Raw genomic sequence first — 115,343 nt, 5'->3', positions numbered from 1 at the left:
GGCGTTTTATAAGCGAAGCTTCGTAGCCAAACATTCACCCCGTAATAAGCAAGCGGGATCGAGATAATAAAACAGACGAGCGTGATCCGGAGGAAAGACGAGTTCAGCATCCAAAGGATCTGCCGGACCGTGGACCCATGTACTTTCCGCACGGCTATCTCCTTTTCCCGTCCCTGTAGCTCAAAGATAACCAGTCCGAATACTCCCACGAGGGATAAAAAGACGGCCATCAGGCAAAGGGCGGTAATCAGCGTTCCCTGCCGCCCACTTTTACTGTAAAGCTCCTCCAGCGCCGTATCAAAGAAATGGATATCGGCCGGATAACCCGGGATCAATTCATCCGTTACCTTCCGGATATGCTCAATAGCCGTCCGGGGATTTCCGCCGGCGATCTTGACATAAGCGTATCTTTCCGGCACCGAACGGCGGTAATGATTCTTAGCCGAGGTCCAAAGCCCCATCGGGCGTAACTCTTTATACAGGGATTCATAATGGACATCCTCAAAGATACCGACAATCCGTACCGGTATATCATTATCCGTGATGCTTGTTCCTACCAAGTCCGATAGGTCGTCCGGTTTCTCGGGGGAAACACCCGAGGCGATCTCTCTCGCTGCCGTCTCGCTAAGGAGGCAAACAGCCTGCGTGTTATTTGCCGCCTCATCCGTCGGCCGGAACTTCCTTCCGGCGATCATCTTTACATCCATTAGCTCCGGGAAATTGGCGGATACTCCCAGCCAGCTCATATAATAATGTTGGCCTTTGTAATTATACCCGATGAAAGAACGTGATTCGTCCGAGACAAATTTGAACTCACTAAAGGAAACATCACGGATAGCGGGGCTTTCCAAGAGACGTGCCTTGAACAATTCGCCCTTTTTCAAGGCCGCCCCCATGCTTAGTCTTACCTCCAGTACGTTTTCTTTATTGAATCCCAAGTCCACGTTTCCTATATATCTGTTTTGCAAGGAGACGAACAACGCTGCGACAATCAGCGTGATCGAGATAACGAACTGGAACCCTATAAGTAACTTGCGAGTGTTCTTGGCCCGGTCGCTAAGGGTAAAAGACTTGTTCAGCGCTATGACAGGAGGAAACGAGGTGATATAGAAAGCGGGATACAAACCGGCCAGTATACCGCCGCCTGCGACAAGGAAGAATGTGTACGCCGGAATCTTCCAGTTGGCATACAGATCCAACGGATGCCCCACCATATTCGTGACCCATTGCACGTTATTCAAAAATAACAGGAAAAGCAAGGCGAGGAAGAAGGCGACAACCGAGATTCCCAAGGACTCCAAGACCAGATACTTCCGTAGCGTGGTGTCCGAGCTTCCCAGCACTTTCTGGATGGTGATCGACTTGGTGCGTATCGGCGCCAAGGCTATCGACAGGTTGATATAATTGACCAAGGCGATACCTATGATCAGGATGGCGATAAAGAATAACATATTCGTCCGTAGCTTATTACCGATGGGAGCGGCGTCCGCTCGGACTGGCTGGCCGAAATAGAGATCTGACAAGGGCCGGAGGCGCATATCCTCGATCGTGAAACTTTTCAGGAAAGCCCGGCTATCGGCCATATAGGTCTCGGTAGTGACAGAGGCGGATTCCGGCGTCGACATCAGCAGATAACAATAGTAAAGGCCGGTATGCCAGTTTTCCATCATCTCTTTCTCCATGATCGGGATATACAGGGCATTCTTCACCCGGGTGTTTTCCGGGAAATCGCGAAAGACGCCTCCCACGATATATGCCGGCTCAAAACTAAGCCCATATATAATCGAGCCTTCGGCCCCGGCGAACTCCGACAGATAAACCGGCTTCCCGATAGGATTTTCCTCGCCGAAGAGTTTCCGGGCCATGCTCTCTGGGATCAGCGTCCCTTCCGGACGTTTCAGGCAATCCGTATCGCCGGCCACCAGTTCGAAGCCAAAGACCTTGGTATATCCCGGGGTGATCCGTTCCACCTGCTCCATATAGCTCCGTGCGTCGGGCCCTTCACTGGCTGATATCCCAAAACGTACGGAGGAGTAAACAAGGTTGTTTGTGATAGCGGCCGCTTCTATATAAGGGGAGGCGGCGATGAAACGCTCGAGTTGTGGACGTGCGAAATTAGCCTCCCATATCCCGTCATCCCGCTTGTTTTCTAACTGAAAAATCCTTTCCCTGTTCAAGAGGGAAGCGTCGAAGCTATATTCATGACCGACATGTATGCTTATCAGCATGAATAACAGGAAAGCGAAGCTAAGTCTTAAAAGATTAGTGACCGTCGCTAATTTATAATGTCTCAAGACATAAAGTAGGTTCTTGAATGTACTTTGCATGGTATAAGTTCTTTTAATTTTAAACCCTTTGATCTGGAAATACAAAGCAAAGCTATTCCTTTATTTACGTTCCTGTGTTATTTTTTTGACAAACGGTTACTTTCTGTTGATGAATTGTGATATTATCAATAATTTCCTTATTTTTGCCATCATACTTCAAAAAGAAACAAGCGTTATGTTACACAAAGGCTATCGGATGCTTTTCAACTGCCTGATGTTTTATCTCTAGCAGATACTCTCCCTATATAAACTCATGGGGGCGGGGATGCCCGTCCTGTGTAACAATAAAAAATAACCTTGATGAGGGCGGATAGATCCTACCTCTACGATAAAACATATAATTTTATGAATACAACCCATCACACACATTCATGCGTACATGATACCGTCTCTTCCGTGGGAGCGAACAATTTCGGGATGAACGACCGTATCAAACGTCTGCGCCGGCAGACCTTCGAGGCCCAACCTTCCCTCTCCATCGAGCGGGCCTTGATCGAGACCCGTTTCTATCAGGAGAATTACGGGAAGTATCCGATCCCTATCCTGCGTGCCCTGAACTTCTTGGAGATCTGCAAGCGGAAGACGATCTATATCGGTGAGGACGAGTTGATCGTCGGCGAGCGGGGGCCCCGCCCCAAGGCCGTGCCTACCTTCCCGGAACTTACCTGCCATAGCGTGGAGGACTTGCATATATTGAATACCCGGGAGTTGCAACGTTACACTATCTCCCAAGAAGATATCGATACCTACGAGCGGGAGGTGATCCCGTACTGGAAAGGCCGTACCCAGCGGGAACGCATCTTCAGTCACGTCCCCAAGGAATGGAAAGAGGCGTACGAGGTGGGTATGTTCACCGAGTTCATGGAGCAACGTGCCCCCGGGCATACCGCTTTGGACGGCAAGGTCTACCAATATGGCCTGCTGGACTTGAAGAAACGTATCGAGGGGGAACTAAGCGCCTTGGATTTCATGAACGACCCCGAGGCCACGGACAAGCAGGAGGAACTGACGGCCATGTCTATCTCCTGCGACGCCGCTATCCTGCTGGCCGAGCGACACGTGGACTTGGCTGACGAGATGTCTCTCACCGAGAAAGATCCCCGCCGTGCCGCTGAGCTGAGGAAGATCGCCGAGGTATGCCGCTGGGTTCCCGCCCACGCTCCCCGTACCTATTGGGAAGCGATCCAGATGTACTGGTTTGTCCACCTCGGTACGATCACGGAGCTGAATGGTTGGGATGCCATGAACCCCGGTCATTTCGACCAGCATCTGACGCCTTTCTACGAGAAAGAAATCGCCGCCGGAACCTTGACCCGTGACGAGGCGAAAGAGTTGATGTCTTGCTTCTTCATCAAGGTAAACAATCATACCGCCCCGCCGAAAGTGGGTATCACGGCGAAGGAGAGCGGAACCTATAACGATTTCACGAACCTGAACATCGGCGGCATCCGGGCGGACGGTAGCGATGGCGTAAGCGAGGTCTCCTATATCATGTTGGAGACGATCGAGGAGCTGCATATCCTCCAGCCCGGCAGCGCCATCCACGTCAGTGCCCGTACGCCGGAGCGTTTCCTCCGTGCTGGGTGCAAGGTGATCCGCCAAGGCCATGGCTACCCGTCGGTATTCAACCCGGATGTGTACGTGCAGGAGTTGATGCGGCAAGGCAAGTCGCTGCGTGACGCCCGCGAGGGAGGTTGTAGCGGTTGCATCGAGGTGGGCGCTTTCGGGAAGGAGGCGTACGTGTTGACCGGTTATCTGAACGTGCCGAAGATATTGGAGGTGACGCTGCATAACGGCGTAGATCCGGTAAGCGGTCGCAAGGTCGGTCTGGAGACCGGCGATCCCCGTGGTTTCCGGACGTATGAGGAGCTTTACGCGGCATTCATGCGCCAGATCCATTATTTCGTGGACATGAAGGTGCGGGTCAGCAACTATATCGACCGCATGTTCGCCAAGTACGCCCCCGCCACGTTCCTCTCCCTGTTCATCGACGATTGTATCGCGAAGGGTAAGGATTACTACAATTGCGGGCCTCGTTACAACACCACTTATATCCAGTGTACCGGATTAGGCACGATAACCGATAGCCTTTCCTCTTTGCGGAAACACGTCTTCGAGGATAAGACCTTCACGATGGAAGCCTTGTTGGATGCGATGGCGGATAATTTCGAGGGACATGAACCGATGCGCCAAATGATCCTGAACCGTACGCCTTTCTTTGGCAACGATGATCCGTACGCCGACCAGATCGCCGTCCGTGTCTTCGACGATTTATATGACGCGATCGAGGGCAAGCCGAATACGAAAGGGGAGTGTTTCCATTTGAATATGTTATCCACCACTTGCCACGTCTACTTCGGCAAGGTGATGGGAGCCACTCCGAACGGCCGCTTGGCCGGGCGTGCCATCTCCGATGGTACCTCGCCCTCGCACGGAGCCGATACCCACGGGCCGTCCGCCGTTGTCAAGTCCCTCGGTAAGCTGGATCAGGTGAAGAGCGGCGGCACGCTGCTGAACCAACGCTTCCTGCCCAGCCTGCTCCGGCGGGAGGAGGATATCTCGAAACTGGCCTCCTTGATTCGTAGCTACTTCGCCTTGGGTGGCCATCATATCCAATTCAACATCGTGGATACGGAAACGCTTTACGCCGCCCAGAAGTGCCCGGAGGACTACCGGGATCTGCTGGTCCGTGTAGCGGGCTATAGCGACTATTTCAACGATATGAACGCCGATTTGCAAGCGGACGTGATCGCACGTACGGAGCAAGAGACTTTCTAGGCCATGCTGTTATTCGATATCAAACGATACGCCATAAACGACGGGCCGGGCATCCGTATCACGATCTTCATGAAGGGATGCCCGCTTGCCTGCGTATGGTGCCATAACCCGGAAGGCATCTCGCCCCGGGCGGAGAAGCTGTATACGAGAAAGAAGTGCATAGGTTGCGGGGCCTGCGTGAATGCCTGCCCCACCGGGGCGTTGACCTTGACGGAGGCGGGTATCGTCACGGATCGGTCTCTGTGCCGGACATGCGGTAGATGCGCCGAGGTTTGTCCCACCTTGGCGATGGAGATGTCCGGCCGTGAGTATTCTATCGACGAGGTCATGCGTGAGATCGAGAAAGAGACGGTCTTTATGGATCGCTCCGAGGGAGGCGTTACCTTCTGCGGGGGAGAGCCGTTGTCGCGTCCGTCGGACTTGGTTGCCCTGCTGGATCGTTGCGGAGCGTTGGGAATCCATCGTGCGGTGGATACGACCTTGTTCGCCTCGCCGGATACCGTCCGTAACGTAATGGAGCGCACGGATCTTTTTCTGGTGGATTTAAAGCATATGGATTCCGGTAGCCATTGTCGTTTCACGGGTGTCCCGAACGAGCGTATCTTCTCCAACCTCCGGATGATTGCCGAAGCCGGGATGGACTTTCTAATCCGCATTCCGTTGATCGAGGGCGTCAATGCGGACGAGGAGAATATATCCCGCTCTGCCACCTTCCTAGCCTCCTTACCGTGGAAACGGAAAGTCGTCAATCTTCTCCCGTATCACGACATCGGAAAAGGCAAGCACGATAAGCGAGGAACCCTCTACAACCCCGGGTACCTTCCGCTATCCACCCCTTCCGAAGCAGTCCTGCAAAGGTGTATCGATCAATTCGCCTCTTGCGGGATAACTGCGTTGATCGGAGGATAGTTCTCTTTGGGAACTATTCTTCTTTCAATGTCTCATAAGCACGTTGGATTCGATAGTTAATCAATGCGTTCTTACTTTCTTCATCTAGAATCTCTTTCATAATATAATACCTTCGTTTATAACATTAATATAGAAAGGAGTTTTAAAGGGACGGTTTTCCCAGAGTTTTCTTAACATGACGATGGGGCTGATATTTACGCCTGTCTTTAGTTCCAGCTCATACAAGGGTAAAGTAATTTCTTCCTCTCGTTCCAAAGTCATTTTCTCTCCGTCTATCAAGATGAGTAAGTCGATATCGCTATCAATCCGAGCGTCTCCACGTGCTTCCGAACCGAATAAGATAGTTTGTGCCGTGGGAGCTATCCGGCGCATGATATCTTTTATCTGATCTATAATTTCTGTTCGTTTCATTTTATCTTTTCATTAAATGACTTCTGTCGTGAGACAAAGATAATTATTTTTCTGATTATTACCATTTCTTCCGATACTCCGTAGGCGATATCCCGACGTGTTGCTTGAAGTATTTACCGAAGAAGGATTGGTTGGCGAAGTTTAGCCGGTCTGATATCTCTTGGATGGAAAGGGTGGAGGAGGATAATAACGCCTTCGCCTCCAAGACAACGTAATTATCGATCCATTCCCCGGCTGTACGGTTGCTGACGTTCTTTACCAAAAGAGATAAATATTTGGGAGTCACACATAATTTTCCGGCGTAGAAAGCTACCGATCGTTCCTGCTTATGATGTAAGGCGAGCGTTTGTATGAACGCCGCGAACAACTCCTCTTGCCGGCTCTTCTTCACCTCGATCGGCATATGATTCTTAAACATGCCGTAAACCTCGTGGAATACCGCCAACAATAAGCTCTGGGCAATCTCTTTCCGGTAAGGATGCCCTTTCGCTTTCACTTTCTTCCAGAGGAAAGAATGATATTCCTTGATACAACCTATCTCCTCGGTATTCAACTCGGTGACCGGATGCTCCTTGATGTAGAAGAACGCCGGCAAGGTATTCTGTATATGAGGAATGATCTCCTCCATGAAATTCTTGGAGATGACGATGAAGATCCCGGCCACGTCCTCGCTACGTTCCACGTGTTGGATGATCTGATCAGGCAAGGACAATACGAGATGGTTTTCCCCTACGACATATTCCTCCATATTGATCCGTATACGCATGAAGCCTTTCGTGCAAAGCGCGAATACGACGGCGTCTATTCGCATCGGATGGTCGAGCGAGGGAATATCGTCGATGTTATCGAATATGGCGAAATCCTCGTCGATAAAGTCTATGCCGGGTACGTTCTCGATAAGAGAGATACAAGCTTGAGGTAGATCTGTTACGTTCATAATTTATTCTTGTTTGGGCGATAAAATTAGTGAAATAATAGAATAATCCAATTGAAATGTGTCAAATAGGACAATTTGGTTGCAAAACGGAACTTCTTTGGAGTGGATAAACTCATCATCTTTGCGGTATAATAAATCATACGATATGAAAAGGATGAAAGGTATTGTTTATGGAGGATTATTATCCGTCGTGTTCGTGATGTCCGGATGCTCGGGCAGTCAAAAAGAGGGACGGGATAGCAAAGAGATCCCGGTGGAGATCGTGAAGGTAGCGAAGACCGTTCCGGCGGATACAAGGAATTACGTGGGAACGGTAGAGGAGGTCGTATCCTCCTCGATTAGTTTTCAGGTGATGGGTAATGTAGAGCGAGTATTGGTGGGCGAGGGGCAGAAGGTCCGTGAGGGCCAACTACTAGCGGTGTTAGACAAGGCGACGCTGGAAAACGCCTATAACGCCTCGGCAGCTTCCTTGCGACAAGCGGAGGACGCCTATGCCCGCATGAGAACCTTGCACGAGAATAAGAGCCTGCCGGATATGAAATGGGTAGAGGTGGAGAGCAAATTGGAACAGGCCCGTTCCATGGAGCGAATCTCGAGGAAAAACCTTGAGGACCGGAACCTGTATGCCCCGTTCGGCGGCGTTATCGGCAAGCGCATGGTTGAGGCGGGAGAGAACGTGCAGCCCGGGCAACCGGTTTTCTCCTTGTTAAGGATAGAGACGGTAAACGTGAAGATCGCCGTCCCGGAGAACGAGGTCGCCACGCTAGGCGATCAAGCCGCCATGATAAAGGTAGCCGCTCTGGGCGGACAATGTTTTGAGGGGAAAGTGACGGAGAAAGGTATCGTGGCCAACCCTATCTCCCATACTTACGAGGCGAAGATCCGGCTGGAGAACCCGTCTGGCGCTTTGTTGCCCGGCATGGTTTGCGATGTACGCCTGTCGGGAGAGGAATCCGTGCCGGCTATCGCCTTGCCGAACAACGCCGTGCTGATAGCGAACGACGGGGGGCGTTTCGTCTGGAAGGTCGTAGACGGAAAGGCGAAAGCTACGCCCGTACGGACGGGCGACTTGACGGAGCGAGGCTTGTTTATTCTGGAAGGGTTGAACGAGGGGGATATCGTCGTGATAGGCGGTTACCAGAAAATCAGTGAGGGCATGAGAGTGCGTGCGTTATGAGAGAACGTAAAAACGGAGTGATCGAATGGACCATGCGTCATTACCAGATCACGTTGCTGGTGATTACCGTGCTGGTCGGGTTGGGTATTTTGGGTTTGGTGGACATGCCGAAACAGGAGTTTCCGGAGTTCACCATCCGCCAAGGCGTGGTAGTGGGTGTTTACCCCGGGGCGACTTCCGGAGAGGTGGAGGAGCAGTTGGCCAAGCCTTTGGAGAGATACCTGTTTACCTTCAAGGAGGTAAAGAAGAAAAAGACGTACTCCATGTCAAGGGATGGAATGGTGTACGTGATGGTGGAGCTGAACGACGACGTGAACAATAAAGACGAGGTCTGGTCGAAGATCAAGCTCGGCTTGCAGAACTTCAAGTCGCAACTGCCCTCGGGCGTACTCGCCGTCATCGCGAATGATGATTTCGGCGATACTTCCGCCTTATTGATCACCTTGGAATCGGAAGACAAGACCTACCGGGAATTGCAGCGATACATGGAGACGCTGGAAGACCGCCTGCGCCGGATCGAGTCCGTATCCAACCTGCGCCGTTACGGGGTACAAAACGAGCAGATCTCGGTCTACTTGGATCCAGACAAGCTAGCCGCTTACGGCCTAGATACCCGTATGCTGATGACAACCTTGTTCACCCAAGGCTTTACCACCGCCTCCGGCTCCTTGGAGAATGGCGGCTTGGACATTCCCATCCACCTTTCCGTGACCTATCCCTCGGAGCGGGAGGTAGGCGAGCAGATCCTGCTGGCCGATGCCGACGGGCATATGATCCGCTTGAAAGACGTGGCCCGTATCGTGCGGGAATATCCCGAGCCGGATAGCTATATAACGAACAACGGCAAGAAAGCGATCATCCTTTCCATGGAGATGCGTGAGGGCCATAATATCGTACGATACGGAAAGGAGGTAGACGAGGTATTGCACGCTTTCGAGCGGGATCTTCCCGAGAGTGTCTCGATCCGCCGGATCGCCGACCAGCCGAAGGTGGTGGGAGACTCGGTAAGTTCCTTCGTGCGGGATTTGTTCGTGTCCATCGTGGTCGTGATCTTGGTGATGATGGTACTCTTCCCGTTCCGCTCGGCATTGGTGGCGGCTACTTCCATCCCGATCAGTGTCTTTATCTCGATCGGTGTCATGTACGCTTGCGGCATCCCGCTGAATACGGTGACGCTGGCCGCCTTGATCGTGGTATTGGGCATGATCGTGGATAACTCCATCATCGTGATAGACGCCTATCTGGAATATCTGGACAAGGGCTATTCCCGTTGGTACGCCGCCGTCTATAGCGCCAAGAACTATTTCAGCTCGATCTTGTTGGCTACGCTGTGTATTTGCGTGATCTTTTTCCCGTTGCTTTTCACGATGACGGGGCAGATGTTGGATTTCGTGACCTTCTTCCCTTGGACGCTTTCCATCTCCCTCATGGTGTCGCTGGCGGTGGCGATGGTCTTTATCCCGCTGCTGGAGCGGGTCTTGATCAAGAAGGGATTGAAGTCCGGGCGGGAGAATACAGGCAAGAAGAGGTTCAATCTGCTGGATACCGTACAGGCCGTCTATACGAGGGCGCTGACGTGGACTTTCCGTTTCCCGAAAACCACGATCGGTCTGGGCGTCTTGACGGTTGCCTTGGCGATCCTGATGATCACCCAACTGAGCCAGCGTATGATGCCGATAGCCGACCGGGATCAGTTCGCCGTCGAGATCTATCTCCCGCAGGGAACCTCGCTGGACCGTACCGCCGCCGTGAGCGATAGTCTCTATAAGCTGTTGTCGGAAGATGAGCGCATCCTGTCCGTCACCTCCTTTATCGGAACTTCCTCGCCCCGTTTCCAAGCTACCTACGCCCCTAACTTGGCCGGGAAGAATTACGCCCAGTTCATTGTCAACACCGCCTCGATAGAGGCCACCCGTAGCGTGTTGGATGATTATACGGACCGGTACGCCGATTATTTCCCCGACGCCTACGTGAAGTTTAAGCAACTGGATTACCAAAACGTATCCTCTCCTTTAGAGATCCGTTTCATGGGAGACGATATCGCCCGGTTGAAGCAGGCTGGGGATTCCTTGATGGCCGTGTTGCGTGAGATGGACGGCTTGGTCTGGGTACACACCAATTACGAGGAGGCCTTACCCGACGTACGGGTTCGATTGGACCCAGTGGAAGCCTCCCGCCTCGGGATCACGAAGGCGATGGCCTCGGCCGATCTGGCGATCCGTTACGACGGTCTCTCGGTTGGCTCCCTCTGGGAAGGCGATTACGCTTTGCCGATCCAGCTGAGATCCGATAAGAAAGGGGAGGGTGACGCGTTCGATAAGGTCGGCGACCAGTATCTTCCCACCATCGTCCCCGGCGTGAGCGTCCCGCTCCGGCAAGTCTCCACGATCGAGGGAGGCTGGAATGAGGGGCAGATCGTCCGTCGCAACGGCGTGCGTACCTTGAGCGTCTTCGCCGAGGTAACCCGGGGAACCAACCAGAACGCTATGCAGAAGCGGATCGAGCGAGTCATGGAAAGCCGTATTATCCCGACCTTGCCCGAGGGCGTGACGTACGAGTACGGTGGAGCCAAGGAGCTGGATTTCGAGACGATGAACCCGCTGATGCAGGGCTTGGCGATCGCCGTGATCATTGTTTTCTTCTTCCTGTTGGTCAATTTCAAGAAGATCGGCTTGGCGTTGGCGGCCCTGTCCTCGTTGCTGCTCACCTTGTTCGGGGCGGCGCTGGGCTTGTGGGCGTTCCATATCGATTTCAGCTTGACGTGCGTCTTGGGCGTTATCAGCTTGATCGGTATCGTGGTGCGAAACGCTATCTTGATATTCGAGCATGCGCAAGACTTGCGGCTTCATAAGCATTATAGCCCGAGGGATGCCGCCTTCGATGCCGGCCGGCGACGCATGCTCCCGATCTTCCTGACCTCGGCTACAACGGCCGTGGGCGTGGTTCCCATGATCATCAGCGGCAGTTCCCTTTGGATGCCGATGGGTGTGGTGATCTGCTCGGGAACGGTCTTCTCGATGATCTTGGCGGTCATCATCCTGCCTGTTTTCTATTGGAAGATATTCGGGAATAAATGAATGATACGGATTAGGATATAATATAGGAATGAATATATGCGGAAAAAAGAGATGATAAAAAGATGGATATATGGCATCGTCGGTTCCCTCGTCTTATGCGTGGGGACCGTGAGCGCCCAGCGGACATTATCGCTGGAAGAATGCCGGGAAATGGCTTTGGAGAATAACGCGAAGATGAAGAACGCCCGTTTGGACGTAGAAGAGGCGAGGGAAGGAAAAAAGGAGGCCTTTACGAAATACTTCCCGAATGTCAGCGCCGTGGGAACAGCTTTTAAGGCGAACCACGGGATGATGGATATGAGCGTGATACCGGGCCTTCTCGAGTTGTCGATGATGGATGACGGCTTGCTGGGTGGGGTGACCGCTATCCAGCCCGTGTTCGCCGGCGGACAGATCGTGAACGGCAATAAGCTGGCCGACTTGGCGCTCGAGGTGAGCCGTTACCAGATGCGCCAATCCGAGGATGAGGTAGCCCTGACGGTGGAGCGGTATTACTGGCAATGGATCTCCCTTCACGAGAAATTAAGGACGATCGAGATCGTGGAATCCTTGGTGGGGAGTCTTTATAAGGATGTGGAGGTAGCGGTCGGCGCCGGCGTGACGACTCGTAATGACCTACTGCAAGTCCAGTTGAAAAAGAACGGCGTGGCGAGCGACCGCCTGCGGGTGGAGAACGGCTTGCGCCTTTCCAAGATGGTGCTGGCTCAATATATCGGTATCGGGGAAGATGATTTCGAGATCGATTTCACGCTGCCCGCCGAGGTGCCCTCCCCGGAGCTTTACCGGGTGAGCCATGAGGAGGCGCTCCCTACGACACTCTCTTATAAATTGCTGGAGAAGAACGTGGAGGCCGCCCGTCTTCAACAAAAGCTGAAGGTTGGGCAATACTTGCCCACCGTGGGGATCGGAGCCGGGTATATGTATCACAACTTACTGGATAAGGACCGTCCGTTCGGCATGGTTTTCGCTACCGTAGCGATTCCGATCAGTGATTGGTGGGGCGGCTCGCACGCCATCCGGAAGCAAAAGCTTCAGGTGAAGGCGGCCGAGTATTCCCGCCAAAACGCCAATGAGCTTCTGTTGGTGCAAATGCGGAAGCTTTGGAACGAGCTGGAGGAGTCTTATAAGCAAGTCAAGCTCTCGGAGGAGTCCATAGCGACGGCCGAGGAGAATGTCCGCCTTAATACGGACTATTATAAGGCGGGCACGGTTACGCTGAGCGATCTTCTGGACGCCCAATCGCTCCTCCAGCAAAGCCGTGACCAGTATACGGGTGATTATACGGCTTATTTGATCAAACGTACGGAATATTTACAGGCGACAGGGCGTTAATTTGTTTTTTTTCCATATATTTGCTTATTAACAAATAATAAAACGAGAAGTGATGATGAGCTACGCCAATTATCTTTACATAGCGATCCGTGCCGCGGTAGACGCAGGCAAGTCGATCATGGATATCTATAACGACCCCGAATCAGACTTCGGGATAGAGAGAAAAGCAGACAACTCGCCGTTGACAAAGGCGGATAAGGCGGCCCATCGATTGATAACAAACGCTTTGTCCGTTACCCCGTTTCCGGTCTTAAGCGAGGAAGGAAAGGAGATCCCGTTCAAGGAGCGCTCCAAATGGGAGACGCTGTGGATCGTGGACCCGCTGGACGGTACCAAAGAGTTTATCAAGAAAAACGGCGAGTTTACCGTGAATATCGCCTTGGTGGAGAAAGGTGTGCCCGTGTTGGGCGTCATTTATGTGCCCGTCCGGAAGGAGTTGTATTTCGCCTCCTCCTCTGTGGGTGCTTATAAGTTTACGGGAATCGATAGCAGTAGCCAGCCCTCGATGGACGAGATGAAGCAGGGGGCGATACATTTGCCGATGGCGCTGGCGCATCAGGGAATCGTGGTAGTGGCATCCCGGTCTCACCAAACGGAGGAGACCACCGCTTTCATCGATAATCTCCGCAAGCAGGGAAAGCCCGTTACGTTGATCAGTAGCGGCAGCAGCCTGAAGATTTGTCTGGTAGCGGAAGGCTCGGCCGATATCTATCCCCGTTTCGCCCCGACGATGGAATGGGATACCGCCGCCGGCCACGCCATCGCCAAGTCTGCCGGTTGCGACATATATCATATCGACGGTAAGACCCCGCTTCGCTATAACAAGGAAGATTTGCATAATCCGTGGTTTATCGTGAAGTGAGGGGGATGTGTATTTTAAGTTATTGTCAGCGGTGGGAGACGGAGCATGCTCCGTCTCTACAAGCCGTACAATGCATTCTTGTTTATTTGGTTATGAACGAAATTTAGAAGACTACCTTGTAAGAATATAAGTTGGCCCAGAATCAATCATTATTGGTCTATATCCCATATAATCCTAAAAATAGGTTAGCGAAAGGAGTGCGCACTTGAGTATTCTTATTATTTTTGCGCTCTTAAAAGTAAATACATGAATTTTGATATAGTGTTTGTGTTGCTGGCCCTGATCGGCATGATCGCAGCCTTGGTATGGGATAAGATGCGGCCGGGAATGGTTCTTCTGACAGTGGTCGTGTTTTTTCTCTGCGTAGGCATTCTTACTCCCAAGGAGATGCTGGAGGGCTTTAGCAATAAAGGGATGATAACCGTAGCCATGCTCTTCCTTGTCAGTGAGGGAGTGCGGCAGAGCGGGGCTTTAGGCCAATTGATCAAGAAACTGCTTCCCGAGGGGAAGACCACCGTCTTCAAGGCGCAGGCGAGGATGCTCCCGCCCGTGGCTTTCGTGTCGGCGTTCCTGAATAATACGCCGGTGGTGGTTATTTTTGCCCCGATCATCAAGCGATGGGCGGAGGCGGTGAGGCTTCCGGCCACGAAATTCTTGATCCCTCTCTCGTATGTCACGATATTGGGCGGTATATGTACCTTGATCGGTACTTCTACGAATCTGGTGGTGCACGGCATGATTCTGGAGGCGGGATATGAGGGCTTTACGATGTTTGAGCTGGGGAAAGTCGGTATTTTTATCGCTATCGCCGGTATTTTATATTTGTTCGCTTTCTCGAATAAACTGCTTCCGGACTCGAGGACGGATACGGTATCCGAAGACGGGGAGGATGAGAATCCCGGGAATTTCCACCGGGTGGAGGCCGTGCTGGGCGCACGCTTCCCGGGTATCAACAAGACCTTGGGAGAGTTTAACTTTACCCGCCATTACGGGGCGATCGTGAAAGAGGTGAAAAGCGGCGGACAGCGTTTTACCCGTAATCTGGATACGGTGGTGTTGCATGAGGGCGATACCTTGGTGTTGTGGGCGGACGATTCTTTTATCCCTACATGGGGTGAGTCTAGTGTCTTCTTGATGTTGGCGAATGGTAATGAGGCAACGGAGCCGGTATCGAGGAAGAAACGTTGGCTGGCTTTAGGACTGTTGATCTTTATGATTACGGGGGCGACGGTAGGAGAGTTGCCAGTCGTGAAAGAGGCCGTTCCAAGTATGCGCTTGGATATGTTCTTCTTTGTCTGCATTACGACAATCATCATGGCGTGGACTAAGATCTTCCCGCCGAAGAAATACACGAAATACATCTCTTGGGATATCTTGATAACGATCGCTTGTGCCTTCGCTATCAGCAAGGCCATGGAGAATTCCGGCTTTGCCTCCATGATAGCCCGCCATATAATTAGTATGGCCGACGATTTAGGACCGTATGCGTTGCTGGCGATTATATTTATTATTACCAATATATTTACGGAGTTGATCACGAACAACGCCGCGGCGGCATTGAGTTTCCCGATCGCCTTGTCGGTGGCTACGCAATTAGGCGTTGATCCGACCCCATTCTTTGTCGTGATCTGTATGGCGGCGTCGGCTAGTTTCAGTACGCCGATCGGCTACCAGACCAACCTGATCGTACAAGGCGTGGGAGGCTATAAGTTCACGGATTTCGTGAAGGTGGGCCTGCCCTTGAACTTGATCACGTTCTTGATCTCCGTGTTTGTAATACCTATGATATGGAAGTTTTAGAAAATAATATCTATCCGATTTTCGACCGTATGCTGGGTCGTGAGGATAAAGAGGCGCTTCTGGGGCAAAGGGGAGTGATGGTGTGGTTCACGGGTTTGAGTGGCTCGGGGAAAAGCACGATCGCTATCGCCTTGGAGCGTGAGTTGCATAAACGGGGATTGCTTTGCCGCATCCTCGACGGGGATAATATCCGTAGTGGTATCAACAATAATCTCGGGTTCTCGCCGGAGGACCGGGTGGAGAATATACGCCGGATCGCCGAGGTGGGTAAACTGTTTGTCGATACGGGTGTTATAACCATAGCGGCTTTTATCAGCCCGAACAACGAGTTGAGAGAGATGGCGTCCGCTATCATCGGTAAAGCGGATTTCTTGGAGGTTTACGTAAGTACGCCGCTCGCCGAGTGCGAACGCCGTGACGTGAAAGGCCTGTATGCCAAGGCCCGGAAAGGCGAGATCAAGGAGTTTACCGGGGTTTCCGCCCCGTTCGAGGCGCCGGAGCGTCCGGACCTGTCCTTGGATACCTCCGTATTGAGCGTGGAGCAATCCGTGAGCCGGTTGTTGGAGTTGATCATACCGAAAGTAGAAATTAAACACTGAAAAAAGATATGTCTGATTACAAGTTAAGTCATTTACAGGAGCTGGAGGCCGAGTCTATCCACATCATCCGTGAGGTAGCCGCCGAGTTCGAGAATCCTGTTATGCTTTATTCCATCGGGAAGGATTCTTCCGTGATGGTCCGTCTGGCCGAGAAGGCTTTCGCTCCGGGTAAGGTTCCTTTCCCGTTGATGCACATCGATTCGAAATGGAAGTTTAAGGAGATGATAGAGTTCCGTGATTCTTATGCGAAGAAATTCGGCTGGAACTTGATCGTGGAGTCTAATATGGAGGCTTTCCACGCGGGCGTGGGCCCGTTCACGCATGGAAGCAAGGTGCATACGGACTTGATGAAGACGCAGGCTTTGCTTCATGCCTTGGATAAATATAAGTTCGACGCCGCTTTCGGCGGCGCCCGCCGTGACGAGGAGAAGAGCCGTGCGAAAGAACGTATCTTCTCGTTCCGCGATAAGTTCCATCAATGGGACCCGAAGAACCAGCGCCCGGAGTTGTGGGATATCTATAACGCCCGTGTGCATAAGGGCGAGAGCATCCGTGTATTTCCGCTATCGAACTGGACGGAGCTGGATATCTGGCAATATATCCGTCTGGAGAATATCCCGATCGTTCCCCTGTATTTCGCCAAGGAGCGTCCGTGCGTGGAGATCGACGGTAATTTGATCATGGCGGACGACGACCGCTTGCCGGAGCAATACCGGGACCAGATCCGTATGCGTATGGTCCGTTTCCGTACGTTGGGCTGCTGGCCGCTGACCGGCGCCGTGGAGAGCGAGGCGGATACGATCGAGAAAATCGTGGAGGAGATGATGACCACGACGAAGAGCGAGCGTACGACCCGTGTGATCGACTTCGATCAAGACGCTAGTATGGAGCAGAAGAAACGGGAAGGGTATTTTTAACACAGAAGAGACATGGCAGATACAAAATTAAATATAAAGGAATTCCTAGATAAGGACGAGCAGAAGGACCTGCTGAGATTCTTGACCGCCGGCTCGGTGGATGATGGCAAATCGACCTTGATAGGCCGATTGCTGTTTGATAGTAAGAAAATATACGAGGATCAGTTGGATGCCTTGGAGCGTGACAGCAAGCGTATGGGCAACGCCGGCGAGCATATCGACTACGCTTTGTTGCTGGATGGCTTGAAGGCCGAGCGTGAGCAAGGTATCACGATCGATGTGGCTTACCGCTATTTCAGCACGAACAACCGTAAGTTCATCATCGCCGACACCCCGGGGCACGAGCAGTACACCCGGAATATGATCACGGGTGGTTCCACGGCGAATCTGGCGATCATCTTGGTGGATGCCCGCACGGGCGTGATCACGCAAACCTGCCGTCACACCTATCTGGTATCTTTGCTGGGGATCAAACATGTGGTACTGGCCGTGAATAAGATGGACTTGGTGGACTTCGACAAGGATACGTTCGACCGGATCGTGGCGGATTATAAACGTTTCGTGGAGCCGCTGGATATCCCGGATATCACGTATATCCCCTTATCGGCCTTGGATGGCGATAACGTGGTGGAGAAGAGTGATCGTACGCCTTGGTACGAGGGTACGTCTTTATTGGATTATCTGGAGAACGTGCCTATCGACTTGGATCGTAACTACGAGGACTTCCGTTATCCGGTGCAATACGTGTTGCGCCCGAATCTGGATTTCCGTGGGTTTAGCGGCAAGGTGGCTAGCGGTATCGTGCGTAAGGGAGATACGGTGATGGCGTTGCCTTCCGGGAAGACCTCGAAGGTAAAGAGCATCGTCACCTACGAGGGTGAGTTGGAGCAGGCTTTCCCGCCTCAATGTATTACGATCACCTTGGAGGACGAGATCGATATCTCCCGTGGGGAGATGCTGGTGCACCCGGATAACTTGCCGATCCGCGACCGTAATTTCGAGGCTATGTTGGTGTGGATGGATGAGGAAGCCATGGACGTGAACAAGCAGTTCTACATCAAGCAGACCACTCATACGACACGTGCCCGTGTGGATAGTATCCGCTATAAGGTGAACGTGAACACGATGGAGCAATCTTCCGTGGATCATCTGGAGCTGAACGAGATCGGCCGTGTGGTATTTACTACCGGCAAGGAGTTGTTCTTCGATCCGTATAGGAGGAATAAGCAGACCGGCTCGTTTATCTTGATCGATCCGATTACGAATAATACGTCCGCCGTGGGTATGATCATCGACCGTGTGGACGCTAAAGATATGGTGACGGAAGACGCTTTGGCTACCTTGAACCTCCCGGAGATGGGAATCGGAGAGGAGCATTATGAGGCGATCCGTAAGGTTTGTGAGGAGTTGGGCCGGCAGGGCGTATCTGTGAAATGTATAACGGAAAAACGATAGGATATGGGATTGTTGGAGTTTGATAAGCTACCGATCAATACGTTGGTCGGGGCGGATTGGGATACGTTCAGGAAGGTGACGGCCCGGCAGCAGATAGACAAGGGCTTTAAGGGTAAGTATCGCCTTACGACCGGTGTTTGCCGCCTGTTGAGCGCCTTGAAGCCGATCGAGGATAGCCGGTTCAAGAAATTGGCCGATAAGCCGCTCGAGATGGACCCCTTGTTTATCTTGGGGCATTGGCGGAGTGGTACGACTTTTGTTCATAACATCTTCGCCTGCGATAAGCATTTCGGTTATACCACGACGTACCAGACGGTATTCCCGCACCTGATGCTCTGGGGGCAGCCTTTCTTCAAGAAGAACATGGCTTTCTTGATGCCGGATAAGCGTCCGACCGATAATATGGAGTTGAAGGTGGATCTTCCGCAAGAGGAGGAGTTCGCCTTGTCGAACATGATGCCTTATACATATTATAATTTCTGGTTCTTCCCGAAACGCTGGATGGAGTATTGCGATCGTTACTTATTGTTTAACGATATCACGGAGGAGGAGCGGCGGATCTTCATGGATACTTTCATGCGTCTGGTTAAGGTTTCCCTCTGGAATACGAACGGTACGCAGTATTTGAGCAAGAACCCACCGCATACGGGGCGTGTGAAGACATTGCTGGAGATGTTCCCGAACGCTAAGTTCATCTACTTGAAGCGAAATCCGTATACGGTATTCGAGAGTACCCGCAGTTTCTTTACGAATACGATCCAGCCATTGCGTTTGCAGGATATCACGAACGAGCAGATCGAGGCGAACTTCATCGAGGTATATCGCCGTCTTTTCTACAAGTACGAGGAAGAGAAGCACCTGATACCGGAAGGCAATCTGGTGGAAGTGAAGTTCGAGGATTTCGAGAAAGACGCTTTCGCCATGACGGAAAATATTTACGGGTCATTAAACTTACCCGGCTTTAAGGAGTCTAAGGCGGATATAGAGAAGTATCTGGGCAAGAAGAAGGGCTACAAGAAGAACCAATACAAGTACGAGGATCGTACGGTCCGGCTCGTAGAGGAAAATTGGGGCATGGCCTTGAAGGAATGGGGCTATAGCTTATAAATAAAAGGGTTAGATAGGTATTAAATTGATAGAGGGATGGGTTTGAGTTTAAGAAAGAAAGCGTTATTTTTGGCAATCGCTTGTATGCCTTTGTCCGTGGTTCTCGCGGACGGGGATGGGGTGACATCGGAGAATGTGGTGCCCTTCGCTTATGGAGACATGGATAATTGGATTGTCCGTGAGATTCATGAGTCTGGCATTATCGGGGGAAATACGAAATGGCTTTATGAGCTGGGGCCCTCGGATACGATTGTCGGTAATACGGCGTTTCGTAATATGGGCGGTTCTCCGTGGGCTACTTCCAACGTGATGGCGAAAGTGGCGGGAGTGGTGAAAACCAATACGTCTGTTTTCCCGGAGAAACGGGGGGATGGGATGTGCGCCCGCATGGAGACCCGTTATGAGAGCGTGAAGGTTTTCGGTTTGGTGGATATCGAGGTGATCGCCGCCGGCTCCGTTTTCTTGGGTACGGTGCATGAGCCGATCAAGGGAACAAAAAACCCTCAAGCGATGTTACAATCAGGAGTGCCTTTCTCCAAGAAGCCGAAAGCGTTGCGGTTTGATTATAAGGTGAAAGCCGCTCCCGAGAAGAATCGGGTACGTAGTACGGGGTTCAGCCGTAAGAGTACGGTGGCCGGGCAGGATTCCTTGGCGGTGATCTTGTTGTTGCAGAAACGATGGGAAGACGCGGAAGGGAATGTTTATTCCAAGCGGGTCGGTACGATGGTGCAACGCTATACGGAATCTACCCCTGATTGGGTAAATGACGCTACTTACCCGATCCTTTATGGAAATATAACATCCAAACCCGAATATAAACCGTATATGCGTATACAAGTAGAGGAACGTTATACGTTAAATAGTAAAGGAAAAAGCGTTCCTATCCAAGAGGTAGGCTGGGCGGAGCCGGGCGAGGCACCTACGCATATGGTGTTGCAGTTCACCTCCAGCCACGGAGGGGCCTATATCGGCTCTCCGGGAAATACGTTTTGGATAGACAACGTAGAATTAATATACTAATATGGTCGAAGCAAAGATAAAAGCCCTGCGTGATGAGCTGGAGCGGCATAATTATAATTATTATGTGCTTTCGGCACCGACAATATCAGACTTTGAGTTTGATAAGATGATGAAAGAGTTGCAGGAACTGGAGGCGGCGCATCCCGAGTTCGCCGATCCGGATTCCCCGACCCGGAGGGTGGGGAGCGACCTCTCGAAAGAGTTTGAGCAAGTGGTACATAAATATCCGATGCTTTCGTTGGGTAATACGTACTCCGAGGATGAGATCCGAGATTTTTATGATCGTACGGTCCGCTCCTTGAATGAGCCTTTCGAGATTGTGGCGGAGCTTAAATATGATGGCACTTCTATCTCTTTGACCTATGAGAAAGGACGCTTGACGCGTGCCGTGACCCGTGGCGACGGTACTCGTGGTGATGACGTGACGGCGAATATCAAGACCATCCGTTCGGTTCCATTAAGACTCCGGGGTTCTGATTTTCCGGAGGAGTTCGAGATCCGTGGCGAGGTATTGCTGCCTTGGGCGGAGTTCGATCGCTTGAATAAGGAGCGGGAGGAGCAGGAGGAACCCTTGTTCGCCAATCCTCGTAACGCCGCTTCCGGTACGTTGAAACAGCAGAACCCGGCTATCGTGGCCTCCCGTAAGCTGGATGCTTATTTCTATTATTTATTGGGTGAGAACCTGCCGGCCGAAGGGCATTATGAGAATTTGCAGGCGGCTCGCGCATGGGGTTTTAAGATTCCGGACGTGATCCGCAAATGCCAGAGCCTACAGGATATATTCGATTATATCGCATATTGGGATGTGGAACGTAAGAACCTGCCCGTGGCGACGGATGGAATCGTGTTGAAGGTAAACTCGCTTCGTCAGCAGAGGAACTTAGGTTTTACGTCGAAAAGCCCTCGCTGGGCGATCGCTTATAAGTTTCAGGCGGAGCGTGCCGAGACTCGCTTGAACTCGGTCTCTTTCCAAGTGGGACGGACGGGGACGGTCACTCCGGTGGCGAACCTCGAGCCCGTATTGTTGGCGGGGACGGTGGTGAAGCGGGCTTCCTTGCATAACGCCGATATTATCGAGGGGCTTGACTTGCATATCGGCGACCAAGTGTATGTGGAGAAAGGCGGGGAGATCATCCCGAAGATCGTGGGAGTGAACGTGGAGGCTCGTTCGATGCTGATGGGGGATAAGGTCCGCTTTATCCGTGTGTGTCCGGAGTGCGGGACTCCTTTGGTGCGTCCGGAGGGAGAGGCGGCACATTACTGTCCGAACGAGTCGGGCTGTCCTCCTCAGATCAAGGGGCGTATAGAGCATTTCGTGACCCGGAAGGCGATGAATATCAATATAGGCCCGGAAACGGTGGAGGATTTGTACAACGCCGGTTATGTAAAAGACTCGGCGGACTTATATACGTTGACGGTTGCCGATTTATTGCGTCTGGAACGGTGGGCGGAGAAGAGCGCCCAGAATCTGATGTCGAGTCTGGAGGAATCCAAGCAAGTTCCTTTTGAGAGGGTCTTGTTCGGTCTGGGGATTCGTTTCGTGGGAGAGACGGTCGCTAAACGCTTGGTCTCGGCTTTCCACTCGATCGAGGCATTGGAGCAGGCGTCCTTAGAGGATTTGGTAGCCGTGGACGAGATCGGCGAGCGGATCGCCCAGAGTGTATTGAGTTATTTCTCGGACGAGAAGAACCGTACGTTGGTGAACCGATTAAAGGAACAGGGCTTGCGGATGGCGGTTTCCGAAGAGCAATTGGCGAACCGTTCCGAGAAGTTGAAAGGATTGACGATCGTGATCAGCGGGACATTTTCCAAGCATTCACGTGACGAGTATAAGGCGATGATTGAGCAACATGGCGGCAAGAATAGCGGCTCCGTCTCGGGGAAGACCGATTATATCCTTGCCGGCGAGAATATGGGACCGGCCAAGCTGGAGAAAGCGGCGAAGCTGGGTGTGAAGATTATCAACGAGGATGCGTTCTTAAATATGCTGGAATAAATGTTTACGAATTATTTTATCAAGAAGAAGATACAGGCTTTAGTGTCGGACGCTGCCAAGCGTCCGCATCGTTCCCTTTCCTTGGATGAGGCACGTTCGCTTTTGGTCTTGTATAATATAGAGGATCACGAGGACGTCATGAGGGCCTTGGAGCCTTTGCGCAAGGCGAAGAAGGACATCAAGACGTGTGTATATGTGCCGTCCGGAGGAGCGGATATTCCTTTCGATGATTCCAATATTCCTGTACATATAAAGAACGATCTCAACGCGTGGGGATTCCCTTCCGATAGTGTCTTGAAAAAGGTGGGCGCTCTCAAGGCGGATATCTTGATCGATATCACCCGGCCGGGTTGTTATGCCTTGCAATACATCGCTCTCCGGCATCCATCCGCCTTCAAGGTCGGGATTAAGTATCCGGGCCAAGAATGGTACGACTTAGGCTTGACTGTAACAGATAAGGACGATATTCAGTATTTATTCGGACAGATATTATTTTATTTGCGTTCCATCCGTGCTAAATGATATAATTTCCTTATTTTTGCAGTGCTAAATAACAAAAAGGAATATTTTCCCCATGGCAGACATAAATTTAAAAGGAATGGGTGTGGCGTTGATCACGCCATTCAAGGAAGATGAGAGTGTAGATTACGAGGCGTTAGGCAAGCTGGTGGATTATCAGGTGCAGAACGGTACGGATTATTTGGTAGTGCTGGGAACTACAGCGGAAACCCCTACACTTACGGAAGAAGAAAAGAAAAACATTATAAGCTTGGTAGTGACTCGTGTACGGGGCCGTATCCCTATCGTATTAGGCGTGGGAGGTAATTGTACACGGTCGGTTGTCGAGAAGTTGAAGACCGATAATTTCGAGGGTATCGACGCTATCCTCTCGGTCGTACCTTATTATAATAAGCCTTCCCAAGAAGGGATTTACCAGCATTACAAGGCGATCGCCAACGCTACTCATTTACCGATCGTACTCTATAACGTACCGGGGCGTACGGGCGTGAACATGACGGCCGAGACTACGCTTCGTATCGCCCGTGAGTTCGATAACGTGATCGCCGTGAAAGAGGCTTCCGGCAATATCACCCAGATGGATGATATTATCAAGAACAAGCCGGCCCGTTTCAACGTGATCTCCGGTGACGATGGTATTACTTTCCCTTTAATGACATTAGGTGCGGTGGGAGTGATCTCCGTGATCGGTAACGCCTTCCCTCGTGAGTTTAGCCGTATGGTACGTCTGGCCTTGGCGGGTGATTATGATAGCGCACGTACGATCCATCATAGCTTCACGGAGCTGTTCAGCCTGTTGTTCGTGGATGGAAATCCTGCCGGAGCGAAGAGTATGCTGAATATGATGGGCTTTATCGAGAATAAGCTTCGTTTGCCTTTGGTTCCTACACGTATCGTCACGTATGAGAAGATCCGTGAGGTGTTGCGACAGTTGAGCATTAAGTGCTGATCCGCTTTTAACGGCAACGATTCTTATTATTTATATAGAATAACAAAAGGGGCTTCATGTGTCATAGAGGGCATGTGAAGCCTTTTTCTATAGATATGCTCCAACTCCTCATACCGATACTTCAACCTTGATTTCGGTCACTTCATTATTTTATGTCGGGCAGGCAAACGCTTACCTTTTATTTTTGTAACTATTATATTAAATAAATGAAGTGATGTTTAAAGCGATTGTCCATTTTTCTATTCAGAAGAAACTATTCGTTGGGTTGACAACCTTGTTTCTGCTTCTGGGAGGAATCTATGCCATGATGACTTTACCGATAGATGCCGTACCGGATATAACGAACAATCAAGTGCAAATCGTGACGGTATCGCCAACCTTGGCCCCGCAAGAGGTAGAGCAATTGATCACCATGCCTATCGAGATAGCGATGAGTAATATCATGAACGTGGAAGAGATCCGCTCCGTTTCCCGCTTTGGCCTGTCATTGGTAACGGTCGTATTTAAGGAAAGCGTGCCTACCTTAGATGCCCGCCAACTTATAAACGAGCAGATACAAACCGTGGCGGGAGAAATCCCCACGGAACTGGGTACGCCGGAGCTGATGCCTATCACGACCGGCTTGGGCGAGATTTATCAATATGTATTGAGCGTGGAGCCCGGTTATGAGGAGAAATACGACGCCATGGAACTCCGTACCATTCAGGACTGGATCGTGAAACGGCAACTGAGCGGTATACCGGGTATCGTGGAGATCAATAGCTTTGGCGGCTATCTGAAACAGTATGAGGTGGCGGTAGATCCGGATGCCCTTTATTCCTTGAATATTACGATCGGCGAGGTGTTCGAGGCACTCAACCGGAATAACCAGAATACAGGGGGCAGTTATATCGAGAAAATCAATAAGGCTTACTACATCCGTAGCGAGGGAATGATCGGCAAGATAAAGGACATCGAGCGCATTGTGATCACGAACCGTGGAGGGATACCGATTCATATAAGCGATGTCGGTTCGGTTCGCTTTGGTTCCGCCAAGCGTTTTGGCGCCATGACAAAGGATGGCGAGGGAGAGTGCGTGGGCGGTATCGCCATGATGTTGAAGGGTGCGAACGCCAATGTCGTGACCAAGGAACTGGAGGCACGGGTCGAAAGGGTACAGAAAATGTTGCCGGAAGGTGTTCGTGTAGAACCTTATTTGAATCGTTCCGAATTGGTAGACCGAAATATATCCACCGTGATCCGTAACTTGATAGAGGGAGCGTTGATCGTCTTTATCGTATTGATCATCTTCTTGGGGAATGTGCGGGCCGGCTTGATCGTGGCTTCCGTGATCCCGTTGGCGATGCTTTTCGCTTTTATCTTGATGCGTGTTTTCGGGGTCTCCGCCAACCTGATGAGTTTGGGGGCCATCGATTTCGGTATCGTGGTCGATGGATCGATCGTTATATTGGAGGGGATATTGGCGCATATCTATTCGAGGCGGTTGATGGGGCGTACGCTCTCTGCCGAGGAGATGGACCGGGAGGTCGAGGCCGGAGCCGGTCATGTCGCCCGGAGCGCTACCTTTGCCGTATTGATCATTTTGATCGTCTTCTTCCCGCTACTTACGCTGACCGGGATAGAGGGCAAATATTTTACCCCCATGGCGAAGACCTTGGTGTTTTGTATTATCGGGGCTTTGATCCTTTCGCTCACCTACGTGCCGATGATGGCCTCCCTGTTCCTAAAGCGTACGATCTCTTCGAAGCCTACATTCGCCGATCGTTTCTTCGGGAAATTAAACGGGGTTTACAGGCGTACGCTTCATTTCTGTCTGCGTCATATCTGGGGAACGATCGCTTGTTCTTTCGCGGCTCTGGCTGTGTCCCTTTTCTTATTCACGAGGTTAGGGGCGGAGTTTATCCCTACGCTGGATGAGGGGGATTTCGCCATGCAGATGACGCTTCCCGCCGGTAGTTCCCTGACGCATAGTATCGAGCTATCGAAGCAAGCGGAAGAGACCTTGATGAAGAATTTCCCGGAGATCAAGCATGTGGTAGCCAAGATCGGAACGGCCGAGGTTCCGACCGACCCGATGGCGGTGGAAGACGCGGATATCATGATCGTGATGAAACCTTTCAAGGAATGGACCTCGGCCTCCAGCCGTGCGGAGATGGTGGAGAAGATGAAGGCCTCCTTGGAACCGATTACGGGGGCGGAGTTTAATTTCAGCCAGCCGATCCAGCTTCGCTTCAATGAATTGATGACGGGAGCCAAGGCGGATATCGCGATCAAGCTATATGGAGAGGATATGGCGGAGCTTTATAAGAAGGCGAAGGAAGCCTCTCTTTTCGTGGAGCAAGTACCGGGAGCCGCCGATGTGATCGTGGAGCAGGCGATGGGGCTGCCGCAATTGGTCGTACACTACGATCGTGCCAAGATCGCCCGTTACGGGATGAATATAGAGGAGTTGAACACGATCATCCGTACGGCTTATGCGGGAGAGGCGGCGGGTGTCGTTTTCGAGAATGAGCGACGTTTCGACTTGGTGCTTCGTCTGGATAACGATAAAGTGGCGGATCTGAATTTGGATAAGCTCTTTGTACGGACTGCCGAGGGAATCCAGATCCCGGTTAGCGAGGTCGCTACGATCGGGCTGGTCAACGGGCCTCTACAGATTAACCGGGATGCCACGAAACGCCGTATCGTGATCGGGGTGAATGTCCGTGACGCTGATATCCAGAAAGTCGTGCGTACTATCCAAGAAACCCTTGACAAGCATATCAAGCTGGAACCGGGATACTACTTTGAGTATGGCGGCCAGTTCGAGAACTTGCAGAATGCGATCGATACGCTTACGATCGTGATACCGGTCGCCTTGTCATTGATCTTATTGCTATTGTTCTTTGCCTTTAAGAGTGTTACCTACTCGCTGGTGGTATTTTCTACCGTCCCGTTATCCTTGATCGGGGGTATTCTGGCCCTTTGGTTACGAGGGTTGCCTTTCAGTATATCGGCGGGGGTCGGCTTTATCGCCTTGTTTGGCGTAGCGGTTTTGAATGGTATATTAATGATTAATCATTTTAATAACTTACGAAAACAAACTAAATATCAAATGACAACGAATCGTATCCTCGCGAAAGGATGTCCGCATCTACTTCGCCCCGTATTCTTGACCGGCTTGGTAGCTTCTCTAGGATTCGTGCCGATGGCGATAGCGAAGTCCGCGGGCGCGGAGGTGCAACGTCCGTTAGCGACGGTCGTGATCGGAGGCTTGATTGTCTCCACGATCTTGACGTTGATTATTATCCCGGTATTTTATCGGTTGGTAAATAGCTCGGCCGCTTGGAAGCGCCAACGCTGGTTGAAGCGCCTATTGCCGTTTCTTCTTTTTTTAGGTATCTTATTCCCCACGCATGCCCAACAGACGGTGTCGTTGGAAGAAGCCGTGACGATCGCCTTGGAGAATCATCCTCGCCTGAAGACTGCCACGGCATCCATTGAACGTAGTCGTGCTTCACGGGGAGAGAGCTGGGAGGTGTCACCGACCACCTTTAATTATTCATGGGGACAGATCAACGGTGAGACACGAAACGACAATCAAATGGAGATCACGCAATCCTTGGGCTCTCTATTGACCCCATTTTATAAGAACGCCTTGGTGAACCGTCAAGTCGCCACGGGAGAATATTACCGGGACTTGGTGAAGAAGGAGATTACGGCCGAGGTAAAACGGGCATGGGCTTATTATCAATATGCCTTTCATCTATGTGCCTTGTATAAAGAGCAGATCGAGTGGGCCGGACGTTTGCGAAAGGCAAGTCAGTTGCGTTATGAGCAAGGGGATATCACGCTATTGGAGCGGAATATGTCATCTACCTTGGTCGCCGATCTACAGACCCGTTTGTCGCAGGCGGAAGAGGAGTTGCAATTGGCTACCCGTCGTTTCTCTTGGACTTGTTATTCGGATTCCCCATTACTGCCTATGGATACGACATTGGTTTTATTCCCCGCTCGCGTAGCCGAGATCGCTCCGTCCGATATCCATCTGAATTATTTCCGGAGCGTGGCCGATGAGAAGAAAGCCATGCTTCGTATCGAACGAAGCCGTTTCTTCCCGGAACTATCGGTAGGATATGTGCGTCAGAAAATAGCCCCGTTGAGCGGTCTGGACTCTTGGATGGTCGGGATCTCGTTCCCGGTATTGTTCTTCCCGCAGCATAGCCGGGTAAGGCAAGCGAAGATCGATTCCTATATCGCCCGTACGGAAGCGGAGAGTAACATCCGTCAATTGAACAATAAGGTGGAGGAGTTGAGCGTCGCGCTTCGTAAGGAAGGAGAGCATATCCGCTATTATACGACCGGCGCTTTACCGGAAGCGGAGGCTTTGTTGAAGAGCGCGACGGTACAGTTCAAAGAGAGCGAGACAGATATCACGCAGTTTGTTCAAAGCCTGAACGCCGCCCGGGAGATCCGGCGGGGATATATCGAGGCCGTATATGCCTATAATATATCGGCGCTTGAGTTGGAGTTGTATAGTAGATAACCAGAAAAATCGTATAAGATGAAAAAGATATGGATTCCTGCGGCTCTTATGGCATTGGCCGCATGCAGTATGACAAACAACGCGGAGAAAGGACAGGGCGATTCGCAAGACATAACTGCCCGGCCCGCTATTACTCAAGTAGCAGAAAACATACCGTCCGAACCATCCGTGGATAGCGTAGAGGTGGATGGGATTTCCTCGGCTACGGCCCTTCCGAATCACTCCTCTTTCAACGGGATCATGGTAGTTCCCCCGCAGCGGCAGGCTACGGTTACATTGACGATGGGAGGCACGGTTCATGCTACTACGCTGCTTCCGGGCGATTATGTGAAGAAGGGCTCCGTGGTCGTCAGCTTGGAGAATCCGGATTTTATCACGTTGCAACAGACCTATTTGGATGCCCATGCCCAAACGGAATACTTAGAGGCTGAGTATAAAAGGCAACAGCGTTTGAGCGAGCAAGAAGCGGCCTCGCAAAAACGTTTCCAGCAAAGCAAGGCGGATTATCTTTCCATGAAGAGCCGTCAAGATGCCGCCGCCGCGCAACTCGCTATCCTAGGTGTCTCCGCCGGCGATCTTCTGGAAGACGGTATCCAACCTTATTTGGAGGTAAAAGCGCCATTAAGCGGTTATGTCGCCGGGCTGTCCATTAATCTCGGTAAATACGTGAACGCGGGCGAACCGATCTGTGATGTGATCGATAAAGGCGAGACTCTCCTTTGCCTGACCGCTTATGAGAAGGATTTAGCGGACTTATCCATTGGGAACCAAGTACAGTTCCGGGTGAATGGAATGGGGAAGGAGACCTTCCATGCGGTCTTGATCTCGATCGGACAGGAGGTGGACGAGACGAGCCGTTCCTTGGAAATGTACGCTCGGGTGAAAGAGACGAATCCTCGTTTTCGTCCCGGTATGTATGTTTCCGCACGGGTAGAGAAGAAATGACTATCTTTGTCTTCATGAAGAAAATGAATATAAAGAATAAATATGTGTTCTCGTTGGTCATCATATCGATCATGGTGGCCTTCTTGATCCATTTCCCGGAATTGGTGTCGTTGTTTGACGTTACCGGGCAGAACGCTCTTTTCCCGGATATGTCGGTATTGGATGTAGCGAATGAGGTCTTTTTCACCTTCGTGTCCCTCTTACTGTTATTTGCGATGAACACGTATGTCTTTGGTTTCAATCGGCAGAAAGCGCGTATCTCTTGGCAGAAGGTCCTTCTCTCGTTCGTAATGACTTGGTGCGTGAATAATTTATTAGGAAAAGGTTTCGTGTTCTTGCACCATCAGTTTGATATTCCGGCGATCGACGCCTTGGTACATCATTATCTGCATCCGTTGAGGGATTTTATCATGTCGTGTGTCGTTACGGGGAGTTGCTATATGATTTACCTGATTCGTCAAAGCCAGCAAGTACAGATCGAGAACCAGCAATTGCGGGCGGAGAATCTATTGAACCAATATGAGGCCTTGAAGAGCCAGCTTAATCCTCATATGTTATTTAATTCCTTGAATACGCTCCGTTCCTTGATCCGGGAGACTCCCGGGAAGGCACAAGAATATTTGCAGGAGTTATCCCGTGTCTTACGTTATACCTTGCAAGAGAATGAGTGCCGTAGTGTTACTTTACGGGAGGAGATGGATTTCGTGAACGCTTATATCTTCCTTTTGAAAATGCGCTATGAGGATAATCTGGTCTTCGATATAGACTTAGGGAAGGAGCACGAGTCTAAGCAACTGCCTCCTATGTCGGTGCAGCTTTTGATCGAGAACGCCGTGAAGCATAACGAGATTAGTAACCGTCATTCATTGACCATTTCCGTTCGTTCGGACCATGATTCCTTGACGGTTAGCAATCCCATCCAACCGAAATTGACACATAGCGGAGGCACCGGTATTGGCTTGGTGAACCTGAGTAAACGTTATAACCTCTTGTATAAGAAAGATATTTCCATAAAAGAAGATGCTAGTATATTCAGCGTAACAATCCCTTTGGTATGAAAGCTTTGATAATAGAAGACGAGAAAGCGGCTGTCCGTAATTTGATGGCATTGCTGGGAGAGGTTGATCCGGATATCGAAGTGATCGATGTCCTAGATAGTATTACGGATAGTGTTGAATGGTTTCAATCGCATCCAATGCCGGAACTTATCTTTCTGGATATCCATTTGGCGGATGGTTCGGCTTTCGAGATCTTCGGTCATGTAGATATCTCTTGCCCGATCATTTTCACGACAGCCTATGATGAATATGCGCTGAAAGCGTTTAAAGTGAATAGCGTAGATTATCTGCTGAAACCGATCGACGCGGATGATATACGGAAAGCTTTGGATAAGTTGTCACGGTTACAATCGACGGCTGTGGAGAAAGAAGCGATCGATTATTCCGCTGTCATGCAAGCCTTGAAGCGGGTGGAAGGATATAAAACGCATTTCTTGATCCCTATGAAAGGGGATAAGCTGCTACCTGTTTCCGTGGATATGATCTTATTTTTCTATATAGCGGACGGAAATGTAAAGGCGGTGATGACGGACGGGAAAGAATACCTTTTCACGCAGACCTTGGATGAGCTCGCCGATAGCCTTGATCCCGCCTTGTTCTTCCGGATCAATCGTCAGTACTTGATATCCAGAAAGGCGGTGCAAGATATCGATCTCTGGTTTAACGGACGCCTTGCGATCAATTTGATCGTACCGACCTTGGACCGTATATTGGTTAGCAAGGCGAGAGTGCCGGATTTCAAGACGTGGTTTACGTCATGATGGATTATCAAGAGGGTTGTAGGGATGGAGTACGATGAACCGGGCTCCATGCTTATACGTCGGGTCTAATTGAATGGAGCCACCTAAATGCTCGATAATTGTTTGGCTGATGGATAACCCTAAGCCTGTACCCTGTGCATATTCATCTACCTTTTCGAAACGCTCGAATATGGCTTTCTGCTTATCCTCCGGTATTCCACATCCAGTATCGGTTACGGTGATACGTACACGCTGCTTGTCCTCATCTATTTGATAAGATAGGTTGATCTCTCCTTCTTTCGTGAACTTGCAGGCATTGGTCAATAAGTTTATCAATAATTGTTGGAGACGTATCGAATCTGTCTGGATATGTAAGGGGTCTTCAGAAGGTGTATAGGTCAATTGAACACCCGGAAAGACCCGGTGCTCTACACTTGCCAAAGCGTTCCGGCAACAATCCGATAAGTTTGTCTTCTCTATAATGAACTTCATATTCCCGGATTCTAGGCGAGAAAGGTCAAGAATATCATTTATCAGATTAAGTAATAAATAAGAGTTATTGTTGATAATGGAGAAAAACTCTTTCTTTTCGCCAGCGGAAATAGATTCATCGGATATTAATTCCGAAAAGCCGACAATCGCGTTAAGCGGCGTACGGATCTCATGGCTGATATTGGCGATAAACGTGCTTTTCATCTGGTTGGCGTGTTCCGCTATCTCTTTGGCTGTACGAAGTTGACGCTCGGACTCTACTAAGGCTTCCTTGTCTTTCATAAGTTCTCGTTGGTAGCGGCGTGCGGAGCGATAGGACTTGTATACGATGTATAGCATCACTAAAAGAACGATCGATACTACGAGTAGAATAATCATTAACAACCTTTGGGTATGCAGTTGTTGTTCACGTAGCTGTAGCTCGTATGCCTGCATCTCTTGATTGTTTAGATCATGTAATGTCCGGAGCTGATTGATCTGCCGGTTGAAGGCCTCGTCATGCAACATCTTGGTATGTTCTACAACTTCTCTACTAAATGCGAGCGCTTCTTTATAACGTCCCAATGCTTCGAGTATCTCGACTTTCAGTTCCGATGTTCGTATATCTTCTTCTGTTAATTTATTTTTATCTATGATATTCAGCGCCCTTTCATACATACCTATTAAATAGTAATACTTGGCGAAAACGAAGTTGTAGCAGAATTCCGTATAATCATCTCCGGTTTTCTCTACGATCGGTGTCGCCTTCAACAAGGTCTCCAATGCCTGCTTGGGCTTGTCTTGAAGGACATACATATCCGCATAAAAAACATACATTAGCGCACGGCAACGATCCACGGGGAATGCGGTGCCTTGTTCTTCATTCTCTCTTTCCCTATCTTGGATCATTTCATCGTAACGGGTTAATAATTCCTCGGCCTCGGTGAAATGGTCGGTTCGTAGATAAGATTCGATGAGGTTTCCCATGTATTGCATCTCGAATTTCGGATTGTCACCTCGTTTCTGTAATAAATCGAGACCTTCCCGATAAGCTACTATCGCGTCACTATCCCGATGTATTTCTTGATAGATTAAACCTAAGTTCTCATTGCAACAAATCAATCCATATTCACTCTTTGTATCACGGGCATAGTTGTATAGGCTGATTGCCCCGTTCATCGCTAACTCATAATTGCCGTCCCATAGATCCATTTGGCAAATGAATCCTCGCGCATCGAATAATGCGTCCGGAACCTCATTCTTGGCCGCGGCCAATGAATCTATCTTATGCGACCAGTAAATCAGGCTATCCCTGTTTTGTATATTGTAATAATGGCGGGATAAATTGGCCCATGCGTAATATAAGGAAGCATGACCTTTCGAAGTGGAGCTTGCCACATCTGCCATTTTGTTTAGGTAAACAATCTCCTTGGGCATTTGCCTGTACATTGTCGCTAAATCCTTATATAACTCGATCTGTTCATTTATGGCTGGCGAGGACTTTAATAGGGATAAAAGGCTGTCTTCCCTTTGTTGGGTAGTATAGGTGTTTTCCCCTAAAGAAAACATTGGGATCATTAAATAGATAAATAATACTAAATAGGTATTTCTCATGATATTGTATGATGTTCAATACAAAAATACATTTTAATATTAAATATCAAGCGTATGTTATGGAATTTTAGAGGTCTGCCTTATAGTTTCTTTTTCAAAGTGAAGAAAAAAGTAACCCCTTTTCCCGGACTGCTCTTCGCCGATATTTGTCCTTTATGGAAATTAACCCCGTTTTTAACGATGGATAATCCTAATCCGGTTCCTCCGATCTTACGACTGCGTCCCTTGTCTACCCGGTAGAAGCGCTCGAATATGCGATTGATATGTTCTTCCGGGATACCCACTCCATTATCGGAGAAGCTAAAGTAATAATATTTAGGATCTTCTTTATAGCAGTTGACGGTAATCCTTATGTTTTCTCCCGCATAAGCGATCGCGTTGTCATATAGATTCCGGAATATGGAATAGAGTAGGGAGTTATTCCCGAACACGGTCGGATCTCCCGGGAGGATAATTTCCGACGTGATGTGTTTTTCTTCCATATCTTGGGAGCATTCTTTTTGTATCTCGGCGATAAGCTTCGTGATATTTACTTCCGTGAGGTCGAACATCTCGGATGCCTCGTCAAGTCTGTTTAATACGGAAATATCTCGTAATAATCCTGTAAGGCGGGTACTTTGGGAATAACAACGTTCCAAGAAAAATTGACGTTTGTCCGGACTCAAATCTGGGTTGGATAGGATTGTTTCCAAATACCCTTGAATGCTGCTGACCGGTGTTTTCAGCTCGTGAGAGACGTTCTGCGTAAGCTGTCGTTTCATCCGGCTTTCTTCTTCTTGACGGGATATATCATTAATAGAGATCTCATAACTATTATCGAGGAATAAAATACATTCGATCAAGAATATTTTACCGTTCTTGTCAATAGTCACGGACTCTCTTAATACTTTCTTTTTCCGATTCAGATTCCGGATATTCTTATTCAAGAAGGTACGGATTGGTTCTAATTCGGCTATATCAGTAACGTCTTCCACTTGGTGGATCTGGGTGTCGGATATGACATTTATGAATTGAATGAATAGGATGTTAGAAAGAATCTCCCGCCCTTCACTTGTAAACATGGCGAAGCCTTCCTTGGAATATTGGAAATGTTTGATAAGCTTTTCCCGTTCCATGGATAACTCGTTTTTCGCTTTCTGCTGCCGATGGTATAAGGTTACGATATTCTGTGAGATATCACCTAGTTCATCATTCGGGAAAACATAATCGACCGCAGGCATTCGATCTTTCTCTACGTTTAAGGCGAAATCCCTTAGTTTGGATATCGTTTTACCTATGCTGAAAGTAAAACGGGAAAGGACAAAGAAGAAAATCAAGGTCATCAATGCCATGAAATAAATGAAGTCCTTGTTTACCGTCAATATCCCTCTTACATATGGATCATAGGGCAGGGCTGAGCGGTAAATATAACCTCCTATATTTGATGCCGAATAGAAATACCTTTTTCCCGTAGATTCCGAGGAACGGATAGCGAATCCTTCATTATATAATCGGGCTTTGCGTACCTCGCTCCGGTCGTTATGGTTATTAAACTCGTCCGTCCCGCTATTATCAAACAATACGTCGCCGGATGGATCTATAATGGTTACCCGCAAATCCTTTTGAGGGATGTCGTCCATGAAACTTATTACGGTCTTGTTGATGTCCGTACTTTGTTGGCATTTGCGGAATAATTGGTAATTATAGTTACTCAACACATTGTTCAACTTTTCTTGCGCGAACTCCCTTTCCCGCTGATATTGGAATAGCAGGAAACAGACCGTAAAGCCCAAGAACATAAAAAAGACCGACCAGAAAAGCCGTTGGCTAAACGGTATCCGGTGCCTTTTCTCACCATCTATCTTTACCATGATTCACGACAATATTAGCATTCAAAACAATAACCGAAACCTAAGCGAGTTACGATGTTCTTTCCATAAGGACCTATTTTCTTACGTAACCGGGTGATGTTGACATCGATGGTACGGTCTAGAACATATACCTCGTCTTTCCAGATGCGAGACAGTATTTCCTCTCTGGAGAAGACGTTCCCTTTATTTTCCAATAGAAGTTTTAGTATCTCAAACTCTTTTTTGGTCAATGGAACTTCCACCCCGTCTACCGTAGCCTTGATGCGTTTCGTATCAAGAGCTAATGTCTCATACTCGAGTTTCTCAATCTCTTTATCTTTTGATTTCTCGGAAGTTCTTCTTAGTACGGCCTTAACACGCGCTATCACTTGGCGGATGGAGAAAGGCTTGGAGATATAGTCGTCCGCCCCGAGATTGAACCCTGTGAGCATATCGTTCTCCGTATCTTTGGCCGTGAGGAAGATGATAGGGGTATTGGCCGTCTTCTCATCTTGTCGCAGGATACGTGCCATCTTGAAACCGGAGATTTCTCCCATCATGACATCCAACAATAATAAATTGTAAACGGTCAGATCCTTTTTCAATGCCTCTTCCGCACTATAGGCGGTATCTACTTCATAACCTTCTATTTCTAAGTTGAATTTAAGGATCTCACACAAATCCTCTTCATCATCCACTACAAGAATACGAGTTGTTGCCATAAGCTGTTCTGTTTTTAAAAGAGTGCCTTACGGCTCTCCATATACAAATATAATTATTTTTGGCAAAGAACGGATATTCTTATTTCGGAGAAATGAAATATATGTTACATTGCTGTTAAGATCGCTCATATTATCAAAGACGGTTTTCTTAAACAGTTGTAATGTAGTTAATTACTATTAAGGGCGAAAATTAAGCTTAATCGTAGAATACGTTCAATTTTCTAGTATTTTACTTTGTGTTTTACAAATGTTTTACAAAAATGGCGACAATAACATGGGCGGTGCTGAAGCATCACAAGAAAGCGGATGGGACTTACAACCCTAAAGTGAGAGTCACGCATAATCGGAGCGTCTCGTATATGTCGACGGATATATACACTCAATTCGTGAAATTTAAGAGGGGATCCTCCATGGGGGTGATAACGGATGGCGATATTATGGATTGCTTGAATGACATTGTCCGCTCAATCCGGCAGATCGTGAACACCAATCCCGTGGCCGTGGAGCAAATGGAAACGGCCAAGGAATTGGCCGGATTCATCGAGCGTTATAAAAAACGGCAGAATCTAGATATCGATTACATCGTTTTCGCCACCTCCTTTTTGGAAACCTTACCAAAGAGAGGAACGGAGAGTTCCTACAAAACGGCGATTAACGTGCTTCGGTATTATATGAGGGAGATAAGCGGCGATGAGAAATTGCCGATAAAGTCTTTCACGGCGAAATTCTTGATGAGGTTCGAGTCATGGCTTAGGACTGAGAGGATTGTCGCGATAAGAGGGAAGAAGCGTACGCTCCCCCCCATGAGCGATAACGGGATCTCGCACTACATGGATCACCTGAAACACGTGTTCAATCGTTTGAAGGCCGCTTATAATGACTATGAGCTAGGAGACATCCTGATAAAGGCGGAACCTTTCAAGGTGTATTCGGCCCCTAAGCTGAGACCCACGAAGAAAAGGGCGATATCGAGGGAGGAGATTCTGAGGATCTATAATTATGTCCCAAAGAAATCCAATACCGTCGTGGCGCTGGCTCGTGACTTGTTCATCTTCTCTTTCATGGCGGCGGGGATGAACGCCGTTGACATGTATAATTGCCCGGCCCCGAGTTCCGGGAGAATCGAGTATTACCGATCCAAGACCGCAGACCGGAAGACTACGGGTGACGCTTTCATGTCGATATCCATAACCGGTTATTTGCGGTCTGTGATCGATAAGTATGGTGACTTGACAGGGAAACGTTTGTTTCGTTTCGCGGACAAGTACGTGAACCATTATCGGTTGAACGTGGCCTTATGTAGGGGGCTGAAAGTGATAGGGGAGGAGACAGGAATAGAGAACCTGCAATTTTATTGCGCTAGGCATAGCTTCGCCACGATCGCCCGGAACGACTGCGGTGTAGGAATGGACGATATAGCCTTGTGCTTGACCCACGCTTCTTTTTACAGGGTGACGGACACGTATGTTAAGCCGGACTTTAGTAGGGTGGACAGGGTTATAGAGAAGGTCGTGGATCATGTATTCAAGGAAGATAGAGTATAGCAAGAACATCCCTATCCGTATCTAGAATTGATAGGCAAAGGAATTCATTATTTTAATTTGAATTCTTGTTTTTTCTTTACGCATATAGCCCTTAATCTAGAGATGAGTAAGTACCATTTCTCGATATTTTCATTGTCATTCCATTTTGTATTAAACATTATTTGTGTATTTATGTTTTCGGGGATAGGGTTTGTATCGATGAAATATAGAACTTCTTCTATGACTGATATTAAATCTTGATCATATTCTATGGCACTTATTTGGGCTTTAAGTTTGTTTATGTTTGTGATAAATATATATCTTTTATTTTCTTCGTATATGAAATCGGGTAGAGTGATGTTGATAGTCGTATCTTTATATGCGATAGTATCCCTTCTTACTACCGTGTTGTTGGAATCAATATACACTATTGCTTTTGCAAGTACACCTCCATCTTTAAAGACGAAAGGCTTTGTGATTAATGTGAATTCATTTGTCATATTTAAAATTCGATTGATGACAGGAAGTTGCTCTTTGTAAATCTCTTTCCTTAATTCAAATTCTACTTGCGATTTAGTGTTCCCGTAGAAGAATATTTGACTGATGAGGATTGTGACTACAGATCCTATAATTGCGGATATTGTCGGAATAAGTATTTCTTTATAGAGAGTTTTTTCCTTTTGATAATGTTGTTGATTTGTGTTTTTATTATGCCTATATTTCGTCATGTCTTATTATTTTAATCGCCAAAATTCTAGAATGAAATTATAAATACAATATAAGTAAATTTCCCAAATACCATGTTCTGTAGTTGAGAACTTGTAGCATTTGTAAATTGCTTCTCATCGCCCTACGCGCTTGCCTGTGTCTGTGGGGCCATGAATTAGTTGATTATGATTTTCTCTTTATTATCCGCGCAATTTATTGTATTCGAGTCAATGAGATTAGTTCCTTCGCTTTTCCTGTGTCCTCGATTTTAATCGATCGTGAGGATTTATTACCGTATTTTTGATAAGTCTTAAATGTACGGCCGTTATATTCCATTTCCCAGAAAAAGCCCGGCTCATAAACAGAATTGAATCTACCACTTAACGCTATTGTTTGTCCGGGTTTTAACTCATTTCCTAACAGGGATTTATCCGAGGTCTCTGCCACGGTTTTGAACGTGTTGGTATCGATGACGTAAAACCTCGTAAGCTTTACGGTTTGTGAACTGTTGTTCTTGATCGCACATGTGATTGATCCTGTATAAAACCCATTTATTATCGCCAAGGAAGAAGAGGGGAAATAGATTTCCATCATTTGATCTATATCAACAGCATAAACATTACACGTAGCTGTATGACCATCTTCGGTCGTGGCGGTAATGACCGTAGACCCACTAGTATTGCCTCTCACCAGCCCATTCTCGTCAATAGGTGCGACGGTCGTATTAGAGGAACTCCATTTTATTTTTGTGTCCCTTGCGCCCTCGGGCAAGATGGTAACACTTAGTTACCTTTGTCCCCCTATTTCTACATTGTAAGAGTAAGTATCGAACGTAATGCTCTCCACGGGCACGGGCTTTACCGTAATCTCGCATGTCGCCTCGAGTCCACCGTCCTCGGAGGTCGCTTTTATAACGCATTTACCTAGGCTAACGGCTTTCACGTTGCCGTCAATATCCACGATCGCTATGTTCTCGTCGGAAGATTTCCATTTGATGTTTTTATTGGTAGCGTAAACCGGGATGAATACAGGAGTCAACTTAAGTGTTTCGCCAAGAGTCATTTCTTTTTCTTTCTCATCAAATTCCAATTTCTCTAGTTTGGATGGATTGACCTTTACTTTGCAGTAAGCCGTTTTTCCGGATAGGGATACGGATATAGTGGCTTCGCCGGATCCCACCGCTGTCACTGTCACTTTCGTGGCGGTCTTTCCGTCGCCGGATAGTTGGGCAATGGACTCGTTACTTGATTTCCATACGATCTCTTTTGTGTCTGCGTTGTTTGGTGATATACTGCATATCAGATCTTTTGACTCTCCGGGATTTAGGGTGATCTCATTGGAGTCGAGTTTTACCCCCTGTGCGCTTATGGGGTTGACGGTTATGTCACATGTAGCCTCGATATTCGTTCCTGTGTCCGGGTTAGTTATATTGGCGAAGATCCTCACTTTGATCTGTCCTTTCGCCTTAGCCGTAAATAATCCGTCTTGGGTTATCGATCCAATTCTGGAATCGCCCGTACATTCCCATTCCAGTTCCGGAGCTTTTGCGCTTGAGGGCAAATAGGAAGTTTTGAATTGGTACGTGTCCCCAATCTTGATTTCAAGCGTAGTCTTGTCCAAGGATACATTGGTCACGATCGGACGTTCGATCTCTTTCATACATGAGGATAATATCGTAAGAAGACAAAGAATAGGCAAAATTTTACTCATGATTATTTTGTTTAGATTAATACTAGTGTTTGTTGATATGCTACATTCTCAATAGCCCAACCACAAGGCTCATGGAGTAGATCTCATCTTTCTCCATGGAGAAATCGGGGTACTCGGGGTTGTACGATACGCACCGGATCTTATCCCCGTCCTCATATACCCTTTTTATGACGATGCCTTGCGCCGTGTCCATCACGTGTACCTTTCCCCACTGGATGAAGCTCGTGCTGTCCACCCGCTTGCATGCTACCTCATCGCCACCCTCGTATTTAGGCTCCATGCTGTTGCCTTTTATGATGATGGTGAAATCGTAATCCGGGAAAGCCGTGATACGGGGTATTTGCTCGCATTGCTCGGCCATTATCCCTTCAACGGCGCTGGTAAGAGCGCCTGCGGCGGCTGCGTAAGGGATGCGTGGACGAGTATCTTTGGATTCAACTTCAAGTATGGTCTGCGCTAATTTTCGTGCTTCATCTGGTATGTTAATAGGATCTTCTTTTATGAGTTGTTCGAAATTTTTAAGCTGTTTCATTAAATCCGTTTTATTTACGTCAAAGTATAAATTACTGCCGAATAAAAGCCATTGCGTATCTAAATCTGGAAATATAGAGGCGATTTTCTCTATTTTAGATGGCGGTATAGATTTAGATATATTTTTCACGTACCCATTACTCACACCTATTTGTCTCTCAAATTCAGCTGTTGTGAGATTTTTACGTTTTATGAATTCTAAAAGTCTCTCTTTTATATTACTCATAGCTAGATATTTAACGTTATTTAATGGAGAATTGCTCTATTATTATTGTTTTATTAGAGAAATTCTCCAATCTTTGCATCGTGATACAACACAAACGGGTATAAAAATGCCTGTCACGACTAAGAGCCGTAATTCATACACCTTCATTGGCAAATATAGTGACAGTCATTGACCTACCCAAGGAAATCCTAAAAAATCTTTAGGAAATCATCATACGGTTTCGTGGAAGTTACCGTGGTAAGAAATTTTAAAAGCTCTATTCGAGTAACCGGTGCTAACTTCCACTTTAGACACCGGCGAAAGGATGGGGCTTTAACTTTTTAAGGATATGGAAACATTAGTTTTTAAAGGAAATGAAGGACAGGCTTTAACAAGTAGCCTGTTAGTAGCTGAAAAGTTCGGTAAAGAACATAAGCATGTTTTATTCTCTATTCGAGAGTTAATTAAGGGGTGTGCCGAAAATTCGGCTGACCCCATGTTCGTCGAAACAACATTTACCAATGAACAGAACGGACAGCAATATCCGATGTTTGTAATGAACCGTGACGGTTTTACTCTCTTAGCAATGGGTTTCACCGGAGACAAGGCACTAAAGTTCAAACTGGATTATATCGCAGCATTCAACCAAATGGAAAAAGCCTTGAAAGAGGGTAAGGCGTTATCTGAGCCAAAAAAGCCGAAATCGGTCTCTCCGCGTACGATCCAACTCATGAAGTTAGATACGGCCAATTGGTTAATGAAAAATCTGAATTATAGCGATACCGCTAAATTGGCGTTGGCTAAAGCTATAGCCGAGCCCTTGGAACTCCCCATCCCTGTTTACGCGAAATCGAAAGGAGTTATTCATTCGGCGACAGATAGACTATCAGAAAGGAATATACCGCTGTCCGCTATGAAGTTCAATCAAATGATGGTTGGCGCCGGTATGCTAAAACGGGAATCCCGCTACTCTCGAAGTAAAGGTAAGGTTGTTACGTGGCCGGTACTGGTAGGAGAAGGCTTAAATTATGGGGAGAATGGTGCGCATCCTGATAACCCACGACAAACTCAACCTTCTTATTATGACGATAAATTTGATGAGTTGTTGAGACGGTTAGGTATTAACACCGAAAATAATTGAGGTTATGGATGCACTAGTATTAAAGAATGGGATGATGAGTTCTCTGGAAATAGCCGAACTCACAGGCAAACAGCATAAACATGTAATGGAGTCAATCAGGATCATGGAACCAGCGTGGATGAAAATTAACGGGTCGAAATTTCGGCTCGTTGAATACAGGGACGCAAAAGGCGAAATGGGTCCAATGTATCCAATGTATCAACTAACAAGACCAGAATACCTATATGTCGCTACAAAATTTAACGACGAGGCTTGCGCAAAACTGGTTCTCCGCTGGGGATCCGTCAAGGTGTATCCAGACGAGATACTGGATGAGGTTTTCGCAAACGAGAATAAGAGAAAGGGCTGACCTATGGATACCATGATAAAGAGCGACAATCCCTTGGCGTCACTTCTCCGACAAGCCTTGGATCTCACGGAGAACACCACGGGTATCCCGGTGGATATCGATTACGAGGCGATCTCGAGGGCGGCGATCAAGGCCGCGCGGGAGGAGCGGGACAGGATATTCTCGGATCCAAAGGTGCTTGTCACGCAGAACGAGGCGCATAACATCTATGGCAAGTCGGTGATCACGGCTTTGTTGAGGCGTGGCAAGCTCCAGCCTTACAAGTTTGACATGACGGAGGCATACGACAAGAGCGGCGATCTCGTGAAAAGGGCCAAGGGGGTGGTTTATTACCGGGTGGCAGAGATAGACAACGCCATCGAGGAGGCGAACGTCCTCAAGGGAATCCGGAGGATAGGTATAAGGTAACAACATAAGTCAATTTGATATGGACATGAACACTATCAGTCAAAACACGATCCTCGGCCTGCTGTTGGCGGGTACCGTCGTGGCCTTCTGCATGGCGGCGAGGGAGGATTACAACATGGATGTATTGGACACGATCCCCGACGAGGTTTATGACGAGATCGTCTCGAACCTCGGTGAGGGATGTAGCGACGGCGATATCGTCGATGAGTACATGGGGAACAAGGAACATTATGACAGCCTGTACGTATGGAGATAACGACGAGGTTGGCGATCACGCCATTGGGGAAGACCCTGTCATGCCAAGATATGACATTGAGGGTAATGAGGGCCTCTAACGGGTGCAAGGGATGCGCTTTCGATAACGGGGAAGGGGCGAGGTCCTGCCCGCGTAGCGTATCGTGCATGGCCCACCTAAGACCTGACAAGGAACCTGTAAAGTTTGTAATGATGGATTAAGAACGACGGAGGCGGGCACGCCGGGTAAAGTTTGGCGACCGGACCGGCATGTACGTCTCCATAAGAAGAAAGGACAAAGATATGGAAAATTATTCAAGAACATCAATGTTGATACCCTTCTCGGAGTATCAAAAGAAGGTAGGTGAAAAAAAGGAAAGTGATAACACGCATATTCCCGATGGGGGGGTACCAAGGTGCGTCATAGGAGAAACATATCCCGATTTATACTCCCAAGCCATGTATATAGAACGTGACATGGAAAAAGTGAGGGGAGAAATTACGGGATTGATAAAGGGTCTATTCGATGATATGGGGGATGAGGCCGTGAGTATAGCGATTGACTCGATATACGATTTTACGGCAAGGCATCTGGGGATAGGCGATAATATCTCGGATTTGAGCGAGAATTGTGATCTCACATGGGAGGGATTGAGGAATCTTGAGAACGGGATCTATTGCCGGGGAGAACTGGCGAAAACGATGTTGTCCCTCTATTTGAAAAATTCCCGATTGAGGAATCTGAGACATGACATGAAATTAACGGAACAGAATGTATTACTATAAAATCGGTATTATGGAATTTAAAGGAACGATTATTCTTGACGCCAGCCCGGCGTTATTGGGCGCTATTAACCGGATCGCGGATATATTCTCCGTAGATAAAGTAACGATACCCCAAAGTCCAAGAGTCACGCTTGACCAAGCCGGTACCCTGGCGGTCGCTGAGGATGCTAGGCGAGAGGAGGCTTCTGTACCCGGCGTGGTAACACAGACCGGGCCAGCCCCGCGAACGGGAATGGCGGAGGAGGCTCCGGTAGTAAAGTATACCAAGGAGCAAGTGAAAGCCGCCGCCGCCGCGAAGAGGGAGAAGCGCGACGACATGAAAAAGATCTTGGATGAGATGGGGGCTAAAAGTATTCCAGCCCTATCCGAGGATCAGTACGAGGAATTCATGCGAAAAATATCCGTATTATGAGCCATGCCATTTTATCCCCCTCAAGCGCCAGCCGTTGGTTGGCCTGTACGCCGTCGGCCCGTCTGGAGGAGCGATTCCCCGATAGTACCAGCGATTTCGCGAAGGAGGGCTCTTTGGCCCATGAGTTCGGGGAAACGATCCTGCTCCATCTTAGCAAGGGGCTGAGGACGCCGGCCTATTCAAAGAAAATGGGTGCCTTGGAGAAAAGCGAGCATTACACGGCCGACCTGCGGGTCCATGCCGAGAGCTACGCCACTTTTGTGTGGGAGAAGTATCAGGCCGCTCGGAAACGGGACAAACAGGCCGTATTGCGTATCGAGGAAAAGATCGACATTACGGCCTATGTCCCGGAGGGTTTCGGCACCGGCGACGCTATCGTCATAGCGGAGGGGGTGCTGGAGATCGTGGACTTGAAATTCGGCAAAGGGGTCCGTGTCTCCGCTGATCACAACAAGCAGATGATGCTGTACGCCTTGGGGGCCTTGGATATGTTCAATTTTATCTACGACATCCACACCGTCCGTATGACGATCTACCAACCTAGGTTAGATAACGTCTCAGAGTGGGAGATATCGACCGAGGATCTGGAACTATGGGGCGCAAACGAGTTGAGACCGTTGGCAAAGAAAGCCTTTGCCGGGGAAGGGGAGTATATAGCCGGCACGCATTGTAAGTTCTGTAAGGCGAAGGCGCAATGTAAGGCCCTCTCCGCTTATCATATGGGTCTGGCTAAATACGACTTTCAGGATGCCGCTTTGCTGGCATCTTCTGATATCGCCGATATCTTATCACAAGCGGATCAATTTAAGTCTTGGATCGCCTCGGTTGAGGAATACGCCTTGAGGGCCGCCCTCGATGGAGAGAATTTCCCCGGCTTCAAACTGGTGGAGGGACGAAGCGTACGCCGGTATTCGGATGAGGGGAAGATCGCCGAGGTGCTTACGAGCAATGGCTTTGGGGAGGATCTGATCTATGATAAGAAACTGAAGACTATCACGGCGATGGAAAAACTGGTGACGAAAAAAACGTTCAACGCCCTTTGCGGAGATCTGCTTGTAAAACCGGAGGGCAAGCCGACCCTTGTACAGAACATAGACCCTCGGCCGGTATATAATTCCGCTGGGAATGATTTCGCAAACATCAATATTAACGATTAAAAAAGTTTACAATTATGGCAAATGAGAATGTGACAACAAAAGTAGTGATCCCTTGTCGTTTTTCTTACGTACATGTGTGGGAGGCCGCTTCCATCGGGGATGACGGAGATAAGAAATTCAGCGTATCGTGCATTATCCCGAAATCGGATAAAACTACAACCGATAAGGTGAAAGAGGCTATTAAGGCGGCCTACACCTCCGGGATCACATCCAAGTTCAATGGCAAGAAGCCCGCGAGTTGGAAGAATCCACTTCGTGACGGCGATACCGATCGCACGGAGGATGACGCCTATCAAAATTCCTTTTTCATAAATGCCTCCGCTAAAACCCGTCCCGGGGTGGTGGATAAGGCGAGGCAACCGATAACCGACCAAGAGGAATTTTATTCCGGTTGTTACGGGTACGTCTCTATCAATTTTTATCCGTTCAATGCGAAGGGTAATGTCGGGGTTGCGGCGGGACTTAACAATGTCATGAAAGTAAAGGATGGCGAGTCTTTAGGAGGCCGGGTCTCAGCCGATGCCGATTTTGCCGAAGTCGATATGGCCGATGCCCCGTTCCCGATGGGGGATGACTCTGAGCCAACGGACATTTTCGGGGACTGACATCTTTTCCTGTTTACCCGATTAACAAGGGACCCGAGCCAATGACTTGAAGGCGTCCCGGGGTTTGATTCCCCGGGCGGGCACTAATTAAAATAAGTATCATGAGACATATTAAAAGTATAACCTCCGAGATCGTTGACCTATATTTCCCGCCTTTAGGGGACGGGATAAAAGCCGGTTACATAAGAACGGTAGATATTCTATCTCGGTTTATTCGAGACACGGTAGAGGAAGAGAGCCGGACCGTATTAAAGGATATATCTGAGGAGCTATACGAGGAGATCCGCCAGGTCTCTCTAAGCTCGTATTGCTTTGATGTATCCGGGATCCGGAAATCCGAATTCAGGCCGGGCGGGGGGGGATGGATCCCGTACACCGAGTATGGGATATCTTTTCACAGAAATTTCGCACGTATGTGGAATGACATGATAAAAGAAGCGGCCAAGGAACGAAGGGAGACCCCTGCCTCGTTTAAAGTCTTATCGATCGATATAGAAACATACGGTAGCAATGATATATCGAGTTGCGGGGTATATAAATATGCGGAGGCGAAAGACTTTACTATCTTGCTTTTCGCTTATTCCTGTGACTACGGGCCGGTAGAGATCGTAGACTTGGTCTCAGGGGAAAAATTACCGGAACACATATATAGGGCCTTGTCCGACCCAAAAGTATTGAAAACCGCATTTAATGCAACGTTTGAGCGGATATGTCTATCTCGGTATCTCGGCCTGTATCTAAGCTCTGACCAGTGGGAGTGCACGATGGTTCGTAGCGCGATGCTGGGGCTCCCCTTATCCCTCGCCGCCGTCGGTGAGGTGCTCCGGTTGGAAGATCAAAAGATGAATGAGGGGAAGGCGCTGATCCGCTATTTCTCTTTGCCTTGCAAGCCGACAACAACGAACGGGATGCGGACCCGTAATTTACCGGAACATGCCCCGGAGAAATGGGATCTCTTCAAGAAATATTGCAAGCGTGACGTGGAGGTGGAGAACGCCATCCGGCGGAAAACGACAGCGTTTAAAATCCCCCCATTTGAAAAAGAACTTTACGATATAGATCAGCGGATCAATGATCGAGGCGTGATGCTTGATATGCGTATGGTGCGTAATGCGATCCGGATGAGCCTTGTTTACAACGGGCGTCTTTCGGTCGAGGCCGCGGAGTTGACAGGGCTGGATAACCCGAATAGCGTAGCTCAATTAAAGACATGGCTGGAACAGGAAACAGGGAACGAGGTAAAATCCCTTAATAAAAAGGATATGCCCGATATCATGGGATCGTGTGACGCCTCACATGTCCAGCGCCTTTTGGCTATCCGTCAGGAGCTCGGTAAAACCTCGGTAAAGAAATATGAGGCGATGGATAAAACCGTTTGCGAGGATGACCGGGTCAGGGGATTAACCCAGTTTTATGGGGCAGCTCGCACAGGGCGATGGGCGGGAAGGTTGGTGCAGGTCCAAAACCTGCCCCAGAACCATATTCCGGATCTTGACCTAGCCCGGTCACTGGTCCTCGATGGAGATTTGGATATGCTTGAGATATGTTACGGTAATGTCCCGGATACTCTCTCCCAACTTATCCGTACCGCTTTCATCGCTAAACCCGGGCATACGTTTATAGTGGCCGACTTTTCCGCTATCGAGGCCCGTGTTATCGCTTGGCTGGCAGGGGAGGCTTGGCGTATGGAGGTATTCCGGACGCACGGTAAGATATATGAGGCCTCTGCCGGTATGATGTTCCGTATTCCCGTCGAATCGATCACGAAGACGGATCCACGTCGGCAAAAAGGCAAAATAGCTGAGTTGGCTCTAGGTTATCAAGGTGGGGTTGGCGCTATGAGGACGATGGGCGGTGAGAAAATGGGGCTATCCGAGGAAGAGATGAAAGAGATCGTAAGCCATTGGCGTACCGCTAATCCCGCTATCGTAAATCTTTGGGACGAGGTACAGGCGGCGGCGATGGGGTCTATATCCAATAGGGAAACAGTGATCAAAAAAGGAATAAGATTTCGTTCGGAACTGGGTGCGATGACTGTACAACTACCCTCAGGGCGAAAGCTCTTTTATCCCCGTGCCCGGTTGGAGATTAGGGATAAGTTTGGCAGGAAATCAAAAACGATCGTATATGAGGGGCAGAACCAAACGACCCGGAAATGGGAGGAGCAGGAGACATATGGCGGTAAACTGGTAGAGAACATCGTGCAAGGTATCGCCCGGGATTGCTTGGCCGTGACAATGGCCCGATTGGAGAAGATGGGTTATCCTATCGTTTTCCACGTGCATGACGAGGTCATACTTGAGGTCCCGGATGACGGGACTAAAACACTGGCCGAGGTCTGCGGGGTCTTTAAAAAGCCGATTGCTTGGGCGGAGGGTTTACCCCTTAAAGGTGATGGATATATAACTAACTACTATAAAAAGGATTAAGAATATGGGAACACATGAATTTGTACAAAGAAGAGACAGTATTCTATCGGTATTTAATCAGTCACGTAATGAGTTGATTGCGCTGAATGCGGAGATCGATAAAGCGGTGGAGTCAAATATGAAGGAGTTTGAACGCATCCGGATTGAAAATGAGTCCTTGCTGGAACTGAAGGGCAGTAACCAAAAAGTCTTGAGGTTCTTTGGTAAAATCTTTAATAGATAGAGTATGAGAAACGAAAATCTGACCCCCGAAATGAGAGAGGCGTTTCGGGTTATAGAAGAAACTAAAGAAAACGTGTATATCACGGGCAAGGCGGGAACCGGTAAGACTACTTTCCTGAAGTACCTGGTCGAGCACACGGGTAAGCGTTGCGCCGTCGTGGCCCCTACCGGGATCGCGGCGGTAAACGCCGGGGGAGTGACGATGCACAGCATGTTTTGCCTTCCTTTCCATCCTTACAGGCCGAGGATAGAGGGTGGCGTGACCCGTGACAACATGGACAGGTACAGGCTGAGCCCGGAGAAGATATCCGTGTTGTGGCATCTGGACCTCCTTATCATAGACGAGGTAAGCATGGTGCGGGCCGATACGCTCGATGCCGTGAACGACGTATTATGCCATTACCGAGGTCGTAACAAGCCGTTCGGGGGCGTGCAGGTGGTGATGTTCGGGGACTTGTTCCAGTTGCCGCCCGTGACTAAGGGTGAGGATTGGGATGTGCTGCGTGAGGTGTATGACTCGCCGTATTTCTTCGATGCCAAGGCGTTTTCCCTGACAGGGTTCCACGTGGTGGAGTTGGACACCGTATTCCGGCAGAGGGATCCGGTATTCATGGGATTGCTCAACCGTATCCGGGAGTACCAGACTACGGGCGAGGACATGGATAGCCTGTTCTCCCTTTACGATCCGGACTACGAGGATCCGGAGGGCAAGGCGATCACGCTTTGCACGCATAAGGCGGACGCTGAGGCCATCAACGCGAACAAGCTCTTCGAGCTGGACGGCGAGGGGAGGATCTACCGTGCGGATATAGACGGGGAGTTCCCGCTAGGCTCCATTCCCTGCGATAACAGGTTGTCGTTGAAACCCGGAGCGAGGGTGATGTTCCTCGTTAACGATACGATGGGGCTTTATTGTAACGGTACTCTCGGGAACGTGTTGAGGCTGTATCCGGACAAGGTGGTCGTCAAGACCGATGACGGGAACGAGATCGAGGTCATCCGCCACAAGTGGATGAATAACAAGTATCGTTATGACCGGGACTCAGGTATGATGAGGGGCGAGGAGGTGGGTGGTTGCGTACAGCTCCCGCTACGGTTGGCGTGGGCGATCACCATTCACAAGAGCCAAGGCTTGACATTTGACGGCGCTGTCATTGACGCTGGCAGGGCTTTCACGTCCGGACAGGTTTACGTAGCCCTAAGCCGCTGCCGGGACATGGGAGGTATCCATCTCCTGTCTCCGATCACGAGAGGGACGATCATGGTGAACGAGGTGTTGCTCGCATTCATCCGGTCTTATAAAGATTCTATGTACTATGGGAAAGTGACTGATGCGAGAGCCAGCATCGTCATAGATGGCTCGTTTGAGTCTAGACCTAAGAATGACTAAACCATGGAACGAAAAATAAGATGCCATGGTCACCGGTGCCCGGATGAAGCGAAATGCCCTTTATACACCTCGGGGCGTGTGGAGGGCGATAGCGGGGAGGGAAATAGCAATATTGATTGTGAGATAAAAAATTACTATGCAAATAAAGTACGACAATGAGATAGCGATCGCCCTAGGTAAAAGCAGGAAGGAGATGCGGTGGAAGAACAGGGATATTATGTGGTCTTTGTTTATCCAGAAGTTATCCGAGACGCATAAGACACACGAGACGTTGGCCGAGTACCTAAAGTCGGATAAGAGCCGCCAAGACGAGATTAAGGATATCGGCGGTTTCGTAGGGGGGACCTTGTCCGAGGGCCGGCGCCGGGCGGACTCCGTATTAAGCCGTAGCGTGATCACGCTTGATGTCGATAACGCCTCACGTGATTTCTGGGATGACTTTGTCATGTACTATGATAACGCCGCGGTGGTATACTCGACCCACAAGCATTCACCGGAGAAACCCCGTTTGAGGTTGGCGGTCCCTTTGGATCGCCCGGTCACGCCCGATGAGTATGTTCCCATCGCCCGGCGGATCGCCGGGAATTTGGGTATCGATCAATTTGATGACACGACATATGAGCCCGAGCGGCTCATGTACTGGCCATCGACCCCGAAAGATATCGAGTACTATTTCCAGTGTCAGGACGGGCCTTGGCTGTCCGCCGATGAGGTACTGGCTACTTATCATAACTGGAAGGACGCTACCGAGTGGCCGGTGTCCGATCGGCAAGGCGATATGATCCGGAGAGATATAAGGAAACAGGCGGATCCCCTGGAGAAAACCGGCATTGTCGGGGTGTTCTGCCGGACATACGGGATACATAGGGCTATCGAGACGTTCCTTCCCGATGTCTACGAGGCTTGCGACGTGGATAACCGCTATACGTACAGGAACGGGAGCACGGCGGCTGGACTGATCGTTTACGATGATAAATTCGCTTTTTCCCATCATGGTACGGATCCCACGGGCGGGACGCTGTGTAACGCTTTCGATCTCGTCCGGATACACCTGTTCGGTGACCGTGACGAGAATGTGAAGAAAAATGGGACTCGTATAGATCGATATCCGTCATATCTTGCGATGGAGGAATTAGCATGCAATGACACATCGGTAAAGCGTCTGCTTATGGAAGAGCGCCAAAAAGGGGCAGTTTCTGACTTCGAAGGTGTTGAAACTGGGGATGATACATGGAAAGATTCTCTCAATTGTGATAAGAAGGGGAATATATTGCCGTTAAGGGAAAATATCGTACGTATATTGGAAAATGATCCTGTCGTTGGTAAAGTTGCGGCTGACTTATTTTCCAACCGTAGGGCATTCAATGATATTTTACCCGCTTGGAGGAAAAAAGATGATGTTGACCTTGCTTTCCGGGACGATGATGAATCCAACTTGAGAAGGTATATAGAGTATAAATACGGGTTAGACTCTAAAGGGAAGATCTCGGACGCTTTGGATAGCGTGGCTCGCGCAAACGCATTTCATCCGGTAAAGAATTATCTGGAAGGTCTTACATGGGATGGCGAGAAACGGGTCGAAACGTTTTTCATCGATTATTTGGGAGTGGAAGATTGTGAACTATTTAGGGTGTGTACAAAAAAGGCATTAACGGCTTGCGTGGCCCGTGCACTGGATCCCGGCGTAGAGTTTGACCATACGATAGTGTTGGTCGGTGCGCAGGGGACCGGAAAAAGTAAGATATTGGCAAAGCTGGCTAGAAATCGACGGTGGTTCAACGACAGTCTGGACATAAAAGGAAAAGAAGCTTATGAAGGCGTACGGGGTAAATGGATCATAGAAATAGCCGAATTAGCTGGATTCAGAAAGCAAGATTCGGAAACGATAAAACGTTTTCTTACAGCACCTAGCGATTTCTATCGGGCTTCATATGACCGTTACCCGCAAGATCAGGTCCGGCAATGCGTATTCTTCGGAACAACGAACGATTTAAGTTTTCTACGGGATCCTACCGGCGCACGGCGTTTCTGGCCGATGGAAGTTGACATTGATAAAAAGACAAAAGATCAGTGGACAGACTTGACCCCCGACATTGTAGACCAGATATGGGCGGAAGCGAAACAACTTTATCAGCCCGGACTGAAACTCTGTCTTTCTCCTAGGCTTGAAAAGGAGATGGACATCCGCCGCGGTACATACACAGAGGAAGATGATCGTAAAGGCATAATCCAAAACTATCTGGATACACTATTGCCTGTCGACTGGAAGAGTATGACCATTGATAGACGGAGGGATTATTTAGTGGGTAACGACCCAATACAATCTATCGGAGTAACCCAAAGAAAGTTTGTATGCGTGGCGGAAATATGGTGTGAGTGTCTTGGTGGTCGCCGGGGCGATCTTACACGATCCACTTCAAGAGAGATCATGAACATAATGAGAAGTATTGAGGGATGGGAGTATATTGCCACGCCCAGAATTATACATCCTTATAAAAATCAAAAATACTTTAAAAGAACGGCGGGTGAATTACTACCCACACTCGGTAGTGATGTCGATGGCGATACCATATTCTAACTACCATCAATGGCGATGGTAATGACTTTGTAGAAATTAGGTAGATGGCTCAATATGGTTATTATTATATGATTAGGTATATAATACTACTAAACTACTATAAATATAATATAATAATAAAATATACCTATATACCCTATATACCTTATAATACATATAGGTAAAATAGGTAAAATAGTAAAATACGCTACGCACATGCGTGACGGTTTTTAGTGGTTGGTTTATTCAAACAATAATTAGTGGTATGAAAAGAGAATTTATGGGTTTTAGAAAAGCGATGACGGGTTGCCCCCATCGGGTTGTTGAGGAATTAACGGTTTTAGATTGGCGGTTGATTGATATCGCGGTCGGCATAATAGAAGAATTTCAATCTTCTATCGGGTATAATTCATTCCGTAGGGAATTGGCGAAAGCGGCAAATATACGTTTGACCGATGCCGGGTGGTACATAACAGACGTTTTGACATTCGATCCGGTCATTGATGGGGAGATAGTACCTGTGTTAAGCATAGGATCCTGCGGAGGGAGGTATATTTTATCTGTTACGGATGCGTTCAAGAAATATTATGATGAACGAGAAACTCTTGGAGAGAAAATTAAGGGAGGCGATCAAGAAACTGGGCGGTAAGGCTCTGAAGTTTTCTTCCCCTTATGAGACGGGTTATCCCGATAGGTTAATCTTGATGCCCGGAGGGCGGACATACTGGGCGGAACTGAAGACGACCGGGAAAAAGCCTACCGAAAAGCAGCTACTAAGACAGCTTGAGTTGAGATCCCTCGGGTTCGTCTCGGAGGTGATCGATTCGATCGGGACATTAAACAACTTTTTAATGAGACTTGAAAATGAACGAGAGTAATTTACATAACTATCAACGATATACGGTTGATTTCATTTTAAATCATCCCGCCTCGGGTTGCTTTCTGGATATGGGATGTGGCAAGACGGTTTCTACATTGACGGCCATAAACCGGCTGATGTATGAGGACTTGGAAGTTAGTAAGGTCTTGGTAATAGCTCCCAAAAGGGTCGCCGAGGATACTTGGACCAAGGAGGTCGAGAAATGGGACCATCTAAAACACCTTCGGGTTTCCAAGGTGCTGGGGACTGAGCGCCAACGTAAGGAGGCATTACGTAAGGAGGCCGATATTTACGTGATCAATAGGGAGAACGTATGCTGGTTGGTGGCCCAATATCGAGGATCATTGCCTTTTGACATGTTGGTGATAGATGAACTGTCCAGCTTTAAGAATCCGAAAGCGCAGCGTTTCAAGGCCCTCCGTCTTGTGCGGCCGCAGATCGATCGCGTAGTCGGTTTGACCGGCACGCCGGCCCCGAATGGCTTGTGTGACATCTGGAGTCAGATTTACTTACTGGATCAGGGGGAGAGGCTGGAGAAAACAATCACGAGATACCGGGAAAAGTACTTTCGTCCAGGCCGGAGCAATGGGCAAGTCGTATTCGACTACAAGATACTTGACGGGTCGGAGAAAGCGATATACCAAAAGATATCCGATATCTGCGTGTCGATGAAAGCCGAGGATTATCTGGAATTACCGCCGCGTTTGGATCATACGGCAGAGATCTCTTTACCGGACGATATCCGGGCTCGATATGAGGATTTTGAGAAAACGGAGGTCTTGCGGTTGTTGGATCAAGACGGGGAAAGCCCCATATCCGCCGTGAACGCCGCCGCGCTGTCGAGTAAATTGCTGCAATTCAGCAACGGCGCGATATACGACGCCGATCGGAACGTACACGAGATACACGACTATAAACTTGAGGCGCTGGAGGAGATAGTCGAGGCGGCCAACGGAGAACCTGTCTTGATCTTCTACTCTTTCCGGCACGATATCGGCCGCATCAAACGGAAATTGAGAGCCTACAAGCCCCGTGAGCTCGTAGGCGGTAAGGATATAGATGACTGGAACGCCGGAAAGATACGGGTCTTGATGGCCCATCCGGCGGGGGCGGGGCACGGGTTGAACTTGCAAAAGGGAGGAAATATTATCGTTTGGTACGGTTTGACATGGTCATTGGAATTGTACCAGCAAGCCTGCGCCAGGCTGCACAGGCAGGGGCAATCGAGGCCGGTACAGATTTACCATTTACTCACGAAGGGAACGATGGACGAGGACGTGATGAAAGCGATATCGGGAAAGGCCGACAAGCAGGAGGCCTTGATGCAGGCGGTTAAGGCTAGAATCAATAAATACAAGGGAGGGAACGTAAATGGATAGGACAAGGAGGTCGATCAGGTTTGATGAGAGAACATGGATGCTTTTAAAAGAGCTATCGGAGAGGACGGGTTCCAAGGTATCCGTGATAATCAGGGGGATGGTAACACGTAGTATCGAGGCGCTTCTTGATGAGGCGGGAAACTTTAAGCTGGATGAGGACAAGGCAAAGAAGGAATAAGACGAACGGATTTATCGCAAATGCGTTGGGGCGGTTGTATAAAGACCTGTTCGAGGTCTGTTGTAGGGGGCCGGTCTCGGGTTGTGGGTATTACGGCAATGAGGATATTTTTCAGGAAACGATTTTATTCGTGATACGGGATCCGGCGGCCTCAACATTGAGGACCGATGATGAGATAATAAGGCATTTCAAGTATCGCTTTCAAATGATTCGATATCAAGTAATGAAAGATAATCAGCAACTAAAGGAGGTAAATTATGCCGACAATATACAGGCCCAAAACGGGTCATCAGAAACAGAAGAATGATAGCCAATATGATGCCGAGCGTCGTAAGATATATAATTCCGAGCGCTGGCGTCGGCTTCGGGCCATGAAGTTCGCCATATCGCCGTTATGCGAGATGTGCGAGAAAGATGGCAGGGTTGTACCGGCTGAGGATATACACCATATAGTTAGCTTTATGGGCGTGACTGATCCGGAACAGAGATATTTATTAGCCTATGACTTGAATAACCTTATGAGCTTGTGTAAGAGACACCATCAGGCCGTCCATAATCGAAGATAACGTTCCACGAGTGATGTTCCACGTTAGGGGAGGGGTATGGGGGTATTTTTTAGCGCTTCCGCCCCTCGAAACCTCACCGAACCCAGCTTTACACGCACGGGTAAATTTTGATTTTTGGAATCGTTAAAATTTTAACATGTATCACTGTCGGACATTTTTATGGTTGATAGGTAAACTGTGTGGTATGGCGGTGAAATTTGATATGCCGGATAAATTATCCGATGAGACAAAGAAGTTCATGACCGATGTCGTAAAGGAATTGAATAAACGAAAGGCAATCCAGAATATTGATTTGGGAGCGCTCCGTATGCTTGCGACTTCTTATGAGATGTATTTGCAGGCCACGGACATAATGCTGGAGGAAGGTCCCATCGTGCAGATAAAGTATGAGATGGCCGCAAATCCCGCCCAGAATATTGCGACTAAAAACTATGCCCAGGTTATGAAGATTATGACAGAGTACGGCTTGACGGTTAAAAGCCGCTCCCATATTAGCGCAATGAAAGATGATAAAACCGGCAGTAGCCCGATGGAGGAGTATTTTAAGAAAAAAGCGAAAAAGGTAGAGAAGCGATGAAAGGGTATTACCAGTATGCGCAGGAGGTCCTTTCCGGGAAAATCGTAGCCGGTGAATATATAAAATTAGCCGCCGAAAGATTTTTTTCCTTGATAGAGGACGATAGGTACGAGTTTAGAGAAGAGAAAGTGGATGAGGTAATAGAGTTTATCGCTATTTTGAGACATTATACTGGAAGGCACGCAGGTAAACCTTTCATTTTAGCTCCGTGGCAGATGTTTATTGTTGCGTGTATCTATGGGTTTTATGTAAAAACTGACGGGACAAGGCTCGTTAAGTCCGTCTATATTGAGATGGCAAGAAAACAAGGTAAGTCTGCCTTGGCCGCAGCCCTTTGCCTATATCATTTAATTGACGACGGGGAGGCTAACGCGGAGGTATATCTGGCCGCTAATAGTAAAGATCAGGCAAAGATAAGCTTCGGGATGTGCTCGAACTTCGTGAAAGGCTTGGATCCGGGACATAAGTATCTTGAGCCGTATCGGGATCGGGTGAATTTCGAGAAAACTCTGAGTGTTCTCCGGGTATTGGCCGCTGATGACAGTAAACTGGACGGCTTTAACGCCTCCATGTTTCTTCTGGATGAGTATCATGCGGCGAAGAATGGCAAGCTAAAGGATGTCTTGCAGTCCTCACAAGGTATGCGTGAGAACCCTATGTCGATAATTATAACGACAGCAGGTTTTGATAAGTTGGGACCATGTTATCAATTTCGTACGATGTGTACCGAGGTTCTGAAAGGATTAAAGAGGGACGATACCCTTTTCGCCGCTATTTATTCGTTAGATCCGGATGATGATTGGAAGGATGAAACGTGTTGGGTTAAGAGTAATCCCAATTTGGGCATAACCGTAAAGCCCTCCTATGTTCGTGAACAAGTGTGGAAAGCGATAAACTCCCCTTCGGAGGAGGTCGGGGTTAAGACAAAGAATATAAATCTGTGGTGCGACTCAAGTACGGTATGGATACCGGAGCACTATATCTTGGACGCCTCTCGGACTGTTAATGTTGATGATTTCATTGATAGGGAGTGCTTCGTGGGTATAGACCTTTCGAGCACGAGTGACCTTACGTCCATGTCGGCCTTATTCCCCGATGAGGAGGCCGGAAAAATGTATTTTAAGACGTTGTACTATCTTCCGGAGGCTGCCTTGCAAGAAAAACGTTTCAAAGAGCTATACGGCGAATGGCGTCGGCAGGGGGAGATAACGATCACGCCCGGAAATGTCGCCGATTACGACTATATCTTGAACGATCTCGTGAAACTCCGGGATAAGGTTTATATCCAGTCGGTCGGTTACGACCAATGGAACGCTACCCAGTTCACGATAAACGCGACGGAGAAGGGCTTTAATATGATACCGATCTCCCAGTCGTTGGGTAATTTCAACCGTCCAACAAAAGAAATGGAAAGGCTATTGCTCTCGGGAAAGGCTATACTCGACAATAATGTGATCAACCGGCATTGTTATCGTAACGTGGTCATGAAATTGGATTATAATGGAAATATGAAACCTACGAAACAATACGAGGAGAAGAAAATAGACGGGGTGATATCTGAATTAATGGCTTTAGGTGGGTACTTAGCCTCTCCGAGGTATAGCGCTGCTATTTAGTTTGTCCGACAAAATTATGGTTAGTATGAAAACACCGATTGAAGATGAGAGTCCCTTTTACGGATATAGAGATAGATATAAGAAGAAAAGCGAGCAAACAGGAGATATCGAATTTTCGTGCTTGGACAGGCGGGATCACCCCTTTTTTAGCGAGCCGGGATAAACCGATGTTGCTGTCCACTGTTTATCGTTGCGTTGATTTGATCTCGGATAGCGTGGCCGTTCTCCCCTTGGAGACGTACAGGGTGGATAAGGAGGGTTTTAAAACCCCTTATCAAGACCATCCAGCTTATGAGTTGCTAAATTTAGAGCCTAGCGAGGATATGACTCGTTTTACTTTCTTTAAAACGTTGATGACCTCCGTCTTATTAACGGGAAATGGATACGCCTATATTGAAAGAGATAAAAATTTATATCCCTTGCAAATTATTTATATTCCAACGCCTCAGGTATCGATTGAGTGGATAACCGATAGCTCCGGCATTCACCGGAAAAGGTACAGGGTTACCGGGTTCCGGGAACTCGTGGAACCCCGTGACATGATCCATGTGCTCAACTTTTCATACGATGGGATTATAGGGGTCTCTACCCTCACCCATGCCCGGCAATCGCTGAATATTTCTTCAGATAGCGAGGCCCACGCTTCTGGTTTTTTCAAGAGTGGGGCGAATACGGCCGGGGTGTTGACAATCGAGGGGGTAAGGCTGGATAAAAGGCAAAAGGAGCAGAATTACCAAGAATGGGAAAACCGGACAAACCCGGTTACCGGGCGGCCGAACGGTATCGTCATCTTGGAGGGAAATATGAGATATCAGCCTATTACGGTCAGCCCGAAAGACTCGCAATTATTAGAATCTCGGCAGTTTAATGTCGTGGACATATGCCGTTTCTTTTCTGTCTCCCCTGTCAAGGCTTTTGATCTTAGTAAATCCAGCTATTCAACGGTTGAGGCGACACAATTAGCCTATCTTACCGATACGGCCTCAGCGATTATCACGAAAATAGAGTTGGAGATTAATCGGAAAGTATTTCTATCGTCGGAGCGTCGGTCCGTTAAGGCTGAATTTAATACCTCCGCTCTCCTTCGCACCGATAAAGCGGCGCAAGCGGCGTACTGGAAAGATTTATTCAACGTAGGGGCGGCTACACCGAATGAGATTCGCCGTGAGAATAATTTACCTCGTAAGGGGAACGGGGATAACGCTTTCGTGCAGGTCAATGTACAGACTTTGGACCGTGCCGTAACGGATCCCGTTAAAAATAGTGATTTGCCGACAAAGCAAAAATGATTTTGTCGGACAAAATAGTGGTTAGTAGATAAAACATGGTCATGAACGAGAATAGAGAAATAAGAAATACCGCCTATAAAGTGGTTTCGGATGAGGAAAAACGTACGGTCGAGGGGTATGCCCTTCTATTTGACGTTAGATCGGACGGGCTATCTTTTGAGGAGGTCATTCAACGAGGGGCTCTTGATGGGGTGCTTGAAAAAAGCAATGTGTTCGCCTTGATGAATCATGACCCGGGGAGAGGAATCTTAGCCCGATATAAAAATGGGGAGGGTAGCTTACGGCTTGAGATCGATCAAAAGGGGTTGAAATATCGTTTTGAGGCCCCTAGAACAGCATTGGGGGATGAGTTACTTGAGAATATTCGTAGGGGAGAGATTAGTGAATCTTCTTTTGCCTTTACCGTTGAGAAAGACACGTGGGAGAAAAAATCAGACGGGACTTGGAAGAGGTCAATTGAAAAACTCGGGGAACTTTTTGACGTGTCTCCGGTCTATGATGGCGCTTATTCAAAAACTTCGGTCTATATGAGAGGAAAGGAGCAAGCCGAGCGGGAACTGCGACAGCGCAAGCTGGATGAGTATTATGACAATATCGATAAATCATTAAATATTTGAGTTATGCCTAAAGAAAAAAGTATTACGGAATTACGGGACGAACGTAACCAGCTTGCGACCCGTTCAAAAGAGATTACGGCAGGGGCCCGCAGAGAGACCCGTATGCTGAATGAGGGAGAGCAAAAGGAGTTAGGGGAAATCCAGTGTCGTCTTGCGGATATCAATACTGAAATTGCCATGCATGAGGAGGAAAACCGGGGGAAAGGTAAGCAGCACCAACCGCAAGTGGGGAAATTCTCTTTGCGCCGGGCTATCGCTAACTTAGTGGATGGAACTCCGCAGAGTGACGTGGAGGCCCGTGTTATTGAGACCACCACGACTCTGCACAATACGTCCGGTGCGCAAATGTCTGAAAAGCGCAGCATCGTGGTTCCTGTAAATATAGAAAAACGCGCCCCATTTACGGCAACAACCGAAGCCGTTACGGGGGTGATCGTTGATGAGGAGCAACAGGAGATGCTACTGCCCTTGCAGTCTGCGTTGGTGTTAGCCCGTGCGGGTGCCCGATTTATGACCGGATTGCAAGGTAATATCTATTGGCCCAAATTCTCGGGGGCTAACGTATTCTGGGAGGGCGAAAATGCTGAGGCCAAGGATGGGGCGGGTGCGTTCTCCAAGGATAATTTATTTAAGCCTTTGCGATTGACCGCCTATGTGGATATTTCTAAGCAACTACTCGTGCAGGAGAACGCTTCTGTGGAGGCCTATATTCGTCAAGCCATTGCGGTAGCTATCGCACAGAAGATTGAGCAGTCGGCATTTGCGAAGACCAAGGGTGTGGAAAATACTCCCGATGGTATGTTTCATACTCTTGACAAGAATATTAAAGGGGATATCACGTGGGCCCAGATCGTCGCTATGGAAACCAACGCTGATGTACAGAACGCATTGTTTGGAAATCTTTCCTACATTTTGCACCCGGCTCTTGTCGGCAAGGCCAAGACTAAAGTGAAAGACGCTTCCGGGGCGGGCGGGTTCATTTTTACGGGTAATGGGGACGGGCAGCTAAATGGCTATCGTGCGTTAAGTACTAATAACTTACCGAAAGAGTTAGGTGAAACCTCAGATGAGTTTGGTGCGGTTTTCGGTAACTGGTCTGATTATTTCTTGGGACAGTGGGGCGGGATCGAATTATTGGTGGATCCTTACACGCAGGCCTTAAAGGGTACGGTGAGATTGATTACCAATTCCTATTGGAACATGGGCTTTATCCGCAAAGAATCATTCACTATCGCTTCCATGAAATAAAATTATCAGATATGGCATACATAGCTTTAGAACAGGCGAAACAGCATCTTATCATTGATGAGACCTATACGGTGGATGATGATTATATCCGTATGCTGATTGAGGCCGCTGAGATAACAGTTGCTAAAGATGTATGTGAGGATCTAAAGGATTTAGAGGTTAAGCCGGGAGAGATCCCGGCCCCCTTAAAATACGCTATCCTACTGCAAGTCGGTGATTATTACAACAGTCGTGAAACAGTGGCCTTTGTGTCTACCCTAAGCGAGGTTCCAACATATAAACATTTGATTGGATTATATCGAAATTACTCAAAATGAGAGCCGGATTATTACGTGAAATATTAGTTTTTGAAGAACTTCAGGCTGTTACGTCTCCCTCAGGGGCAGTAAGCAAGGAGTATGTTAAAATCTATACTTGCAAAGGGCATAAGAAAAAACTGTCTCTCATCCGAGATGCGGATGGCATGAACGCGCGGGAAGAATTTACAGGAAATACCTTGATATTCCAAGTGCGCTATCATCCGGTCATAAACGAAAAACAAAGAGTGCTATATCAAGGGCGTTATTATTCTATTTCTTTGCTTGACTGGCAAAGATCTGATAATACTTACCTGGTTACATTATCAAAAATGAATACGTGATGATTACAGTAAAACTAATAGATCGTGAGGCGGTAGTTAATCTCGTTGAAGGGCTCGAGGACTTTGAAAAGGATCGGGCAATAAAGGCAGGTTTACGCTCCGCAGTAAGTGTTTTTAAAACGGCGGGTAAGCGTAATTTACGACAAAGACTGAAAACCCCTGGCGGTGTTACGGACAACCTGATGAAATCATTTACAAATAAGGTAAAACGTACTAAGCTAGGGGCTCTTTCTGGATTCGCCCGACCCGCCGGTAGCCATGCGCACCTTGTCGATAAAGGAACAAAAATGAGGTATACCAAAAAGGGGTGGCGACGAGGGATCGTGCCCGCCAATAATTTTTGGTCGGATGCGCTCGTGAGCGAGGAACCTAAAGCGATGGGGCTTTTGTATTCTGGGGTAGAAAGGGCGGTTCAACGAATTAATAACAGGCGATGATAAAACGGGGTGAATCTAAATTGAAAGTAACGACAGTTATCCGGCAGATACTTTTAAAGAATGGTGACTTATCTGCTCTAATCGGAGAAAAGATTTTCCCATTATACGCACCAAAGGGTACGGAGGGTGATTTTATCCTTTATGTGCGTGATGAGTATTCTACACAATACACCGCAATGGGACTTTTTAGTCAGCAGTGCCGAGTTTTTATAAATGTTGTAAGTGATAACTATGATCGTAGCCAGGATATCGCCGAATTAATATTAGGCGTATTGGAGGGCGATCGATCTAACGGGCTTCGGATAAGGTTGAAAGACTCAACCGAGGATTATGAGGATAAAAAGTTTATCCAGGTATTATTGTTCGAAATTTCTAATTCATAAAAAATATGACGACAACTTATGATTCTGCAATTGATACCCTTATGGGTGACAAACTGATGCTTTTCGTCACCGATGGTTCGAGCACGTTACCGATCGCTTTCGGGACATCGTGCAATATTGATCTGTCTGCCGACACGGTAGACACATCCAACAAGATGTCCGGCAACTGGAAGGAGTTCCTGACCGGGCAGCTCGGTTATACGATCTCCAGCGAGTCCATGATATCGTTCAAGGAGGGACATCTGTCATTCAAGAAACTGAAAGACCTTATGGCTAGCCGGATCCCGGTGGACTTTATCATGGCGAAGGCGAAGGAGACCAACGGGGACTTCGCCAAGGATGCGGAGGTCGTAAAGGGCAAGGCTATCATCACAGCCTTGAACATGACGGCCCAGAACGGGGCTATCTGTACCAGTTCCTGTACCCTGCAAGGGACGGGGCCTCTGGAGGACGGGGCGGTCTCGGCTGGTGGATAAGGTAGGTTTATTACAAGAGTGTTAACGGAGGGAGGCGATTCACGTCGCCCTCTTTTTATTAGAGGGAATATGAGATACAATATTAGGTTAACGATCAAGGCGATCATCCGCGCGGAGCAGATGCTAGGCAAGCCGTTCACGGATTTCGATTATACGGATCGCGAGGAGTTGACGAGGCTCCTGTATTGTTCCGTGCTGGCGAATAACAAGGAGAGGATGGCATACGGGACGTTCCTTGAGGTGGCGGGGAATGAGAAGCAGCTGTCGGCCATGTTGAGCGAGATGGAATTGGAGAACGTGTTGTTGGTGCAGTTCACGGATACGGTGGATAAGGGAGAGGCTGGCGGATCAGGCGATGGATACCGCATGCGCGACTTGGCCTCAGACCTTATCGTATCTGGCGGGCTGGATCCGCATTATGTCATGGACGAGTTGGAGATATCGGATATCCCTGCGCTCGTGAGGGCCTTGGATAGGCGTAAGCGTGAGGGGATGGAGAGCCAGAGGCTTTGGACGTTTCTCGCCGTGGCCCCGCACATCGATACGAGGAAGATCCGTACGGTACGTGACTTCTATGTTTTCCCGTGGGAGGTCGAGGAGCGGGAGCGGAAAGCCGCGGAGGAGATGGACCGTAACAAGGGAATGTTTGACCGGTTCATGTCCGGGGAGTTCAATCACTACTTAAATGATAATTGATATGGCGGGAAAATTATCATTCAGCATCGCGATAAATCTCCTCACGGAGAATTTCAAGAAAGGTACGAATAGCGTGAAAAGTGCTTTCCGTTCCATGCAGGCGCAGATCCTCACGTTCGCTGCCGCCATGGGTTTCGCTGGCGTGAGCCTGTCAAGCTTCTTCTCACAGTTGATACAGGTGGCGAGGGAGACAAGCAAGGCCACGACGGCGTTGAAGAACGTGTCGGGGAGTGTGGCAGGGTTCGCCGACAACCTTCGTTTTACGACGGATCTGGCAAGGAAATATGGGGTCTACGTCAATGACTTGACCGGGAATTTCGCCAAGTTCACGGCTGCGGCCAGCAACGCCAACATGCCGATGGAGGATCAACGGAAGCTGTTCGAGTCCTTATCCCGCGCCTCGGGCGCTTTCGGGCTATCCGCTGACGAGACGAACGGGGTGTTCCTCGCCGTCACGCAAATGATGGGTAAGGGAAAGATACAGGCCGAGGAGCTGAGGGGACAGCTGGGTGAGCGTCTCCCTATCGCCATGCAGGCGATGGCGAAGGCCGCCGGTACGACGGTGGCGGGGCTTGACAAGATCATGAGGGAGGGGAAATTACTTTCCGCAGATGTCTTGCCAAAGTTAGCCGCCGCTCTCGACGAGATGCTCCCGAATGTCGATACGGACAATATCGAGACCTCCCTTAATCGCTTGAAAAACGCTTTTCAGGAGTTTACCCAGAATATGGGCATACAGGACGCATATAAGAGATTGATTGATTCCATCACTAAGTCGGTTCAGCTGGGCACGAAGAATATCCACGCTTTGGTCGCTCAATTGGTAGCGGTACTTACTGGGGTCACTTTAGGACGCTTCTTCAAATGGCTAGTGAGCCAATTGGCGATCGCCCAACGATCGGCTATGGTTGCCGCATCGAAGACCGCTAAAGTTGCCGGGACCGCTTTTGATGAGATCGCATGGAAAGCTCGAAGTGGGGCGGCAACTATGAGTGTTGCGTTTTCCCGATCAATAAGGGCTATCCGTGTGGCTTTCATGTCCATGTTACCAACCGCCGTGTTCACGGGCATTGCGATACTGATCGCCAAGATCATATCCGCTAGGGAGGAGGCTAAAAAGATTAAGGCAATGTTCTCTGATTATGAAAAGGAGACATTGACGATCGGTCGCCCGGAGGATGCTGACAAGTTGCAACGCCTCTATAAAATAGCCTCGGATATCAAGGAGTCCGAGATCGTTCGCAGGAATGCCTTGGGGGAGATCAACGGCTTGCTTGGGACATCCTATGACATAAACAAGGATTCCTTGAAGATCAATGGCGATATCAATACCAAGGTAGCGGAGCGGATAAAGTTGTTGAAGGATGCCGCCGCCGTGGAGTTCTACCAACGAAAAAAGCTGGAGACCGAGGATTCCCAAAGGGATATATTGGCTAAATATGGCGGGACTAGAGAGGGATTGGCGAATGCGTTAAAGGCCTCAAGGAATAACGTGACACTTAGGGGTGGAGGTTACAACTATGATAGCTTTAGGGATGTGCCTAATGATTTAAAACGGTTTAATCAACTGGCAAGAATAGCCGATGACACGGGAAAACAGCTTGAGCTATTCGAGAAAAACATATTAGCAAGCGCCTCGATCCCCGTGGAGGAACCAGATACGAAGAAAAAGAAGAAGACTGACCTTGAGAAAGCTGAGGAGGAATACGCTAAATCTGTCACGGAGTTAACTAATAAGCTGGAGAATAGGGTTCTTACAGAGACAGAATATGACCGCGAGTTGAAAAGACTGAATAAGGCGACCTATGAGACTTTGTCAGGTCTTCTCACCCCGGAACAAGCGAAGGGGAACAAGACGTTCCAGACCGCCAAGGCGGGAGTCTCTGCCAGCAAGATCTATGAGACCGAGACCGATTACTGGGATGAGATGAACAAGCTTTCCGGCCAATACGCCGAGAACTACTTGACTGAGAAGCAATATACGAAGGCAAAACTGGAGCTTACGGAGAAGACCTTGCGGGAGATCGCCGGTATGGAGGATATCGGGGAGGCCGGCAAGGCGTTCGCCTTGGCTCTAACGGAGTCCGCTGATTCGTTAAGAAAGGAGGTGTTTAAGGTCCCTGTGTACAAAGAGCGTGACAAGACCTTCGATTACAAGAAAACGGATATCGAGAAGCTACGGGCGGATCGTGATTCCAGACGGGATTACGTGGATAGGCTTAAGGGTAAGATCGGTGGGGATACGGACGAGCTGGAGGATAGAATAAAGGCTGCGAAAGGAAACCTCGACGCTATCAAGGCCGAATACGGTAAGAACGCCGAGGATTTCATCGATGCCTTGAATGAGGCTTTAAACAATGTCACCAGCTTGGATGAGGCCTTGAAGATCGCCGAGGTGAAGAAGGATGTCAAGGACTTGACCAAGGAGCTTTCTGAGGGGATGTATTCCGGCGTGAAAGAGGTAGCCTCCAGCGCCGACCGGCTCGTGTCAGCCTTCTCTAACTTGAACGAGGTGTTCAGCGATGAGGACGCTTCCGTATGGGAACGTATTCTTGCGGTATGGAACGCCATGATGAACTCCGTGGACGCTTTCATGAGCATAGTCAAGACGATCGATAGCCTTACGGAGATCACAAAAAAACTGGGTAAGGCAAAACAGGAGGAAGCTGTGATCGATACCACCGTTACAACGACTAAAGTTGCTAATGCGGCTACAGGGGCGGCGGCAGATCTTACGGCTGCGACAGTTAAAAAGACAACGGCGGTAGAGGAGGTTGCCGCTAACACGGCGGCAGGGGCATCAGAGGCAGGAAAAAGCGCCGCAAAATTACCTTTCCCATTAAATATAGTGGCTATTGGTGGGGCTATCGCCGCCGCCATCGCCGCTTTTGCTGCTATTCCGAAGTTCGCCGGTGGCGGTATTGTTCAAGGAAATCCGACGGGTGACATGAATCTTGCCCGTGTGAATGGCGGCGAGATGATCCTGAATGGCAGCCAGCAGGCGACGCTATTCCAGATAGCCAACGGGAAGGGCCTAAAGACCCAAGGAGGGGACGGTGAGGTCGTGTTCAAGATAAAGTATGATGAATTGGTCGGCGTGCTGAAGAACGGCGATCGCATAGCAAGGAGGGGTAGGTGATGGATATTAGGTATTATCATGAGTTCAAGGGGCAAGATAACATCTTGAACCGGTTTGAGATATTGACAGGAAGCCTCGTGCAAGCGGTGGAAGTCAAGGCGAGGGCCGACGCGTTCTCCATCGAGTACCCCGAGGTACGTAAGCTGGATCCGGTAAGGGGATCGCAAGCGACGATGAGCCTCATAAGCGAGAGCGTGTTCCAGTTCGTTGACCTGCATACGGATGATATGAGGGGATATCTGGTCAAGTTTTACCGCTCCGGATCCTTGTATTGGGTCGGTTGGCTTGACTCCGAGCTTTATGGGGAGGAATTATCCGCAGTCCCGCCATACGGGGTGACGTTCAAGGCTTCGGATTTCAATATAATGGAGCGATTGAGATACTTAGACGCTTCGGAGAACAAGTACGGCGATATCGTGCCGCTCTTCTCGCATATCAGGCGTTGCCTCGATCGCCTCGGGCTCCCTTTCCAAAAGTTGTATATAGGCTGTACCACGAGGGCGGAGGGTATCACGTGGCTCTCGACGGAGACCGTGTTGCATAGGCTTTATATGATGTCCGGTAATTTCTATGACGAGGATGGTGAGCCTATGTCATGTCGTGAGGTGATAGAGGAGGTCCTGAAGCCTTTCGGGTTGATGATGGTGCAGAAGGATGCCAACCTTTATATATACGATTATAACACCGTCAGGAACGGGTTGCCCCTGAAACGTTTCGATTACGCCACGTTCGCTTTCGAGGCGGACGAGACCATTAATTTCAGCCTTGGTAATCTCCACGATATAGGTTTCGCCTCGACGGACTCAAGCTACGGGTTCGAGGAGTTGGTCAATAACGTGACGATCACCAGCTCATTGTACGCCTCTGCAGGAGGCGATATACTGTCTTATGGGATAGAGGAGGATTCACTGGACGATCTGAAGTCAACTTCGGACCAACCTAAATTTACCTTGAAGGCCTATGGCAAGTGTCCGCCATGGAAGGGCGGGCGGTTTCTGTGCTATGAGGACAAACGTTCGTCGGGCGGTACCCTCACGGGTGCCGAGATGATCTATACAGGCAACGGCTCGGCTTCCAACTTGTGGGAGTTCGATGGCAGGGGTTGTTTTCTTATCGGGTCCGACTCCAAGGTATATGTGAGGATCAAGGTTGACGCTTATATCAATACGCGTGACGATCCGTTTGACTCGGAGGTGACGGAGGATGACAAGAGGACAAGGGGCATGGCTCTCTATGGTGACTTGGTGTTGATGGATAACGAGGGGAGCCCGGTCTCGTATTATTGCAATAACCCTTATACGGAGGAGGGGTGGAAACCCGTGTCGGGAGGACTCGTTCCATCCGGAAAGTTTGCCTTGGTGTTTGCTTCCGTTCCTTTGACAAGCTCCCGGATTGCGAACGCATGGAGAACCAACGGGCAGGTGGCGCATATACTTTCCTCCGGCGCTTTCGGGATATCGAGGAAGGACCAGACGGACGGGACGAGGGTACCCGTTCCCCTGTCTAGCGGATACATGGTCATGAGATTACGGTATTGTATCGTATCCAATCCTACCTTGGACGGCATTGACGTGTTTCCACCGGACAGGGTGAAAAACATCCTTATAGATAATGTGAGCCTGGAGTTGGAGGATGATAAGGGCGAAAAGCTTGACACGGAGGATTACGAGTTCAAGAGTTACGTGAACAGGAAGGTGGCGAGTGATTTCGATGACATCACCTTGAAATGCATCTCCGCCAACGAGGGAAAGGTTCCTATTGGCAAGGGCAATATATTGAGAAAGACGGCAGGCGGCTTTGAGTTCCAGTTATCTTATACCCGGGCGGGCCAGACCGATATCCTAGAGAGATTGCTGATGTGCACGATCCATTCGAATTTTACCACCAAAAACGAGAAAATATCGGTAAATGTAAAAATGGGCGGCAATCCGGCGCTGGGTTACGTGTCTTACGATCCCATCTTATCAGGAACATATCTGGTCGTCGGGTGTACTCTGAATTTTTCGGAAGCGAAGACTCTAATGACGGCGGTCGGGTATTCTGATGACACTGCTAAGTTGAGTGGCATCCCTTATGAATAGAAATGTCGGACAAAATTGTGGTTAGTGGATATGAGCGATGTTATACATAGATTGACACGCAAAAAAGCCCTTCCTCGCACGGGTAAGGTGTTGGATGCCGTAGGTGGGGGTACATACCCCATCTATGGAGCCTATGCAGGCTCCTCCGAAGGAGGAGATGCTACGGCCATAGAGCTTCGAGAGGGAGTGGGTATCATGATAGAGAAGAGCCGATATGCGTATAGGGTATCCCATGCAGACACATCGATAGCGGAGAGCGTGGAGGCCGCGAAGAAACAGGCGATATCCTCCGTCATGCTGGATGGCTTCGGCCATGTCACGGCCTTGGATACCTGCGAGATCCTGGCGATCGAGGATCTGGACCTGCGTTACCTTCGCAAGGACATCGACGATACGGCGCACGGTAACATCACGTTCGAGAAGGATATCATCCTTGCCGGCCTTGACTCCTCCATCTACTCAGACCGTGACGCCAACGGTTTCGGCCATGAGAACGGGTTCCGCCTGTTCGCCGACGGCACGATGTGGCTGAAGGACCTGAGGGTGAAGAATGACTCCATGTTCGCCGGTTCCCTATCCTCGCCCATGTTTGCCTCGGGGTTCCCTAACGGGACGGGCTGGATGCTCGCCCCGTATACCCGGACCAACGCCGCCGGGATAAACGAGACGAGATACAAGCTGGAGATCGATGATATCGCCGTGCGGGGAACGTTACGGGTCTACGAGTTTATCGTGTCCCAGCTCCTAGGGGAGAATGACAACCGTATCTTCTCCGCGATGATGGAGGTGGACCATTACGACGCAAACTCGGGCAGGATCTACCTCGACACGGACGGGGGACGTTTGTACAACCCGTTCCGGAAAGGTGACATCCTCATGGTCCAGCAGTTCCAAGGCGATCCCACCCTTGAGAACAACTACCAGATGGTGAAACAATACGAGCTGAAGGTGGTGTCGGTGGGCGTAGGCTACCTCTCCGACGGTGAGAACCGTCTGGACTGGCTCACCTTCGAGAACTTCGTGGGCGACCTGTCGCAGGTAACAAAGAGGGATACCTTATGCCGGGTGGACAACCCGGATAACTCCACCCGTAGCGGTATCATCAAGATCACCACGGTGGACGAGTTCGGAACGCCCTACATGGACGTGATCCGGGGGATGAAGACCGACCCTGAGAATTGCGTGAAGGTCCGTATCGGGAACCTGAACGGTCTGGTCACGCCCTATTTCGGAAGATTGGACGGTGACGGGGCGTACGTGGAGAATCTTTACGCCCGTGGAAAGTTCATCCTCTCGGATACGGGAGAGGATGTCAGCACGCTATTCCAAGTGATGAACGGCAAGCTCTCCAGCGAGATGTCATCCATCCGGCACGAGATAGCGGAGAAGGACAACTATCTCACCAACTCGTCCTTCTCCGAGGATATCGTCGGATGGGAGCCGGGCAATGACGTGTCGTTATTCACCGTCAGCGAGCGTTACATCCCGGTGAACGACTCCCTTTACTCGGAGAAAGACCGGATAACCGGTATCGTGCGGGTGTTGAACAGGCTCGCCCTCTGCATCAAGAACTCCACGATCAGGCAGTTGAACGCCAAGCTGTCACGCAGGCCGGAGGGGTTGGTGGAGATGCCGGACGGGACCACGAAATGGCCCACGTTCTATATATCGTTCATGTGCAAGGTCAAGACGGCCGGTACGCTCACCATAGGTTTTCCCGGGCAGGACCTGTACGAGACCAAGGCGATGACGCCCACCGACGCATTCGCACAGGAGGAATTTATCGGGGAATGGGACGGGACGGGTGATTTTACCATCTCCCATACCGGGGAGATATTCATCTATAACCTGCTGCTCACGAGCCGGCCGCTGGACGATTTCCGGGTGGAGATGTCAACCAAGCTGGAGCAGACGAACGAGCGTGTGGGAATGTACGCCAACAAGGTGGATAACCTAAAGGGTACGGTGACGGACATGGGGCTGGCGCTCGACAACACGAACGGCACCCTGTCCGCCTACGTGACGAAGACGGACAACAACAGCAAGACGATCACGGACCTCGGCCTACGGATAGACGGGATCAATGACAGCCTGTACCTGTACGCCACTAGCTCGGAGCTCTCCGGCCTCAGAAACGATCTCTCCGCCTCGATTGAGGTGAACGCGAGGAGCATCACGCAAAAGGTATCGACCACGGACTATAACGGGGACACGGTGGTCTCCATGATCAACCAGACGGCCAGCACGGTCACGATCAAGGGCAACAAGATAGACCTGAACGGCGTACTCATCGACAATAACGGGAAGATCTACGCCAGCCTGATAGACGCAGACAGCATCACCTCGAATATCGTCAAGATAGGAAATTTCGTGTGGGGAGGGAGCGCCTTGGCCGGGACCCCCGGGACCACGTTGATCATCAGCGGGGCAGCGACAATCGGTTTCTCGAACGGATACGCCGCCCAATTCGGGGGAAAGGTCTATATCGACGGGGCGTTATCCTGCAGCTCCATAACGGCCTCCGGGTACGGGAATATCCATTGCGACACGCTAAGCAGCGTCGGGAACGTGTGGTCATCCGGCGATTATTACTGCCGGGGACACCAAGGAGTCTCTTTCGGAACGGACGTGGACCTTGATAAAATACGGTTGAGAGTGGTCGGCGGCATCATCGTCGGCTACCAGAACGAGTGAACCATCATTTAAAACATACGATCATGAGAAAGGAACTAACGATTTTGACAAAGGTCACCAAGGAGGTGACAGGCAACCTGCCCGGCGGGGAGACGGTAAGGTACTCCGGGGCGTACGAGCCCGGCAAGGGGCTTGGCTCCATATATGCCGCCGTCACGAGAGAGGGCAGGCAGGTACTTACCATCAACCACCACCGCGAGGGGCAGGTCGGTTATAATTTCTCCGCGGGGGATGATTTCAAGACCATGGAGACCGTCATAGGCGAGGTATTGTCGGATATCGATGACCTCTATGACGAGGCGGGCCCGGAGAGCGTGAGGTTTACCGTCGAGAACGGGATCATAACAGGGGTTTCTAACGATTAAAGAATTAACAGTCATGGCAAAAGTGGATTTCAAGAATTTAAGGGTACAGGCGACGATCGAGGGCGATCCCATCATCGTTGACACCCGCAAGGAGCTGGGCAACCTCGTATGGGGGGCGGCCCGTGACATAGCCGTCTCCGATTTTGGCAAGGAGATATATTTCAGTGACGGACCGATCGAGGTCGGCGAGGAGACCGCCAAGGAGATACTGTCGATCCTCGACATATCCAGCGCCTCCGCGCCTCTGAGACGCGCGCTGATCGAGGCACTGACGCCCAAGAGACTTCCGGCTAAAAAGGGGAAGTAAGCGCATGGATTTGTCTAACCAGTCAATCGAATAACGAAATGGCATACTCAACCGATGACATCAAGGCGCTCGCCGCCATATTGAAACCCATTATCAAGTCGGCCCTGGAATCCGGATCGACAGGGGTCGGAGACCTGGAGGTGGTGACATCCCTCGATGGCGTATACTCCCTCCCGGCCCTTCGTATGCCGGGAGGGATACATGACGTGGTGGAGGCCCCCCTGTCCTTGCTGCGGGTCAATCTTCGCGTGACGACGACACACGTACAATGGAAACTGGGTAATGGAGAGTGGAAGGACCTGCTCGCCCTGTCCGAGCTGGAGGTGGTCTTCCGGCGTACGGAGACGCACCTCCAATGGAAGGTAGGGGCTGGGTCATGGGAGGATATCGTCGAGCTGGAGAGCCTCAAGGGGGAGAAAGGCGACCGGGGGGACGCTTTCCGGTACGAGGACTTCACCCTTGAGCAATTGATGGGCCTGAAGGGTGACAAGGGAGACAAGGGGGATAACCTTGAGTACAGGTTGCTGGACAGCTTCCCTTCCCTGGAGGCCCTGAGAGCGGCGTATCCAACGGGGACCGGACAGGACGGTTTCTTCATCGCCGGTGACGGGATGTACGTATGGGACCCGAAGGACGCGGCATACAAGGAGATCAAGCTGGAGGTGGACAAGGTATTCACCTCGGAGATATTCAGGGAGGTGACACCCTCCGGCGGCCGTATCGCCATCGACTTCCTGAAGGCCCCTTACGCCAAGGTAGCGCTCGGACAGGACACCCTCATATATAACCTGGAGATACAGAACACGAGGGAGGGATCATGCGGGAAGGTCATGGTCTACCAGAGCGGCCTCCGGCAGATCGTGCTGAGCAACACGATGAGAGGCACCATAGACCTGCCGCTCAATAGCGATACGATAGCTATACTGAATTACAACCGTGTCGGGGAATATATCTATATCCACACGAGCACCATCATCGGGGACAAGACCTATCCCGGCCCGCAAAAGATCAAGGACTTCCATGTGGTCTACTCGGACAGCTCCTCCTGCACGGTGCAATGGACCGCCCCTTACGCGAATAACATCTACGACAGGGGAACCGAATACGACATGCGATACGCCAACGACCTCGTGGACGCCGACGACCCGAAAGTGTGGGCGGGACTCCGCAAGGTCCCGGCCATCCCGACGCCCGAGAATCCCGGGACGCTGCAGAGAACAACGATATCGGGTCTCGTCCCTAACAGGGAGTATTACGTATACCTGAAAACCATCAAGGTGAATTTCGGGGTGGAATACATATCCGGGGCCTCGGATCCCGTGTACTTCCGCACGGTCGGCAGCGAGGACATGACGAGGGCCTACCGTATCAACCTGACGGAAAGGAACATCATCCCCCAGCTCAGGAATTATCTCACCGACACGGACGGGACCGTCTGCTCGGTAGGCAGGATGGTGGACGAGACCGAGAGGAACGTCTTCCTCGATGACGGGTACCCGGACATGACGAACAAGGGCTACTCGACTTTCTGGTACCAGTACAAGTACGGCCGGGACACCTCGCCTTTCGACATCGTCATAGACCTGTTCTCCGCCTACGTCATAGACAAGATGTTCGTATATACGTCATCCCGGAACAATTTCTCCGTCTACGGCATGAGGGACATGGGCTACGACTGGGAGCGTGTCGGCGAGATCAGGATCGAGTACAACGCTTGGGCGGCATTGGATTTCAGGTCCTGTCAATGCAGGTATATCAAGCTGTCTTGGGATCTCATGGATTTCGGATCGAACTCCAAGACCCCCGTCATGGGCGAGGGGGCCGAGGGATTCCCGGAACCGGAGTACAACGGGACACTGGAGAGCGTGAGGAACCTGCTGCTTTACGGCCGTCCGGCCTCGACCCGGCCGGAGGGGATCATGTCACCCCTGCGCCGCTCCACGACCCGCAAGACCGTGGACCAGTTCCTCTGCACGAACGGGCACGCCTACCAGCAAGGGCGCATCCATAGCATGTGCTCCGGCGAGAGGTCCCGCATGTACATCTCCCTCGGCCATTTCGCCGCCTTCGACCCCTCCGGCCAGCCGGTCCCTTACGCCCGTCTCGCCGACATGCGTTTCCGGGTAAGCCGGATACCCTGGGTGAGCGGGAACAACGGGACGGGGGAAAACCTTGTGGAGACCTTGACCAACACGTACAAGAGATATGGATTGAAGCCCTATATCTGCAGCACCGGCGTTTTTGACCCCTGTCTTTACGACAGGTCCCTTACGATCCATAACCGTCCATGCGACGCCTATTGGTACCCGGGAGCGTGGAAGCCGGTGCCCAGGCGCGGTGTCGGTGGCCTTGACAGGTACCTCGGGGTGACGACGGACGCCAATTCCTACAAGACATACGCCAGGCTATGCCAGGCGTTGGCCGCGAAATATGGCAGCGCCAAGGTCGATGGCACGTGTCTCTTCTTCCCGGAGGACGAGTCCGCGGAGACGGGGCTTGACCTTATCAGCGGCATCGAGCCGGAGAACGAGCCGGACGCCAACTGGAACGGCTGGGTGGGCTACGAGCGCGCCGAGGAGTACGCCGCCGTCGTGTCCGCCTCGTCGGACGGCCACGCGGGGACGCTCAAGGACGAGGACGGCAGGGCCATCCCCGGCACGAGATACGGGGGCATCCTGCCCATAGCCGGCGGGACGGCATCGGTGAACCTCGGCTACCTCCAGCCCGCCATCCTCCGCTGGAAGGCCACACGGGCGAACGCCACGATACCCGTTGACGCGTTCTCCATGCACATGTATTTCAGCAACATCGGCAACCAGGGCGGTAGCGACGAGGCCGTGCAATACGGCATCACGCTCGAGGAGGCCATGGGCAACGACACGGGTGGCGAGCTACCCAAGGTCTGCGCCTTCCGGGACCGTGTGGCCCCGGACAAGGAGGTATGGCTCACCGAGTTCGGATGGGGCGAGTCGGGAGCCCGGGAGACCGCCAGCAAGTACCAGTGCTACTCGCAGGCCGGCAGGCAGGTTGGGAACTGGACCGTCCCGGACCGGCACCGCTCGGATGTCAAGGGGGCCTGGATCATCCGGGCGTGCGTCCAGATGATGGCGATGGGTGTCGATATGGTCAATTATTACTCCACCGAGTGCGAGGGCAACTATTTCGGGGCCGGGAAGTATGACTCCGGGGCCGGGTTCGAGATGTTCCACTGGAACGATTGTACCGACGATACCCCGGGCGCCAGGGTGGAGGCCATCAAGGCCCATGAGTGCACGTATCCGAGGGGAGGTTTCGCCACGACGGGGCTGTTCGGCCAGCTGCTCGGGAACGGGGCCTACCCGATAACCCGCGCCTACTGGTGGATCGCCACGTTCCGCAACCGTTTGAAAGGTTACGTGTATACCGGGATGAGACATGTCGATACGGATAGCCGTATCGTGATCGCCTGTTTCAAGGAAAGGGACGGGGACAGGGGCGCGTACGTGGTTTACCTGAATGACAGCCAGAACACGGGCGTGGAGGGTGTCGGGATACCCGTTCCCGCCGGCGTGTCGTCGTACGGGCATGTCACCGTCCACGTCCCCGAGATCCCGAACCCGGAGGACGTGCCGAGCACGCTGGGATGGGACAAGGAACGTACCGGATTGCCGACTTCCCGCAAGGAGAGATATGTCAACGGGGAATGGGTCGTTCAAAACAAGCCATACCACCAAGACCGCCACATGTCTTACACCAAGGCCCCCGCCTCCTATCCGGAGAATCCCGCCGAGGGTGACGAGATTACCATATTGCCCACGGAGGCGGAGAATCCTTATTTTCCGATAGTCGGGCCTGTACAGGCCAAGGCCAGCCCCCATAAGAACACCCTGTCGGCCCAGCAATACGAGCAGGACCGGGAGAACTGGGAGAGCGAGCCGCAATTGGACAATGACGGCAACGTGGTCTGGACCGTCAAGGGAAACCCGATGTACGCGTGGCGGCAGGTGGACGCCGTATGCGACTACATCGATTTCCATCCGGAGGGTATCCGGGGAAGGATGGGCGACGAGAGAACCGGGGAGGTCATCCGGGGCATGATCCGGACGAACGTGTCCGAGTTCCCGGAGTTCTTTTTCTTTGACGCCATACCCGAGCCGGACTACCGGGGCGAGATCACGGACCTCTCTTCCCGTACGGTATCCTCCTCCGCCATCGAGCTGTGGTGGAACAACACCGGCGTGGAGGATACCGGCTATGAGATATTCGTGTCCGGTCTCCCGGAGACGGGGTATACGTTGCTGAAGACGGTCGGCATAGACGTGGAGAACAAGGCCGTGATATCCGGGCTGCTCCCGGATACCACCTACTATTACAAGGTACGTCCCGTCAAGGGTGAAAAGACCGGGACGATGAGCGAGTACGTGTCCGCCAAGACATACCGGGACATCCAGCCGCCGACGGGCTTGCGGGTGGAAAGCCGTACGGCCACGTCCATCGGGCTGGCATGGGATTACGACGCCGGGCAGGTCGCCGATTTCCTCTCCTACGCCATTTATCGGGCTGACGATACGGGGGCGTACGCACAAGTGGGTACGGTTGACGACCAGTCTGTGCAGACCTACGAGGACATGGGACTGGCGGTCGGGCGTGTCTACCGGTACAAGGTACGCGTGTCGGGCTTGAACGGCGTCTCCGACTACACGGGGGAGGTCGAGACAAGGACGCTGCTCCCCGAGGAGGTGACACCCGTGATCCGGAACGCCATCACCGACAAGCTCGGCAGCAAGGTGATACTTACCTTCGACCTCCCGATCGGTATTGTCGGCGGCGGGGCCAAGGCTGGCTTCACGCTCACGGAGGACGGGAACCTCCGGATGGTCCTGTCCGTGACAAGGGACGAGGCCAACCACAACAACCTCGTCCTGTCCATCCCGCAGGACTCACTGGCAGACTATGACAAGAAAACCGACATCCGCGTATCCTACAATGGCCTTGGCGGCATCCTGTCGGATTATGGTGTTACGCTGGAGGGATTCAAGGACGTGAGGGTCGCAAACGTGATCGGCAATTTCACGAACATCAACGCCATCTACCAGATCAACCTGTGCTCCGCCGATACCCCCCAAGTAGCTGATTGGAACAACCTGGTAGGCGAGGGTGACGGGCAGACCGCGCTTGTCGGGATCGTCGATACCTATGGGCGCGTCTCCGGCGTGACGGTCACCCGTGTCCATGACGGCTCATCATTTAAATGGGGGCAGAATTATACCGGGGGTTATTGCGAGATCGAGGATATCCCGGCCTCCGTCTATGGCCCGATGTGGGGCGTATCGCACGGGAACACGAGCTCGGAGGCCGTAAGGGCGAGACTGACGTTCTCCGGCCTCGATAACGAGTACAGGTATACGGTCAAGGCATTCGGCGGTACGAGGTATGGCGGCGACATATCCATCAGGATGCGTATAGGCGACGTGTACACGCCTGTCATACGGGAGCTAGGAAACACGAGGGACATGTTGGCGATAGAGGACGTCTCTCCCGTGAACGGCGGGATAAACGTTGATTTCATCAATCCCACGGAGACCGTCACGGCGAATTACTCGAAGGTCGCGTTCGTGATCGTCGAGGAATACAGGTCCAACGACTCTCCGGAGAACACGGACGTATGGCTGCGTGACGCCACGGTCGTGGAGGAGGAGAACGGCGTGGTCAAGTTCCCGGACGTGACCGTCCACCTGAACTGCGTCGGCGCGGCGACCGCCTTCCGGATCGGCGAGACGCAAGACCTCTCCCCCGTGGACTGGACCGACATCGTGGACGATACGCTGGACGTGCCTTACGTCCTGTCCGGGGGGTTCGGGGAGAAGGCGTTATACGTGCAGGTCAGGAACCTGTACAACGAGAGCAATATCCGTGTCATCGACATAGAGTACAAGGACCCTTACGTGCCCCTCGCCCTCAGGAACGTCTACGTGAACAACGACGAGGCGACCACCTACGGCCGGGACGTGACGGTGATGGCCGACAAGGACGGTGTCCCGACCCATTACCGGATATCGGAGTCATCCGACCTGTCCGTCTCCGGATGGGTGGAATGGCCCGGCCCGAGGGTCTCGGAGGTGCCGTATACGTTATCTGACGGGGCCGGACTCAAGACCGTGTACATGCAGCTGAGGGATGATATCACCGAGTCCACCGTCAAGGTCGATACGATCCAGCTCAAGGTGTTGACGAAGGCCGTGGGAACGATAACGATCCCATTGCCTGACGGTGTCACCGACGCCGGACAGGTCGATATCTCGATCGCCCCGTTGAAGTACAACAAGCGTTTCGCCTTCGGTTACAGTATCGATGACACGTCCATGCAGGCCTATTCCGTGGTGCAGGCGCTGTTCGCCGGCAAGTGGATAGACGACGCGAACTTCTGCCATCTCGGGGCGGAGAGGACGACCGGCCATGCCCCGGAACACCCCCTATATTACACGGACGGTCTCGGCACGAGGAGATATTTCGCCGTCGGCAACTATCTCATAACGTTACGCTCCAAGGAGCAATACGGCCACCACCCGCTGGAGGGGAGCGCCGGGGCGTCCAACCCGTACCTGCGTTTCGACGAGCTCAAGGCCATACAGGACTTCGATGGCGAGTGGATGATCCACAACGTGGACGAGACGGTATGGGACAGGACGGACCCGAGATCCATCGTCCGGGGCATGATCGAGGTGAACGACTACATGGAGGCGAACGGCGTTGGCCGGTCCATCATGTCCAGCACGCCGGACGGTAACGAGAACTACCCGGCGGCGGCCCTTATCTGCGACGATATCAAGGCCATCTGCCGCGAGCGGGGGGTCGGGACCAACCTTGACGTATTGGCGATCAAGGATATCGAGAAGATGCAGACCCCGAGGTACTTCATGGACGACACGTCCGTGGAGAACCTGAGAGGCATACTGGCGAGGACCACCGGCAACAGCGTGCTCGGCCTTTCCGCGCATTGGGGAAGCCTCGGCGGCCACCGTCCGCGCGGGGCGGTCGGCGTGGATGACGGGAACTGGAACAACGTCAGGGAGGTGCTTGAGTACATATACGCCGCCTACGGGGCCGCCGGTACCGACGAGGTATGGTTCGCCAACGACAGCGAGGTATACCAGTACCTGTACCTCAAGAGGTACACGTCGATCTCGAAGAGGATCAAGGGCAACGACCTTGTCGTCACGGTGGAGATGCCGAGGCTCGATAACTTCAAGTGGTTCGAGACCACGTTGTTGCTGGATATCGAGGCCGGCACCGCCTCCTCGGACGATGGCGTGTACGGATTTACCCGTGGAATGAATAACGGAAAGTTCATGTTGAATATCAATATGATGGACAGCCTCGTTGAGAGGGCCGAGAGATACACCGCAAGGTTCGAGGCCTCGGAGAGCGGGGAGGACCTGGCTGATGCCCGATATTTTGTCCAACGCCTCAAGCCGTCGCTACGGGCTCCTTATCTGGATAGAATAAAAGCCTTGACCTCCGTACCGGTATTGGTCTCTTTCGCTATCGGGGCCACGGAGACGAGCGATCCGGCCATATCCTGCGCTTACTCGGCGACCGGGAAGGTCACGCGCTACATGATTAGCGAGTCCCCGGATTTCACGGAGGCCGGGTGGCTTGATATCGTCGATAGTCCCATACCGTACCGGTTGTCGAACGTGGAGGGGGATCATACCGTCTATCTCAAGGTGGGGAACGCTTTCGGGGAGTCCTCCGTGATGGGCGACTCGATCGCCTACAATCCCCCGGCGTTCGGGCTGGCGGGGATCGTGATCAATGGCGGTGCCGCCAGCACCTCCGACCATACGCTATCCATAGCGTTCAACGTCCTCGGAGTCGACGTGCCGACCATGATGATGCTATCCGAGTCGGCGGATTTCGCGGGTGCGGAATGGCAGGCTTACCGGAACCCGGCCACGTTTACGGTATCCGGTACCGGCAGCAAGACGATATACGCCAAGGTCAGGACGGATACGGGGGAGAGCGGGGTGTCCAGCGCCTCCATCGAGGTGACGGGACTATCCGCGGTATTGTCCTTCGGGTGGGACTACACGTCCGGGATACCTTCCAACGGATCCCTTTACGATCCGGACCTTCGGGTGACAAGGGTACGACAGTCATCCACGGGTGGGGATACGATCGCCATATACAACAAGGATGGAAGCCGGTTGGGGACATTTACGATCTCCGGCATCGATAAGTCAAATCCCGCAGCGTATCAAGGCAATGTTACCGGCGATAATTCCGGCGTGTATCCGGATGATGTCCTTATGCGATCGAATTACACCAATAGTGTCGGCGTGATCAATTTCAATGTCCCGGACGGGAGGTACAAGTTCAAGGCATTCATTAACACGAAGCGAACCACTAATTATGGTGCTGCCTCGTATGTGCTGGAGAGTAATGGTGTCAGTCAATCGTTCGCCTTGAGACCCAGTTACGTGGATAATTTCCATGACGTGCCGGAAGTGACCTTGGACGTGGCTGGAGGGGCCGTGCTTACGATGAGCACGACCGATATAAAAAATAAGATATTGGCTATCAACGCTATCGAGATTGAGAGACTTCAAGAATAAATGGTATGGTAATATACGACAACACGGGAGAATTATTGTTGGACATCCCGGTGGACGATGACAGCTATCGGGATGATATAGACATGACGCCTTTATCGGGGGCGGGCAAATAAAAGCCCCCGTATATATTAAAAGAAAATGAGTCATGGGAGTTGATTTGAATACGATATTGGCGATAATCGGTGCGATGGGCGGGATCGAGGGGATAAAATGGGGCATCCGTGCGTGGATGAACCGTAAGACGAACGCACGTATAGCGGACGCTCAAGCTGACGTGGAGGAGTTCAAGGCCCTGCGTGAGTATAATGAGTTCTTGCAAAAGCAGTTGTCTGAGAAGGAGGAGCGTTTTGTTGAGCAGACCGGACGGCTCCGGCAGGTGCAGGACGAGCTTTTCACTTTAAAAGAGAGCTACTCGGACGTGAAACTGGAGCTTGCCTTGAAACGATGTGAGAAAAAGAAATGCGGTGATCGTGAGCCGCAGAACGGTTATTAAGAAGGAGGATAAGGAATGAGAAATAACAATTTACCCCGGGGATTGCGCAACAACAACCCCGGGAACATCAGAAGGAACAGCGATGTCTTCCAAGGCGAGAAGACAAGCTCTGATCGAGAGTTCAAGCAATTTAAATCGATGGCATACGGTTACAGGGCGATCTTCAAGATCCTGTCGAACTACGGCAGGAACTACCATCTAAAGACTATCCGTCAGATGATCGGTAGGTGGGCTCCGGAGAACGAGAACGATACGGGAGCTTATGTAAAGGCCGTATCCGATTACGCTGGTATCCCTGCTGATGATCCTATCGACATCAACGACCGTGAGCAGATGATCCGTATCGTCGCTGGTATGAGCAAGGTGGAGAACGGGAGAGAGGCCGATATGTCGGACGTGATAGCCGGGTGGAATCTGCTATGAGAACGGGAATGATTTGCGGGATGCTGGCGATAGCCGGTATCCTCGCTTTGTCCGGGTGCCGAACCAAGATACAGCCTGTCGCTATCGAGAATCGTATAGACTCGATCTACATAGACAAGTTGGTACCTTACCCAATGCCAGCCGATAGCGCCTCCATCCGTGCGTTGATGGAATGCGATGAGAACGGTAAAGTAGTCCTTCGTTGGCTGGACATGGCCAACACCAAGAACGTAGAGCTCATGTTCGCCTTGGATAGCCTCGGTAACGTGATCGCCAACATGAGAGTTCCTAGGGATACGTTATATCTGCCTTCGAAAGAGGTATATGTCGATCGTAAGATCGAGGTTCCGATTCCCGTGGAAAAAGAACTATCTCGCTGGGATACGTTCAAGATCGAGGTAGGAGGGTGGGCAATAGGCTTGTTATCCGGATTGGTCGTAATTGGCATCGGTTATGTCGTTAGGTGGTTGGCTTGTAAAAAGAGATAAAAAATCCTCGACATGAGGATTCTCATATCGGGAATAGTAGTGTTTTTCACGGTATTAGTGTTTTAGGTTTTTCAGCCGCTCCGCTTGTGAAGGTTGGGCGGCTTGATTCTTTTTAAACGATCGTCCTTGTCATTCATATGAAATATTCGTTATTCAAATAACAAGTTGTCTTTCCTGTCACCTGCTCTGTACATTTGTACCGTAAGCTTACAGAGATAGTTAATTTATAGGCGGGTTCCGAATGATGTAAATTGATGTCTCTATCTTCGATGGTTAAGATGTTTTTTGTTTTACAAATGTTTTACAAATAAAAATATCTATATTTGTATCGTTTTCTAGATAAGCCAATTAACTTATATAATAAATATATGTTACATTGCTGTTAAGATCGCTCATATAACATTTCTGCCGCAGGATATGTGTTAGTATAATAGATCATTAGGGATGCTACTTCCTATAATAATTATAATCCGTGACAAAACCCTCGCAAAGCCAGTTGGCCAAGGCTTGCCGATTGTTGCTGAGGATGATCCGTTGTTGGTCGTATTGGTTTTGTATGTTGCCCAATTCGACGAATACGGAGGTCGGGGTCGTGTGACGTAATACATATAAGTTACGATCGTCTACCGTGCCCGAGAATCCCCGGCCCGGCTGGTGGCGGTTGTATTTGCGCGAGAAAGTGGATTTCATCGTTTTAGCCAAGCGCTTGCTCGCTTGATCCTTGGGCTTATGATAGAAAAAGACATCGGTCCTTTGATGCCGGCTCCGACTGTCCACATGGATGAATATCGCTCTCTTATAAGTTTCTTTATCTTTCCGGCTCAAGCTGTTTATCTTGGCGCAACGCTGATCCAGACGGCTTACTTGGCTGAGGGGGATCGGACTACCCATACAAGTTTCCCGTTTGCTGTTATTGAGAAATTGCTGGTCACGTATTCCGTCCTTTGCGTCTTGGATGATAATATGTACCTTTGCGCCTCGCGTTAAAAGATTGCGTGCCAGACGTAGCATGATGTCGTAAGCGTATTCATCCTCATGCAATTCATGGGAGCCCATTTTACCGATCGCCCCGGGGTCCGGACCGCCATGACCGCTGACCAGATAAAAGCAAGCTCCCTTTAAATCGGAAGAGGTTACTTTGTAACTGGCTAGCGACTTGCCGAATAGGGGCTGATAATTCTTCTTCTGAGGGGCGGAGGCGAGCGGAGGCAAGGTATATTTTACGCCCATGCGCAGAGTGTTATTTTTACCCAACTTCCCTTTATTAAGCTCGATAAACTCTTTCTGATACGTCCCGCCGGTACGGTTGAAGCGTTTGAGAAAAAGAGTGATGCCCTCTCCGTTTTTCGGATACGCCTTTTCTTGGGCAGTCAAGGAACCTGTATATACGAGAGCGATAATAAAGAAGAAAATACGGATACTATGTTTCACAGACATCTTAAAAATTGATTCTACGCCGTAAAGATAATTAAATCAACCTATAGTCAAAAACGATAATTTATAAAAAGAATCAATCAACCCATAAATGAGAGGGAGGATATCCTATTATAAATTTCTTTGGTTAATTGAATATCATAGGACGCGTCGTGCAATTTCGCGGAATCTATTTGTATGCCTAAAGCCCTTGCCACCGTTTCCTGCTTGAAATCTGTCATCTCATGCCGTTTGCGCATCAAATGCTGGGTAGACAATACCATTACGTCGATCGAGTTCACCCAGAACCATGAGTAGAAATAATTATCTCCGTTCTGTACGAAGAAGGCTTTCAAGAAGTGATTATCGAAAGAGGCGTTGTTGTATCCAACGAGGAAGAACTTGTCTTTTTTATCAAATTTGTCCACGTATTTGGACAGCATGTTCACAAATTTAACGTACACCTCTCGCATGGGAGGATAAGCTTGTATCTGTTCCTTGGACACGTTGCAAATGCGAAGCGCTTCTTCCTCTATCTCACATTGGGGATGTGGGCAGACATTGAAATTAAAAGATTCCTTCGTAACCCCATCAATTACGATCTCCCCACTTATTTGGTGGACGCCATTTCTCCAGTATTTTATGCCGGTAGTCTCTAAATCAAAAAAAAGTAGTTTCATAAATGCTTTTTGGTATAGGATGCAAAAGTAAGTTTTTTTATTCTTAAATGAGAGGATCTATAAGGTTTTCTCCGTTTATTTTATTATCTTTGCGAAAGTTTGAGTCTAGAATCATTATCGACATAGTTCTTCTTTTTATATTATTATTAAGCGGATCTCTCCTTTAATCATCAATTCTCACGCTAAGTTAGTATAAACAACGCTTCACGGAACGTGAGGCCCTAGTATAAATTAAAATCGACTGTATGGCAAAATACGCATCATTTGGTAAACGTGAAAACGAGAAAAAGAAACAAGCCCGCCGAGTAGAGAAACAGAATAGGAAAGAGGAAAGAAAATCGTCCGGCAAGGCGACTAGCTTTGAGGACATGATCGCTTATGTGGATGAAAATGGGATGATCACCTCTGTCCCTCCCGAACTTCGTCAAAAAGAAGAGATAAATCAGGAAGATATCTTGATCTCGACTCCTAAGAAAGAGGATGTGGCTCCCGTTATCTTAAGGGGCAGGGTAGACTATTTTAATGAGGCAAAAGGGTTCGGGTTTATCCGTGACTTGTCGGGGACGGAAAAGTATTTCTTTCACGTGAACAATGTTGTGGATGATATCTCCGTGAACGATATCGTGACGTTCGACCTTGAACGTGGCGACAGAGGCTTAAGTGCCGTGAATGTTTGTCTTGAAAATAAATAATAATACTTACCTTTGCGGCCGAAACAATTAATAAAAATATAATATGTCTGTCGCAAAAGTAGATGATAATAGAAAGGTGACCACACATCGCCTGATAGAGATGAAGCAGCGTGGCGAGAAAATATCCATGCTTACCGCCTATGATTATTCGATGGCGAAATTGATCGATCAAGCAGGAATGGATGTGATCTTGGTGGGAGACTCCGCTTCTAACGTAATGGCTGGAAACGTGACCACTTTGCCGATTACGCTCGACCAGATGATTTACCATGGTAAATCGGTCATGAAAGCGGTGAATCGTGCGCTGGTGGTGGTAGACCTGCCTTTCGGTACGTACCAAGGAAACTCTAAAGAAGCCTTGGCCTCCGCTATCCGGGTGATGAAAGAGACGCATGCCGATTGTATCAAGTTGGAAGGCGGGGCTGAGGTTCGGGAATCTATCGAACGTATCTTGTGTGCCGGTATTCCAATTATGGGACATTTAGGATTGACGCCGCAATCGATCAATAAATTCGGTACGTATACGGTACGTGCCCGTGAAGAGGCCGAGGCTAAGAAACTGATCGAGGATGCCCATTTGCTAGAGGAGATAGGTTGTTTCGCCTTGGTGTTGGAAAAGATCCCGGCGGAGTTGGCGGCTCGTGTCGCTTCGGAGCTTACGATCCCGGTTATCGGCATTGGCGCCGGTGGAGGCGTAGATGGTCAAGTGTTGGTTATGCATGATATGCTCGGTATCAATCAAGGCTTTTCTCCTCGTTTCTTACGTCGCTACGCTAATTTAGGGGAGGAGATTACCCGTGCCGTACAAGCGTACATCGAGGACGTGAAATCTCAAGACTTCCCGAACGAGAAGGAGCAATATTGATTTTTAAATCTACCAAAGCATGATATTTACCGATGCTCCGAGCGTCAAGGTCTGTAAGGTCTTATGATGCTCGAAGCGATCGGTTTCTTTTTGGGGGTTGGCTATGTATGATACGAATCGTGAGGGGATAAAAGTATAATCGAGAAATACCCGCACATTTAGATTAGGATGCAATATGTATGAGAAAGAGGCGTTTGTGCTATATCCTATATTAAACGCTTTATTCGTGTTTACGATCTCTTTCTCAATCGTTTCCGGTTTGCCTTCCTCCACGCCCAATGCTGATATTCGGGAGGCTGGGCTGTAATTACATCCGATTAGCAGTTTCGTGCCCAAGAGAAATCGATTGGTCACCGGATACGATAGGTAGGAGCCGATGTATCCGCCGATCATGTCGAGAGGATCGGATTTTAGGGCGTTCACTTGATAGGTCGTACCGGGAACTGTCGGATTCGCCAAGGGTTTCGTAAGGGATAAAGGCATGCTTGTCGCCGAGATGCGTCCGCCGAAGCCTATATAACGATTCATGAACCAAGCGCCTTCAAATCCGGCCGTACTTCCCGGCGATGCTTTTAATCGCACATCCGGAGCCAGATTAAACTTTGTCGGCATCAAGCTAAACCCCATATAGATTCCGAAAAAAGAGGGATTTCGCTGGTATTTGAATGTCTCGAATCCCAGATAGCTATGGGTGATACCTTTGTCCTTGAAGATCAGATCCGTTAGAAAATATCCGACCTCGGTCGATAAGATCCCGATTCCGGCACCAACCATTACATCCGATAGCCAGTGCTTGTTATTGAGCATACGGGATACGGCCGTGGCGGTCGCTACCGTATAGCCTCCTATACTATACCAAGGGCTACGGGTCGTCCCGTATTCTTTATGCAACATGGTGGCGGCCATAAATGCCATGGCCGTGTGCCCGGAAGGGAAAGAATGATTGTTCGAACCATCCGGACGGGTGACATTTGCCGTATGTTTCACCGTATTGATGGTTGCTCCCATGATACTGGCGGTGATGGCTTCGGATACGAGCATTCGGGACCAAGAGCTTCTTCCTTGTACACCGCCTATTTTTAAGCCAAGCATCGCTACGGCAGGTAGATATTGCAGGTAATCGTCGTAATGGTATCGGAAATTTGGAATATATGTATTGCGCAAACTCTGAAAATGATCGTCCTCATTTTTGATAATCAAACCGCTAACGATCAACGGTACCCCGATATAGGTCATTTGGAAAACATTGCTGGTAATTATCTTGTCGGTTTGTCTTTGGATTCTTCCCCAAGTAGATAAAGGCGCTAGACTGGAACTGTCGTTCCGGTGGGTAAAAGTGCTTGTTTGGGAAAAAGTCGTGCCCTGAAACATTGATATGCAACAAATACTATATAATATGGTTAATCTTGTTTTCACTAACTACTTATTCTTTTTGTTTCAGGCAGCGAATATAATAGGATCGATTTATAGTATAACAAGAATTTATGTTATTTCTATGTTACATTTACGAGTTGGTTTCATATCTTTGTTTCCCAGATATATTAGAAACAGAATACATGAGATCTCATTTGCTAATAGGTGCCGCTTCGTCGGGAAGCGGGAAGACTACTTTTACCTTAGGATTGCTTCGTGCCTTGAGAAATCGCTCTTTACGGGTGCAGCCTTTTAAGTGTGGGCCGGATTATATAGATACTCGTCATCATAAAATGGCGGCTGGTTGCGCTTCCGTGAATTTGGATGGTTTCATGATGTCGGAAGGGCATATCAAGGATTTATATGCCCGGTATACCTCGAATGCGGATGTAGCCGTGACCGAAGGGGTGATGGGGCTGTTCGATGGCTACGATGCCATGCGAGGGAGTAGTGCGGAGATCTCCGGTTTATTGCGGATACCGATCGTATTGGTGGTGAACGCTAAAAGTACGGCTTATTCGGTGGCTCCCTTGCTTTATGGCTTCCGGAATTTTCGGAAAGATCTGAATGTCGTGGGGGCGGTATTTAATTTCGTGGCGTCGGAGAGCCATTATTCTTTCTTGAGACAAGCGTGTGAGGATGCGGGTGTGGAAGCGTTAGGCTATCTACCGAAGTGTGCGGATGTAGAGATCCCGAGCCGGCATTTGGGGTTGTCGTTGGATGAGGACTTTTGCTTTGAGGAGTTTGCGGACCGGATTGCTTGCTTGGTGGAGGAGCATGTGGATATAGACCGCCTGTTGGCAATCACGGCTTTGCCAGAGCGACAGCCAGTTCCTCGGGTTAAGGAAGTCATGAGGACTGTTTCAAAGGCAAACTTAAATATAGCCATCGCCCGTGATCCCGCTTTTAATTTCTCATATGAGGAAAATATACATTTCTTATCTACTCTAGGCAAGATTACCTATTTCAGTCCATTGAGGGATGATTGTTTACCGGAGGCCGATTTTGTCTATTTGCCGGGTGGATATCCCGAGTTATATTTATCGGAGTTGAGCATGAATTCCGGGATGCGTGAATCGATTCATTCCTTTGTGGAAATGGGGGGCAAGTTGCTGGCGGAATGTGGGGGGATGATGTATCTCTGTAAAGAGATTATCGGTACGGATGGGAATGCCTATCCAATGGCCGGTGTATTACCGCAATCCACCACGATGGAGAACATGAAGTTACGTTTAGGGTATCGGACTTTATGCTATAAGAATGATGTCCTACGAGGGCATGAGTTCCATTATTCCCGGATCGTGCCTATGGAAAGCCCGCTGCCTTCGGTAGCGAAAGCCTTTACGGCGAAAGGAGGTCAAACGGATACCCCGCTATATCGCTACAAGAACGTATTGGCGGGGTACACGCATTTATATTGGGGAGATCCCTGTCGGAACGATTGGTTTATTGATTTTCTGTATGGGGAAGCCCCAGATTGTTCTCGATAAACATTTTCAATATATTGATGGCGATCTGGTTGCTTCCTCCTTCGGGTATAATTAGGTCGGCATATCGTTTGCTAGGCTCTATAAATTGCAGGTGCATAGGCTTTAGTACCCGGGTATAGCGTTCCATTACCGCTTCCGCCGTGCGTCCTCTCTCGATCATATCCCGTTGGATCACACGGATAAGACGTTCGTCCGAATCTGTATCGACAAATACTTTCAAGTCCATCAAGTCTCGTAATTGAGGGTCGCATAAAGCGAGGATCCCTTCGATGATGACAACATCACGAGGCTCGATATGAATGGTCTCGGGCAATCGGCAGCAGGTAAGATAAGAATAAGTCGGCTGCTCGATGCATTTCCCCTCTTTCAGCAAGGTGACTTGCTCTGAGAGGAGCGGCCAATCAAATGCGTCGGGATGGTCGAAATTAATATATTGACGTTTCTCTACCGGCACATGGCTGTTATCTTTGTAATAAGAATCTTGAGGGAGTAATACGACCTCACCGGGAGGTAAACTTTCTATGATCTTTTTTACCACTGTAGTTTTCCCGGAACCAGTCCCGCCCGCTATACCTATAATTAGCATGATTTCTTATATTAATCCATATTTATGTTTATAAATGCAAAGGTAAGAAATATTTATAGTGGTAGTATTTCGCTGTTAATAGAAAAAACGAGATAAAAAGAGCTGAATTCTATGTTGTATAGCATGTTTATCTTAAATAAAGTTAATGAGTAGGCTTTTCTTGTTGGAAAATTATGCTGCATAACATAAAGTCTCTATATTTGCACTGTGTTTTTCATGGTATTAGATTTAAGGTTAACAATGAGATTGGCTGTCCGTGACGGATGGCCTTTTCTTTTATAGTAGGTCACCTCAACAATAATGATAGTTAGATGCGTTCCCCATTGTATTCATGATTTATTACTGTAGAACCTTCCTGTTGGATAAAGGTATTATCGGAAGTAGCTTGTACGCCTGTATCCAAAGATCTTTTCACGGATGTGAAATGATCTTTTCACAAGGGTGAAACGATCGTATCACGAGCGTGAAAAGATCTCTTCACAGGTGTGAAAAGATCAGATCGTCCGGAGATTGGCTATACTATCCACCGTTCTTATCCCTTGAGTGGGATTACTTGCGGCACAGATCTTACGATTGGTTGTTACGATATTATCACGGGCCCATCCCCTTTATTTGCTAAAGATGGGAATCAGATAGGTTAGTTTCGCGGATATTATTTGGCTGGAAGATTTAGAGAAAGTGTCTCCTTTACGGCTATTGAACATATCGCCCAGTGCATAGTAATAACGACCTTCCAACAGGAAAGAGCCTATTCCGGTGCGGAGCTCGATTCCCGGTCCGCCGCAAAGCCCCCAATCGAACTTCTTTTGGACTTCCATTGTATGTTGTTCGTCCGGACGGTTCGCGTTCGGGTTCTCGCCATTAAGGTTCGACTCCGTGCTTTCGCTCAGCGCATAACCGATTTTAGGCCCTAGATTGACGAATACACGCACTCGCTTGCTTCCGAAATGGATGTGAGTCAAGAACGGAAGCTCCATATAGTTTACCGTACGGCTATATTTATATTGAGGTTTCTCCTCAAACTTCTCTTCCCATCCATGTTGGGTAAAGTTCAATTCCGCCTGTATGCCTAAATTGGGTTCCGTATTCCAACGTATCGTCGCTCCCCCGTTAAACCCAAGTTTCATCTTCGTAGGGACTTTTGGGGCAAAACTTACGCTAGAGAAATTTAATCCGAAGGACGCTCCAACCGCAAGCTCTTGCTTAAAAGTACTTTTCTGCGCATAGCAAATCGATAAGCTTGCCATGCACAGAAATATCGCTACAAATATCTTTTTCGTCATCATATCAATTATCTTACCTCACTGCGGGTTACCGTATAATCATTCTTGTAATGTACAATAAACAAGTTCGTATTGATAAAACCGCCCCAATTATTCACTCTATGGAAATCGAATCCGGTCTGGATGCTCTTATAATGGATCTTGTCTAAATTATTCTCGAAGTTCGAGCCATATTTATTGATGGCGCCTAGGAAATACATACCCGTGTCAAAGCCTAGGATTCCATATTTCGGGAATGTGTTGATTAAATTCTTGCTATACCAGTTTTTATAATCGGAATAAAAGCTATGGACTTCCGGAGATAAGTTGTCCGCATAGAAATTACTATAGATATAGGTGTTCAATGCGTAGAAGTCCTCCAGACACTCTCTTGTATAGGTCTGCCATTCCGGATAACCGAATAGGTTGACCATATAAGGCTCTTTCTCCTCCTCTTTTAACTCGGAAAGCATACGGAGCGGTGCCTTGATCTTATTCACCGCATCTAAGGAGGCGGAGGTTGGCAATACCACATTCCGCTTGTCCCTTACCATGGCTGCCTCTATATCCGTGGCGAAAGTATCCCCTTTATAAGTTACTTCCTTGAACGGGATATCGCGTTGCTGCATCTCCGTCTTGAAGGCTTTGATAAATTCCGGCTTTTCTTCTTTATCCTTTATATTGACAAGTATGATATTGTAATCCGAGAATAAATCGCATCCGGCTTGTGCCGCCTTGGAGTATAAATAGGAATGAGGTGTGTTTACTTGATAAACATTCGCGTTTGACAAGACATCATCATTCTTGGAGGTGAAAGGGATCACGTATTTGATATTATGCTTTTGGGCAAAATCAGCGATCAATCCGATTTGGTCGTTCTGTACGGCGCCAATGATCAAATTAGCGTTTGATAACGCATCTTCTTTCAATATCTCCTTGACTTTCTTCGTACCGTTTCCAGTATCATATACCGATAGCTCGATAGAGGTTCCCATATTTCGCAAGCTGTCGACCGCCAATAGCAATCCCTCGTAATATTCCACGAAACGGGAGGTCGCGGATGATTGCGTTGTCTCGTTCGTCATGAACGGCAACAATAAGGCGACTTGGATACGGTTCACCTTCTTTATATCTTTAGGAGTAGAGAGGAGGGCGTTCACCTCACGCTCTTCCGGCTGTCTTATGTTTTGGGTGATCACTTCTTCACTGGCTACCGGTATCTTGATAACCATGCCCGCTTTTACTCCGTTTTTCAGCTCGGGGTTGAGTCTTAAAAGCTCCGCGCTGGAAATATCGAACTTCCGGCAGATACGGTACATGGTCTCTTTTTTCTGTATGGTATATTCCATTTCCTTCTGTACGGTCTTTTTTTCCGTAGTAGGCAAGGTTTCCAGTCGTGTCGGCGGGATCCGGATATTCTTGCCAATCGTAAAGGTCGATGTGGAGAGACCTGGATTGGCGGCGATAATATCCGTGGCGGGCACTGAATATTTAATGGATAAAGAGTACAAGGTCTCTTTCGGCTGGATCGTATGGTATGTATAGTTATCTGCTTTGCCGGAAGGTGCGATAGCGGAGTCCTTCTGCGGGATTCTTAACGTAGAACCGGCCTTGATCCCTTCTTTACTTTCCGGATTCAACCGATAAATATCCTCTACGCTTACGCCATACATGGTCGCTATGGCGTATACGGTTTGTCCGCGTTCGATGGTATGATAAAATATATCGCTCCCTTGTTCGTTAGTAAAAATAACTTGCTTATTATTCTTTTGGGAATAAACGGTTACGCTCGATAAACTTAAAAAGAACGTCAATGCGTATATACTAATCTTGTTCATTTGCTGTTCGGAGTATTTTGTGACAAAGATAGTGAATTTTGCTTATCATGCTACGTATGTCCTTTTATTTCCCTAATTTTGGAACCGTAATTTTTAGACTATATATGCTAAAGAAGGAATTAAGAAAGATACTGTTATCGCTAAGTTTTGTGTTTGTAGCGGCTGTCTCGTGTGCCCAGTATGTGGTGACGGGAGGAAGTGGTAGCCCGATGAAAGCCACGCAGAGTTCCGGCGATTCCGCCGAGCGACTTGAGGTCTACTTGGTGTATGGAATGGATAACGTGACGATTAGTTATACCTCATCATCTTCTTCTTCGCATCAATGGTATCGTTATAAAACCAAGCGATTGGAGGCCGAGAAGGTGGCCTCCACCCAAAATGGAACTACTTCCACCATTCGGAATGTAGAGGAGGGATATGGCTATTTTGTCGAGGAAGGAGCCGTATCTCGTTACGTCTGGATCGTTGATTACAGCAAATACACCTTAAACATATCCAACCTGCATGTCTCCGATAATAGCGATCCATGTAGCGGATTGGTCTTGGCTGGGACAGGTACGATCCAACCTATTTATTATTATTGGCCGAATACGGGAACAAGACGTGAACTGTCTCGCCAATTTGATGTTATTTATAATACATTGGAATATAATTCGGATAAAAAAGAATATACCTCTAAACAAGAGACGGCGGTCATCGAGGGCAATTTGTTCGGTAAATCCATTCCCGCTCCTTGGTGTGATACGGAGATCTGTGTGAAAGGCGATTATTTCGCTCGTCATTTTGGAAAGGAGGTTACGCTTTGTATCGATGAATATCAGGCCGCTGCGGTAGATGCTCATATAGACACGTTGCTGATTGAGCAAGAGGCCCCGAATATGAATACGACGAAGAGCGGTTATTGCGCTCCCGCCACTGTTCAATTTTCGGCTATCGCGAATACGCCGACAGCCGCCCTGTTTAATTGGAAAATCTATCGGCAAGGGGAAGAAGATAATCCGGTTGTTCGTTTTACGGGTGAGGAGGTGGATTATACGTTCAACCAATCCGGGACTTTTATCATCAAGTTGGAAGTAAGCGACCAAAGCACTACTTGCAGCACGGAAGATGAGGTTCAGATTGATATCTCGGAGTCTTATCTGATGATACCGAACGCATTCTCCCCGGGTACCACGCCCGGAATTAATGATGAGTTCCGGGTTGCCTATAAGTCGTTGGTGAAATTTAAGGCATGGATATTTAATCGCTGGGGCCTACAGATGTATTACTGGACAGATCCGGCCCAAGGATGGGATGGAAAGAAGGGCGGTAAATACGTTCAGCCGGGTGTGTATTTTTATGTGATAGAAGCCGAAGGTTCCGATGGCATTAAGTACAAGGAAAAAGGCGATATAAACATTCTTAGACCTAAAACAATTCAAGATGAAAATGAGAATATCCAAGAATAATTTAGCTAGTTTTTTATGTGGAGGCGTCGTTTGCTTGACCGCATGTATCTCGATGAGTTCGAATGACGTGGAAAAAGTGATAGAGAGCCGTCCGGTTGTCTCGTCCATGACCCTGTCTCCGGATGTTCCGTCCTCGGTTCCTTTTTGTGGGAAACTAATCGATATTACCCGCTATGATATGCGGGAAGCCTATGACCGTGAATTGAGTAGCTTTACTTATTTCCATTCTACGACGATGCTTCTGATCAAGCGGGCGAACCGTTATTTCCCGGTGATCGAGCCGATCTTGAAGGCGAACGGCATTCCCGATGATTTCAAATATCTAGCGGTGATAGAAAGCCATTTGGACCCCCGTGTATCCTCTCCGGCTCGTGCTGTCGGGATGTGGCAATTACTGGAGGGCACGGCAAGGGAGTATGGTTTGACAATCACCCCGACGGTCGACGAGCGTTGCCATGTGGAGAAAGCTACTGGGGCCGCTTGCCGCTATTTGAAAGCCGCCTATAAGAAATATGGAGATTGGGCGGCGGTAGCCGCTTCTTATAATGGCGGCATGGGACGTATATCCGGTGAGCTGGTCAAACAAGATGCGGATTCCTCCTTTGATCTCTGGCTGGTGGAGGAGACTACCCGTTATATTTATCGAATCATGGCGATCAAGCAAATTTTCGAGAATCCGTCGAAATACGGTTTTGTGCTTCGTGCCCGTGACCTGTATAAGCCGATCCCTACCGTAGACGTGGCTGTAAGCCAAGATATACAGAATCTGTCGGCCTTCGCTAAAGAGCATGGGATCACTTATGCGGACTTGAAACGTTTTAATCCTTGGCTCCGTGATCGGAAGTTGGTGACAGGTGGGAAGACCTATAAATTAAGCATTCCTCAAGAAAAGGATATGTATTATAAGACCCCGAATACGGAAGTATACGATTCGGCTTGGGTCGTGTCGGAGAATTGATCCGATTTTTATTGATACAAAAAATAAAGTGTTTCATTTAGATGGTATAACAGCCCATCGTAATGAAACACTTTTTCTATACTACTTCTCGTTTAAACTGATTCTGTCTATTAGTCAACGATCGTCACACGGTGACCGTTGAACACGTTCAATCCGAGTTTATTCATTACATACTTAATAGCAAGCTGTGCCTTTACAGAGTTACCAGCTTGGTCAATAGGAGGAGCGAATGCGGAAATACCGAATTGTCCGGGAAGTACACCCATGACACCACCGCCTACACCAGTTTTTGCGGGAATACCGGAAGTGTACAACCAATCACCGGTGTGTTCATAAAAACCTACGGTAGAGATCATGGAAGTGATCTTCGGAGATAACTCTGCATCGAATACTTGTTTCTTTGTCACAGGATTAAGACCTAAATTTGCGACCGTAGCGGCAGCGACAGATAGTTGCTTAGCCGTGATACCCAAAGAACATTGGCGGGTATACAGATCCAAAGACATATCCGGATCGTCATAAATGCGATTGTAATTCTTTAGCAACCAAGCGATGGAGCGGTTATTGAAGTTCGTTGCGGACTCGGATTTGTAGAGTTCGTCGATCAACTGCGGTGCGCTTCCGCATAAATCCGTGATATTGGCTACGATAGCATCCCACTTCTGTTTGGAATCACCGACAGGCTTCACCATACTACAAGCCGTGATAGCGCCGGCATTTACCAATGGGGTAGAAGGATGGTCGTTTTCCAATAGGATAGCGATGATGGAGTTAAATGGCAATCCGGTAGCGTCGGCACCAATTTTCTCCAATAATTCTTTCGCTCCGTATTGGCGCAGTACCAAGATAGCGGTGTGTACTTTCGATACGGATTCGATACCGAAACGATATTCGGAATCCCCCACCTCGATGGTTTGTCCGTTTAAAAGGCAAATACTGATTCCGAATAGATTTTTATTGATATTCGCCAGATAAGGAATGTAATCGGCATTCTTACCATCCGTATTTGTCTTGTAAAGATCGTAAGCCTGTTGAGCTACTTCCTTTATTTGGGCGATCGTTATTTTTTTGTCCATATATGAATTGGATTAAAGAAGGCGTGTATGAAAACACTGATAGTCCTTTCATGCACGCCTTGATGAATTTTGTTTTTATTTCTTAGCGTTGCTCATTGCGGTGTGAGTAAATACCTTACCCTTAACCGGAACGTTCTTGTCTTGAGCGATGCGAGTAGGAGTCGGATATTCAAGTTTCTCCAATGCCTCTACAGCGTTCTTGATATCACCTAATAACATATCGGCCATATCACGGCTGAAACCTTGACGAACTACGACACGCATAACCACGTAGTTATCCAGCTTCTTCGGTAGTGTATACGCTGGAACCATCCAACCGCTTTGTTGCAATTTATCTTGCAAATCGTAAAGTGTCCATTTGGCGTTCTTAGCGTAATCCGGTTTCATGTACCAAATAAACAATGGATTCACAACCTCGTTGCTGTAATTAACGAATGGGGCCATCTTACCGATTTCTTGGTGGATGTATTTCGTGATTTCCATACTGTTATATTGGATTTGTTTGTAGCCCTCGAATCCGAGACGAATAAACTGATAGTATTGTCCGAGGATTTGTGCGGCAGGACGAGAGAAGTTCAAACCAACCTGAGTGATATTCGCTCCAAGATAGTTTACGCTGAATGCCATTTCTTCCGGCAAATATTTCTTGTCTTTCCAAACAACCCAACCCAATCCCGGGTAAACCAATCCGAATTTATGTCCGGATGTGCTGATAGAAAGAACCCATTTCAAACGGAAGTCCCATTTTGTCTCCGGGCTTAAGAACGGAAGGATAAAACCACCGCTGGCGGCATCTACGTGGATAGGTATATCATAACCGGTCTTGGCATTGTATGCGTCGAGCGCTTTGTCCAAGGCTTCTACGTCATCGTTCAGTCCTGTCCATGTTACACCTTGGATAGGAACGATACAAATCGTGTTCTCGTCACACATCTTAAGCGCTTCTTCCGGATCAAGTGTCGTCTTGTCTAAAGTCAAGGGAACTTCACGCATTTCGATTTGCCATAGCTGGGCGAATTTCTCCCATACGACTTGGAAGCCAGTAGAGATCACGAAATTAGGCTTGTCAGTTGGTTTACCTTGTGCTTGTCTCTTTTTGCGCCAACGTAACCAAGCGGCTACACCACCTAGCATACAAGCCTCTGAAGAACCGATAGCCAAGGCTCCGGTTTTCCATTTTTCTTGCTCGGGAGAATTCCAAAGACTCGCCATGATATTAATACATTTGGCGTTCATAACAGCGATTCTCGGATACTCTGTTTCGTCAATATAGTTGATGTTGATAGCTTCGTTCATCAATTTTGTCGCGTACTCGTCCATATACGTAGTAACGAATGTAGCTAGGTTCAAGCGAGGCTGTGTTTGTGCGAAAGTCTCGTCTTTAACCATTTGATAAGCGATCTCCGGGGTTGTAGGGCCATCAGGAATCTTATCTACTGGAGAGGGTGTCAACATCACTTCTGAGCCAAAAATCGCTGTTTTGGCATCGCCATTTCTGAAATTTGAGTCTTTCATTTTTCTTTAGTTTTTTTGTTAATAAAATGATTTGAGTCAATGGAATACTGCTTCCACTGAGCGTTTATGCCAAAACAGATTATGGATTGGAATGTTTTTTGGATTTACATTATTTGGGGTTTATTAGCGATACAAGTCCAGTCCTCTTGGAAAGAGCGAAAATGATGAACTTTCACATAAAATGTTTGTTTTGATTAGATAAAAACGTAAAACTAAATCTTTATGAGAATACAGACAGGCCGGGGCACAATTCCCCTTATAACTCTGGTAGGGATATGGTCTATCTCCGCTTTAAATGCATTACCGGGTTTAGCGGTTTCTCCGATATTAGGGAAACTTTCCGTTATTTTTCCTCATTCTACGGAACTGGATATTCAGATGCTTTCCTCTTTGCCATCGTTATTGATAATTCCATTTATTATATTGTCGGGTAAATTAACGGAGAAAGTAAATGAGATACGTCTATTGCAATTAGGCTTGGTGATCTTTGCCCTAAGTGGTATTCTATACTTACTCTCTAATAAGATGTGGCAGTTGATAGCGGTGAGCGCCTTAATGGGAATCGGATCTGGCTTGATCGTACCCTTATCGACCGGTTTGATTTCTCGTTTCTTTATCGGGAAATACCGGACGAAGCAATTTGGTTTAAGTTCTGCTATTACAAATGTAACGTTGGTATTAGCCACGATCTTAACGGGATATCTGGCGGAGGTGAATTGGCATTTACCGTTTGCCGTTTATCTATTACCCTTGATTTCCATCGTACTTTCCGTATACTTGAAAAGGAGTATGGAGAATGAGCCGGCGATCGTATCGAAATCAGAAGTGAAAGCCCCTGTTGCGGCAGATCCCGTCACGGTTCCGGGTAAATATGGTGTGGATATAAAGCATCTGGTACAAATCATGTGTTTTTATGGATTGGCTACGTATTTAGTGATTATAGTCAGCTTTAACTTACCGTTTTTAATGAAGGAATATAAGTTTACAAGCGGTAATTCCGGATTAATGATTTCATTGTTTTTCTTGGCTATTATGGCTCCCGGTTTTATCTTGAATCAGATCGTTGATTTATTTAAGCAAAAGACAAAATTTGTCAGTCTATTGGCGATCGCTTTAGGGATGGCCTTGATTTTGATATCTCGTACGGAATGGCTAATTGGATTGGGATGTGTTTTTATCGGTTTCGGATATGGTGTTATCCAGCCAATTGCTTATGATAAAACGACTCGTACGGCCATTCCTGAGAAAGTTACATTGGCATTAGCTTTCGTGATGGCGATGAATTATTTGGCGATATTACTTTGTCCGTTTATTATCGATTTCTTCCAGTCTATGCTCCATGTCAAGAGCCAGCAATTCGCGTTTATTTTTAATCTCTGTATTGCGCTGGTCGCAACGATCTGGGCTTATGTAAAACGAGACTCGTTCCTTTTCAACGGTAAAATATGATTTACGAATATAAAACTAAAAAACGATAGACAGTGAAAAATAAGAAAACAGAAGCTAATATTAGCATGGTGGTCTCAAAAACTTTCAGTGGATTGAATATGAACGCCTTGAAATACTTGCTTCCCTTATGGATGAGCCCGTTGACGGGCGCTTCTTTCCGATGCGTGTTTGCGGCCGTGGCGTTTTGGGTGATTGGCTGGTTTATGAAACCGGAGGTTTCTACGACGAAAGATAAGGTGTGGCTATTTTTACTAGGCGCTATCGGTATCTATGGTTTTATGTTTCTTTATTTAGTGGGGCTTAGTAAGACAACGCCGGTCTCGAGTTCTATTTTCACGAGCTTGCAACCGATCTGGGTATTTTTGATTATGGTATTCTTTTATAAGGAAAAGGCTACTTGGATGAAAATACTCGGTATCTTGATTGGTTTATCCGGGGCCTTGGTTTGCATCTTGACCCAGCAAAGCGACGATTTAGCGGCGGACGCTTTTAATGGAAATATGCTATGTCTGGCTAGCTCCGTGTTTTATGCCGTGTATCTGGTATTAAGCCAGCGGATCTTACAAAAAGTAGGGACGATGACGATGCTTCGATATACATTCACGGGCGCCGCTTTCTCCAGTCTATTGATTTTGCCGATAGAAGGCTTTCATGCTCCTTTATTCTCGGAGCCATTTCATTGGTGGCCTTTTGCCGTATTGATGTTTGTGCTTATTTTCCCTACGGTAATTAGTTATCTGTTGATTCCTATCGGATTGAAGTATTTGAAAACTACGTTGGTGGCTATTTATGGCTATCTGATCTTGATCGTGGCAACGATTACATCCCTATTGATCGGGCAAGACCGTTTCAGTTGGACACAGACGTTCGCCATTATCTGTATTTGCGCCGGGGTTTATCTGGTTGAGATAGCGGAAGGAAAAGAGAAAAAGACAGTCAAGGTTTGACTTATTAAATATGAACTATTAAATTGTAGCGTTATGGATAAAAAACAAGAAAAGAAAATCTGGAACTCTCAACTTGCGATTGAGAATCCGAAGAATGATAGGATCGCTGTTATTTACTCTGTAAAAGTTAGGAGTGTACGAATCCTAGAGAAACCTCGTAATCCGAAAAGAGGGAAGACCCGTTGACAATCATCATCCCCTATTCTATATATAAATATATGAATAGGGGATGACTGTCTATTTATTCTCCACTTCCATGCTCATGATATAATCGTTCATGAAATAGCCGTTTCCTATATGATGGTCCCGTGTGCCTATTTCCCGTAATCCCATATGTCTGTAGAAGCCTATGGCGGGATTGTAACGGTTTACGTATAATTCTATAGTGAAAGGCCCGGTATGTACCTCCTTCAAATAGTTAATACCTTGCTCGATGATAAAACGCCCGATTCCTGTGCCATGCATTTCCGGTAGGGAATAGATCTTTTGAAAATTGTACGTGTTTTCACCTGTTTTCTCTATGGATAAATAGCCTGCCGGCATATCGTCCGCCAATATAATAAAATATTGATGATGTAACTCTTCCATTTGTTTAAGAATGTTATCCGGAGCATACATCATATCGAACATATAATCCAATTGCTCTTTAGAAAGTATCTTTCCATACGTGTTCTCCCAAATGCGTGAGGCAAGGTCATGAATAAGAGAACGATCATCAATAGTTGCTTTTCTAATCGTAAACATGTTAATTTTGTATTTTGACTCACAAAGATACAAATAGACGAACAAAAATACAATATAGACGAATGTAAATAGAATTTTACTTGACTAGTGTTATTTTTTAGTTTGATTTCACACTTATTTTGATGTTAATCCGCGAAAAATAATAACTTTGTGGGCGTTTACTATTGAAAAATACAATTCAAATACATAATAGGAAATGGATACAAAGATTCAGGAACTAACAGACAAGATCTACAAGGAAGGTGTAGAGAAGGGGAACGAAGAAGCGGGGCGTATAATCGCCGAGGCCAATGCTCAAAAGGATACGATTCTTAAAGATGCGGAAGCGGAAGCGAAACGTATCGTAGCGGCTGCCGAGAAACAAGCTGCCGAGTTGAAGAAGAATACGGAAGCCGAATTGAAATTGTTCGCCACCCAGTCTGTCGAGGCGTTAAAGAGCGAGGTGACAAACCTTATCACTGGTGATATCGCTAGTTCGAATGTGAAAGCGGCGTTGATGGATCCCGCCTATATGCAGAAAGTGATCCTTGAGCTTGTGAAAAGCTGGCCCGCTAATGAGTTCTTGACTATCCAAGCTTCTGATTCTGATGGCTTGAAGGCGTATTTTGAGGCCAATGCCAAAGGCTTGCTAGAGAAAGGGTATAAGATCGAGAAGGTAAGCGGAAAGAAAGCGTCTTTCTCTATTATCCCGGCGGATGGGTCTTATAAAGTGACGTTTGGCGAAGACGAGTTCATCGAGTTCTTTAAAGAGTTCTTGCGTCCGCAATTAGTAGAAATGCTGTTCTGATATGAGTAAGTATTACTACTTAATCTCCGGACTTCCTAACATAGCGTTGGATGATAGTAAACTAGCCTATTCGGTCTGTGAGTTCCGGACGGAAATAGAGGAAATGCTATCTTCTAAGGATAAAAAGCTGATTGATTTATTTTATTTGAAATATGATAATATAAATCTGCTGGCTCACGCTAAAAGACCGGACTCCGATCCGGATCAAAGAGGAAGAATAACGTATGATGAGTTCAATACTTTATATAAAGCGTTGAAGGATGAGGAAAAAATTCCCAAAAATGATAATCTCCCGCCTTATTTCGTGGACTTTTTTAAACTGTATCTAGCCGAAGAGGCTAAGGACACCAAAAGTGAGAAAGAATATATATCATGGGAAGACCGCTTGGCTGCGTTATATTATGAATATGCCATGAAATGTGGGAATAAGTTCGTGGCCGATTGGTTCGAGCTTAACTTGAATATCAACAATGTTCTTACTGCGATCACTTGCCGTAAATATGGATTTGATAAGGCCAATTATATCGTGGGGCATAATGAGATAGCGGAAAATATCCGTACGTCGAACGCCCGTGATTTCGGCTTGGGCGATTCCGTGGAATATTTGCCCGAGTTACAACGCATCGCCGAAGAGACCGATCTGATCGTTCGTGAGAAGAAAATCGATCTTTTGAAATGGAAATGGCTGGACGATAATACCTTCTTCAAGACGTTCGACATAGAGAGTGTATTCGCTTATTTATTGAAATTGGAGATGATAGAGCGCTGGGTAACCTTGGATAAGGCGAGAGGCGAGAAGACTTTCCGTGAATTGGTAGGCGCCATGAAGATGGGTAGTGAGAATGCGTTGGAAGAATTTAAAAGAAACAATATAAAATAAATTATGGCTACGAAAGGAATTGTAAAAGGAATCGTATCCAACCTAGTAACCGTAGAGGTGGATGGTCCGGTTTCTCAGAATGAGATCTGTTACATTTCTGTCGGAGGCGTGAAGCTGATGTCGGAAGTAATCAAGGTGATAGGTAAGAATGCCTTTGTACAAGTATTTGAGAGCACACGTGGTATGCGTGTCGGTGACGAGGCTGAATTCCAAGGGCATATGTTGGAAGTTACGCTGGGTCCGGGTATGTTGTCCCGCAACTATGACGGTTTACAGAATGACTTGGACAAGATGGAAGGTGTATTCTTGAAACGTGGCGATTATACGTTTGCGTTGGACAATGATAAGAAGTGGGATTTCAAGCCTCTGGCTAAAGCGGGCGATACCGTGAGCGCCGGTGATTGGCTGGGAGAGGTGGACGAGAATTTCCAACCTCATAAGATTATGGTCCCCTTTAAGTTCGAGGGATCTTATACTGTGAAATCGGTGGTTCCAGCCGGACAATATACCATCAATGATACGATGGCTATCCTTACGGACGAAAATGGCACGGACGTAAACGTGACGATGATCCAGAAATGGCCGGTAAAGAAAGCTATCACTTGTTATAAGGAAAAGCCCCGTCCATTCAAATTGCTGGAGACGGGCGTTCGTACGATCGATACCGTGAACCCGATCGTTGAGGGTGGTACCGGATTTATCCCCGGTCCGTTCGGTACGGGCAAGACGGTGCTTCAGCACGCTATCTCTAAACAAGCGGAAGCGGATATCGTGATTATCGCCGCCTGCGGTGAGCGTGCGAATGAAGTAGTGGAGGTATTTACGGAGTTCCCGGAATTGGTAGACCCGCATACGGGACGTAAATTGATGGAACGTACGATCATTATCGCCAATACATCCAACATGCCGGTAGCCGCTCGTGAGGCATCCGTATATACGGCGATGACCATCGCCGAGTATTATCGCAGCATGGGCTTGAAGGTTCTGTTGATGGCCGACTCTACTTCCCGCTGGGCACAGGCTTTGCGTGAGATGTCCAACCGTTTGGAGGAGTTGCCCGGACCGGATGCCTTCCCGATGGACTTGTCCGCTATCGTGGCGAACTTCTACGCTCGTGCGGGATTCGTTCATTTGAATAACAACGCTACAGGCTCCGTCACTTTCATCGGTACGGTATCGCCAGCCGGTGGTAACTTGAAGGAGCCGGTGACCGAGAATACGAAGAAGGTGGCCCGTTGTTTCTATGCCTTGGAGCAGGAGCGTGCCGACCGTAAACGTTATCCGGCCGTAAACCCGATCGAGAGTTATTCCAAGTATATCGAGTATCCGGAGTTTCAGGAATACATCGCTAAACATATCTCCCCGGAATGGATCGAGAAAGTAAACGAGATCAAGACCCGTATGTTGCGTGGTAAGGAGATCTCCGAGCAAATCAATATCTTGGGTGATGATGGTGTGCCTGTCGAGTATCACGTTACATTCTGGAAGTCCGAGTTGATCGACTTCGTGATCTTGCAACAGGATGCTTTCGATGCCATTGATGCGGTTACTCCGTTGCAACGTCAGGAATTCATGCTGGATAGAGTCGTGAATGTTTGCCGTTCAGAGTTTAAGTTTGATAACTTCCTTGAGGTTATGGACTACTTTAAGAAGATGATCAACATCTTTAAGCAGATGAACTATTCGGAATATGAGAGTGACCAATTCAAGAAGTTTAATACGGAACTGGATGAACTTTTGAAGGAGAGAATCGAAAATTAAAAGAGTTATGGCAACAAAAGCATTTCAAAAAATATATACGAAGATTACCCAGATTACAAAAGCTACCTGTTCGCTGAAAGCAACGGGAGTTGGGTATGATGAGTTGGCCTCTGTAGACGGAAAGCTGGCTCAGGTGGTAAAGATTATCGGTGACGAGGTGACGTTGCAGGTATTCTCCGGAACGGAAGGTATCCGTACGAATGCCGAGGTGGTATTCATGGGGAAGGCCCCTTCCTTGAAAGTAGGTGACCAGTTAGCCGGACGTTTCTTCAACGCTTATGGCGAGCCTATCGATGGCGGCCCGATCCCCGAGGGACGTGAGGTCGAGATCGGTGGTCCGTCCGTGAACCCGGTACGTCGTAAACAACCCTCTGAATTAATCGCTACGGGTATCGCCGGTATCGACTTGAATAATACCTTGGTAACCGGTCAGAAGATCCCGTTCTTCGCCGACCCCGACCAGCCTTTCAACCAAGTTATGGCGATGGTAGCCTTGCGTGCGAAGTCCGATAAGATTATCTTGGGAGGTATGGGTATGACGAACGACGACTACCTGTTCTTTAAGAATACATTTAGTAACGCCGGTGCCCTAGACCGTATCGTTAGTTTTATCAACACGACCGAGGACCCGTCCGTAGAGCGTATCTTGATCCCGGATATGGCGTTGAGCGCCGCTGAGTATTTCGCCGTGGAGAAGAATGAGAAGGTCTTGGTATTGCTTACCGATATGACCAACTACGCCGATGCCTTGGCGATCGTATCAAACCGTATGGACCAGATCCCGTCTAAGGACTCTATGCCGGGTTCCTTGTATTCGGATTTGGCGAAGATTTACGAGAAAGCCGTTCAATTCCCGGCGGGAGGTTCTATCACGATTATCGCCGTAACGACCTTATCCGGTGGTGATATCACGCATGCCGTACCTGATAATACGGGTTATATCACGGAAGGTCAGTTGTATTTGCGTCGTGATAGCGATGTGGGTAAGGTCATCGTCGATCCGTTCCGAAGCTTGTCTCGTTTGAAACAGCTGGTAACCGGAAAGAAGACCCGTGAGGATCATCCACAGGTAATGAACGCCGCCGTACGTTTGTATGCCGATGCCGCCAACGCTAAGACCAAGCTGGAGAATGGTTTCGACTTGACCGACTACGACAACCGTACCTTGTCTTTCGCCAAGGATTATTCTTCTAAGCTGTTGGCTATCGACGTAAACTTGGATACGACAGAGATGCTGGACGTAGCTTGGGGATTGTTCGCTAGATATTTCAGCCCGGAGGAGGTAAATATCAAACAAGGATTGGTTGATAAGTACTGGAAGTAAATTAAATAAACATGGCAATAAAGTTTCAATATAATAAAACCTCTCTTCAGCAATTGGAAAAGCAACTGAAGATGCGTGAACGCTCCCTGCCTACGATCAAGAGCAAGGAGAGCGCCCTGCGTATCGAGGTGAAGCGGACCAAGGACGAAGTGAATAAATTGGAACTTCAGCTAGAACGAGAGATTCAGAGTTACGAGAATATGGTGGCTTTGTGGAACGAGTTCAATCCGGAGCTGATCTCCGTGAAGGACGTTACGCTCTCCACGAAGAAGATCGCCGGCGTGATCGTCCCGTTATTGGACGAGATCAAGTTCGAGATCGGACACTATAGTCTCTTTAATGCCCCCGCATGGTATACGGATGGTATCGAGTTGCTGAAAAAGCTGGCTCGTACCGGTATCGAGGCGGAGTTCTCGGGCATGAAGCTGGAGTTGTTGGAGCATGCTAGGAAAAAGACCACTCAGAAGGTGAACCTGTTTGAGAAGGTACAGATTCCGGGTTATAAGGATGCGATCCGTAAGGTGAAACGGTTTATGGAAGACGAGGAGAGTCTTTCTAAGTCCTCACAGAAGATCATGAGAGCCAATCAGGAGAAACGTAAGGCAAAAGAAGAAAAAGAGGAGGCCGAGGTATGATAGTAAAGATGAGTAAATATGCCTTTATGGTGTACCATAAGGAGTATGATACGTTCCTTTCTACGCTTCGTGACTTAGGTGTCGTCCATATCAAGGAGACAAACTCCGTGATGGATAACGAGAGGTTGCAAGAGCTTCTGGCTGAGCGTAAACAGATCAATACGCTGATGCGTTACTTTAAGAACCTCCATGCGGCGGAGAAAGACGTTAAGTTTGCCCCGGCCCGTGAGTTGACGAAAGAGGAAGGCTTGAAGTTGGTGCGTAAGATAGAGGAATTGCAAGATAAGAAAGCGCAATTGATCGCTTCCAAGCAATCGATCGAGAAGGATCTGGCTTATATGGAAATATGGGGTGAGTTCAGTTATCAGAATATCAACCGTCTGAAAAGAGCGGGATACGATGTTACGTTCTTTACCTGTCCTACCGCTAAGTACGAGCCGGAATGGGGCGTGCTGTATAACGCCATTCTGATCAATAACTTCCAATCGGTAACGTATTTTATCACGATTACCAAGGAAGGTACCTTGATCGATATAGACGCTGAACGTCCGAAGATGCCGGTTCAAGGATTGGCGAAGTTGCGTGCCCGTCTGGATCAACGTACCAAGGATATCCAGAATGTGGAGGATGAGCTAAAACATCGTGCCGTGGAGGATTATAAGACGTTGGAGGAATTCGATAAGAACCTGCAGGACGAGTTTAATCTTTCTAATGCGTTAGTGCAGACAGACCGGCAAGCGGGTGATAAGCTCATGCTGTTGGAAGGTTGGGTGCCGACGGAAAACGCTCCGGCCTTGGAGCACGAGCTGGATAAGCAAGGTTATTTCTTCCAGCAATTAGAGATCGAGGATGGGGATAAGGTGCCTATCAAGTTACGGAATAATAAATTCAGTAAGCTGTACGAGCCTATCACGAAGATGTTCTCCTTGCCTAATTACGGTGAACTTGATCCGACCCCGTTGTTCGCCCCGTTCTTTATGCTGTTCTTCGGACTTTGTTTCGGCGATGGCGGATACGGTTTGCTGGTCATGATCGCTTGTACGATCTTGAAGAAGAAGGTGAACCCGGATTTCAAGCCTTATTTGACCTTGTTCCAGTATTTAGGTTTCGCCGCCTTATTGGTGGGTACTTGTACGGGATCTTTCTTCGGAGTGGCCTTGGCGGATATCCCGGCTTTGTCAAAGATCAAGAACTACTTTGTGAATAGCGACAACTTGATGACATTCTCTATTGTCATCGGTTTGGTACAGATCATATTCGGTAAATGTGTCGCTGCTTACAAGATCAAGATACAGAAAGGAACGAAACACAGTATCGCTCCGTTCGCTTGGGTGTTCGTGATCATATCCTTGGCATTGGCGTTCGGACTTCCAATGTTGAACGTTCACTTGCCGAACGCTGTCGTTATGGTATGTTACGGAATCGCCATCTTGGGTCTGGTTGTCGCTTATTTGTACAATACACCGGGCAAGAACGTATTCTTGAACTTTGGTACCGGACTTTGGAACACGTACAATATGGCCTCCGGATTGCTGGGGGATACGTTATCATACATTCGTTTGTTCGCTATCGGTCTGACCGGTTCCATCTTGGGTGGCGTATTTAATACGTTGGCGGTTACGATGACAGACGGTATGAATATCGTGGCACGTGCGATCTGTATGTTGTTGATCTTGTTAGTGGGTCACTCCATCAATATCGCTCTTTGTACGATCAGCTCCTTGGTACACCCGCTTCGTTTGATCTTCGTGGAATATTACAAGAACGCAGAGTTCGAAGGTGGAGGTAAGGCTTATGAGCCATTCAGAAAAGCATAACAATTAAACGAGAAAATAAAACAATAAAAGAATAATTTAAAAACACATTTTATTATGGAACCAATTTTATTAGCTTATGTAGGTATTGCGTTGATGACAGGTTTAACTTTTATCGGCAGTAGTTATGGTGTTACGATCGCAGGTAATGCGGTGGTAGGTGCGATGAAGAAAAATCCGGATGCTCTGGGTACGTACATCGCTTTAAGTGCGTTGCCTTCTTCACAGGGTTTGTATGGATTCGTGGGCTACTTTATGATGCAGAAGTTCTTGGTCGCTGATATTTCCATGTTGGCCGCTACGGCTGTTTTCGGCGCTGGTTTAGTGTTAGGTTTCGCTGGTTTTTACTCTTCAATCCGCCAAGCTCAAGTTTGCGCGAATGGTATCGCTGGTGTTGGTGCCGGACACAACGTATTCGGTGCTACGATGGTAATGGCCGTATTCCCTGAGTTATACGCTATCTTGGCCTTATTGGTTGTGATCTTGATTGGCGGAACGATTCCTGTCGCCTAATCATTCAAACATCTGGATATAATAAAGGCCGTCCCGGACATTCCTGGGGCGGCTTTTTTGATTGGATCAATGAATAAACTATCTCTTTTAGTTTATTAACTATACGAATTAGTTTGGTAACTAAAAGTTTTAGTTACTTTGTCGCAAACAAGATAAGGTTATGAAACGACTTACGGCGAAAGAAGAAGAAATCATGGGCTGGTTCTGGCAGAAAGGCCCATTGTTCGTGAAGGAGCTACTTGAATATTACGAGGAGCCTAAACCTCATTTCAATACCCTTTCTACGATTGTCCGAGGCTTGGAGGAGAAAGGTTTCCTCGCCCATAAGAATTTCGGGAATAGCTATCAATATTATGCGGTCTTAACAGAAAAGGAGTATAGCAACGGTACGTTGAAAAATGTGATCGCTAAGTATTTCAATAATTCTTATCTGGGGGTTGTCTCTACGCTGATCAAGGAAGAGGATATCTCTGTGGATGATCTGCGAAAACTAATAGATGATGTAGAACAAGGGAATCGTAAATAAGAACGAATATGGGAATCTTCTTTGTATATATCCTTAAATCATCCGTGTGCTTGACGATATTTTATCTGTTTTATAAGCTATTGTTGAGCCGTGATACCTTCCATCGTTTCAACCGGATCGCTTTATTAAGCTTGATCATGCTTTCGGTTATCATCCCATTTTGTGAGATTACTTTGGAGGAAGCGACGGCCATTCAGCGTCCGGTCATGGATTTGGAGAATTTGCTAGCGGCGGTTTCCATGAGAACGTCGGCAGAATCCGCTAGCCAACCTGTATGGTTACGAGTTATGGTGATAGCCTATATAATCGGAGGGATATTAACGCTTTGTCAATTCGCATATTCATTTTATGCCTTGTTTCGGTTGATGAGACAAGGTACACCGAAGCTGGTGGACGGAATCCATCTGATTCTTACGGACCAACCAGTCGTCCCGTTCAGTTGGATGCGAACGATCGTAATAAGCCGGAAGGATTTTGAGGAAAGTGGGATAGAGATCATGACGCATGAGATGGCGCATATAAAAGCCCGTCATTCCATTGATCTGCTGATCTCCGAGATTTGTATCCTGTTCCATTGGTTCAACCCATCTGTCTGGTTGTTGAGGCAGGAATTACAAAATATCCATGAATACGAGGCCGACGAGAGCGTATTAAATCAAGGCGTCGACGCAAAAAGATATCAATTATTATTAATCAAAAAAGCTGTTGGTGCACAGCGCTTCACTTCTATGGCCAACAGCTTTAATCACAGTTCACTTAAAAAGCGAATAGCTATGATGTTAAAACAAAAATCAAGTCCATGGGCACGGTTGAAGTATCTGTATGTACTCCCGTTGGCAGCCTTAACGGTGGTAGCCTTTGCCCGTCCGGAAATCTCTCACGAATTGGAGAAGATTTCGAGTGTCAAAATTAGCGAAATTATTCCGGTTCAGGAAAAAAAAGAGCCTAAAACAAATGTAGAGGTTGAGACCCTCGCAAGGGATTCGGTCATTTCTGAAAAAGATATGCAAGCGATACAGGAAAAGGTCTCGGCCGTGATGGAGAAATACCAGCCGGAGATTGACAAGGCGGTCGAAGAGGCTGTGAAAGCGGCGAATATCGACGAGATCGTTTCTGCGGAAATGGCGAAACACCAAGTTGAGATCGACAAGGCTGTGCAAGCGGCGATAGAGGCAGCCAAGATAGATGAGACTATTGCCGCCGAAATGGAGAAGATCCAACCGGAGATCAACCGAACCATAGAGGAGGCCATGAAAGCCATAGATATCAATGAGAAGGCTGTTAAGGAGGCATCAAAGGTAAAATCCTCTTTCTCCGGTATTGTTTACATCGATGGAGTGGAATCATCTAAAGAGAGGATGGACAATTTGAATCCCGATCATATTGCGTCTATGAATGTGTACAAAGGAAACGAGGCGATCGCTAAATTTGGAGAGAAAGGTCGTAATGGTGTTATCGAGATAAAATTGAAGAAATAACTTTAGTCTTCCCCCTTTACTATTCTCATTCGTGAGATAGGGTAAAGGGGATCTCTTTTTAAATACATTTGTTCATTCATTTACAAAACAGTATTTAAAATAGGGATATGGATGAGAAAGGATTTGTAGAAGGTATGAGGGAGTATATAGCCCAGTTGAATCGAGAAAAGCGATATTCCTCGGCTAAGAGTTATCAAGACGCATTAAACTCCTTTATAAGGTATAGCGGAACCGACTGTATAGCTTACTCGGCTATTAATAAGGATAATCTTCGCCGGTACGAGGCTTATTTATTGGAGAACGGCTGTATGCGCAATACGATTTCCACTTATATGCGGCGTTTGCGTTGTATCTATAACAAAGCGGTGGAGAACGGTAAGGCGGAATTTATTCCCACTTTATTCAAGGGGATTTTTACGGGTGTGGAAAGTAAGCGTAAGAAGTCCTTGCCTATCGAGGATTTACACCGTCTGATGACAGTCCCGGTGGAGGATGGGAAGCAGAGAAAGACACAGTTGGCGCTTTGCTTGATGTTTCTGTTTGGGGGTATGTCTTTCGTTGACTTTGCCCACTTGAAGACCGGTAATATCAAAAACGGTATATTAGATTACAACCGTCAGAAGACCGGGACACCGATGAGACTGGAGATCTTGGAGACAGCCGAGACAATGTATAAGGAATTGTCAGGAGAGAAAGTGCGAGATTCCGGATATTTATTTCCCTTTCTGAGTGGCACCAGAGAGGGGCGTGAGGAATACCTCGAATACAATGCGGCACTATTTCGATTTAACCGGAATTTAAAAGCGTTGAAAGAATTTGCGGGAATTACCTCGGATGTCACCTCTTATACGATTCGCCATTCTTTTGCCATGACATTAAAAGAACAAAATGTCCCGATTGAAATGATCAGCGAACTATTGGGGCATAAATCTATCAAGACAACACAAATTTATTTAAGGAGTTTCTCTTTAGGGAAAATGACGGAGGTTAATAGCGCCTGCTTTGGCGGTGTCTATAATTATGAATCTCAAGCGGGGTGAGGCTACTTGGAGAGTAGCGTATTCTTTCACGGCGCAAATGTAATAAAAAATAGCTAAAAACAAGCGAATAGATCCGCTTGTTTGTTCATTATTGGTGTTTGACCCTCTCTATTCTTTGATTTTTCCATTTTTTCCTAGACGTATAGACACGGTGATGCGGGCGAAACGACTCCTTGTTTTCGGTATCATTCCGCCATGTCTCATAACCTGTGTGTATCCCTGTAGAGATGGGGCGTGCCCCGTCTCATCCCTTCAAAATGGTATTTAAAGTTACTCCCAGACGGTGGGAGACGGAGCACGCTCCGTCTCTACAACCGGGTAATAACCATTCTCCTACCTTTTTACGCTACTCTCCAAGTAGCCTAAGATTTCGAGAGATGGTAATTTTCAGTAATGCCATATTTGAAAATATAAAACGCTGTTTATCAAGATGATATAAATGATTCTTGGTAGGGCTCTGAATTGCCATGGGGTCTGTTTTCGGGCCATGGGATAACCACTAGAAAAGATAATCATAGAGATGGATATATTGACAAGCAAGTGCTCGGATAGGTTCATGGCGCATGTTCGTAAGCGACGTGATCAAGAGGTCGTCCGCTGGTACGTGCTCACGCTTCCTACCGCCGGTGGCGGGCGTGACAAGATCAGCCCCTCGAAGGGACTGGACGCTGAGCTTTCCCGCCGCGAGCGTCGTGGGGAGGCCTTGTTCGAGTATTTCTCCCCCTCGTATGTCGAGGCGAGGAAGGTGGGCGGCAAGATGGTCAACACGAAACGGCCCCTGCTGTACAACTACGTGTTCATCCACGCCTCGGAGAACGAGATCTTTAGTCTGAAGCGTACGCTTCCCCTGTACAATTTCCTACCCCGGGTTTCCTCGGGTGGACAGTCTTACTTTCCCTACCTCTCGGATCGTGAGATGGAGACCTTACGTTGGGTCGCGGCGTCTTACTCCAACGAGCTTCCGGTGTACGTGCCTGATAGCGGCCACCTGTTGAAAGGCGACCGTGTGCGTATCACCTCCGGCCCGTTTGCCGACATGGAGGCGGAGGTGGTGGTACAGCCGGGCGGTGGCCATAAGGACGTGATGGTGCGTATCCTCGATTGCATGTGGGTTCCCTTGTTCGAGGTGAGAGCTGGGGAGTATGAGTTGATCGAGCTGAACACGGGGGGCAAGCACGTCTATACCCATTTGGACAACGACCGTCTGTCGGAAGGCTTGCACGGGGCCTTGGGGCGTTACCATTCGTCCGGCAGCGTAGTGGAGGAGGATACCTGTCTGGCCCGTGAGGTCCTGCGTGGCTACGCCTCTCTCCGTGCTGAGACCGACGTGATCCGTTGCAAGCTTTACTCTTTGCTCCTTCCTGCCTATAAGCTTTTGGGCGAGTCGGATGAGTTCGATCGTTTGCGCCCCACGATGCGCAGCATGCTCCCCGTGATAAAAGCGCCGCAATCCCGTGCCTTGTTGCTGGTCACGCTGTACAGCTGTACGGACAGCAGCCTCTATCAGCGCATGGCGCACGAGTTGGTTGACCCTTGGATGGAGGAGGCCTCGCCCAAGAAGAGCAAGTCCGTGTTGATACGTCGTTTACGTGATTACGACCGTTGGCTCGGACACGGGATCAGTTGATAAGTAAAAGTTGCGCATAGCGATAAATGAAAGATATGAGAAAAGAGAGAGAGACGTGCGAGGTTCCTTCCGGCCTCCGGTTGATGAACCTGTTGCGTGAGCATTTGACAGAGATCATGGATCGTGAGCGTGCGAACCAAAACTCAATACACCTGTATTGCACGGGTCCCTACTGGGTAGCGTTCGAGTGTTCGGCCTATCAGTTGTATCGTGCGTTTCCGGATAGCGAGACCATGCCGTTGCGCCTGTTCGCCTACCCGTTCCCGATCGTGATGGTGTCCGTTACGGATCGCTCGCTCCGTTCGTACGCCCGCAAACATATCTTGAGAAGAGACGAGTCGGATTACAAGCTATTGACCGTCCCCGTGCTTCCCTTGGCGGACTACTGTGAATGGCATGCCGGCGAGGTGGAGGGATTGCCTTTATTAAGTGAGAGCGTATGAGTGTGATGCAAATACCATTATTATTACTGTCCGGATTTTTGACCTCCGTGTTTTTTGGCATGGTTATCATCCCTAGGATCTTGGTGATCTCCCACAAGAAACGCCTGTATGATATTCCGGACTCCCGTAAGGTACATACGACCCCTGTTCCCCGTTTGGGCGGATTGTCGTTCTTTCCGGTTATCCTGATGTCTATGGCCTTGGTGATGGGCTTTCGCCTTTACCTGTGGTCGTCCGATGTGTCGAGTCTCTCGCTGGGTATGCTCCATGAGTATCTTTTCCTGTTCGTGGGCATGACGCTGCTTTACTTGGTGGGGGTTTGCGACGATTTGGTCGGGGTGGGTTACCGTTACAAGTTCGTCGTGCAGGTGGTGTCGGCTCTTCTGTTGGTGTTGTCCGGCAACTGGTTCGACTCGTTGGGTGGCCTGTTCGGGATTTATACTGTCCCGGCGTTGCTGGGTGTTCCGGTCACGGTCTTCGCCGTGGTCTATGTGACGAACGCCATCAACCTGATCGATGGAATTGACGGCTTGGCCTCCGGCCTGTGTTGCATCGCTTTGTCTGTCTTGAGCGTGGTCTTTTCCACCCAAGGCCAGTATATTTATGCCCTGCTAGCGCTCTGTACGCTTGGAGTCTTGGTGCCTTTTTGGTGCTACAACGTTTATGGCAACGCAAAACGTGGCCATAAACTCTTCATGGGCGACGCTGGTAGTTTGACACTAGGTTACGTGATCAGTTTCTTGATCATCCACCTATGCGTGTCGAACGGCTCGTCTCCGGATCGCTCGAATCCCTATCTGGTGATCGCCTTCTCTACGGTGTTGGTACCGTTGTTGGACGTGATCCGTGTAGTCCTGCACCGTCTTCGTGAGCACAAGAACCCTTTTTTACCGGACAAGAACCATTTCCATCATAAGTTGTTGCGTACGGGCATGCGAGTTCGCATGGTGATGGTGACGATCCTGTGTGTATCGGTCTTCTTTATTGCGTTGAACTTGCTGTTGGCCAAGCGTATGAATGTTACCTACCTCTTGCTTTTCAACCTCTTCCTGTGGTCTCTTCTTCATCTGTCGATTAACAGGCTTATCTCCCGGAACCGGGAACAACGGGAGAAGGAGGAAACGTCCGATAAGAAATTCTGATAGCTCTTCTGCGGTTTTCTTGTAAGGATGACAAATAAAGCTTATATTTGGCTCATTAAAGCATCGCTTATGAAGACAAAGGCCGAATATATACGATTGCTGCGTCAGTATATGACGGAGAATGCCTCCAAATACGGCATTTCCCGTATGGGGATATTTGGCTCTGTCGCCCGTGGCGAGAACACGGAGCAGAGTGATATCGATGTTTACGTGGAGGGAAATCTCCATGGTTTCTTTGCGTTGTCTGGAATAAAGGCTGATTTGGAAGAGCTCTTGGGATGTCCGGTTGACATTGTCCGTCTACGGGAAAGAATGGATACCTTTTTCAAGGATCGCATATTAAGTGAAGGAATCTATGTTTGAACGACTAATAGCTTATCATATACTCGAATTGCTGAAAAAATCGTTGGAGGAAATTATCCAGCGAAGCGAGAGGATACGGTTTGCGGATGACTTCCTCTCCTCGAATGAGGGGGTGATCTTGCTGGATAGCATTTGCATGAAATTATCGGCTGTCGGCGAGAGCGTAAAGAATTTGGATAAGATAACTAAGCGAGAGTTTCTCTCTAATTACCCTGAGATACCTTGGAAAAATGTGATGGGAGTCAGGGATGTTATCGTACATCATTACTTCGAGGTGGATGCGGAAGAAATTTTTCGTATCTGTAAAGAGGATGTTCCACCTCTTTTGGATACGATTAATAGAATGCTTCTCGATCTTCATCAGTAGATTATAGCTCCCTATACTCCTCCCTTGCGTCAAAGCAGGGGCAAGCCTTGTGTATATAAGGGCTTAATTGATAATGTCCAAGGATGCGTGCCTCCGGATAGTCCCTTTTTAATTGCCGTAACAAGTCCATCAAGGTACAGCGCTGGGCATAGGTCCGGGTATCGGCCGGACGGCCTTGTTCGTCGAGTCCACCCTCATAGCATATACCGATACTGTGGTCGTTCCATCCGGCTGCGTGCGCCCCGATCTGGTTGACCG

The 115,343-nt window shown here is 48.6% G+C and carries 102 protein-coding genes (1 of these 102 running past the window's edge); 82 read left to right on the top strand and 20 right to left on the bottom strand.

Translation table 11 applies throughout. The features are described 5' to 3' along the window. Positions 1–2,327 carry the 5' portion of an ABC transporter permease gene (locus tag DWX33_RS05450; RefSeq protein WP_122379988.1) on the bottom strand. 121 nt of this gene lie to the left of the window's left edge, so only the first 2,327 of its 2,448 coding nucleotides appear in the window; its start codon is at positions 2,325–2,327; its stop codon lies off the left edge, out of view. A 345-nt stretch (positions 2,328–2,672) separates the two neighbouring features. Between DWX33_RS05450 and hypD the strand changes: the two genes are divergently transcribed. Both hypD and DWX33_RS05440 read left to right on the top strand, forming a co-directional pair. Then, positions 2,673–5,105: a trans-4-hydroxy-L-proline dehydratase gene (gene hypD, locus DWX33_RS05445; RefSeq protein ID WP_122380050.1), complete on the top strand. Its 2,433-nt coding sequence runs from the start codon at positions 2,673–2,675 to the stop codon at positions 5,103–5,105. 3 nt (positions 5,106–5,108) lie between these two features. Further along, a complete protein-coding gene (locus DWX33_RS05440; protein ID WP_122379987.1) occupies positions 5,109–6,014 on the top strand; it encodes a glycyl-radical enzyme activating protein in 906 nt (301 codons plus the stop codon). Between the two features lie 96 nt (positions 6,015–6,110). On the opposite strand, the gene DWX33_RS05430 is transcribed toward DWX33_RS05440, so the two are convergent. Continuing rightward, positions 6,111–6,425: a nucleotidyltransferase domain-containing protein gene (locus DWX33_RS05430; protein WP_005862799.1), complete on the bottom strand. Its 315-nt coding sequence runs from the start codon at positions 6,423–6,425 to the stop codon at positions 6,111–6,113. 58 nt (positions 6,426–6,483) lie between these two features. Further along, complete coding sequence (locus DWX33_RS05425) at positions 6,484–7,362, bottom strand: AraC family transcriptional regulator (protein WP_122379986.1); 879 nt, start codon at positions 7,360–7,362, stop codon at positions 6,484–6,486. A gap of 145 nt (positions 7,363–7,507) precedes the next feature. Between DWX33_RS05425 and DWX33_RS05420 the strand changes: the two genes are divergently transcribed. The 17 genes from DWX33_RS05420 to DWX33_RS05340 all read left to right on the top strand — a co-directional run bounded on the left by DWX33_RS05420 (position 7,508) and on the right by DWX33_RS05340 (position 31,461). Next, complete coding sequence (locus DWX33_RS05420) at positions 7,508–8,539, top strand: efflux RND transporter periplasmic adaptor subunit (protein ID WP_122379985.1); 1,032 nt, start codon at positions 7,508–7,510, stop codon at positions 8,537–8,539. Next, on the top strand, positions 8,536–11,616 hold the full coding sequence (locus tag DWX33_RS05415; RefSeq protein WP_121772634.1) for an efflux RND transporter permease subunit: 3,081 nt from the start codon (positions 8,536–8,538) through the stop codon (positions 11,614–11,616). The genes DWX33_RS05420 and DWX33_RS05415 overlap by 4 nt, the downstream gene beginning before the upstream one ends. Before the next feature lie 36 nt (positions 11,617–11,652). After that, positions 11,653–12,948 (top strand): TolC family protein, encoded by a 1,296-nt coding sequence (locus DWX33_RS05410; protein ID WP_008772350.1) that lies wholly within the window; start codon positions 11,653–11,655, stop codon positions 12,946–12,948. A 52-nt stretch (positions 12,949–13,000) separates the two neighbouring features. Next, complete coding sequence (gene cysQ, locus DWX33_RS05405) at positions 13,001–13,810, top strand: 3'(2'),5'-bisphosphate nucleotidase CysQ (protein WP_005862794.1); 810 nt, start codon at positions 13,001–13,003, stop codon at positions 13,808–13,810. A gap of 246 nt (positions 13,811–14,056) precedes the next feature. Continuing rightward, on the top strand, positions 14,057–15,610 hold the full coding sequence (locus DWX33_RS05400; RefSeq protein WP_005862792.1) for an SLC13 family permease: 1,554 nt from the start codon (positions 14,057–14,059) through the stop codon (positions 15,608–15,610). Continuing rightward, positions 15,598–16,209 (top strand): adenylyl-sulfate kinase, encoded by a 612-nt coding sequence (gene cysC / locus DWX33_RS05395; RefSeq protein WP_005862790.1) that lies wholly within the window; start codon positions 15,598–15,600, stop codon positions 16,207–16,209. The genes DWX33_RS05400 and cysC overlap by 13 nt, the downstream gene beginning before the upstream one ends. An 8-nt stretch (positions 16,210–16,217) precedes the next feature. After that, entirely contained in the window at positions 16,218–17,126 is a 909-nt protein-coding gene (gene cysD, locus DWX33_RS05390; protein ID WP_005857432.1) for a sulfate adenylyltransferase subunit CysD, read from the top strand. Positions 17,127–17,138: 12 nt separating this feature from the next. After that, positions 17,139–18,581: a sulfate adenylyltransferase subunit CysN gene (gene cysN / locus DWX33_RS05385; protein ID WP_005857430.1), complete on the top strand. Its 1,443-nt coding sequence runs from the start codon at positions 17,139–17,141 to the stop codon at positions 18,579–18,581. A 3-nt stretch (positions 18,582–18,584) separates the two neighbouring features. Then, positions 18,585–19,688 carry a sulfotransferase gene (locus tag DWX33_RS05380; RefSeq protein ID WP_005857428.1) on the top strand — a complete coding sequence of 368 codons (1,104 nt, stop codon included), beginning with the start codon at positions 18,585–18,587 and terminating at the stop codon, positions 19,686–19,688. A 36-nt stretch (positions 19,689–19,724) separates the two neighbouring features. Continuing rightward, positions 19,725–20,708 carry a PCMD domain-containing protein gene (locus DWX33_RS05375; protein WP_008772341.1) on the top strand — a complete coding sequence of 328 codons (984 nt, stop codon included), beginning with the start codon at positions 19,725–19,727 and terminating at the stop codon, positions 20,706–20,708. A gap of 1 nt (position 20,709) precedes the next feature. Further along, positions 20,710–22,704 (top strand): NAD-dependent DNA ligase LigA, encoded by a 1,995-nt coding sequence (gene ligA / locus DWX33_RS05370; protein WP_005857423.1) that lies wholly within the window; start codon positions 20,710–20,712, stop codon positions 22,702–22,704. After that, complete coding sequence (locus tag DWX33_RS05365; RefSeq protein WP_121962095.1) at positions 22,705–23,226, top strand: hypothetical protein; 522 nt, start codon at positions 22,705–22,707, stop codon at positions 23,224–23,226. 52 nt (positions 23,227–23,278) lie between these two features. Continuing rightward, positions 23,279–24,172, top strand: coding sequence for a 4-hydroxy-tetrahydrodipicolinate synthase (dapA, locus tag DWX33_RS05360; protein WP_005857419.1), 894 nt, complete (start codon positions 23,279–23,281; stop codon positions 24,170–24,172). Positions 24,173–24,386: 214 nt separating this feature from the next. After that, a complete protein-coding gene (locus tag DWX33_RS05355; RefSeq protein WP_122379984.1) occupies positions 24,387–28,697 on the top strand; it encodes a CusA/CzcA family heavy metal efflux RND transporter in 4,311 nt (1,436 codons plus the stop codon). 18 nt (positions 28,698–28,715) lie between these two features. Beyond that, positions 28,716–29,642 carry an efflux RND transporter periplasmic adaptor subunit gene (locus DWX33_RS05350; RefSeq protein ID WP_121956776.1) on the top strand — a complete coding sequence of 309 codons (927 nt, stop codon included), beginning with the start codon at positions 28,716–28,718 and terminating at the stop codon, positions 29,640–29,642. Then, on the top strand, positions 29,639–30,700 hold the full coding sequence (locus DWX33_RS05345; RefSeq protein ID WP_122379983.1) for a sensor histidine kinase: 1,062 nt from the start codon (positions 29,639–29,641) through the stop codon (positions 30,698–30,700). The genes DWX33_RS05350 and DWX33_RS05345 overlap by 4 nt, the downstream gene beginning before the upstream one ends. Next, positions 30,697–31,461 (top strand): LytTR family DNA-binding domain-containing protein, encoded by a 765-nt coding sequence (locus tag DWX33_RS05340; protein WP_005857414.1) that lies wholly within the window; start codon positions 30,697–30,699, stop codon positions 31,459–31,461. The genes DWX33_RS05345 and DWX33_RS05340 overlap by 4 nt, the downstream gene beginning before the upstream one ends. Here DWX33_RS05340 and DWX33_RS05335 read toward each other — a convergent pair. From DWX33_RS05335 to DWX33_RS05325, 3 genes are all read right to left on the bottom strand, one after another. Beyond that, entirely contained in the window at positions 31,456–33,525 is a 2,070-nt protein-coding gene (locus DWX33_RS05335; RefSeq protein ID WP_122379982.1) for a sensor histidine kinase, read from the bottom strand. The genes DWX33_RS05340 and DWX33_RS05335 overlap by 6 nt on opposite strands. An 80-nt stretch (positions 33,526–33,605) precedes the next feature. Next, positions 33,606–35,375 carry an ATP-binding protein gene (locus DWX33_RS05330; protein ID WP_005862780.1) on the bottom strand — a complete coding sequence of 590 codons (1,770 nt, stop codon included), beginning with the start codon at positions 35,373–35,375 and terminating at the stop codon, positions 33,606–33,608. 14 nt (positions 35,376–35,389) lie between these two features. Further along, positions 35,390–36,076 carry a response regulator transcription factor gene (locus tag DWX33_RS05325; RefSeq protein WP_005862778.1) on the bottom strand — a complete coding sequence of 229 codons (687 nt, stop codon included), beginning with the start codon at positions 36,074–36,076 and terminating at the stop codon, positions 35,390–35,392. A gap of 260 nt (positions 36,077–36,336) precedes the next feature. Between DWX33_RS05325 and DWX33_RS05320 the strand changes: the two genes are divergently transcribed. Then, positions 36,337–37,620 (top strand): phage integrase SAM-like domain-containing protein, encoded by a 1,284-nt coding sequence (locus DWX33_RS05320; RefSeq protein WP_122379981.1) that lies wholly within the window; start codon positions 36,337–36,339, stop codon positions 37,618–37,620. 47 nt (positions 37,621–37,667) lie between these two features. Here DWX33_RS05320 and DWX33_RS05315 read toward each other — a convergent pair whose 3' ends face one another. The 4 genes from DWX33_RS05315 to DWX33_RS05300 form a co-directional block, all read right to left on the bottom strand. Further along, the gene (locus DWX33_RS05315) at positions 37,668–38,327 is read right to left on the bottom strand and encodes a hypothetical protein (RefSeq protein ID WP_122379980.1); all 660 of its coding nucleotides are present in this window, start codon (positions 38,325–38,327) and stop codon (positions 37,668–37,670) included. A gap of 193 nt (positions 38,328–38,520) precedes the next feature. Next, positions 38,521–39,081, bottom strand: coding sequence for an Ig-like domain-containing protein (locus DWX33_RS05310; RefSeq protein WP_122379979.1), 561 nt, complete (start codon positions 39,079–39,081; stop codon positions 38,521–38,523). Between the two features lie 12 nt (positions 39,082–39,093). Continuing rightward, entirely contained in the window at positions 39,094–39,966 is an 873-nt protein-coding gene (locus DWX33_RS05305) for an Ig-like domain-containing protein (RefSeq protein ID WP_233570127.1), read from the bottom strand. A gap of 91 nt (positions 39,967–40,057) precedes the next feature. Continuing rightward, positions 40,058–40,549, bottom strand: a complete 492-nt coding sequence (locus DWX33_RS05300) for a S24 family peptidase (RefSeq protein ID WP_122380049.1) — start codon at positions 40,547–40,549, stop codon at positions 40,058–40,060. 553 nt (positions 40,550–41,102) lie between these two features. Here DWX33_RS05300 and DWX33_RS05295 point away from each other — a divergent pair. The 39 genes from DWX33_RS05295 to DWX33_RS05115 all read left to right on the top strand — a co-directional run bounded on the left by DWX33_RS05295 (position 41,103) and on the right by DWX33_RS05115 (position 82,009). Next, on the top strand, positions 41,103–41,894 hold the full coding sequence (locus DWX33_RS05295) for a Rha family transcriptional regulator (RefSeq protein ID WP_122379977.1): 792 nt from the start codon (positions 41,103–41,105) through the stop codon (positions 41,892–41,894). Between the two features lie 4 nt (positions 41,895–41,898). Next, the gene (locus DWX33_RS05290) at positions 41,899–42,243 is read left to right on the top strand and encodes a Rha family transcriptional regulator (protein ID WP_122379976.1); all 345 of its coding nucleotides are present in this window, start codon (positions 41,899–41,901) and stop codon (positions 42,241–42,243) included. Between the two features lie 3 nt (positions 42,244–42,246). Beyond that, positions 42,247–42,651, top strand: a complete 405-nt coding sequence (locus DWX33_RS05285; RefSeq protein WP_233570126.1) for a hypothetical protein — start codon at positions 42,247–42,249, stop codon at positions 42,649–42,651. Between the two features lie 19 nt (positions 42,652–42,670). Continuing rightward, a complete protein-coding gene (locus tag DWX33_RS05280; RefSeq protein ID WP_122379975.1) occupies positions 42,671–42,907 on the top strand; it encodes a hypothetical protein in 237 nt (78 codons plus the stop codon). Further along, entirely contained in the window at positions 42,898–43,107 is a 210-nt protein-coding gene (locus tag DWX33_RS22280) for a hypothetical protein (protein WP_147425495.1), read from the top strand. The genes DWX33_RS05280 and DWX33_RS22280 overlap by 10 nt, the downstream gene beginning before the upstream one ends. Positions 43,108–43,344: 237 nt before the next feature. Then, positions 43,345–43,671, top strand: coding sequence for a hypothetical protein (locus DWX33_RS05275; protein ID WP_199713272.1), 327 nt, complete (start codon positions 43,345–43,347; stop codon positions 43,669–43,671). Between the two features lie 10 nt (positions 43,672–43,681). Continuing rightward, entirely contained in the window at positions 43,682–44,083 is a 402-nt protein-coding gene (locus tag DWX33_RS05270) for a hypothetical protein (RefSeq protein WP_147425493.1), read from the top strand. Further along, a complete protein-coding gene (locus DWX33_RS05265) occupies positions 44,080–45,240 on the top strand; it encodes a DUF2800 domain-containing protein (protein WP_199713270.1) in 1,161 nt (386 codons plus the stop codon). The genes DWX33_RS05270 and DWX33_RS05265 overlap by 4 nt, the downstream gene beginning before the upstream one ends. Positions 45,241–45,254: 14 nt before the next feature. Beyond that, a complete protein-coding gene (locus tag DWX33_RS05260) occupies positions 45,255–45,845 on the top strand; it encodes a DUF2815 family protein (RefSeq protein ID WP_122379971.1) in 591 nt (196 codons plus the stop codon). A gap of 101 nt (positions 45,846–45,946) precedes the next feature. Continuing rightward, complete coding sequence (locus DWX33_RS05255; protein ID WP_199713268.1) at positions 45,947–48,274, top strand: DNA polymerase; 2,328 nt, start codon at positions 45,947–45,949, stop codon at positions 48,272–48,274. A gap of 4 nt (positions 48,275–48,278) precedes the next feature. Continuing rightward, complete coding sequence (locus DWX33_RS05250) at positions 48,279–48,497, top strand: hypothetical protein (RefSeq protein WP_122379970.1); 219 nt, start codon at positions 48,279–48,281, stop codon at positions 48,495–48,497. A 3-nt stretch (positions 48,498–48,500) separates the two neighbouring features. Beyond that, positions 48,501–49,886, top strand: a complete 1,386-nt coding sequence (locus DWX33_RS05245; protein WP_122379969.1) for an ATP-dependent RecD-like DNA helicase — start codon at positions 48,501–48,503, stop codon at positions 49,884–49,886. A 136-nt stretch (positions 49,887–50,022) separates the two neighbouring features. Further along, positions 50,023–52,464, top strand: coding sequence for a virulence-associated E family protein (locus DWX33_RS05240; protein ID WP_122379968.1), 2,442 nt, complete (start codon positions 50,023–50,025; stop codon positions 52,462–52,464). 244 nt (positions 52,465–52,708) lie between these two features. Continuing rightward, positions 52,709–53,092 carry a hypothetical protein gene (locus tag DWX33_RS05235; protein WP_122379967.1) on the top strand — a complete coding sequence of 128 codons (384 nt, stop codon included), beginning with the start codon at positions 52,709–52,711 and terminating at the stop codon, positions 53,090–53,092. After that, complete coding sequence (locus DWX33_RS05230; RefSeq protein WP_199713266.1) at positions 53,049–53,321, top strand: VRR-NUC domain-containing protein; 273 nt, start codon at positions 53,049–53,051, stop codon at positions 53,319–53,321. Before DWX33_RS05235 ends, DWX33_RS05230 begins: the two co-directional genes overlap by 44 nt. Next, positions 53,308–54,702, top strand: coding sequence for a DEAD/DEAH box helicase (locus tag DWX33_RS05225; RefSeq protein WP_122379965.1), 1,395 nt, complete (start codon positions 53,308–53,310; stop codon positions 54,700–54,702). The genes DWX33_RS05230 and DWX33_RS05225 overlap by 14 nt, the downstream gene beginning before the upstream one ends. After that, positions 54,695–54,880 carry a ribbon-helix-helix domain-containing protein gene (locus tag DWX33_RS05220; RefSeq protein WP_122379964.1) on the top strand — a complete coding sequence of 62 codons (186 nt, stop codon included), beginning with the start codon at positions 54,695–54,697 and terminating at the stop codon, positions 54,878–54,880. The genes DWX33_RS05225 and DWX33_RS05220 overlap by 8 nt, the downstream gene beginning before the upstream one ends. Continuing rightward, the gene (locus DWX33_RS22275; RefSeq protein ID WP_147425492.1) at positions 54,855–55,187 is read left to right on the top strand and encodes a hypothetical protein; all 333 of its coding nucleotides are present in this window, start codon (positions 54,855–54,857) and stop codon (positions 55,185–55,187) included. Before DWX33_RS05220 ends, DWX33_RS22275 begins: the two co-directional genes overlap by 26 nt. Continuing rightward, the gene (locus DWX33_RS05215) at positions 55,138–55,446 is read left to right on the top strand and encodes an HNH endonuclease signature motif containing protein (protein WP_122379963.1); all 309 of its coding nucleotides are present in this window, start codon (positions 55,138–55,140) and stop codon (positions 55,444–55,446) included. Before DWX33_RS22275 ends, DWX33_RS05215 begins: the two co-directional genes overlap by 50 nt. A gap of 184 nt (positions 55,447–55,630) precedes the next feature. Beyond that, positions 55,631–56,023: a phage terminase small subunit P27 family gene (locus DWX33_RS05210; RefSeq protein WP_233570124.1), complete on the top strand. Its 393-nt coding sequence runs from the start codon at positions 55,631–55,633 to the stop codon at positions 56,021–56,023. Beyond that, positions 56,020–57,639 carry a terminase large subunit gene (locus DWX33_RS05205; RefSeq protein ID WP_122379962.1) on the top strand — a complete coding sequence of 540 codons (1,620 nt, stop codon included), beginning with the start codon at positions 56,020–56,022 and terminating at the stop codon, positions 57,637–57,639. Before DWX33_RS05210 ends, DWX33_RS05205 begins: the two co-directional genes overlap by 4 nt. A 44-nt stretch (positions 57,640–57,683) precedes the next feature. Then, positions 57,684–58,928, top strand: coding sequence for a phage portal protein (locus tag DWX33_RS05200; RefSeq protein ID WP_122379961.1), 1,245 nt, complete (start codon positions 57,684–57,686; stop codon positions 58,926–58,928). A gap of 41 nt (positions 58,929–58,969) precedes the next feature. After that, on the top strand, positions 58,970–59,545 hold the full coding sequence (locus DWX33_RS05195) for an HK97 family phage prohead protease (RefSeq protein ID WP_122380045.1): 576 nt from the start codon (positions 58,970–58,972) through the stop codon (positions 59,543–59,545). 3 nt (positions 59,546–59,548) lie between these two features. Beyond that, positions 59,549–60,793, top strand: coding sequence for a phage major capsid protein (locus tag DWX33_RS05190; RefSeq protein WP_122379960.1), 1,245 nt, complete (start codon positions 59,549–59,551; stop codon positions 60,791–60,793). An 11-nt stretch (positions 60,794–60,804) separates the two neighbouring features. Continuing rightward, the gene (locus tag DWX33_RS05185; RefSeq protein WP_122379959.1) at positions 60,805–61,110 is read left to right on the top strand and encodes a head-tail connector protein; all 306 of its coding nucleotides are present in this window, start codon (positions 60,805–60,807) and stop codon (positions 61,108–61,110) included. Further along, complete coding sequence (locus tag DWX33_RS05180) at positions 61,107–61,433, top strand: phage head closure protein (protein WP_122379958.1); 327 nt, start codon at positions 61,107–61,109, stop codon at positions 61,431–61,433. The genes DWX33_RS05185 and DWX33_RS05180 overlap by 4 nt, the downstream gene beginning before the upstream one ends. Next, on the top strand, positions 61,433–61,870 hold the full coding sequence (locus tag DWX33_RS05175; RefSeq protein WP_122379957.1) for a hypothetical protein: 438 nt from the start codon (positions 61,433–61,435) through the stop codon (positions 61,868–61,870). Before DWX33_RS05180 ends, DWX33_RS05175 begins: the two co-directional genes overlap by 1 nt. Further along, positions 61,867–62,253, top strand: coding sequence for a DUF3168 domain-containing protein (locus DWX33_RS05170; RefSeq protein ID WP_122379956.1), 387 nt, complete (start codon positions 61,867–61,869; stop codon positions 62,251–62,253). Before DWX33_RS05175 ends, DWX33_RS05170 begins: the two co-directional genes overlap by 4 nt. Positions 62,254–62,258: 5 nt before the next feature. Next, on the top strand, positions 62,259–62,729 hold the full coding sequence (locus DWX33_RS05165) for a phage tail tube protein (protein ID WP_122379955.1): 471 nt from the start codon (positions 62,259–62,261) through the stop codon (positions 62,727–62,729). 69 nt (positions 62,730–62,798) lie between these two features. Beyond that, a complete protein-coding gene (locus DWX33_RS05160; RefSeq protein ID WP_122379954.1) occupies positions 62,799–63,425 on the top strand; it encodes a hypothetical protein in 627 nt (208 codons plus the stop codon). Position 63,426: 1 nt separating this feature from the next. Beyond that, positions 63,427–66,564, top strand: coding sequence for a tape measure protein (locus DWX33_RS05155; RefSeq protein WP_158595282.1), 3,138 nt, complete (start codon positions 63,427–63,429; stop codon positions 66,562–66,564). Further along, on the top strand, positions 66,564–68,645 hold the full coding sequence (locus DWX33_RS05150) for a hypothetical protein (RefSeq protein WP_122379952.1): 2,082 nt from the start codon (positions 66,564–66,566) through the stop codon (positions 68,643–68,645). The genes DWX33_RS05155 and DWX33_RS05150 overlap by 1 nt, the downstream gene beginning before the upstream one ends. A gap of 30 nt (positions 68,646–68,675) precedes the next feature. Next, positions 68,676–71,339 carry a hypothetical protein gene (locus DWX33_RS05145; protein WP_122379951.1) on the top strand — a complete coding sequence of 888 codons (2,664 nt, stop codon included), beginning with the start codon at positions 68,676–68,678 and terminating at the stop codon, positions 71,337–71,339. A gap of 23 nt (positions 71,340–71,362) precedes the next feature. Next, positions 71,363–71,704: a hypothetical protein gene (locus DWX33_RS05140; protein ID WP_122379950.1), complete on the top strand. Its 342-nt coding sequence runs from the start codon at positions 71,363–71,365 to the stop codon at positions 71,702–71,704. Between the two features lie 13 nt (positions 71,705–71,717). After that, on the top strand, positions 71,718–72,011 hold the full coding sequence (locus tag DWX33_RS05135; protein WP_022192790.1) for a hypothetical protein: 294 nt from the start codon (positions 71,718–71,720) through the stop codon (positions 72,009–72,011). A gap of 38 nt (positions 72,012–72,049) precedes the next feature. Further along, positions 72,050–80,605, top strand: a complete 8,556-nt coding sequence (locus DWX33_RS05130) for a fibronectin type III domain-containing protein (RefSeq protein WP_122379949.1) — start codon at positions 72,050–72,052, stop codon at positions 80,603–80,605. Between the two features lie 145 nt (positions 80,606–80,750). After that, positions 80,751–81,098, top strand: coding sequence for a hypothetical protein (locus tag DWX33_RS05125; protein ID WP_122379948.1), 348 nt, complete (start codon positions 80,751–80,753; stop codon positions 81,096–81,098). A gap of 15 nt (positions 81,099–81,113) precedes the next feature. After that, a complete protein-coding gene (locus DWX33_RS05120) occupies positions 81,114–81,521 on the top strand; it encodes a structural protein P5 (RefSeq protein WP_122379947.1) in 408 nt (135 codons plus the stop codon). Next, positions 81,518–82,009 (top strand): hypothetical protein, encoded by a 492-nt coding sequence (locus DWX33_RS05115; RefSeq protein ID WP_122379946.1) that lies wholly within the window; start codon positions 81,518–81,520, stop codon positions 82,007–82,009. The genes DWX33_RS05120 and DWX33_RS05115 overlap by 4 nt, the downstream gene beginning before the upstream one ends. Before the next feature lie 447 nt (positions 82,010–82,456). On the opposite strand, the gene DWX33_RS05110 is transcribed toward DWX33_RS05115, so the two are convergent. Beyond that, the gene (locus DWX33_RS05110) at positions 82,457–83,446 is read right to left on the bottom strand and encodes an N-acetylmuramoyl-L-alanine amidase (RefSeq protein ID WP_008779768.1); all 990 of its coding nucleotides are present in this window, start codon (positions 83,444–83,446) and stop codon (positions 82,457–82,459) included. 77 nt (positions 83,447–83,523) lie between these two features. After that, positions 83,524–84,102, bottom strand: coding sequence for a 3'-5' exonuclease (locus DWX33_RS05105; protein ID WP_005857406.1), 579 nt, complete (start codon positions 84,100–84,102; stop codon positions 83,524–83,526). Between the two features lie 245 nt (positions 84,103–84,347). Here DWX33_RS05105 and DWX33_RS05100 point away from each other — a divergent pair, with 245 nt between their 5' ends. Together DWX33_RS05100 and panB are read left to right on the top strand one after the other, a co-directional pair. Beyond that, positions 84,348–84,794 carry a cold-shock protein gene (locus DWX33_RS05100; RefSeq protein WP_005857403.1) on the top strand — a complete coding sequence of 149 codons (447 nt, stop codon included), beginning with the start codon at positions 84,348–84,350 and terminating at the stop codon, positions 84,792–84,794. 43 nt (positions 84,795–84,837) lie between these two features. Next, on the top strand, positions 84,838–85,659 hold the full coding sequence (gene panB, locus DWX33_RS05095; protein ID WP_005862774.1) for a 3-methyl-2-oxobutanoate hydroxymethyltransferase: 822 nt from the start codon (positions 84,838–84,840) through the stop codon (positions 85,657–85,659). Between the two features lie 9 nt (positions 85,660–85,668). Here panB and DWX33_RS05090 read toward each other — a convergent pair whose 3' ends face one another. Beyond that, positions 85,669–87,075, bottom strand: a complete 1,407-nt coding sequence (locus DWX33_RS05090; protein ID WP_008778393.1) for a phosphatase PAP2 family protein — start codon at positions 87,073–87,075, stop codon at positions 85,669–85,671. A 140-nt stretch (positions 87,076–87,215) separates the two neighbouring features. On the opposite strand from DWX33_RS05090, the gene DWX33_RS05085 reads away from it, so the two are divergent. Beyond that, complete coding sequence (locus tag DWX33_RS05085) at positions 87,216–88,562, top strand: cobyrinate a,c-diamide synthase (RefSeq protein ID WP_121962916.1); 1,347 nt, start codon at positions 87,216–87,218, stop codon at positions 88,560–88,562. On the opposite strand, the gene udk is transcribed toward DWX33_RS05085, so the two are convergent. The 3 genes from udk to DWX33_RS05070 form a co-directional block, all read right to left on the bottom strand. Beyond that, complete coding sequence (udk, locus tag DWX33_RS05080) at positions 88,519–89,148, bottom strand: uridine kinase (protein ID WP_005857397.1); 630 nt, start codon at positions 89,146–89,148, stop codon at positions 88,519–88,521. The two genes, DWX33_RS05085 and udk, sit on opposite strands and share 44 nt — an antisense overlap. Positions 89,149–89,756: 608 nt before the next feature. Then, positions 89,757–90,431: a porin family protein gene (locus tag DWX33_RS05075; RefSeq protein WP_048928426.1), complete on the bottom strand. Its 675-nt coding sequence runs from the start codon at positions 90,429–90,431 to the stop codon at positions 89,757–89,759. Between the two features lie 8 nt (positions 90,432–90,439). Next, the gene (locus tag DWX33_RS05070; RefSeq protein ID WP_121961373.1) at positions 90,440–92,248 is read right to left on the bottom strand and encodes a LysM peptidoglycan-binding domain-containing protein; all 1,809 of its coding nucleotides are present in this window, start codon (positions 92,246–92,248) and stop codon (positions 90,440–90,442) included. A 104-nt stretch (positions 92,249–92,352) separates the two neighbouring features. Here DWX33_RS05070 and DWX33_RS05065 point away from each other — a divergent pair, with 104 nt between their 5' ends. Continuing rightward, positions 92,353–93,696: a gliding motility-associated C-terminal domain-containing protein gene (locus DWX33_RS05065; protein WP_005857391.1), complete on the top strand. Its 1,344-nt coding sequence runs from the start codon at positions 92,353–92,355 to the stop codon at positions 93,694–93,696. Beyond that, complete coding sequence (locus DWX33_RS05060; protein ID WP_005857389.1) at positions 93,671–94,654, top strand: lytic transglycosylase domain-containing protein; 984 nt, start codon at positions 93,671–93,673, stop codon at positions 94,652–94,654. Before DWX33_RS05065 ends, DWX33_RS05060 begins: the two co-directional genes overlap by 26 nt. Positions 94,655–94,764: 110 nt before the next feature. Here DWX33_RS05060 and glsA read toward each other — a convergent pair whose 3' ends face one another. Further along, on the bottom strand, positions 94,765–95,730 hold the full coding sequence (gene glsA, locus DWX33_RS05055; protein WP_005857387.1) for a glutaminase A: 966 nt from the start codon (positions 95,728–95,730) through the stop codon (positions 94,765–94,767). 75 nt (positions 95,731–95,805) lie between these two features. Then, positions 95,806–97,245, bottom strand: coding sequence for a glutamate decarboxylase (locus tag DWX33_RS05050; RefSeq protein WP_005857385.1), 1,440 nt, complete (start codon positions 97,243–97,245; stop codon positions 95,806–95,808). Positions 97,246–97,467: 222 nt separating this feature from the next. Here DWX33_RS05050 and DWX33_RS05045 point away from each other — a divergent pair, with 222 nt between their 5' ends. The 3 genes from DWX33_RS05045 to DWX33_RS22485 are packed head-to-tail and all read left to right on the top strand — an operon-like array spanning position 97,468 to position 99,827. Further along, on the top strand, positions 97,468–98,694 hold the full coding sequence (locus tag DWX33_RS05045) for an MFS transporter (RefSeq protein WP_122379945.1): 1,227 nt from the start codon (positions 97,468–97,470) through the stop codon (positions 98,692–98,694). A gap of 32 nt (positions 98,695–98,726) precedes the next feature. Then, positions 98,727–99,641 carry a DMT family transporter gene (locus DWX33_RS05040; protein WP_005857381.1) on the top strand — a complete coding sequence of 305 codons (915 nt, stop codon included), beginning with the start codon at positions 98,727–98,729 and terminating at the stop codon, positions 99,639–99,641. Positions 99,642–99,674: 33 nt separating this feature from the next. After that, a complete protein-coding gene (locus DWX33_RS22485) occupies positions 99,675–99,827 on the top strand; it encodes a hypothetical protein (RefSeq protein WP_199713264.1) in 153 nt (50 codons plus the stop codon). Positions 99,828–99,878: 51 nt separating this feature from the next. Here DWX33_RS22485 and DWX33_RS05035 read toward each other — a convergent pair whose 3' ends face one another. Continuing rightward, positions 99,879–100,385 carry a GNAT family N-acetyltransferase gene (locus tag DWX33_RS05035; protein ID WP_005862768.1) on the bottom strand — a complete coding sequence of 169 codons (507 nt, stop codon included), beginning with the start codon at positions 100,383–100,385 and terminating at the stop codon, positions 99,879–99,881. A gap of 196 nt (positions 100,386–100,581) precedes the next feature. Between DWX33_RS05035 and DWX33_RS05030 the strand changes: the two genes are divergently transcribed. The 15 genes from DWX33_RS05030 to DWX33_RS04960 all read left to right on the top strand — a co-directional run bounded on the left by DWX33_RS05030 (position 100,582) and on the right by DWX33_RS04960 (position 115,085). Continuing rightward, the gene (locus tag DWX33_RS05030; protein WP_005857375.1) at positions 100,582–101,172 is read left to right on the top strand and encodes a hypothetical protein; all 591 of its coding nucleotides are present in this window, start codon (positions 100,582–100,584) and stop codon (positions 101,170–101,172) included. Between the two features lies 1 nt (position 101,173). Then, a complete protein-coding gene (locus DWX33_RS05025) occupies positions 101,174–102,052 on the top strand; it encodes a DUF2764 domain-containing protein (RefSeq protein WP_057326507.1) in 879 nt (292 codons plus the stop codon). 3 nt (positions 102,053–102,055) lie between these two features. After that, on the top strand, positions 102,056–103,813 hold the full coding sequence (locus DWX33_RS05020; protein ID WP_057326508.1) for a V-type ATP synthase subunit A: 1,758 nt from the start codon (positions 102,056–102,058) through the stop codon (positions 103,811–103,813). Positions 103,814–103,820: 7 nt separating this feature from the next. After that, a complete protein-coding gene (locus DWX33_RS05015) occupies positions 103,821–105,137 on the top strand; it encodes a V-type ATP synthase subunit B (RefSeq protein WP_005857368.1) in 1,317 nt (438 codons plus the stop codon). 11 nt (positions 105,138–105,148) lie between these two features. Next, positions 105,149–105,772 (top strand): V-type ATP synthase subunit D, encoded by a 624-nt coding sequence (locus DWX33_RS05010; protein ID WP_005857366.1) that lies wholly within the window; start codon positions 105,149–105,151, stop codon positions 105,770–105,772. Next, the gene (locus tag DWX33_RS05005) at positions 105,769–107,589 is read left to right on the top strand and encodes a V-type ATP synthase subunit I (protein ID WP_005857364.1); all 1,821 of its coding nucleotides are present in this window, start codon (positions 105,769–105,771) and stop codon (positions 107,587–107,589) included. The genes DWX33_RS05010 and DWX33_RS05005 overlap by 4 nt, the downstream gene beginning before the upstream one ends. Positions 107,590–107,643: 54 nt before the next feature. Next, positions 107,644–108,099 (top strand): hypothetical protein, encoded by a 456-nt coding sequence (locus DWX33_RS05000; RefSeq protein WP_005857362.1) that lies wholly within the window; start codon positions 107,644–107,646, stop codon positions 108,097–108,099. Between the two features lie 160 nt (positions 108,100–108,259). Beyond that, a complete protein-coding gene (locus DWX33_RS04995; protein ID WP_005857360.1) occupies positions 108,260–108,625 on the top strand; it encodes a BlaI/MecI/CopY family transcriptional regulator in 366 nt (121 codons plus the stop codon). An 8-nt stretch (positions 108,626–108,633) separates the two neighbouring features. Further along, a complete protein-coding gene (locus DWX33_RS04990; RefSeq protein WP_057326509.1) occupies positions 108,634–110,103 on the top strand; it encodes a M56 family metallopeptidase in 1,470 nt (489 codons plus the stop codon). A gap of 107 nt (positions 110,104–110,210) precedes the next feature. Beyond that, complete coding sequence (locus tag DWX33_RS04985; protein ID WP_005857356.1) at positions 110,211–111,143, top strand: site-specific integrase; 933 nt, start codon at positions 110,211–110,213, stop codon at positions 111,141–111,143. A gap of 520 nt (positions 111,144–111,663) precedes the next feature. Further along, positions 111,664–112,770, top strand: coding sequence for a transcription termination/antitermination protein NusG (locus DWX33_RS04980; RefSeq protein WP_122379944.1), 1,107 nt, complete (start codon positions 111,664–111,666; stop codon positions 112,768–112,770). Positions 112,771–112,805: 35 nt separating this feature from the next. Beyond that, the gene (locus DWX33_RS04975) at positions 112,806–113,213 is read left to right on the top strand and encodes a hypothetical protein (protein WP_122379943.1); all 408 of its coding nucleotides are present in this window, start codon (positions 112,806–112,808) and stop codon (positions 113,211–113,213) included. A 5-nt stretch (positions 113,214–113,218) separates the two neighbouring features. Then, positions 113,219–114,355, top strand: coding sequence for an MraY family glycosyltransferase (locus tag DWX33_RS04970; RefSeq protein WP_122380044.1), 1,137 nt, complete (start codon positions 113,219–113,221; stop codon positions 114,353–114,355). Positions 114,356–114,424: 69 nt separating this feature from the next. Continuing rightward, positions 114,425–114,718, top strand: a complete 294-nt coding sequence (locus tag DWX33_RS04965) for a nucleotidyltransferase family protein (RefSeq protein ID WP_121962974.1) — start codon at positions 114,425–114,427, stop codon at positions 114,716–114,718. Further along, the gene (locus DWX33_RS04960) at positions 114,711–115,085 is read left to right on the top strand and encodes a DUF86 domain-containing protein (RefSeq protein ID WP_044546756.1); all 375 of its coding nucleotides are present in this window, start codon (positions 114,711–114,713) and stop codon (positions 115,083–115,085) included. Before DWX33_RS04965 ends, DWX33_RS04960 begins: the two co-directional genes overlap by 8 nt. Before the next feature lies 1 nt (position 115,086). On the opposite strand, the gene DWX33_RS04955 is transcribed toward DWX33_RS04960, so the two are convergent. Further along, positions 115,087–115,343 (bottom strand): N-acetylmuramoyl-L-alanine amidase (locus DWX33_RS04955; RefSeq protein WP_199713262.1); only part of this gene is annotated, 257 nt, incomplete at its 5' end.

The organism is Parabacteroides sp. AF19-14 (assembly GCF_003635485.1).
In the GTDB taxonomy this organism is placed as follows: domain Bacteria; phylum Bacteroidota; class Bacteroidia; order Bacteroidales; family Tannerellaceae; genus Parabacteroides; species Parabacteroides distasonis.
The sequence above is the reverse complement of the archived record's forward strand: the minus strand, read 5'-3'. Positions and strand labels throughout refer to the sequence as shown.

Coding starts and splice junctions, on each gene's coding strand:
- hypD (WP_122380050.1), top strand. CDS start 2,673: ATGAATACAACCCATCACACACATTCATGCGTACATGATACCGTCTCT.
- DWX33_RS05440 (WP_122379987.1), top strand. CDS start 5,109: ATGCTGTTATTCGATATCAAACGATACGCCATAAACGACGGGCCGGGC.
- DWX33_RS05430 (WP_005862799.1), bottom strand. CDS start 6,425: ATGAAACGAACAGAAATTATAGATCAGATAAAAGATATCATGCGCCGG.
- DWX33_RS05425 (WP_122379986.1), bottom strand. CDS start 7,362: ATGAACGTAACAGATCTACCTCAAGCTTGTATCTCTCTTATCGAGAAC.
- DWX33_RS05420 (WP_122379985.1), top strand. CDS start 7,508: ATGAAAAGGATGAAAGGTATTGTTTATGGAGGATTATTATCCGTCGTG.
- DWX33_RS05415 (WP_121772634.1), top strand. CDS start 8,536: ATGAGAGAACGTAAAAACGGAGTGATCGAATGGACCATGCGTCATTAC.
- DWX33_RS05410 (WP_008772350.1), top strand. CDS start 11,653: ATGCGGAAAAAAGAGATGATAAAAAGATGGATATATGGCATCGTCGGT.
- cysQ (WP_005862794.1), top strand. CDS start 13,001: ATGATGAGCTACGCCAATTATCTTTACATAGCGATCCGTGCCGCGGTA.
- DWX33_RS05400 (WP_005862792.1), top strand. CDS start 14,057: ATGAATTTTGATATAGTGTTTGTGTTGCTGGCCCTGATCGGCATGATC.
- cysC (WP_005862790.1), top strand. CDS start 15,598: ATGGAAGTTTTAGAAAATAATATCTATCCGATTTTCGACCGTATGCTG.
- cysD (WP_005857432.1), top strand. CDS start 16,218: ATGTCTGATTACAAGTTAAGTCATTTACAGGAGCTGGAGGCCGAGTCT.
- cysN (WP_005857430.1), top strand. CDS start 17,139: ATGGCAGATACAAAATTAAATATAAAGGAATTCCTAGATAAGGACGAG.
- DWX33_RS05380 (WP_005857428.1), top strand. CDS start 18,585: ATGGGATTGTTGGAGTTTGATAAGCTACCGATCAATACGTTGGTCGGG.
- DWX33_RS05375 (WP_008772341.1), top strand. CDS start 19,725: ATGGGTTTGAGTTTAAGAAAGAAAGCGTTATTTTTGGCAATCGCTTGT.
- ligA (WP_005857423.1), top strand. CDS start 20,710: ATGGTCGAAGCAAAGATAAAAGCCCTGCGTGATGAGCTGGAGCGGCAT.
- DWX33_RS05365 (WP_121962095.1), top strand. CDS start 22,705: ATGTTTACGAATTATTTTATCAAGAAGAAGATACAGGCTTTAGTGTCG.
- dapA (WP_005857419.1), top strand. CDS start 23,279: ATGGCAGACATAAATTTAAAAGGAATGGGTGTGGCGTTGATCACGCCA.
- DWX33_RS05355 (WP_122379984.1), top strand. CDS start 24,387: ATGTTTAAAGCGATTGTCCATTTTTCTATTCAGAAGAAACTATTCGTT.
- DWX33_RS05350 (WP_121956776.1), top strand. CDS start 28,716: ATGAAAAAGATATGGATTCCTGCGGCTCTTATGGCATTGGCCGCATGC.
- DWX33_RS05345 (WP_122379983.1), top strand. CDS start 29,639: ATGACTATCTTTGTCTTCATGAAGAAAATGAATATAAAGAATAAATAT.
- DWX33_RS05340 (WP_005857414.1), top strand. CDS start 30,697: ATGAAAGCTTTGATAATAGAAGACGAGAAAGCGGCTGTCCGTAATTTG.
- DWX33_RS05335 (WP_122379982.1), bottom strand. CDS start 33,525: ATGAGAAATACCTATTTAGTATTATTTATCTATTTAATGATCCCAATG.
- DWX33_RS05330 (WP_005862780.1), bottom strand. CDS start 35,375: ATGGTAAAGATAGATGGTGAGAAAAGGCACCGGATACCGTTTAGCCAA.
- DWX33_RS05325 (WP_005862778.1), bottom strand. CDS start 36,076: ATGGCAACAACTCGTATTCTTGTAGTGGATGATGAAGAGGATTTGTGT.
- DWX33_RS05320 (WP_122379981.1), top strand. CDS start 36,337: ATGGCGACAATAACATGGGCGGTGCTGAAGCATCACAAGAAAGCGGAT.
- DWX33_RS05315 (WP_122379980.1), bottom strand. CDS start 38,327: ATGACGAAATATAGGCATAATAAAAACACAAATCAACAACATTATCAA.
- DWX33_RS05305 (WP_233570127.1), bottom strand. CDS start 39,966: ATGAAAGAGATCGAACGTCCGATCGTGACCAATGTATCCTTGGACAAG.
- DWX33_RS05300 (WP_122380049.1), bottom strand. CDS start 40,549: ATGAAACAGCTTAAAAATTTCGAACAACTCATAAAAGAAGATCCTATT.
- DWX33_RS05295 (WP_122379977.1), top strand. CDS start 41,103: ATGGAAACATTAGTTTTTAAAGGAAATGAAGGACAGGCTTTAACAAGT.
- DWX33_RS05290 (WP_122379976.1), top strand. CDS start 41,899: ATGGATGCACTAGTATTAAAGAATGGGATGATGAGTTCTCTGGAAATA.
- DWX33_RS05285 (WP_233570126.1), top strand. CDS start 42,247: ATGGATACCATGATAAAGAGCGACAATCCCTTGGCGTCACTTCTCCGA.
- DWX33_RS05280 (WP_122379975.1), top strand. CDS start 42,671: ATGGACATGAACACTATCAGTCAAAACACGATCCTCGGCCTGCTGTTG.
- DWX33_RS22280 (WP_147425495.1), top strand. CDS start 42,898: ATGGAGATAACGACGAGGTTGGCGATCACGCCATTGGGGAAGACCCTG.
- DWX33_RS05275 (WP_199713272.1), top strand. CDS start 43,345: ATGTATATAGAACGTGACATGGAAAAAGTGAGGGGAGAAATTACGGGA.
- DWX33_RS05270 (WP_147425493.1), top strand. CDS start 43,682: ATGGAATTTAAAGGAACGATTATTCTTGACGCCAGCCCGGCGTTATTG.
- DWX33_RS05265 (WP_199713270.1), top strand. CDS start 44,080: ATGAGCCATGCCATTTTATCCCCCTCAAGCGCCAGCCGTTGGTTGGCC.
- DWX33_RS05260 (WP_122379971.1), top strand. CDS start 45,255: ATGGCAAATGAGAATGTGACAACAAAAGTAGTGATCCCTTGTCGTTTT.
- DWX33_RS05255 (WP_199713268.1), top strand. CDS start 45,947: ATGAGACATATTAAAAGTATAACCTCCGAGATCGTTGACCTATATTTC.
- DWX33_RS05250 (WP_122379970.1), top strand. CDS start 48,279: ATGGGAACACATGAATTTGTACAAAGAAGAGACAGTATTCTATCGGTA.
- DWX33_RS05245 (WP_122379969.1), top strand. CDS start 48,501: ATGAGAAACGAAAATCTGACCCCCGAAATGAGAGAGGCGTTTCGGGTT.
- DWX33_RS05240 (WP_122379968.1), top strand. CDS start 50,023: ATGCAAATAAAGTACGACAATGAGATAGCGATCGCCCTAGGTAAAAGC.
- DWX33_RS05235 (WP_122379967.1), top strand. CDS start 52,709: ATGAAAAGAGAATTTATGGGTTTTAGAAAAGCGATGACGGGTTGCCCC.
- DWX33_RS05225 (WP_122379965.1), top strand. CDS start 53,308: ATGAACGAGAGTAATTTACATAACTATCAACGATATACGGTTGATTTC.
- DWX33_RS05220 (WP_122379964.1), top strand. CDS start 54,695: ATGGATAGGACAAGGAGGTCGATCAGGTTTGATGAGAGAACATGGATG.
- DWX33_RS22275 (WP_147425492.1), top strand. CDS start 54,855: ATGAGGACAAGGCAAAGAAGGAATAAGACGAACGGATTTATCGCAAAT.
- DWX33_RS05215 (WP_122379963.1), top strand. CDS start 55,138: ATGCCGACAATATACAGGCCCAAAACGGGTCATCAGAAACAGAAGAAT.
- DWX33_RS05210 (WP_233570124.1), top strand. CDS start 55,631: ATGGCGGTGAAATTTGATATGCCGGATAAATTATCCGATGAGACAAAG.
- DWX33_RS05205 (WP_122379962.1), top strand. CDS start 56,020: ATGAAAGGGTATTACCAGTATGCGCAGGAGGTCCTTTCCGGGAAAATC.
- DWX33_RS05200 (WP_122379961.1), top strand. CDS start 57,684: ATGAGAGTCCCTTTTACGGATATAGAGATAGATATAAGAAGAAAAGCG.
- DWX33_RS05195 (WP_122380045.1), top strand. CDS start 58,970: ATGAACGAGAATAGAGAAATAAGAAATACCGCCTATAAAGTGGTTTCG.
- DWX33_RS05190 (WP_122379960.1), top strand. CDS start 59,549: ATGCCTAAAGAAAAAAGTATTACGGAATTACGGGACGAACGTAACCAG.
- DWX33_RS05185 (WP_122379959.1), top strand. CDS start 60,805: ATGGCATACATAGCTTTAGAACAGGCGAAACAGCATCTTATCATTGAT.
- DWX33_RS05180 (WP_122379958.1), top strand. CDS start 61,107: ATGAGAGCCGGATTATTACGTGAAATATTAGTTTTTGAAGAACTTCAG.
- DWX33_RS05175 (WP_122379957.1), top strand. CDS start 61,433: ATGATTACAGTAAAACTAATAGATCGTGAGGCGGTAGTTAATCTCGTT.
- DWX33_RS05170 (WP_122379956.1), top strand. CDS start 61,867: ATGATAAAACGGGGTGAATCTAAATTGAAAGTAACGACAGTTATCCGG.
- DWX33_RS05165 (WP_122379955.1), top strand. CDS start 62,259: ATGACGACAACTTATGATTCTGCAATTGATACCCTTATGGGTGACAAA.
- DWX33_RS05160 (WP_122379954.1), top strand. CDS start 62,799: ATGAGATACAATATTAGGTTAACGATCAAGGCGATCATCCGCGCGGAG.
- DWX33_RS05155 (WP_158595282.1), top strand. CDS start 63,427: ATGGCGGGAAAATTATCATTCAGCATCGCGATAAATCTCCTCACGGAG.
- DWX33_RS05150 (WP_122379952.1), top strand. CDS start 66,564: ATGGATATTAGGTATTATCATGAGTTCAAGGGGCAAGATAACATCTTG.
- DWX33_RS05145 (WP_122379951.1), top strand. CDS start 68,676: ATGAGCGATGTTATACATAGATTGACACGCAAAAAAGCCCTTCCTCGC.
- DWX33_RS05140 (WP_122379950.1), top strand. CDS start 71,363: ATGAGAAAGGAACTAACGATTTTGACAAAGGTCACCAAGGAGGTGACA.
- DWX33_RS05135 (WP_022192790.1), top strand. CDS start 71,718: ATGGCAAAAGTGGATTTCAAGAATTTAAGGGTACAGGCGACGATCGAG.
- DWX33_RS05130 (WP_122379949.1), top strand. CDS start 72,050: ATGGCATACTCAACCGATGACATCAAGGCGCTCGCCGCCATATTGAAA.
- DWX33_RS05125 (WP_122379948.1), top strand. CDS start 80,751: ATGGGAGTTGATTTGAATACGATATTGGCGATAATCGGTGCGATGGGC.
- DWX33_RS05120 (WP_122379947.1), top strand. CDS start 81,114: ATGAGAAATAACAATTTACCCCGGGGATTGCGCAACAACAACCCCGGG.
- DWX33_RS05115 (WP_122379946.1), top strand. CDS start 81,518: ATGAGAACGGGAATGATTTGCGGGATGCTGGCGATAGCCGGTATCCTC.
- DWX33_RS05110 (WP_008779768.1), bottom strand. CDS start 83,446: ATGTCTGTGAAACATAGTATCCGTATTTTCTTCTTTATTATCGCTCTC.
- DWX33_RS05105 (WP_005857406.1), bottom strand. CDS start 84,102: ATGAAACTACTTTTTTTTGATTTAGAGACTACCGGCATAAAATACTGG.
- DWX33_RS05100 (WP_005857403.1), top strand. CDS start 84,348: ATGGCAAAATACGCATCATTTGGTAAACGTGAAAACGAGAAAAAGAAA.
- panB (WP_005862774.1), top strand. CDS start 84,838: ATGTCTGTCGCAAAAGTAGATGATAATAGAAAGGTGACCACACATCGC.
- DWX33_RS05085 (WP_121962916.1), top strand. CDS start 87,216: ATGAGATCTCATTTGCTAATAGGTGCCGCTTCGTCGGGAAGCGGGAAG.
- udk (WP_005857397.1), bottom strand. CDS start 89,148: ATGCTAATTATAGGTATAGCGGGCGGGACTGGTTCCGGGAAAACTACA.
- DWX33_RS05075 (WP_048928426.1), bottom strand. CDS start 90,431: ATGACGAAAAAGATATTTGTAGCGATATTTCTGTGCATGGCAAGCTTA.
- DWX33_RS05070 (WP_121961373.1), bottom strand. CDS start 92,248: ATGAACAAGATTAGTATATACGCATTGACGTTCTTTTTAAGTTTATCG.
- DWX33_RS05065 (WP_005857391.1), top strand. CDS start 92,353: ATGCTAAAGAAGGAATTAAGAAAGATACTGTTATCGCTAAGTTTTGTG.
- DWX33_RS05060 (WP_005857389.1), top strand. CDS start 93,671: ATGAAAATGAGAATATCCAAGAATAATTTAGCTAGTTTTTTATGTGGA.
- glsA (WP_005857387.1), bottom strand. CDS start 95,730: ATGGACAAAAAAATAACGATCGCCCAAATAAAGGAAGTAGCTCAACAG.
- DWX33_RS05050 (WP_005857385.1), bottom strand. CDS start 97,245: ATGAAAGACTCAAATTTCAGAAATGGCGATGCCAAAACAGCGATTTTT.
- DWX33_RS05045 (WP_122379945.1), top strand. CDS start 97,468: ATGAGAATACAGACAGGCCGGGGCACAATTCCCCTTATAACTCTGGTA.
- DWX33_RS22485 (WP_199713264.1), top strand. CDS start 99,675: ATGGATAAAAAACAAGAAAAGAAAATCTGGAACTCTCAACTTGCGATT.
- DWX33_RS05035 (WP_005862768.1), bottom strand. CDS start 100,385: ATGTTTACGATTAGAAAAGCAACTATTGATGATCGTTCTCTTATTCAT.
- DWX33_RS05030 (WP_005857375.1), top strand. CDS start 100,582: ATGGATACAAAGATTCAGGAACTAACAGACAAGATCTACAAGGAAGGT.
- DWX33_RS05025 (WP_057326507.1), top strand. CDS start 101,174: ATGAGTAAGTATTACTACTTAATCTCCGGACTTCCTAACATAGCGTTG.
- DWX33_RS05020 (WP_057326508.1), top strand. CDS start 102,056: ATGGCTACGAAAGGAATTGTAAAAGGAATCGTATCCAACCTAGTAACC.
- DWX33_RS05015 (WP_005857368.1), top strand. CDS start 103,821: ATGGCAACAAAAGCATTTCAAAAAATATATACGAAGATTACCCAGATT.
- DWX33_RS05010 (WP_005857366.1), top strand. CDS start 105,149: ATGGCAATAAAGTTTCAATATAATAAAACCTCTCTTCAGCAATTGGAA.
- DWX33_RS05005 (WP_005857364.1), top strand. CDS start 105,769: ATGATAGTAAAGATGAGTAAATATGCCTTTATGGTGTACCATAAGGAG.
- DWX33_RS05000 (WP_005857362.1), top strand. CDS start 107,644: ATGGAACCAATTTTATTAGCTTATGTAGGTATTGCGTTGATGACAGGT.
- DWX33_RS04995 (WP_005857360.1), top strand. CDS start 108,260: ATGAAACGACTTACGGCGAAAGAAGAAGAAATCATGGGCTGGTTCTGG.
- DWX33_RS04990 (WP_057326509.1), top strand. CDS start 108,634: ATGGGAATCTTCTTTGTATATATCCTTAAATCATCCGTGTGCTTGACG.
- DWX33_RS04985 (WP_005857356.1), top strand. CDS start 110,211: ATGGATGAGAAAGGATTTGTAGAAGGTATGAGGGAGTATATAGCCCAG.
- DWX33_RS04980 (WP_122379944.1), top strand. CDS start 111,664: ATGGATATATTGACAAGCAAGTGCTCGGATAGGTTCATGGCGCATGTT.
- DWX33_RS04975 (WP_122379943.1), top strand. CDS start 112,806: ATGAGAAAAGAGAGAGAGACGTGCGAGGTTCCTTCCGGCCTCCGGTTG.
- DWX33_RS04970 (WP_122380044.1), top strand. CDS start 113,219: ATGCAAATACCATTATTATTACTGTCCGGATTTTTGACCTCCGTGTTT.
- DWX33_RS04965 (WP_121962974.1), top strand. CDS start 114,425: ATGAAGACAAAGGCCGAATATATACGATTGCTGCGTCAGTATATGACG.
- DWX33_RS04960 (WP_044546756.1), top strand. CDS start 114,711: ATGTTTGAACGACTAATAGCTTATCATATACTCGAATTGCTGAAAAAA.